The sequence below is a fragment of the Pseudoalteromonas distincta genome, from assembly GCF_000814675.1.
Taxonomy (GTDB): Bacteria; Pseudomonadota; Gammaproteobacteria; order Enterobacterales; family Alteromonadaceae; genus Pseudoalteromonas; species Pseudoalteromonas distincta.
In genome coordinates this window covers 115,344-230,686 of sequence record NZ_JWIG01000022.1, presented here as the reverse complement: position 1 = coordinate 230,686, position 115,343 = coordinate 115,344, and the positions used below count along the sequence as shown (strand labels likewise).

98 protein-coding genes (2 of these 98 cut by a window edge) are annotated in these 115,343 nt (G+C 39.2%); 48 read left to right on the top strand and 50 right to left on the bottom strand.

Annotation, left to right across the window (positions count from 1 at the left end):
• A protein-coding gene (locus QT16_RS14615) for a cation:proton antiporter (RefSeq protein WP_039488922.1) crosses the window boundary here: on the top strand, positions 1-633 show its 3' portion. It extends 561 nt beyond the left edge of the window; 633 of the gene's 1,194 nt are visible here — the last part of the coding sequence; its start codon lies beyond the left edge, outside the window; it ends in the stop codon at positions 631-633.
• Between the two features lie 101 nt (positions 634-734).
• Here QT16_RS14615 and ydiJ read toward each other — a convergent pair whose 3' ends face one another.
• Positions 735-3,782, bottom strand: a complete 3,048-nt coding sequence (ydiJ, locus tag QT16_RS14610; RefSeq protein ID WP_039488920.1) for a D-2-hydroxyglutarate dehydrogenase YdiJ — start codon at positions 3,780-3,782, stop codon at positions 735-737.
• A gap of 145 nt (positions 3,783-3,927) precedes the next feature.
• Between ydiJ and QT16_RS14605 the strand changes: the two genes are divergently transcribed.
• On the top strand, positions 3,928-4,137 hold the full coding sequence (locus QT16_RS14605; RefSeq protein ID WP_039488918.1) for a PGPGW domain-containing protein: 210 nt from the start codon (positions 3,928-3,930) through the stop codon (positions 4,135-4,137).
• A gap of 71 nt (positions 4,138-4,208) precedes the next feature.
• Here the strand turns inward: QT16_RS14605 and ppsA are convergent, their stop codons facing one another.
• Positions 4,209-6,584 (bottom strand): phosphoenolpyruvate synthase, encoded by a 2,376-nt coding sequence (gene ppsA / locus QT16_RS14600; protein ID WP_039488916.1) that lies wholly within the window; start codon positions 6,582-6,584, stop codon positions 4,209-4,211.
• Positions 6,585-6,741: 157 nt separating this feature from the next.
• Here ppsA and ppsR point away from each other — a divergent pair, with 157 nt between their 5' ends.
• Positions 6,742-7,551, top strand: a complete 810-nt coding sequence (ppsR, locus tag QT16_RS14595; protein WP_007583184.1) for a posphoenolpyruvate synthetase regulatory kinase/phosphorylase PpsR — start codon at positions 6,742-6,744, stop codon at positions 7,549-7,551.
• 62 nt (positions 7,552-7,613) lie between these two features.
• On the opposite strand, the gene QT16_RS14590 is transcribed toward ppsR, so the two are convergent.
• On the bottom strand, positions 7,614-8,963 hold the full coding sequence (locus QT16_RS14590; protein ID WP_024596521.1) for a class II 3-deoxy-7-phosphoheptulonate synthase: 1,350 nt from the start codon (positions 8,961-8,963) through the stop codon (positions 7,614-7,616).
• Between the two features lie 953 nt (positions 8,964-9,916).
• Here QT16_RS14590 and QT16_RS14585 point away from each other — a divergent pair.
• Positions 9,917-10,792: a DNA replication terminus site-binding protein gene (locus QT16_RS14585; protein WP_039488913.1), complete on the top strand. Its 876-nt coding sequence runs from the start codon at positions 9,917-9,919 to the stop codon at positions 10,790-10,792.
• Positions 10,793-10,861: 69 nt separating this feature from the next.
• Here the strand turns inward: QT16_RS14585 and QT16_RS14580 are convergent, their stop codons facing one another.
• Positions 10,862-12,076, bottom strand: coding sequence for a hypothetical protein (locus QT16_RS14580; protein ID WP_024596523.1), 1,215 nt, complete (start codon positions 12,074-12,076; stop codon positions 10,862-10,864).
• A gap of 773 nt (positions 12,077-12,849) precedes the next feature.
• Between QT16_RS14580 and QT16_RS14575 the strand changes: the two genes are divergently transcribed.
• The 6 genes from QT16_RS14575 to QT16_RS14550 all read left to right on the top strand — a co-directional run bounded on the left by QT16_RS14575 (position 12,850) and on the right by QT16_RS14550 (position 23,216).
• A complete protein-coding gene (locus tag QT16_RS14575; protein WP_039488911.1) occupies positions 12,850-14,088 on the top strand; it encodes an AAA family ATPase in 1,239 nt (412 codons plus the stop codon).
• Positions 14,089-14,103: 15 nt separating this feature from the next.
• Positions 14,104-15,066: a transcriptional regulator gene (locus QT16_RS14570; protein WP_039488909.1), complete on the top strand. Its 963-nt coding sequence runs from the start codon at positions 14,104-14,106 to the stop codon at positions 15,064-15,066.
• A 406-nt stretch (positions 15,067-15,472) separates the two neighbouring features.
• Entirely contained in the window at positions 15,473-18,619 is a 3,147-nt protein-coding gene (locus QT16_RS14565) for a DEAD/DEAH box helicase (protein WP_039488907.1), read from the top strand.
• Between the two features lie 876 nt (positions 18,620-19,495).
• Positions 19,496-20,962, top strand: coding sequence for a DNA recombination protein RmuC (locus QT16_RS14560; RefSeq protein WP_039488906.1), 1,467 nt, complete (start codon positions 19,496-19,498; stop codon positions 20,960-20,962).
• A gap of 279 nt (positions 20,963-21,241) precedes the next feature.
• A complete protein-coding gene (locus QT16_RS14555) occupies positions 21,242-21,433 on the top strand; it encodes a DUF3185 family protein (protein ID WP_024596528.1) in 192 nt (63 codons plus the stop codon).
• A 616-nt stretch (positions 21,434-22,049) separates the two neighbouring features.
• Positions 22,050-23,216, top strand: a complete 1,167-nt coding sequence (locus QT16_RS14550) for an aldo/keto reductase (protein ID WP_002959264.1) — start codon at positions 22,050-22,052, stop codon at positions 23,214-23,216.
• 742 nt (positions 23,217-23,958) lie between these two features.
• Here the strand turns inward: QT16_RS14550 and QT16_RS14545 are convergent.
• From QT16_RS14545 to QT16_RS14535, 3 genes are all read right to left on the bottom strand, one after another.
• Positions 23,959-24,831 (bottom strand): nuclear transport factor 2 family protein, encoded by an 873-nt coding sequence (locus QT16_RS14545; RefSeq protein WP_039488903.1) that lies wholly within the window; start codon positions 24,829-24,831, stop codon positions 23,959-23,961.
• Between the two features lie 118 nt (positions 24,832-24,949).
• Entirely contained in the window at positions 24,950-25,828 is an 879-nt protein-coding gene (locus tag QT16_RS14540; RefSeq protein ID WP_039488901.1) for an AraC family transcriptional regulator, read from the bottom strand.
• Between the two features lie 53 nt (positions 25,829-25,881).
• Complete coding sequence (locus tag QT16_RS14535) at positions 25,882-26,310, bottom strand: PACE efflux transporter (protein ID WP_033020790.1); 429 nt, start codon at positions 26,308-26,310, stop codon at positions 25,882-25,884.
• Positions 26,311-26,400: 90 nt separating this feature from the next.
• Here QT16_RS14535 and QT16_RS14530 point away from each other — a divergent pair, with 90 nt between their 5' ends.
• Both QT16_RS14530 and QT16_RS14525 read left to right on the top strand, forming a co-directional pair.
• Positions 26,401-27,276: a LysR family transcriptional regulator gene (locus tag QT16_RS14530; protein WP_002959257.1), complete on the top strand. Its 876-nt coding sequence runs from the start codon at positions 26,401-26,403 to the stop codon at positions 27,274-27,276.
• 121 nt (positions 27,277-27,397) lie between these two features.
• Entirely contained in the window at positions 27,398-28,405 is a 1,008-nt protein-coding gene (locus QT16_RS14525; protein WP_002959255.1) for a zinc-binding alcohol dehydrogenase family protein, read from the top strand.
• A 65-nt stretch (positions 28,406-28,470) separates the two neighbouring features.
• Here QT16_RS14525 and QT16_RS14520 read toward each other — a convergent pair whose 3' ends face one another.
• Positions 28,471-29,418 (bottom strand): LysR family transcriptional regulator, encoded by a 948-nt coding sequence (locus QT16_RS14520; RefSeq protein ID WP_002959254.1) that lies wholly within the window; start codon positions 29,416-29,418, stop codon positions 28,471-28,473.
• Position 29,419: 1 nt separating this feature from the next.
• The gene (locus QT16_RS14515) at positions 29,420-30,325 is read right to left on the bottom strand and encodes a LysR family transcriptional regulator (protein ID WP_039488898.1); all 906 of its coding nucleotides are present in this window, start codon (positions 30,323-30,325) and stop codon (positions 29,420-29,422) included.
• A gap of 106 nt (positions 30,326-30,431) precedes the next feature.
• Between QT16_RS14515 and QT16_RS14510 the strand changes: the two genes are divergently transcribed.
• The gene (locus QT16_RS14510; RefSeq protein WP_039488896.1) at positions 30,432-31,208 is read left to right on the top strand and encodes a DODA-type extradiol aromatic ring-opening family dioxygenase; all 777 of its coding nucleotides are present in this window, start codon (positions 30,432-30,434) and stop codon (positions 31,206-31,208) included.
• 80 nt (positions 31,209-31,288) lie between these two features.
• Positions 31,289-31,966 (top strand): haloacid dehalogenase type II, encoded by a 678-nt coding sequence (locus QT16_RS14505; protein WP_039488894.1) that lies wholly within the window; start codon positions 31,289-31,291, stop codon positions 31,964-31,966.
• A gap of 61 nt (positions 31,967-32,027) precedes the next feature.
• On the opposite strand, the gene QT16_RS14500 is transcribed toward QT16_RS14505, so the two are convergent.
• Positions 32,028-32,903: a LysR family transcriptional regulator gene (locus tag QT16_RS14500; RefSeq protein ID WP_039488892.1), complete on the bottom strand. Its 876-nt coding sequence runs from the start codon at positions 32,901-32,903 to the stop codon at positions 32,028-32,030.
• 114 nt (positions 32,904-33,017) lie between these two features.
• Between QT16_RS14500 and QT16_RS14495 the strand changes: the two genes are divergently transcribed.
• Positions 33,018-33,518, top strand: coding sequence for a lactoylglutathione lyase family protein (locus QT16_RS14495; RefSeq protein WP_039488890.1), 501 nt, complete (start codon positions 33,018-33,020; stop codon positions 33,516-33,518).
• Between the two features lie 240 nt (positions 33,519-33,758).
• Here QT16_RS14495 and QT16_RS14490 read toward each other — a convergent pair whose 3' ends face one another.
• On the bottom strand, positions 33,759-34,139 hold the full coding sequence (locus tag QT16_RS14490; protein WP_010552898.1) for a hypothetical protein: 381 nt from the start codon (positions 34,137-34,139) through the stop codon (positions 33,759-33,761).
• 726 nt (positions 34,140-34,865) lie between these two features.
• Here QT16_RS14490 and QT16_RS14480 point away from each other — a divergent pair.
• Entirely contained in the window at positions 34,866-35,807 is a 942-nt protein-coding gene (locus QT16_RS14480; protein ID WP_039488886.1) for a ChaN family lipoprotein, read from the top strand.
• A gap of 66 nt (positions 35,808-35,873) precedes the next feature.
• On the opposite strand, the gene QT16_RS14475 is transcribed toward QT16_RS14480, so the two are convergent.
• The 4 genes from QT16_RS14475 to QT16_RS14460 are packed head-to-tail and all read right to left on the bottom strand — an operon-like array spanning position 35,874 to position 39,233.
• Positions 35,874-36,593, bottom strand: a complete 720-nt coding sequence (locus tag QT16_RS14475) for a HugZ family pyridoxamine 5'-phosphate oxidase (protein WP_039488884.1) — start codon at positions 36,591-36,593, stop codon at positions 35,874-35,876.
• Positions 36,590-37,378 carry a heme ABC transporter ATP-binding protein gene (locus QT16_RS14470; protein WP_052201253.1) on the bottom strand — a complete coding sequence of 263 codons (789 nt, stop codon included), beginning with the start codon at positions 37,376-37,378 and terminating at the stop codon, positions 36,590-36,592. Before QT16_RS14470 ends, QT16_RS14475 begins: the two co-directional genes overlap by 4 nt.
• Entirely contained in the window at positions 37,375-38,427 is a 1,053-nt protein-coding gene (locus QT16_RS14465; RefSeq protein ID WP_039488879.1) for a FecCD family ABC transporter permease, read from the bottom strand. Before QT16_RS14465 ends, QT16_RS14470 begins: the two co-directional genes overlap by 4 nt.
• Positions 38,424-39,233, bottom strand: coding sequence for a heme/hemin ABC transporter substrate-binding protein (locus QT16_RS14460; protein ID WP_039488877.1), 810 nt, complete (start codon positions 39,231-39,233; stop codon positions 38,424-38,426). The genes QT16_RS14465 and QT16_RS14460 overlap by 4 nt, the downstream gene beginning before the upstream one ends.
• 139 nt (positions 39,234-39,372) lie before the next feature.
• Here QT16_RS14460 and QT16_RS14455 point away from each other — a divergent pair, with 139 nt between their 5' ends.
• A complete protein-coding gene (locus tag QT16_RS14455; RefSeq protein ID WP_039488875.1) occupies positions 39,373-41,454 on the top strand; it encodes a TonB-dependent hemoglobin/transferrin/lactoferrin family receptor in 2,082 nt (693 codons plus the stop codon).
• A gap of 249 nt (positions 41,455-41,703) precedes the next feature.
• Here QT16_RS14455 and QT16_RS14450 read toward each other — a convergent pair whose 3' ends face one another.
• Positions 41,704-42,375, bottom strand: a complete 672-nt coding sequence (locus tag QT16_RS14450; protein WP_039488873.1) for a hypothetical protein — start codon at positions 42,373-42,375, stop codon at positions 41,704-41,706.
• A gap of 108 nt (positions 42,376-42,483) precedes the next feature.
• Between QT16_RS14450 and QT16_RS14445 the strand changes: the two genes are divergently transcribed.
• Complete coding sequence (locus tag QT16_RS14445) at positions 42,484-43,359, top strand: LysR substrate-binding domain-containing protein (RefSeq protein ID WP_039488871.1); 876 nt, start codon at positions 42,484-42,486, stop codon at positions 43,357-43,359.
• Between the two features lie 51 nt (positions 43,360-43,410).
• On the opposite strand, the gene QT16_RS14440 is transcribed toward QT16_RS14445, so the two are convergent.
• Positions 43,411-43,728 (bottom strand): GGDEF domain-containing protein, encoded by a 318-nt coding sequence (locus tag QT16_RS14440; protein ID WP_441293227.1) that lies wholly within the window; start codon positions 43,726-43,728, stop codon positions 43,411-43,413.
• A gap of 476 nt (positions 43,729-44,204) precedes the next feature.
• Between QT16_RS14440 and QT16_RS14435 the strand changes: the two genes are divergently transcribed.
• From QT16_RS14435 to QT16_RS14425, 3 genes are all read left to right on the top strand, one after another.
• Positions 44,205-46,016, top strand: a complete 1,812-nt coding sequence (locus tag QT16_RS14435) for a glycoside hydrolase family 3 protein (RefSeq protein WP_039488867.1) — start codon at positions 44,205-44,207, stop codon at positions 46,014-46,016.
• A gap of 1 nt (position 46,017) precedes the next feature.
• The gene (locus tag QT16_RS14430; protein WP_039488865.1) at positions 46,018-46,752 is read left to right on the top strand and encodes a 5-oxoprolinase subunit PxpA; all 735 of its coding nucleotides are present in this window, start codon (positions 46,018-46,020) and stop codon (positions 46,750-46,752) included.
• Positions 46,753-46,907: 155 nt separating this feature from the next.
• The gene (locus QT16_RS14425) at positions 46,908-48,926 is read left to right on the top strand and encodes a S9 family peptidase (RefSeq protein WP_039488862.1); all 2,019 of its coding nucleotides are present in this window, start codon (positions 46,908-46,910) and stop codon (positions 48,924-48,926) included.
• An 862-nt stretch (positions 48,927-49,788) separates the two neighbouring features.
• On the opposite strand, the gene QT16_RS14420 is transcribed toward QT16_RS14425, so the two are convergent.
• Positions 49,789-51,390 carry an isocitrate lyase gene (locus QT16_RS14420; protein WP_002959200.1) on the bottom strand — a complete coding sequence of 534 codons (1,602 nt, stop codon included), beginning with the start codon at positions 51,388-51,390 and terminating at the stop codon, positions 49,789-49,791.
• Between the two features lie 403 nt (positions 51,391-51,793).
• On the opposite strand from QT16_RS14420, the gene QT16_RS14415 reads away from it, so the two are divergent.
• Positions 51,794-53,983 (top strand): malate synthase G, encoded by a 2,190-nt coding sequence (locus QT16_RS14415; RefSeq protein ID WP_039488860.1) that lies wholly within the window; start codon positions 51,794-51,796, stop codon positions 53,981-53,983.
• 210 nt (positions 53,984-54,193) lie between these two features.
• Here the strand turns inward: QT16_RS14415 and QT16_RS14410 are convergent, their stop codons facing one another.
• The 4 genes from QT16_RS14410 to QT16_RS14395 form a co-directional block, all read right to left on the bottom strand.
• Positions 54,194-54,919: a YebC/PmpR family DNA-binding transcriptional regulator gene (locus QT16_RS14410; RefSeq protein WP_002959197.1), complete on the bottom strand. Its 726-nt coding sequence runs from the start codon at positions 54,917-54,919 to the stop codon at positions 54,194-54,196.
• 145 nt (positions 54,920-55,064) lie between these two features.
• The gene (locus tag QT16_RS14405) at positions 55,065-55,682 is read right to left on the bottom strand and encodes an HAD family hydrolase (RefSeq protein WP_002959195.1); all 618 of its coding nucleotides are present in this window, start codon (positions 55,680-55,682) and stop codon (positions 55,065-55,067) included.
• 321 nt (positions 55,683-56,003) lie between these two features.
• Complete coding sequence (locus QT16_RS14400; RefSeq protein ID WP_039488858.1) at positions 56,004-56,498, bottom strand: DUF6702 family protein; 495 nt, start codon at positions 56,496-56,498, stop codon at positions 56,004-56,006.
• Positions 56,498-58,945, bottom strand: coding sequence for a M1 family metallopeptidase (locus QT16_RS14395; RefSeq protein WP_039488857.1), 2,448 nt, complete (start codon positions 58,943-58,945; stop codon positions 56,498-56,500). The genes QT16_RS14400 and QT16_RS14395 overlap by 1 nt, the downstream gene beginning before the upstream one ends.
• A gap of 579 nt (positions 58,946-59,524) precedes the next feature.
• On the opposite strand from QT16_RS14395, the gene QT16_RS14390 reads away from it, so the two are divergent.
• The 4 genes from QT16_RS14390 (at position 59,525) to QT16_RS14375 (ending at position 65,419) form a co-directional block, all read left to right on the top strand.
• Positions 59,525-59,761, top strand: a complete 237-nt coding sequence (locus QT16_RS14390; protein WP_039488855.1) for a hypothetical protein — start codon at positions 59,525-59,527, stop codon at positions 59,759-59,761.
• A 78-nt stretch (positions 59,762-59,839) separates the two neighbouring features.
• On the top strand, positions 59,840-61,087 hold the full coding sequence (locus tag QT16_RS14385) for an exonuclease SbcCD subunit D C-terminal domain-containing protein (protein WP_039488853.1): 1,248 nt from the start codon (positions 59,840-59,842) through the stop codon (positions 61,085-61,087).
• Complete coding sequence (locus tag QT16_RS14380; RefSeq protein WP_039488851.1) at positions 61,084-64,734, top strand: AAA family ATPase; 3,651 nt, start codon at positions 61,084-61,086, stop codon at positions 64,732-64,734. The genes QT16_RS14385 and QT16_RS14380 overlap by 4 nt, the downstream gene beginning before the upstream one ends.
• 28 nt (positions 64,735-64,762) lie before the next feature.
• A complete protein-coding gene (locus tag QT16_RS14375; RefSeq protein WP_039488848.1) occupies positions 64,763-65,419 on the top strand; it encodes a class I SAM-dependent methyltransferase in 657 nt (218 codons plus the stop codon).
• 198 nt (positions 65,420-65,617) lie between these two features.
• Here the strand turns inward: QT16_RS14375 and QT16_RS14370 are convergent, their stop codons facing one another.
• The 4 genes from QT16_RS14370 to QT16_RS14355 form a co-directional block, all read right to left on the bottom strand.
• Positions 65,618-66,430: a TIR domain-containing protein gene (locus QT16_RS14370; protein ID WP_039488845.1), complete on the bottom strand. Its 813-nt coding sequence runs from the start codon at positions 66,428-66,430 to the stop codon at positions 65,618-65,620.
• A 122-nt stretch (positions 66,431-66,552) separates the two neighbouring features.
• Positions 66,553-66,945 carry an ACT domain-containing protein gene (locus QT16_RS14365; protein WP_002959178.1) on the bottom strand — a complete coding sequence of 131 codons (393 nt, stop codon included), beginning with the start codon at positions 66,943-66,945 and terminating at the stop codon, positions 66,553-66,555.
• A gap of 19 nt (positions 66,946-66,964) precedes the next feature.
• A complete protein-coding gene (locus QT16_RS14360) occupies positions 66,965-67,522 on the bottom strand; it encodes a DUF6942 family protein (RefSeq protein WP_039488843.1) in 558 nt (185 codons plus the stop codon).
• A gap of 1 nt (position 67,523) precedes the next feature.
• Positions 67,524-67,979 carry a YaiI/YqxD family protein gene (locus QT16_RS14355; protein WP_002959175.1) on the bottom strand — a complete coding sequence of 152 codons (456 nt, stop codon included), beginning with the start codon at positions 67,977-67,979 and terminating at the stop codon, positions 67,524-67,526.
• A gap of 130 nt (positions 67,980-68,109) precedes the next feature.
• Between QT16_RS14355 and QT16_RS14350 the strand changes: the two genes are divergently transcribed.
• A complete protein-coding gene (locus QT16_RS14350) occupies positions 68,110-68,640 on the top strand; it encodes a lipocalin family protein (RefSeq protein ID WP_024605217.1) in 531 nt (176 codons plus the stop codon).
• A gap of 222 nt (positions 68,641-68,862) precedes the next feature.
• On the opposite strand, the gene QT16_RS14345 is transcribed toward QT16_RS14350, so the two are convergent.
• Genes QT16_RS14345 through QT16_RS14335 form a run of 3 tightly spaced genes read right to left on the bottom strand, consistent with a single transcriptional unit; the run spans position 68,863 to position 71,134 of the window.
• Positions 68,863-69,198 carry a DUF3325 domain-containing protein gene (locus QT16_RS14345; RefSeq protein WP_007583595.1) on the bottom strand — a complete coding sequence of 112 codons (336 nt, stop codon included), beginning with the start codon at positions 69,196-69,198 and terminating at the stop codon, positions 68,863-68,865.
• On the bottom strand, positions 69,195-70,796 hold the full coding sequence (locus QT16_RS14340) for a PepSY-associated TM helix domain-containing protein (RefSeq protein WP_039488839.1): 1,602 nt from the start codon (positions 70,794-70,796) through the stop codon (positions 69,195-69,197). The genes QT16_RS14345 and QT16_RS14340 overlap by 4 nt, the downstream gene beginning before the upstream one ends.
• A complete protein-coding gene (locus QT16_RS14335; protein ID WP_002959167.1) occupies positions 70,793-71,134 on the bottom strand; it encodes a hypothetical protein in 342 nt (113 codons plus the stop codon). The genes QT16_RS14340 and QT16_RS14335 overlap by 4 nt, the downstream gene beginning before the upstream one ends.
• Positions 71,135-71,361: 227 nt before the next feature.
• Here QT16_RS14335 and QT16_RS14330 point away from each other — a divergent pair, with 227 nt between their 5' ends.
• From QT16_RS14330 to QT16_RS14320, 3 genes are all read left to right on the top strand, one after another.
• Complete coding sequence (locus QT16_RS14330) at positions 71,362-71,718, top strand: VOC family protein (protein WP_039488837.1); 357 nt, start codon at positions 71,362-71,364, stop codon at positions 71,716-71,718.
• Positions 71,719-71,868: 150 nt separating this feature from the next.
• Positions 71,869-72,450 carry a uracil-DNA glycosylase family protein gene (locus QT16_RS14325; RefSeq protein WP_002959163.1) on the top strand — a complete coding sequence of 194 codons (582 nt, stop codon included), beginning with the start codon at positions 71,869-71,871 and terminating at the stop codon, positions 72,448-72,450.
• Positions 72,451-72,545: 95 nt separating this feature from the next.
• Positions 72,546-73,424 carry a bile acid:sodium symporter family protein gene (locus QT16_RS14320; RefSeq protein ID WP_039488835.1) on the top strand — a complete coding sequence of 293 codons (879 nt, stop codon included), beginning with the start codon at positions 72,546-72,548 and terminating at the stop codon, positions 73,422-73,424.
• 293 nt (positions 73,425-73,717) lie between these two features.
• Here the strand turns inward: QT16_RS14320 and QT16_RS14315 are convergent, their stop codons facing one another.
• Together QT16_RS14315 and dgt are read right to left on the bottom strand one after the other, a co-directional pair.
• Entirely contained in the window at positions 73,718-75,379 is a 1,662-nt protein-coding gene (locus tag QT16_RS14315) for a hypothetical protein (protein WP_039488833.1), read from the bottom strand.
• Positions 75,380-75,451: 72 nt separating this feature from the next.
• A complete protein-coding gene (gene dgt, locus QT16_RS14310; protein WP_039488830.1) occupies positions 75,452-76,918 on the bottom strand; it encodes a dGTPase in 1,467 nt (488 codons plus the stop codon).
• Positions 76,919-77,080: 162 nt separating this feature from the next.
• Here dgt and QT16_RS14305 point away from each other — a divergent pair, with 162 nt between their 5' ends.
• Positions 77,081-78,301 carry an alkaline phosphatase family protein gene (locus tag QT16_RS14305; protein ID WP_039488828.1) on the top strand — a complete coding sequence of 407 codons (1,221 nt, stop codon included), beginning with the start codon at positions 77,081-77,083 and terminating at the stop codon, positions 78,299-78,301.
• Between the two features lie 97 nt (positions 78,302-78,398).
• Here the strand turns inward: QT16_RS14305 and QT16_RS14300 are convergent, their stop codons facing one another.
• The 6 genes from QT16_RS14300 to QT16_RS14275 form a co-directional block, all read right to left on the bottom strand.
• The gene (locus QT16_RS14300) at positions 78,399-79,733 is read right to left on the bottom strand and encodes a sensor histidine kinase (RefSeq protein ID WP_052201252.1); all 1,335 of its coding nucleotides are present in this window, start codon (positions 79,731-79,733) and stop codon (positions 78,399-78,401) included.
• On the bottom strand, positions 79,723-80,415 hold the full coding sequence (locus QT16_RS14295) for a response regulator transcription factor (protein WP_039488827.1): 693 nt from the start codon (positions 80,413-80,415) through the stop codon (positions 79,723-79,725). The genes QT16_RS14300 and QT16_RS14295 overlap by 11 nt, the downstream gene beginning before the upstream one ends.
• The gene (locus QT16_RS14290; RefSeq protein WP_039488825.1) at positions 80,415-80,948 is read right to left on the bottom strand and encodes a hypothetical protein; all 534 of its coding nucleotides are present in this window, start codon (positions 80,946-80,948) and stop codon (positions 80,415-80,417) included. Before QT16_RS14290 ends, QT16_RS14295 begins: the two co-directional genes overlap by 1 nt.
• 105 nt (positions 80,949-81,053) lie before the next feature.
• On the bottom strand, positions 81,054-82,370 hold the full coding sequence (locus QT16_RS14285; protein ID WP_039488822.1) for a DUF5666 domain-containing protein: 1,317 nt from the start codon (positions 82,368-82,370) through the stop codon (positions 81,054-81,056).
• A gap of 181 nt (positions 82,371-82,551) precedes the next feature.
• On the bottom strand, positions 82,552-83,301 hold the full coding sequence (locus tag QT16_RS14280; RefSeq protein ID WP_039488820.1) for a zinc-dependent metalloprotease family protein: 750 nt from the start codon (positions 83,299-83,301) through the stop codon (positions 82,552-82,554).
• A gap of 126 nt (positions 83,302-83,427) precedes the next feature.
• A complete protein-coding gene (locus QT16_RS14275) occupies positions 83,428-84,132 on the bottom strand; it encodes a protease inhibitor BamI-like protein (protein ID WP_039488819.1) in 705 nt (234 codons plus the stop codon).
• 378 nt (positions 84,133-84,510) lie between these two features.
• On the opposite strand from QT16_RS14275, the gene QT16_RS14270 reads away from it, so the two are divergent.
• On the top strand, positions 84,511-85,668 hold the full coding sequence (locus tag QT16_RS14270; RefSeq protein WP_039488818.1) for a benzoate/H(+) symporter BenE family transporter: 1,158 nt from the start codon (positions 84,511-84,513) through the stop codon (positions 85,666-85,668).
• A gap of 113 nt (positions 85,669-85,781) precedes the next feature.
• Here QT16_RS14270 and QT16_RS14265 read toward each other — a convergent pair whose 3' ends face one another.
• The 5 genes from QT16_RS14265 to QT16_RS14245 all read right to left on the bottom strand — a co-directional run bounded on the left by QT16_RS14265 (position 85,782) and on the right by QT16_RS14245 (position 90,016).
• On the bottom strand, positions 85,782-86,831 hold the full coding sequence (locus QT16_RS14265; RefSeq protein WP_039488817.1) for a DUF2955 domain-containing protein: 1,050 nt from the start codon (positions 86,829-86,831) through the stop codon (positions 85,782-85,784).
• A gap of 10 nt (positions 86,832-86,841) precedes the next feature.
• Complete coding sequence (locus QT16_RS14260) at positions 86,842-87,906, bottom strand: HlyD family secretion protein (protein WP_039488816.1); 1,065 nt, start codon at positions 87,904-87,906, stop codon at positions 86,842-86,844.
• A gap of 8 nt (positions 87,907-87,914) precedes the next feature.
• Positions 87,915-88,382: a MarR family transcriptional regulator gene (locus tag QT16_RS14255; protein WP_002959150.1), complete on the bottom strand. Its 468-nt coding sequence runs from the start codon at positions 88,380-88,382 to the stop codon at positions 87,915-87,917.
• A gap of 133 nt (positions 88,383-88,515) precedes the next feature.
• Entirely contained in the window at positions 88,516-89,400 is an 885-nt protein-coding gene (locus QT16_RS14250; RefSeq protein WP_039488815.1) for a spermidine synthase, read from the bottom strand.
• On the bottom strand, positions 89,393-90,016 hold the full coding sequence (locus QT16_RS14245; RefSeq protein ID WP_039488814.1) for a fused MFS/spermidine synthase: 624 nt from the start codon (positions 90,014-90,016) through the stop codon (positions 89,393-89,395). The genes QT16_RS14250 and QT16_RS14245 overlap by 8 nt, the downstream gene beginning before the upstream one ends.
• Positions 90,017-90,184: 168 nt before the next feature.
• Between QT16_RS14245 and QT16_RS14240 the strand changes: the two genes are divergently transcribed.
• The 12 genes from QT16_RS14240 (at position 90,185) to QT16_RS14185 (ending at position 100,899) form a co-directional block, all read left to right on the top strand.
• Positions 90,185-92,266: a TonB-dependent siderophore receptor gene (locus tag QT16_RS14240; protein ID WP_039488813.1), complete on the top strand. Its 2,082-nt coding sequence runs from the start codon at positions 90,185-90,187 to the stop codon at positions 92,264-92,266.
• A 152-nt stretch (positions 92,267-92,418) separates the two neighbouring features.
• Positions 92,419-93,072, top strand: coding sequence for a thermostable hemolysin (locus tag QT16_RS14235; protein ID WP_002959142.1), 654 nt, complete (start codon positions 92,419-92,421; stop codon positions 93,070-93,072).
• Positions 93,069-94,538 carry an AMP-binding protein gene (locus QT16_RS14230; RefSeq protein WP_039488812.1) on the top strand — a complete coding sequence of 490 codons (1,470 nt, stop codon included), beginning with the start codon at positions 93,069-93,071 and terminating at the stop codon, positions 94,536-94,538. Before QT16_RS14235 ends, QT16_RS14230 begins: the two co-directional genes overlap by 4 nt.
• Positions 94,531-95,220, top strand: a complete 690-nt coding sequence (locus tag QT16_RS14225; RefSeq protein ID WP_039488811.1) for an iron-containing redox enzyme family protein — start codon at positions 94,531-94,533, stop codon at positions 95,218-95,220. The genes QT16_RS14230 and QT16_RS14225 overlap by 8 nt, the downstream gene beginning before the upstream one ends.
• Positions 95,217-95,987 carry an SDR family oxidoreductase gene (locus QT16_RS14220; protein WP_039488810.1) on the top strand — a complete coding sequence of 257 codons (771 nt, stop codon included), beginning with the start codon at positions 95,217-95,219 and terminating at the stop codon, positions 95,985-95,987. Before QT16_RS14225 ends, QT16_RS14220 begins: the two co-directional genes overlap by 4 nt.
• A gap of 21 nt (positions 95,988-96,008) precedes the next feature.
• Entirely contained in the window at positions 96,009-96,656 is a 648-nt protein-coding gene (locus QT16_RS14215) for a tetratricopeptide repeat protein (protein WP_039488809.1), read from the top strand.
• Positions 96,657-96,663: 7 nt separating this feature from the next.
• The gene (locus QT16_RS14210) at positions 96,664-97,323 is read left to right on the top strand and encodes a response regulator (RefSeq protein ID WP_024605199.1); all 660 of its coding nucleotides are present in this window, start codon (positions 96,664-96,666) and stop codon (positions 97,321-97,323) included.
• Between the two features lie 26 nt (positions 97,324-97,349).
• Positions 97,350-98,663 carry an ATP-binding protein gene (locus QT16_RS14205; RefSeq protein WP_039488808.1) on the top strand — a complete coding sequence of 438 codons (1,314 nt, stop codon included), beginning with the start codon at positions 97,350-97,352 and terminating at the stop codon, positions 98,661-98,663.
• The gene (locus QT16_RS14200; RefSeq protein ID WP_039488807.1) at positions 98,656-99,009 is read left to right on the top strand and encodes a cupredoxin domain-containing protein; all 354 of its coding nucleotides are present in this window, start codon (positions 98,656-98,658) and stop codon (positions 99,007-99,009) included. Before QT16_RS14205 ends, QT16_RS14200 begins: the two co-directional genes overlap by 8 nt.
• Complete coding sequence (locus QT16_RS14195; RefSeq protein ID WP_039488806.1) at positions 98,996-99,736, top strand: hypothetical protein; 741 nt, start codon at positions 98,996-98,998, stop codon at positions 99,734-99,736. The genes QT16_RS14200 and QT16_RS14195 overlap by 14 nt, the downstream gene beginning before the upstream one ends.
• On the top strand, positions 99,733-100,449 hold the full coding sequence (locus tag QT16_RS14190; protein ID WP_002959122.1) for a hypothetical protein: 717 nt from the start codon (positions 99,733-99,735) through the stop codon (positions 100,447-100,449). Before QT16_RS14195 ends, QT16_RS14190 begins: the two co-directional genes overlap by 4 nt.
• 240 nt (positions 100,450-100,689) lie before the next feature.
• Positions 100,690-100,899 carry a cold-shock protein gene (locus QT16_RS14185; protein WP_002959120.1) on the top strand — a complete coding sequence of 70 codons (210 nt, stop codon included), beginning with the start codon at positions 100,690-100,692 and terminating at the stop codon, positions 100,897-100,899.
• 446 nt (positions 100,900-101,345) lie between these two features.
• Here the strand turns inward: QT16_RS14185 and QT16_RS14180 are convergent, their stop codons facing one another.
• From QT16_RS14180 to udk, 3 genes are all read right to left on the bottom strand, one after another.
• On the bottom strand, positions 101,346-102,056 hold the full coding sequence (locus QT16_RS14180) for a substrate-binding periplasmic protein (protein WP_082007380.1): 711 nt from the start codon (positions 102,054-102,056) through the stop codon (positions 101,346-101,348).
• Positions 102,057-102,350: 294 nt separating this feature from the next.
• A complete protein-coding gene (locus QT16_RS14175) occupies positions 102,351-103,577 on the bottom strand; it encodes a NupC/NupG family nucleoside CNT transporter (protein WP_039488805.1) in 1,227 nt (408 codons plus the stop codon).
• A 17-nt stretch (positions 103,578-103,594) separates the two neighbouring features.
• Positions 103,595-104,227: a uridine kinase gene (gene udk, locus QT16_RS14170; protein WP_024596281.1), complete on the bottom strand. Its 633-nt coding sequence runs from the start codon at positions 104,225-104,227 to the stop codon at positions 103,595-103,597.
• A 192-nt stretch (positions 104,228-104,419) separates the two neighbouring features.
• Here udk and QT16_RS14165 point away from each other — a divergent pair, with 192 nt between their 5' ends.
• Positions 104,420-105,652, top strand: a complete 1,233-nt coding sequence (locus QT16_RS14165; RefSeq protein ID WP_024596282.1) for a phosphopentomutase — start codon at positions 104,420-104,422, stop codon at positions 105,650-105,652.
• Entirely contained in the window at positions 105,652-106,356 is a 705-nt protein-coding gene (gene deoD, locus QT16_RS14160; protein WP_024596283.1) for a purine-nucleoside phosphorylase, read from the top strand. The genes QT16_RS14165 and deoD overlap by 1 nt, the downstream gene beginning before the upstream one ends.
• Positions 106,357-107,290: 934 nt before the next feature.
• Here deoD and QT16_RS14155 read toward each other — a convergent pair.
• Entirely contained in the window at positions 107,291-108,181 is an 891-nt protein-coding gene (locus QT16_RS14155) for a tetratricopeptide repeat protein (protein ID WP_002959108.1), read from the bottom strand.
• 903 nt (positions 108,182-109,084) lie between these two features.
• On the opposite strand from QT16_RS14155, the gene katG reads away from it, so the two are divergent.
• A complete protein-coding gene (gene katG / locus QT16_RS14150) occupies positions 109,085-111,265 on the top strand; it encodes a catalase/peroxidase HPI (protein WP_039488804.1) in 2,181 nt (726 codons plus the stop codon).
• A 103-nt stretch (positions 111,266-111,368) separates the two neighbouring features.
• Here katG and QT16_RS14145 read toward each other — a convergent pair whose 3' ends face one another.
• Positions 111,369-111,941, bottom strand: a complete 573-nt coding sequence (locus QT16_RS14145) for a hypothetical protein (RefSeq protein ID WP_002959106.1) — start codon at positions 111,939-111,941, stop codon at positions 111,369-111,371.
• Between the two features lie 191 nt (positions 111,942-112,132).
• Here QT16_RS14145 and arfB point away from each other — a divergent pair, with 191 nt between their 5' ends.
• The gene (gene arfB, locus QT16_RS14140) at positions 112,133-112,546 is read left to right on the top strand and encodes an alternative ribosome rescue aminoacyl-tRNA hydrolase ArfB (RefSeq protein ID WP_002959105.1); all 414 of its coding nucleotides are present in this window, start codon (positions 112,133-112,135) and stop codon (positions 112,544-112,546) included.
• Positions 112,547-112,671: 125 nt separating this feature from the next.
• Here the strand turns inward: arfB and eat are convergent, their stop codons facing one another.
• The 3 genes in view from eat to QT16_RS14125 are tightly spaced (at most 59 nt apart) and all read right to left on the bottom strand, a layout consistent with a single transcriptional unit that may run on beyond the window.
• Complete coding sequence (gene eat / locus QT16_RS14135; RefSeq protein ID WP_039488803.1) at positions 112,672-114,075, bottom strand: ethanolamine permease; 1,404 nt, start codon at positions 114,073-114,075, stop codon at positions 112,672-112,674.
• A gap of 59 nt (positions 114,076-114,134) precedes the next feature.
• A complete protein-coding gene (gene eutC, locus QT16_RS14130) occupies positions 114,135-115,022 on the bottom strand; it encodes an ethanolamine ammonia-lyase subunit EutC (protein ID WP_039488802.1) in 888 nt (295 codons plus the stop codon).
• Positions 115,019-115,343, bottom strand: the final stretch of a protein-coding gene (locus QT16_RS14125; RefSeq protein ID WP_039488801.1) for an ethanolamine ammonia-lyase subunit EutB. The gene runs 1,082 nt beyond the window's last position; the window shows 325 of its 1,407 coding nt (coding positions 1,083-1,407); its start codon lies off the right edge, out of view — the gene reads right to left on this strand; it ends in the stop codon at positions 115,019-115,021. Before QT16_RS14125 ends, eutC begins: the two co-directional genes overlap by 4 nt.

The window sequence follows — 115,343 nt, the reverse complement described above, 5'->3', positions numbered from 1 at the left end:
TTAAGCGTGTTTGGACGAGAACTTGGCTTGGCTTTATTAATAGCTATTACAAGTATCGCTGTTTTTATACCGAGTTTAAACTTTGCAATGAAACGTCATTACTTTGCACAAAATACCAGTCCATTTTTATTACTTGGTTTTGCTATGGCTGTGTTTTCTGTCACTCAGTATTTTCATGGCAGTGGATTTATTGCGGTGTTTATTGCAGGTTTACTATTTGATAAATTTTCGACTGAAGAAGTTAGAACAGAATTAATTGAAGACTCAGAGCACATCGCAGATTTTACATCGCTAATGATTTGGTGCTTGTTTGGGTTTGTTTGTGCTTACTTAGTTATCCCGAAATTAAATACTGAAATTATAATTTACGCTTTATTAAGTACAACATTAATTAGAATAATTCCTGTTATGTTGTCTCTGCAGTTTACGGCATTGAATATTAAAGAGCGTTTTACATTTGCGTGGTTTGGACCAAGAGGATTAGCATCAATTGTTTTTACATTGATGGTGATTGATACGCAAATAGAAAACAAATATCAAATAGCGACAATAGCAATGACGACTATTTTGTTTAGTGTATTTATACACGGCATTAGCACTAAACCTATTGCCGATAGTTTTGTTAAAAAATAATTATTTAAACTAGGTAAATTAAGAATACGTATTAAAAAAGGCGTAACGGTTATTTCATTACTGATGAAGTTAATCGTTGCGCCTTTTTATATTTTATAAAGTTATCTAAGAACCTGTGCTAGTAATTCAATTGGGTGTTTTGGTTTAAATTTCTCAAAACGTTTAACTTGGCTACGACAAGAAAAGCCCGTAGATAAAAGTTGCTCTGGTTTATTTTTATCTACAATTGGTTTCCAACTCATTTCGTAAAGTGCACGTGAGTTATCCTGATTTTGTGCTTCGTGGCCATAAGTTCCCGCCATTCCACAGCAACCTGTATTTGTTGTTTTTAATGTTAAACCAATATCACTGAAAATTGTTTGCCAAACATTTGCTGCTTTTGGCAGTGCAGTTGTTTCAGTACAGTGACTCAGTAATGTAAATTCGGTATCTGTATTTTGCTTTGCGCTTAGTGATTTGAACGATTGTGTTTCGAGCCATTCATGGGCAAGTTGCACATTAAATTCACCACGGTTATTTTCTAAAATTGTATTATATTCATCGCGGTAGCACATAACGAGTGACGCATCTAAACCGACTAGCGGTGCATTAATATCATTTAATTTATTTAAAAACTCAGCTGCATTTTTAGCTGTAACTTTAAATTCATGCAAAAAACCTTTTACGTGTTGCGGTTTACCATTTGGTTTAAAAGGTAATAGCATTGGTTTTTTGCCAAGTTGGGTTATTAAAGTAATAAAACTTTCTACTAGTTCGGCTTCGTAAAAGCTCGTAAATGGGTCTTGTACTATTAATACATATTCACTTTGTTGCTCTGCATTTAATTTATTTAATAAATCAAAATCAAATTTTTGTGTTTTAGTAATACGCTTTGAAAGTGCAGGAATACTTAACTGTGGTGTATCAACATAGCCAACTGTTTTTTTAATAACATTACTTACTAATGATGTTTTAACAATTGGGTTTATAACTTTTGCAAACTTTGCCATTAATGGCGCGCTGTTTTCTATGTTACCAACAAGGTAATCTTTTAGCGGACGCGCATAATAACTATGATAATAATTTAAAAAGCGCGACCGAAAAGTAGGAACATCTACTTTAATTGGGCAAGCAGTTGTACATGCTTTACATGCTAAACATTCATCCATTGACGCTTTTACTTCGTGAGAAAAGTCGTAAATACCTTTTCGTTTTTCGCGGCTGTGAACGAAACGTTCCCACCAGGTGATTACTTCACCTTTGTTAAGCTGCTTTTCTACTTCGAGTAAATCTACATTTTTTGACTCTTGTAAACGAAGCCATTCGCGCATTAAACTTGCGCGACCTTTTGGTGAATTACGACGATCGCCGGTTACTTTATACGATGGACACATAGGTGAATTTTCATCGTAATTAAAGCATATGCCATTACCATTACAGGTCATTGCATTGTTAAAACTGGTTTTAACTTCTATTGATATTTGCTTATCGAAGTGCGATCTCTTTTGTCCATCAACACTAACTAGTGAGTCTTCACTATCGATAGGAGTACATATTTTACCGGGGTTTATGCGGTTGTTAGGATCGAAAGCTGTTTTTATTTTACGAAGCTGCGTATATAAATGCTCACCAAAAAATTCAGGACTATATTCACTTCGGTAACCTTTACCGTGTTCGCCCCACATTAAACCGCCGTACTTAGCGGTTAGTTTTACGACCTGATCTGAAATAGTTCTAAGTAGTTTTTCTTGTTCTGGGTCGCACATATCAAGTGCTGGGCGTACGTGTAAAACGCCTGCATCAACATGGCCAAACATACCATATTGTAAATTATGGCTGTCGAGTAATGCTCTAAATTCGACAATATAATCTGCTAAATTTTCAGGGGGTACTGCAGTGTCTTCTGCAAAGGCGAGTGGTTTTTGACTGCCTTTTACATTACCTAATAAACCCACTGATTTTTTACGCATTGCGTAAATTTTTAGTATATCGCTTTTATCACTGGTTAACTGATAACCAATAACGCCATTAGTTTGATTTGCTACGCATTCATCTAGAAGCTTACAAAGCGTGTCTACTTTGTCTTTTATATCATCGTTTGATACTGCATTAAACTCGACCATGTTAAGGCCTTGCATATCTTTATTTGGTACGTCGGTTATTAAGTCCGATACTAAATTCCAAATGATGTCTTCACGCGCTAAGTTTAAAACTTTGCTATCAACGGTTTCTACCGATGTTGCGCGTGCATCAACTAAAAACGGTGAATGACGAAGTGCTGAGTCAAAACTATCGTACTTGATATTTATAAGGGTTTTAAATTCGGCAATAGGCGTTAGGTTTAATTTAGCTTCAGTTACTATACCTAATGAGCCTTCTGAACCCGTTATTAAGCGGCTCATGTCAAAAGTAAGTAAGTCATCACTTAGCACATGCTCTAGGTCGTAGCCGGTTAAAAACCTATTTAACCGTGGAAACTTAGCTAAAATAGCTGCGCGTTCATTAACTGAAATATCTAAAACTGTTTTATATAAACTACCAATTAGAGAGTCTTGCTCGGCTATAATTTTTGCTTTGTCGATGTCTATTGGTGAGGTGCACATAGGTGTGCCATCGACTAAATAAGTTGTAAGCCCTAAAACATGATCGCTTGTTTTTCCGTAAACTAACGAACCTTGCCCCGATGCGTCAGTACTTATCATGCCACCAATAGTTGCCCTGTTACTGGTAGATAAATCGGGCGAGAAGAAAAAACCATAAGGTTTTAAAAAGTCATTAAGTTGATCTTTTATTACGCCAGTTTGAACGCGTACCCAGCCTTCTTCTACATTTATTTCGAGGATTTCGCGCATATAGCGAGACAAATCTACAACAATACCTGGTGTTAACGATTGACCGTTAGTACCTGTTCCGCCACCACGAGGCCCAAAAGTTAATGATAAAAATGGGTCGCGAGATGCAGTTTGCAGTGCGAGTTGAATATCTTTTTCATTTTTTGGAAAAATAACACCTTGGGGTATTTCCTGATACACACTGTTATCGGTTGAAGCAGTAATACGCGTTGCATAACTTGCATCGGTATCTCCACTAAAACCTTGGCTTGCAATGGTATTTAGGTAATTTGCGACAAGTTCTGTCGCGGCATCTTGCTGTGTAATTGTTGCTATCATGACGGCGATATTTTAGGGCATTTGACTAATTATATCATGGTGATGGCGAATAGAAATTGAAGATTTTACAGTTTGTAACACTCTTTTAGTCAATTTTAATGCAGCTTAAATTATACTCAAGTTAACGAGTAATGAGGCGTGTTATATGAAAAAATTACTATTACAGATCAGTGGCGTGTTATTTATTTTGCTAGGATTATTTTTTGCGATCGTCCCTGGCCCATCGCTTATATTTTTTATGGCGGGTTTATTGTGTTTTTCGTTTTACTATCCTAAAGCGCGACATTACTTATCACTTTGTCAAAAGGCGTTAACTAAATCATGTGCTTATTTAGATAAAAAATTAGCCCGTTAACTTACTTTTAATTAGGTATAAAAAAAATGCCAGCAATACATTGCTGGCATTTTTTATAGCTTACCTATTTATTACTTTGCTAATTTTTTAGCTAGGTATAACCATGTTTCTATTACTGTGTCTGGGTTTAGTGAAACAGAGTCAATGCCCTGCTCTACTAACCATGCTGCAAAGTCTTCGTGATCTGAAGGACCTTGACCACAAATACCTACGTACTTGCCTTTTTCTTTAGCTGTTTTAATTGCCATAGAAAGTAGTTTTTTAATTGCTGGGTTACGCTCATCAAATAAATGTGCGATTAAACCTGAATCACGATCAAGACCAAGCGTTAACTGTGTTAAATCGTTAGAGCCGATAGAAAAACCATCAAACATTTCTAAAAATTCATCAGCAAGTAATGCATTTGAAGGCAGCTCACACATCATGATTACTTTAAGACCATTTTCACCACGTTTAAGGCCATGCTCTTCTAGTAATTCAATTACGCGTTTACCTTCTTCAAGGGTACGTACGAATGGGATCATGATTTCAATGTTTGCCATATCCATGTCGTTTCTTACGCGTTTTATAGCTTCACATTCTAGTGCAAAACAATCGCGGAAGTCTTCAGAGATATAACGTGCGGCGCCACGAAAACCAATCATTGGGTTTTCTTCTTCTGGCTCGTATTGCTGGCCACCAACTAGGTTTGCGTATTCGTTTGATTTAAAATCAGACATACGCACAATTACACGCTCCGGTGCAAAAGCACAACCAAGCGTTGAAATACCTTCAACCAGTTTTGTTATGTAAAACTCTACTGGTGATTCGTAACCGGCAATCATGTCAGTAATTTCTGCTTTTAATGCATCTGTTTGCGCATCAAAATTTAATAACGCTTTAGGGTGAACGCCAATCATACGGTTGATAATAAATTCAACTCGCGCAAGGCCAACACCTGCATGCGGTAAGCGTGCAAAGTCAAAGGCGCGATCGGGGTTACCCACGTTCATCATGACTTTCATTGGTAGTTCTGGCATTTTATCAACGCGTGACGTTAGTATTTCAAAATCTAAAATACCTTCGTAAATAAAGCCAGTATCGCCTTCGGCGCACGATACTGTTACTTCTTGTCCCGCTTTAATTAAATCAGTTGCATTACCACAACCAACAACTGCAGGAATACCAAGTTCGCGTGCGATGATTGCCGCGTGACACGTACGGCCACCACGATTTGTAACAATCGCTGCTGCACGTTTCATGATTGGTTCCCAATCAGGGTCGGTCATATCGGTAACTAAAATATCGCCTACTTGTACCTGATCCATTTCTTTGATTGAATCAAGAACACGTACAACACCGCTACCAATTTTGTGACCAATTGCACGGCCTTCAACAAGTACATTACTTGTGCCATTTAATTGAAAACGTTCCATTACGTTTGAGTCTTCGTTTGAGCGGACAGTTTCTGGACGTGCTTGAACTATATATAGTTTGCCGTCGTTTCCGTCTTTTGCCCATTCGATGTCCATAGGACGACCGTAATGTTTTTCAATGATTACAGCTTGTTTGGCAAGATCTTGCACTTCTTTATCTGTAATCGAAAATTTATTAGAAAGCTCAGGGTCAACATCTACGATGTCTACTTGCTTACCGTGTGCTTTGTCTTCTGAGTAAATCATTTGAATGGCTTTAGAGCCAATATTACGACGTACTACTGAAGGTTTGTTTTTAAGGAGTGTTGGTTTATGAACATAAAATTCATCAGGGTTAACCGCGCCCTGTACAACCATTTCACCTAAGCCATAGCTTGATGTAATAAATACAACGTCTTCAAAACCAGACTCTGTATCAATACTAAACATTACGCCAGATGCTGACTTATCTGAACGTACCATGCGCTGTATACCTGCTGATAACGCTACACCACGGTGATCGTAACCTTGGTGAACACGATATGAGATTGCGCGGTCGTTAAATAATGAAGCAAATACGTGTTTAATAGCGACCATGACTGAATCGATACCGACAACGTTAAGGAAAGTTTCTTGTTGGCCTGCGAATGATGCATCTGGCATATCTTCAGCGGTAGCTGATGAACGTACTGCAAATGAAACATCTGCTGCAGTATCGCCATGGAGTTGGCTATATGCGTCGCGAATGGCTTGATCTAGGTTTGGTTGGAATGGTGTGTCGATTATCCATTGGCGGATATCGGCACCGACTTTAGCGAGTGTATTTACATCATCAACATCAAGTGTATCTAAGATGTCATGAATTTTGGCGGTGAGTCCTGATTGATCTAGAAACTCATTAAAAGCATCTGCGGTAGTTGCAAAACCACCCGGTACTTGTACACCTGCGTTTGCGAGGTTTGAAATCATTTCGCCAAGTGACGCGTTTTTACCGCCAACTCGAGGAACATCTTGCATACCAAGCTCTTGATACCAGAGAACGTATTCTTGCACGGATCTTTCTCCAAAAAAAACAAATTGTAGGTCTAACTGTGAGAGTTAAGAAAGAAAACCTTTTATAAAGGTCGTCATCATTCTACACTGGCAACAGTCCTCACGTAAACCGTGGGAAACCCATTTTAGGGATTTAAACGCAATAAAAAGGTTAATTATGAGAACTGCTTTTTATATATCAGATGGAACAGCAATTACTTCAGAGGTGTTTGGGCATGCGACTTTGTCGTTGTTTCCTATCGATTTTAATCATAAAACAATTCCATTTGTAGAAACTGAAGAAAAAGCGCACGAAATTAAAGCTTTAATTAATGCAACCGCTGCAAAAACAGGTGAAAAGCCTTTCGTGTTTTTTACTTTTGTGAATCACAATTTAAGTGAAATTATAAAATCGGCTGATGCAGTTACGTATGATTTTTTAACTACGTATAGCGAAAAAATAGAAAAAGAACTCAATGTAGCCCCTGTTCCAAAAATGCATCGTACGCATTCTATCCACGAAAAAAGTTATGATTTTAGAATTGATGCGGTTAACTATGCTCTTATGAATGATGATGGCGGAAATATTAAAAACTTTTCCGAAGCAGACATCATTTTAATTGGCGTTAGCAGAAGTGGTAAAACACCGACAAGCTTATACTTAGCACTGCAGTACGGCATTAAAGCAGCTAACTACCCTATTACTGAAGAAGATTTAGATAATGAAGGTTTGCCTAAATGTTTAGTCCCTTATAAACATAAGTTATTTGGACTAACGATTGACCCAGAGAGGCTTGCGGCTATAAGGCATCGACGTATGGCTAACTCTAAGTATGCTTCAATTAAACAGTGCCGTATTGAGGTGCGCGAAGTAGAAATGTTGTATAAGCGTCACAAAATAGCTTACTTTAATTCTACGCATCATTCTGTTGAAGAAATTTCTGCAAAAATACTGATAGAGACAGACTTGGAGCGACGTAAGTACTAACTTAGTCATCAAATTTGAAATAAAAAAACCGCAACTAAGCGGTTTTTTTGTATCAATAAATATTATTTACGTGCGTCCTTTAGTAAATCAGCGACTAAAAAGCCTAACTCTAATACTTGGTCGGCGTTAAGGCGTGGATCACACTGTGTTTTGTAACGCTGCGCTAGGTCATCGTCAGATAAACCGTAAGCACCGCCTGTACATTCTGTTACGTGCTGACCTGTCATTTCTAGGTGAACACCACCTGCGTATGAACCTTCAGCTTTGTGTACAGCGAAGAATTGACTGATCTCGCGCATGATATTATCGAAATTACGCGTTTTGTAACCCGATGTCGCTTTTTCAGTATTACCGTGCATTGGATCAGAACTCCAAATTACTTTTCGGCCTTCTTGTTGAACTCTTCTTACTAGTGCTGGGAGTTTTTCTGGCAGTACGTCTGCACCCATACGTGTAATTAGCGTTAAACGACCAGGAATGTTATCTGGGTTTAATGCGTCAATTAAACGAATTAGGTCGTCTGGGTCCATACCTGGGCCAACTTTAACACCAATTGGGTTTTTAATGCCTTTAAAGAACTCAATATGTGCATGGTCTAGTTGGCGTGTACGTTCACCAATCCAAACAAAGTGAGCAGAACAATCGTACCAATCACCTGATAAATGGTCGCGACGTGTTAGTGCCTCTTCGTAACCAAGTAGTAAAGCTTCGTGAGAAGTGTATAAATCGGTTTCTTTTAAGCTTGGCGCAATTGTAGAGTTAATTCCGCACACTTCCATAAACTCTAGTGCGTCTTGAATTTTATCTGCAAGTTGTTGGTATTTTTCTTTAAGTGGATTTGCAGCAACAAAGCCCATGTTCCAGCGGTTAACCTGATGAAGATCGGCTAGGCCACCTTGTGCAAATGCACGTAATAAGTTTAACGTAGCGGCACTATGATGGTATGCAGTCATTAAACGTTGTGGGTCTGGAATGCGCGCTTCTTCTGTAAACTCAATATTATTAATGATGTCGCCACGGTAAGATGGTAAAGACACGCCATTAATTGTTTCTAAGTCTGCTGAACGAGGTTTAGCGTATTGACCAGCCATACGCGCTATTTTAACTACAGGGCATTTACCGCCATAAGTTAATACAACAGCCATCTGTAAAATTGTTTTGAATGTATCGCGAATATTAGCGGCATTAAAATCGCTAAACGACTCGGCACAGTCACCACCTTGAAGTAAAAATGCACGGCCTTCGCACACATCTTCAAGTTGTTTGAATAGGCTTCTTGTTTCTTCTGCAAAAACTAGAGGCGGAGCCGTTTTTAATTGGCCTTCAACTGATTTAAGTATTTCTTGATCTGGGTACTGTGGCTGCTGCAGTATTGGCAGCTCTCTCCAGCTATTTGGGTTCCACGATGACATAATTTTTCCTCATTCCTACATTACCTGATAAGAAGAAATTAACGTATGCAGACCCCTATGTTCAAGGACTAAATTCACTATTTTCCAATTATTTAGTTATGAGTTAAGTATAAAAGTAATTTTACTTAACTCAGGTGGTTATATAACAATCACTTTAGTTTTATTTCAAATAAACTAAAGTGATTTAAAACAAACAATTAGAGTTAATTAGTTTCAATTTTAACACATTGAGAATAAATAAGGCACAAGGGTATATTATATGTATTTTACTTAAGAACACATCATACATAAATTGCATTAAATGTAATCTTAACTTTACACGATAAATTAATTATTAATTAACAGGGGCTATGTGCAGGTCTAAATATATGATAAGGGATTTTGTGTTGCTCATTTATATGCACTTTAAACCTAGTAGAATAACGCTGTTGATTATTCTCTTGCCAGAATATACTTACAACTGACACGAGGTTAATCTGCTGATCCCCCCTCATCTTCCCACCCTGCCGCCAGCGTTATTTAGCAAGTTGTGATAACTAAAAACTTAACTGCCAGTGATGCCTTAAATGGCTCTCATGTAAAAAGCATGTACGACAAGCTGAGCTTTTGGATGATAAACCCATAGTTAAAACACGTTATAATATTAATAACTAATTAGAGAAACAACCAAAACCAACACTATTATTTAGAGCTTAACCGCACCAAGTTCATTTTACATCCCTCATTTATTACACTACATGGGCAATTAAGCTCTAAGCGGACTAACCCTTTAATCAATAAAACACTACTAAATTACAGGAATAAGTAGAATCATTTACTCCAGTAAGAACACATCATACACAATTTGTTTTTAATGCTATCTGGACATCGAGTATTATTTTATTAAGTATTTACTCAATGCAAAGTGCATGCAATAATATAGCATTAGTAAGATGTGTTCTTTGAGGTGTGCCGTGGTTACTAAAGTGCAAATTAGGAGTCAGTTTGATTTAATGAACGAATTAACTTTAAGGTTAATTGAGGAATTAAATGAATGTGAGTTTTCCAGAGCAGAGTACTATCAGTTACCTGATGTAAGTAGTTTAGATGAAAATAAGGTTCCTGAGTCCATACTTGTCTCTAAAATAACTGGAGCGCCGGCTCAAAAGGCAATTTTAAACTCCTTTTCTGACATTTATAAAAAATCGGGCTTAAGCAGTCGCGTGTTAAAAAGGCACCCTGGTTTACTTGTTATTAAAAATGCAGATAAACAAGCTTTAAATAATCGTATAGCACAAGTTAACAAAGCTAAAGCTAGTTTCAAAGAGTGTATATTGGCAATTGATAATAACGATGCCCGATTTGAGGCTGTTCATAATGCAATACCAAATTTAATAACACTTGCTGCTTATCGTAAGATTCACAGTGAGAGCGAATCACCATTTTCCGTTAGGTTTACTTGGATGCACAAGCACGCAACTAAAACGTTGACTAAAAAAATGGCCCTCGAAATGCTCGACAAATCGGCCAGTTATCGAAATCCAAGAATGATAGATCAACAAAAATGGCAATCACTTGTAGCTCAAGAACAATTACGGGTTGCTAGTTTAGGTGAAAAGGAAAAATTAAGAATTCGTCGCCCTACTCGCGTAAGCCCTCAAGTTAATGTGAGATACACAGCACAAAACCGCTATCATGTGAGCGCCGCATTACCATTTATTCTGATTAATCCAGAACCAGACGTTAAACTAGGTATCTTACCTGATTATAAAAAACCCGAAGCTCATCCTCGAAAACGTGAGTATGATTTTCTAGTTGATAGGCTATATTTAGAACAAGTTGACCGATAGCTATTATGTTAAAAGGCCACAATATGTGGCCTTTTTAGTAAATATGTACAGTATTTAAAATAACGTTTATTATTTTTCTACTATCTCTTCTATTTTATCTTCATCAATTAACACTGCATTTTCAACAATACGTTTACCGCCTTGAATCTCAATGCGTTTGTTGTGTTTGTTCAATGTAAGTATTTCATCGCAAAACTGATCAGAGGGGTGCATTTCGTATGTGTAATCAATAATGTTACCAGTTTTGTCATCTTTGACGTTTGTAATGCTGTATTCTGATATAGCACCTTTTTCAATCAAATCTTTCATTGTGGTGGTCATATCACGACGAAGCGCTTTTAATTTATTTTCCGTAATATCATCAGTTGAATAAATAGATCCGTATTTTTCCATAATAGAAAGTAATCTAAAATGATACGTTTTACCTGGAGCTGCATAACGCCAAAGGTGATACAAACGAAGCATCATCCAACGCGACAATCCCCGTTTTAATTCTTGTGCACTATTAAAGTAATATCCTTTGTATTCAAGGTTATCAATCATGTTATGAACGAACGCATTTAAACAGGCCACACACTTTACATTACCACCTTGACCTTTTTTGCCACTAAAGTGAAGTGACGATAAAAAGTTCATATTTGACTCGTAAAACGAATCATCTATATCGGAGTTTTTAGTATCGGTTGCTGAATATTTAAATGAAAGTTTAGAACCTTGCAATGCTTCAAGTGACTCTTTAATTGCAGGATATGGCATTGACTGCCCTACCGCTTTGAGCTCTTGCGCTAATTCGTTCATAGAAAAAACAACTGCGTATTGAATACCGGACTTAAAATTAATTTTAACTATTTTGCCTTTAGAAGCTAAACGAATAAGTGCTCGTTCTACTTTTTCTTCTCTGTCCGATGGCCAAACAAGATACTCAATATCTTCGCCATCCTTACGAGTACTGACAACAGCAGGGGTAATTTTTATCTCACCATCGTATAAAATACCATCTACTTTCTCTGATATTTTACGCGTAATGATTGTTTTTTTAGGCGCTTCTTCAAGTGGCAATTTTTTATAGCCCGAGCGTACAAAGCGTCCCCACAAATCATAATGATTAAACGTGTTTGAATATGCACGTAAACCATGAGCTGCATTTTCAATAGAAATTCGCACGTCTTTGTTGTCTGTAAATAGTGCTAAACTTTCGTTATCAATTGCACTTTCCACCCCGTGGATTTGGCCCCTGAGTGTATCGGGCAAATTATCTACCGAGATGTTGACCTTTCGGCTCATTGTTCTTATTTCCATTTTTATTGCGACATCTAATAACAACACATTAAACAACAAAAGTTAAATGTTTAAGTTAGTATAAAAGTGATCTGACTTTAAATAAAACGTTTAGATCACTATTATACTAAGTAATGTATATAACTTGCGATTTCAGATCATATTTTTACTAACTGGGTCATCACAAATCTGTTTTTTACTAACTCAGCTGTTATTTTGTCCATCACAATGGCTTTATTTTAAAATTTAGCACGACAAATTCATAATAAAATTAATATCCCTGTGGATAAAGGCTTATCGAGTTAGCATAGATCTGATCTGTACCAAGTACAGATCAGATCTATACTAATTAAACGAACCTATTGACGCTAAGGTTAGTGCATAACTTTATAATTTACTTAGTAAAAAATTGATCTCAAGGGCTCTTTTTGTTCATAACCTTATGCGCAACCTGTGCATAACTTGATTTAAAAAAGAAGGCTTAGTAAAAAGGTGATCTGCAGGTAGATAAAGATCTGATCTTAACCAAGTATAACGCTGATCTGCTTTTTTTTATATTGTTTATATTAATCATAATGTTATGTGTTAATTTAAGGCCCTTAACCTTTACTACCTTATATATTTAACCACCTTTAAACTTCTTTATTTATACTAAGCAATATTAAAGGTGTAAAAGTATTTTTAAATGTCTTCTTTTTAAAATGCATGTCGTCTTAAATAGTTGTTTACAGCAATTTGAATGGACATTATACTAACTGCCTAACTTTGAGGAAGAAAGTATGTCTATCAATAATAACGCGTTAAGTACCTACCGGCTTTTAAAAGCAACTGCCGAAGTAGCTGAAAAATCATTAGAAGGTCGTATTCAGCACTATCGTGCTCATCTTAAATCAGAAGAAAAAGAATTAAGAACTTATACGCAAAAAGCAGCTGCCGATTTATTAGGTTGTAATAATCGTACTTTAAAAAGACGTCATGACAACGGTGACTTTGATGATTTAAACATAAAACGCGGCGCCAATGGTCATTATGCTTACACATTAGTAAACATTTTTGCTATGGCTGATATTATGGATATTAAACCAGATCATCGTACTGGTGATGACAAACTGCAAGTTATTGTCATTAATTCTCTCAAAGGTGGCTGTGGCAAAACAACTAGCATGGTTAATATTGCAGCAGCCCTGGCAACTACAAATATTAAGCGCTATCGCATTGGTATAATTGATTTAGATCCTCAAGGTTCTTCTTCAAGCTTTTTTCCTTCAAGCGAGCATGACCCAATTACTGTTGGTGATTTAATGCGTGATTGTATAGATTTAGATGAGGGCGAAACATGGCCTGAATTTGTTTCAAACTCATTTTTATCAACGCACATCCCAAATATTCGTGTACTACCATCAGGTATGGACGATTTTTATTTTGAGCACGAAACTGCAACATTACTCAAAGACACCTCAAATTATGAGCAAACTCGTCATTACCATAAGTTACTTGAAAAAGTAATTGAGCCTGTTAAAGACGAGTTTGATATTATATTAATAGATACAGCTCCAACTCTTAACTTTATGTTTTATAATGCATTAATGGCTTCTACTGCGATGCTTATCCCTGTTCATCCAGAAGCTGTAGACTTTGATGCTAATAATAAATATTTAAAACGACTAGGTGAGATTTACCATACCGTTGCGGCACTTGGCCATGAGGGATGGGACTTTATGCAGTTTTTAGTGACTAACTATGTAAAAGGTAATCACTCACAGCGCGATATTGTTAAAGATGTTCGTAGTGCATTTGGTCGCCAAGTTATGAGTTACCCAATCAACCACAGCTCGGCGATTACTGCTAGCTCTTCGTCTTTCAATACTATTTTTGATCAAAAAGCGTCAGACAGCTTAGCAAGCCGTGAATCACTAATGCGCGCTCAAGAAAATATTAAAGATGTGGTCGATGAGCTAGAAATGCTTATTCGTTCAAATTGGCAGTCAACTCAATCAACACTCAATACCCCTAAGTAAGGATGTTAAATAAAAATGGCTAAAAAACGTAAAAATGACACCCGCTTAGATCCATTTGCAACAGCTGTAGGAAGTAGTAGCCTTGACGCATTACTTGAACAAGCAAATGCTGGTGATGTAATTCGCATGCCAGCACCGAGCGATCCTGAGCGCCAAATTACACTTGTTTGCAAAGTGATCGCACACGCTGACATTGAATCTACAACAGGTGTGTACGGTAAAAATCGCCGTGTACAAGCACTTCTTAACGAAAAGTCAGTATCGGATATTCTACCTGCCATTGCAGAGGATGGCCGTAATCAGCACCCTGCGTTACTTTGGGATCAGGGTGATAAAAGCCTAGTTTTAGCAGGTTCTCGCCGTCGTATGGCCTGTATTTTAGGTAACGCCGATTATTTAGTACTTAGTTCAAGTGACTTTACTGAGCAAGACGCTAAAATTTTAGCTGTATCTTCAGATCAATATATCGCTCCAAGTTTATGGGAGCTAGGACAAGCTTACCAGCAAACTAAAAATGAGCTTATTGAACAAGGTAAAAAAGGATCTTACAGAGAGATTGCTGCAATTGAAGGTGTATCACACACCGCCATTGCTGATGCTGTTAAAGCGTATGAACAAATACCTGCTGAAGTTATTGCACTCTACCCTACTGCGAATCACGTGGGTCGCGAAGTGGCTAAAAAGCTCATGAGCGCAAAGGAGAGAGACCAAGAGACGTTTAATCAACTTGTTAGTGACCTAGCTAGTGATGAAGAGCTAAACGCCATTACAAGTGACGACAAGCGTGCAATGGCAATCACCAAATGCCTAACTGCTGAGCCTCAAGTTGCTGTTAAGCGTGAAGCTGTACTTGAAAATAAGTTTGTATCGGTACAACGCAATTTAAAAAGTGGTGATGTGTCTATCAAAATCGACAATAAAGTGATGACAGACAAACGCTTAGAACAATTAACTAAGCTATTAAGTGCCTTTAATTAGTTAGTTAAATAATGATCTGTCAGACATATATACTTAGTTAAATACTGATCTGACAGATTGTTTTGTTAGTAAAAATCTGATCTTTACTAGCCTAATCCTACCTTAAATAATCATATTTCCTCTTCAAGATCACTTTTTTACTAACTAATCGCCCCCTTTTAGCTATTTGCTCTTGGTTTATTATTATTGTTAGTAAAATTGTGATCTATAACGTGTCGTTTAATCTTTATATTTGTATGTAGTGCCTAATATTTTGCGAAATTTTATACTCATTTTTACCTATAAACCGATTTTTTACTAAGCTATCAGCTCCAACCAGTTTATATCTTGTTAATAGTGCTTTAGCTCAGAGCACATAAGGCATATACTGGCAGAATTATTTTTAAAATTTAATGCTTAGAGTGACATGTCTGCTAACTTATCAAAAAATGATTTAATGGCTATTTTTGAAGAAATTAAAAATGAGCAGGCTACCCAGTTTCCTCTTTCTGAACGCTTTATTAAAAAACTTTTCCGCGAAAATGTCTTAGATAAAGGCAAAGAGTACTACAAGAAAGGTCAAATCACCTGGCTAGAGCATACCCCTAATTTTTCTGTTGTAGACTCTACCGTGCAAGTGGATAACGGATCATCATTTAACCAACGTATTGAGATCAGTAAAGTACCAACTGGTTATTCTGTTGATACACACTGTACGTGTAATGCAAAAACCAAATGCCGACATTTAGCTGCTATTTTGTTTAAGCTTAAAATAGAGCACTCGGGTGAATACGGTGAAGATTACTTCATTAATGATTGGTTTAGTGAATTAAGCGCTCTTAAAAGTGGTGATCAACATACACCGTCGCAAGTATTATTATTTGTATTAGATATTGAAAATAACAAAGTATTTTTAACACCTAAAATAGCTAATTTTGAGACTAAAAAGAATTACACGTTAGGCCGAAACCTCACAGAGCAACAGTTAAATAGTTTCGTAACGCCAAATGATTTACTCGAAAGTGATTTTAGATTATTTAGCTGGATACGTTCACAAAATGCAGTAGGAAGTATTGAGCTAAAAGGCCAATGGGGCTTTAGTGCCCTACAACAATTGATAGCTACTGAACGCTTGTTTTTTCAGCGCTCTCGCGTGCCAATTAAAGCGCAATCTGGCCAAGCATTGAGTTTTAGTTGGGAGCAAGATAAAGATCTATCACAATTAGTTATTAAGCTCGAGCAAACCCAAAACTGGGCTTTATTAAAAACAACACCGCCTACTTACCTCGATTTAGATCATTTAAAAGCGGGTCGTCTTCGTACACCATTGAGTGCAGACGAAATAGCGCATTTACAAATTATGCCTGCTTTGCATGACGCTAATTTTGACAGAATATATAAACAACTTGCAGATAACTTTGGCGCTGGTGTTATACCGCACCCTACAAACTTGCAGCCAACGTTACCTAAGCTATCTAGTAATGCTGTTTTAAAAGTAACAATGGGCGAGCAAGGTTTATCACTTTCGCTGTTATTTAAGTATAAAAATAAAAACTATTTAGCTGGTTCTGCCCCAGCAAGTACTATAAATAGCGCATTTGAAAACACCGTAACTAACGAGCTAATCAATCTAGGGTTTGAATTTTGTAAAGGGGGTTTACAAAGTGAGCTTGTATTTACAAAGCAATCTCCTATCCATTTGCATTGGCTAATATACGAAGTATTCCCTGGCTTTAAGCAGCGTGGTTGGCAAGTCAGTGTAAGTAAAGTAACAAGCCCTAATCCACAGTGTGAAGTGAGTTTACATGTACACCGTGCTGCAGGGCATCAAATGCACTGCAAAGTATTGTTGTGTGACGCAAAAGCAGCGCTGTTGTTTACTAATGCTGATTCGCTTTATCAGTCATTGAATCGCCAAAGTGAACTGTTTTATTACTACCCGCTTGGTCGTCAGTTTGGGGTTATTAATAAGTCTGCTATTAACTTATTAAACGAATTTAAAGAACGTTTTGAATTTGTAAAAACACGTGACGAATTTAATATTCCGCTTTCGTATTTACCTGAACTAGTAAAGCACACAGCTATTAACGTAGAGCTTCACGACGATTCACTTGAGCTATATTTACAAGAGTTAAATAATACCGATAAGGCAATGCCTAAGGTTTCATTACATGGCTTAAATGACTCAGTAACACTTCGTGAGTACCAACAGCAAGGCGTTGATTGGCTTAGCTTTTTAAAACGTCATCAATTAGGTGGTATTTTAGCTGACGACATGGGGTTGGGTAAAACACTCCAAGTTATTGCATTTTTAGCGAGTACATTTAACCGCCCTCAAGCAGGCCCTACACTTATAGTGTGCCCAACTAGCTTGGTGAGTAATTGGAAAAACGAAATTACTAAGTTTGCTAAAAGTTTAAAAGTAACCACTATTTTTGGATCAAACCGTAACGATCCTTTACAACACTTAGCACAAGCACAATGCATTCTTACTACATACCCGCTTTTAAAGCGTGATATTGCATATTACTCGCCATTATATTTTGAAAATATAATCCTCGATGAAGCACAATACATTAAAAACGATACCGCACAGGTCTCACGATTAGTTAAACGCTTAAATGCCGACTTTAAACTTTGTTTAAGTGGTACTCCAATCGAGAATAATTTACTTGAGCTTAAATCGTTACTCGATTTTGCTATGCCATCGTTACTTGGGTCTCAAGCGCACTTTAAGCAGCACTTTCAAACGCCTATTGAGCGTGAAGCTGATATGCAGAGGGCTGAGCAGTTAAAAGCGTTAATTATGCCCTTTATAATGCGCCGCACTAAAGCACAAGTAGCGCAAGAGTTACCTGAAAAAACAGAGCTTACAAAAGAGTTTGAGTTTGAGCCTAAGCAAAAAGAAATGTACCAAGGCATTACACGTTCATTAGAAGAGAAGCTAATAGACTTATTTGCCGAACAAGGCGCACAAAAAAGTAAGCTTGCATTTTTAGAGGCGCTTTTAAAGTTAAGGCAAATTTGTTGCCACCCTAAATTAATAGAACCAGATACTCAAGCAGGCTCTGCTAAGCTTGAATGGTTAACAACACACTTACCGCTTATGCTAAGCCTGGGTCGTAAGATTATTATATTTAGTCAGTTTACATCGGCTCTCGATTTAATAGCCCAACGCCTTGAAGAAATAAACATTAACTTTAGTATGCTTACAGGGCAAACGCGTCAACGAGATAAAGTAATCGACGAGTTTACCAGTGGTAAAACATCCGTGTTTTTAATTAGCTTAAAAGCCGGTGGAACAGGCCTTAACTTAACACAAGCAGATACTGTTATTCATTTTGATCCATGGTGGAATCCCGCAGTAGAAAAGCAAGCGACTGATAGAGCCTACCGTATTGGTCAAACTAATCCTGTATTTGTTTATAAGCTCATAATGAGTAACTCAATAGAGCAAAAAGTATTTAAAATGCAGCAAGACAAGCAAGCCCTTGTTGATGCATTATTTACTGATAAATCAATGAGCTTTACAAAGTTTGATGAGCAGCAAATGTTGTCATTAATTAAAAACTAAAAAAGATCTAAAAAGTTTTGATCTTTTTATGAACTTAATTAAAAAGCGGACGTCTATCATTATGCTTGTTGATTAATTGCAGTTAACACAAGCATCATGTTGATTTCCCATTTAGTTACTAATTTTAGTAATGATTGAGCCAGCCCATTTTGAGTTGGCTTTTTTTATGTCTAAAATTTAGCGTGCAGCACTTATTTTAAAAGTTTTTATTTTTTTATGAACTTAATTCAAAAAGACGCGTCTACTATTATGCTTGTTGATTAATTGCAGTTAATACAAGTTTTCATGTTGATTCCCTATTTAGTTACTAATTTTAGTAATGATTGAGCCAGCCCATTTTGAGTTGGCTTTTTTTATGTCTAAAACTTAGCGTTCAGCACTTATTTTAAAAGTTTTTATTTTTTTTGAACTTAATTAAAAAAGACGCGTCTACTATTATGCTTGTTGATTAATTGCAGTTAATACAAGTTTTCATGTTGATTCCCCCTATTTAGTTACTAATTTTAGTAATGATTGAGCCAGTTCATTTTGAACTGGCTTTTTTTATGCCCATAATTTGATTTGTTTAAATCAACCCGAATAAAAATAAATGATCTTCCGTAAATTAATTTGAATTAATTATTTTGTTATCCGGTCTACTCTAATGCCTGTTGTTATATAGCCTCACCTAATAATATTAGTTATTTTGGTGATTATGTATTTAAGTTGCAGCTTGCTCGGGCAGATGTTGATTATCCCTTTGATTACTTAACTTAGTAATATTTGACCAGCTTATTTTAAGCTGGTTTTTTTATGGCTGTAATTTCTTAACTCCCCTACTTCTGTTGTTGGTTATTGGTTATGATGGCATGTCTCTAAATTTTATAAGTTTATTTTATGCTCACTCAAGTACTCACTAATATTGATTGGCTAAGCGCTGGTGCTGGTGTTGCTTTAGGCGCCCTATTTTACGGCGCTGTATCAACACGGCTTCGCAAAAAACTACATCTACAAATAAGCGAACAGCAGCAACAGCTTTCCCTGTTACAAAACCAATTTGATAATAAAGAGCTGCAATACAGCGCCTTGCTAGAAGATCATGAACTGCTAGAACATACCCACCAAGAGCAGCGCGATGAAGCGCAGCATTTTAAAACGCGTTTTAGCGAACAAGAAAAACAAAGCATTCAATACAATCATTTTTGGCGTAAAGCCGAAGGCGAGCTGACAGCGCTTCGTGAACAATATAATCAGCGCGATGTTGAATATAATAATATGCGCACTACCCTTGAGCAAAAACAGCAAAACTTTAGCGAGCAACTCGCGCAAATTGAGCAAAGTAAAAATACGCTCAAAAAAGAGTTTGAAAACCTAGCCAATAAAATTCTAGAAGAAAAATCACAAAGCTTTAAAACCTTAAATCAAGAAAGCATTGAGCAATTATTAAAACCAGTTCAAGGCGAGCTAAAAGGCTTTAGAGAAAAAATGGAATCAATGCACGTTGAAGACATAAAACAACGGACTGCGCTTAAAACCGAGCTACTGCATTTGCAAGCTAAAAGCCAAGCTATAACAGATCAAGCCGACAAGCTCAGTAACGCCCTACAAGGGCAAAAGAAAACCCAAGGTAATTGGGGCGAGCTTATGCTCGAAAACGTATTAGATAGTGCTGGCTTACGTGCAGGCGTTGATTATAAGCGCGAAGTGTCGTTTAACACTGAAGATGGCCGCTTGCGCCCTGATGTAGTTGTGTACTTACCACAAGGTCGCCACTTAGTTATTGATGCTAAAACTTCATTAAATGCCTATACACGCTATGTGAACGCTGAAAATGAGCTAGATGCTAATCAAGCAATTAAAGAGCATGTAAACGCCGTTACAGCGCGTATTAATGAGCTTGCGAGTAAATCGTACGACCGTTTGCCAGGTATAAACTCGCCAGAAGTAGTGGTTATGTTTGTACCAATAGAATCAGCTTTTGTAGAAGCACTCAAATATCAAAGCGATATTTACCAACAAGCAATCGAAAAAAATATACTGGTAGCTACACCCACCACCCTGCTTACTAGTTTAAATATTGTTAAACAGCTTTGGCGTTTTGAAGAGCAAACCAAATATTCAAAAGAGCTGGCAAGTCGAGCGGAACGTTTTTATAACAAGCTCAATGGTTTTTTATTAAGTATGGAAGGCGTAGGTAAGCAGCTTGATAAAGCGAAAGAAAGTTATGATAAAGCATTTTCGCAGCTATACCGTGGTAAAGGTAATTTAATTAAACAAGCATCAGAGTTTAAAGAGCTAGGTGTGTCGGTACAAAAAGAGCTACCTAGTGAGAGCGTAGAACGTGCTCAATTAGAATTAGATTAGGGTCTGTTGATCTTTCAAGGTTAAATTTGCAGCAGTCTGTTTGGTATTTAGGCAAGGCAGAGCCTATGTAGTGTGGTTATTCCCCATAAATGGGCGATAACGTAGCATTAATGCCAAACAGGCGCTGCCCAAAGGGTTCTTTCTAGGGGCTATTTACTCTTTGTTGCTCGGTTTTTACTTAGCCCCTAGTTTGAACAAATTTTAATCCGCAAAGATCAACAGACCCTAACCCTGATTTATTTTTATTTAGTTTATGTAAGTTAAACCTTAAGGATATTTATGAATAACAAGATTGTAGGAATTGTTTTAATCGTTATAGGTATCGCTTTAATTATGTGGGGATACGACGTGTATGATGCGGCGGCTTCGCAGCTTAGCCGTGCATTTAGTGGCGACACACCAATAGAAGCATGGGCGGGTATTATTGGCGGTGCTATCTGTGTGTTAATTGGTATTAAAAAGCTCAAGTAACCTGAACTTGAATAATAGATCTATTTAAGCAGCTATTTTCAGCGCTAACTACGTTGAATTTAGTTGTAATAGGCTGCACTGCACAGTGTTACTTGGCAAGATAAAACTCTTACAGGGCTTGCCAGTAATTGCATTGTGAAAGAGACAAATAGGCCGTGTATTGCAAGGCAAACCTTCAATAATAAACGCTTCAGTAATATTTACCCCAATTATTTCAACTACGCTCGGTTAAATTAGCTAAGTGTTGCCGCAATCGCTTTGCTAGTGAGATTATTTGTGCATCTTTAATTTATTACGATTTTGTCTACTTATTTGTACACATCTAATAAATGTAACCATTTTGTGTTGTATAAATGAGTATTAAAGCGCGCACCAATTTGGAAGTATGCTTTTTTATCAAGCTATTAAAATGCACTGTTTTGTACATTTAAAAGGACTATACGAGTAAAGAAAATAATCAGTTTTAAATGTTAATTTAAACGTCTGTTCAGCGTTTGTTAATTTAACTATCTTATTGATAGTATTGATATTTATTGTCTTCTTGTTGCTTGAATTTGGTTGTTATTTATACTAGCTTATAACGTAGATATTTAACCTACTCAAGGAGAATAGTCACATGGTATCTCGCAGAAATTTTATTAAAGCAGGGGCTGCTTTAAGTTTAGGCTCTATTTTTAGTGCTTCAGCTTTGGCTGAGCAATTAAAGGTAAAAATGTCTAACGGCAGTGTTATGCAAACTAAAGGATCAATAGATAAAAGCGCTGCTCTACCCACAAACGATGTTACTAACGCTAAGCATTACCGGCCGGAATCAAGAATGGGCTTGGGTGGCCTTGCCGCCGGGAATGGCTTTAATACTATATCAAGCGATACAGAAATTTTAACAATGCTAAATGCAGCATGGGATTCTGGTATTCGTCATTTTGATACGTCACCTTTTTACGGTTTGAGTTTAAGCGAAAGGCGCTTCGGTGATTTACTTCGAAATAAAAAGCGTGAAGATTATGTTTTATCCTCAAAAGTAGGCCGCCTTCTTACCCCTTCAGCAGAGCCTTTAGAAAATAGTTGGCATTGGGCTGATCACTCACCGTTTCATTATAAGTATGATTATTCAGCATCAGGCACGCGCCGTTCAATAGAAGATACTTTGCATCGTATTGGAGTAGCTTCACTCGATATTGTCTATATTCACGACTTATCACCACAAAACAGCGATATGGGAGATGACTGGCTTAAGTATTTTGATCAAGCGGCTAAAGGTGCTATTCCTGAGCTGACTAAAATGCGTGATGAAGGAATAATTAAAGGCTGGGGTTTTGGAGTAAATACACCTCATGCTGTTTATAAAGCGCTTGATATGTCAGACCCAGATATTTGCTTACTAGCGCTGCAGTATTCAATTTTAGATCACAAGCAGGCACTTGATAAAACCTTTCCTATGCTTGATAAACGAGGTATTTCAGCAGTCATTGGTGCGCCGCTCAATGGTGGTTTTTTAGCCGGTCGTAATCGCTTTAATTACTCGCCTAAAATTCCAGGGCCTATGCAGCAAAAGTTTAATGCAATAAGCGACATTGCATCTAAACATGGGATTGATATTAAAACAGCTGCACTGCAATTCGCAGAGGCGCCTTCAACGGTATCCTCAATTATTCCTGGCGCACGCACGGAGGAGCAAATTAAAGCTAATGTAGCTTCAATGAAAGTTACCATACCAAGCGAATTTTGGAGTGAGTTGAAATCTAAACAGCTTATTGCCCAAAACGCCCCCATACCTGCATAACAAAATAGGTGTGCCATTTGCTTGGCACACTTATTTATAGCTAATATATGGTTTATTTTTAAGCAACGCTTCTCGCGTGAGCAAGCTATACATCTTGTGTCTCGATAAATTATAGACACAAGGCGCAGAGCTAATAGGTAGGAAAAATCTACCGATTACACTACCTCAAGCAGTAAAATATTTTATATAACAGCTCGTAACCTTATAAACCAAATGAACATCTCAGTGAGTATGTTAAAAGAGGATTGTTTAGTTGTGGTTGGCCAAAAGCATTATTACGTGCCTATTACATATTACGCATATCGGTATCATGCTGCGTTTCACCCTGGCGGCCAGAGCGTCTGGAATAAATTAAAAGAGCTAAATGTATAACGCAAAAAGTTACTGTAAACCCCCATTACAGTTAGCCGGTAAACTGTAAAAGAGTAAATTAGCCCTACTTAATAAATTAAGTAGGGCTAAATAGGGCGTGTTGATCTTTGTGGATTGAAATTTGTTCAATCCAAGGAAGATTAAATCGCGGCGCGAGGTTTGTAACCTAGTGGGCTAAGTAAAAACCGAGCAACAAAGAGTTAATCGTCCCTAGAAAGAACCCTTTGGGCAGCGCATGTTTGGTATTTATGCTGCGTTATCGCCTATTCATGGGGAATAACCACACTACATAGGCTCCGCCTTGCCTAAAAAACAAACATACTGCTGTAAATTCACCCACCAAAGATCAACACGCCCTAGTCTGGTTTAATTAAAAACCAAATTTACCGTTGCTGTTCTGCCATTGTGCTTTTGCAGGAATAGTTTCAATAGTGTCCCAGTGTTCTACAATTTTGCCATTTTCTACACGGAATAAATCATAAAACGATACATGCTTATTCATAAATGTACCTTCGTTTACTGCTAAAACAAAGTTACCTTGACCTAAAATAATATGGTTTTTGCTTACTATCATTGGCATGTTTAACTTAGCGAGTTCACCAAGCGCTTTACCTAAGCCGCTTAAATCGTCTGCAATTGCAGAGTTGTGCTGAATATACGCGCCTTTTTCACTGCTAATAAAGTCATTGATTTTAGCCATGTTGCCGTTAATTAAAATGGTATTTACAAAGCCTTTAACTAGCGCTTTATTCGCTTTTGTTTTACTCAAATCGGTAATCGCTGTTGCGCCATCTAACTGCGTACGGCCACTTGGATTTACAGGTGTAATGGCTTGTAAGTTATCCCAGTGTTCTATAATTTTACCGTTTTCAAACTTAAAAATATCAAAGCCAACTTTCGGACCAAAAAAGTTATATTCAGTATGTGTAACTGTGTAGTTACCATCAGAAAAAGCGCGTTTCACTTGCGCTTTTGCGCTGCCTTTAGGTAATTGCTGGAGTACTTCACCAAAACCTGCAAGGCCATCTTTAACGGCTAAATTATGCTGTGTGTATTGAGTTGGGTTTATATGGCTAATGGCTTTGGCATCGCCTGTTTCTATGCTTGAAATAACTGCAACCGCTTTATCGGTATTACTAAGTGTAGTTTGTTCAGATGTGGTTTTTTGTACACTTGCACATGCAGTTAAGCTAATAACTGCAGTCGCTAACACACTGCGAGTAAGTAGTGATAATGGTTTCATTGTAATGCCCTTAATTATTGGTATGCAGGCATTTTATGTAATATTTATAATGTGCAGTAGAGTGTAAGTTGGCGCTAAAATGGTAAAAATCGAACCCCGCCAATCTAAGCTAAGTCGGCTATAAAATAGTGGCACTATGGCGTACTTGAAACTGACTCGGTGTAGCTCCTGTTTGTTTTTTAAAATATTTTACAAAGTTGCTAGCATCTTCAAAACCAAAATCGTAAGCGAGTTTTTGTGTTGTTACATTGCTTATTATTAAGCGGCGTTTTATTTCTATTAAGGTAAACGCGTCAATCATTTGCTTTGCTGTAAGGCCGGTACTTAATTTACAAATACTATTAAGGGTTTTGTAGGTTGTATGCAGCTTGTTTGCATACCAGTTAGCATCGCGAATAGTTAGAAAATGGCTCTGTAGCAACTTATAAAAAGTACCCAGTTTAATGCTTTGCTCTGGGTTGATATTATCATGACGCAGTTCTGGGCGTAGCCTATGCAATCCTAAAGCCAGCGCGCTAAATAAATACATAACAATGAGTGGGTCTGATTGCGGGTGTGCAATTTCTATTTCCATTTCGTTTATGGCATTTATTACCCGCGCTTGGCTATGTTTATTTAGCTTAAGTAATGGCGTATGTTGTTGGTTTAAATGGGTTGGTGTGTAATTTGGTAAGCGCATATTGGTATGCACGCGGTCTAAAAATGTTTGCGTAAACAATACAACATACCCTGTTGGTTGCTTACTAAAGTCGAATGCGTGCACTTGGTCGGGTTGCAAAAAAATAAGTGTGTTTGGCTCAAATGAATATTGTGTAAAATCAACCATGTGCTTTCCATTGCCCTGTTCTATATAAATAATCATATAAAACGAGACTCGATGCGGCATTTGCGGGTCGTGAGAAATTATATCTCGCTCGTACAAATTACTAAGAGGCAATATTTCAAGCTCAGCTTGCGCTGACTTATCATGGTTAAAACCAATGTTAGGAATATCCATTCGGGCTTATTTTTATGTGTTTTATAAAGTGTATGTGAGTTAGCTTTAGCTTATCAAGCACATTGCGATTTATTAACCCACTTTTTGTATGGCTGATGCTTATCGTACAGTACATTAAAGATATACGTGTAAATGAGTATAAATACTAAAAAGCCTGCTTCTAATGCAGCAGCAGCCAGCCATGTAATATTTAAATACCAAGCGAGCACTGGCAGCGTTATTACCACCATACCCAGCTCAAAGCCACATGCATGAGTAACACGAGTTAGTAAGCTGCGATCTTTTCGGTTATGTCCTGCTATTTTATCAAACACTATGTTGTAAATGTAGTTCCACAACATGGCAAAAATTGATAAACCAATGCCTACTATTGCCATTTTTCCTGTTGCAAACCCACCAAAATAAACTGATGCAGGTACAACAAAAAATAATGCAATCATCTCAAATATTAGGGCCTGAAAAATACGTTCTGCTGTGTTCATATACAAATAACTTCTTAAGTTGATGACGATGGCTGTATTTTCATTCATTATAAAGATATGTGTTAGTTACTTAGTATCGGGAAAAGCGATATGTTTAGTATTGAACAACTTCAGGCATTTGTGGCTACCGTTGAAGCTGGATCGTTTTCAGCTGCTGCGCGCGGTTTAAGTAAAGCGCAGTCGGTAATAAGCCAGCATATTATTAATTTAGAAATAGACTGTAATGCGACATTATTTGAGCGCACAGGGCGCTATCCACAATTAACCGAAGCCGGTAAACAGTTACTACCCCAGGCTAAGGCCGTGCTTAATCAACACCAGCGATTAACAAACTCTGCATTAGCACTAAACGAAAAAACACCAACCGAAATCACTATCGCACTTGACGAAGGGATCCCGTTTAAAACTATCGCGAGTATTATTAGCAAGCTGCAAAGTAAGTATCCTTACGTATCGCTTGAGTTTTTAAGTGCATCCAGCCATGACATAATTGACATGCTAAACAGCGAAAAGCTTATAACGGGTATTATTTTTAGTGAATTAAATATACCGAGTTACTTAGACTATGAATGTATTGGAACGGTAAAATTTGATTTATATGTTGCTAAGTCGCACCCTTTAGCGGGGATCAGATGTGAGAATATGGATGGTCTTCGGCTACATAGACAACTTCTTCTTCGTTCGCGCAATACACAAACAAGCAGCTTTCAGCTAAAAATTAGCCCAGAGATTTGGTATGCCGATAATTACTTTGTATTACTCGAGCTAGCAATACAAGGTAACGGGTGGTGCTTATTACCAAACCATGTAGCTCTAGATGCAGTACAAAGTGGTGAGCTGGTTAAACTTCCTCTTGAGTTTGAAGAAATGGGTTGGTTGGCTAATGTTGATGTATTACAGCATCAGCGGCATAGTAATCAAAAAGTGTTTAAAGCGCTTCGAAGTGTATTACGAGGGCTGTTATAAAATTTCTATTGTGGAATATTATTTCCATAATGATTGGGTTTTTTACCTCTTTTTTAACTGTGTCAATAAAGCCAAAATAGCGTCATTAACACAGCGTATTAAACGACGAGAGGCAAAACACATGAAAGCAATTGGATATCAACAAAACTTACCTGTTTCAAACGAGCTATCACTTCAAGACATTGAACTTGAAATGCCAACAGCACACGGCCACGATATTTTAGTGGAAGTAAAAGCAGTATCTGTTAATCCGGCTGATTTTAAAATTCGTGAATCAATGCCAGCGCCAGAAGGCGAATACAAAGTACTTGGCTTTGATGCTACAGGCGTTGTTAAATCTGTTGGCGAAAATGTGTCTTTATTTAAACCTGGCGACAAAGTTTGGTATGCCGGCGATGTAACGCGTTCAGGTAGTAATACACAGTTTCAATTAGTTGATGAGCGTATTGTAGGTAAAATGCCAACGACGTTATCTAACTTTGAAGCCGCAGCGCTTCCTCTTACTAGCCTTACCGCATGGGAGTTGTTGTTTGATAGATTAAACGTAGCTGAAAATGATGATTCTAAAAGTATTTTAGTGATTGGTGCTGCCGGCGGTGTAGGCTCAATTATGGTGCAATTGTTAAAGCAGCGCACTAAGCTTAAAATTATTGCTACAGCGTCTCGCGCCGAAACCACGTCGTGGTTAGAGGATTTAGGTGCCGATACTATTATTAATCACCGTAATTTATTAAGTGAAGAGTTTGCAGCTAAAAATTTAGGTGAAGTAGATTATGTCGTTAGTTTAAATAACACTGCTCAACACTTGCCTGAAATAGTTAAAGTGATTAAGCCACAAGGTAAGTTTGCACTGATTGACGACCCTGAAACACTTGATATTGTGCCATTCAAAACCAAATGTGTGTCGGTACATTGGGAGCTTATGTTTACTCGTTCATTATTTAAAACAGACGATATGCAAGAGCAACACGTTATTTTAAATAACGTAGCGACGATGATTGACGAAGGCCTGATTAAAACAACATTTGGTGAGCATTTAGGCACTATTAACGCCGTTAATTTACGTAAAGCGCATCAGCATCTTGAAACGCAAACGGCTAAAGGTAAAGTTGTTTTAGAGGGCTTTTAAATAACCACTTTATAAGTATATTTTGAGTACACAAAAAAGCCCCTAACGAGGCTTTTTTATATCTGCTATTTGTATAACTGTTTGTAATTAGGCATATGTTCAACCCAAAATGGCGGTGTACCAATATACTCTTGCACGGTTTTAATAAACTCACTTACCAATGGGGTTTGTTTACGATGAGGGTAAAGCGCGTAAATACCTGTGCCCATAGTTGATAGTTTATAATTAGTTAAAAGCGGCACAAGGCCCATTTTATCAATAGGTTCTTCTAGATTAAATAAATCGAGCATTACATACCCAAGCCCTGCTTTTACTGCATCGACCATAGCGCGTACATCACTCACTTTGTAATTGCCTTTCATTTTATGTATTTTTTGCTCATCACCATGAGGCTCAGTGCTTAACTTAATTTGGTCGAGACTTACATCGCCATTGCCATAAATAATAGCGGGTAAAGCTAATAAATCTTCTGGCGTGCTTGGCATTCCGTGCTTTTTTATAAAATCATGTGATGCAACAAGCGCAAAGTGCATATTAGCAATTTTTCTAGCCATTAAATTAGAGTCGTTTAGTTTGCCTATTCTAAAGGCTAAATCGTAATGATCGGCAATAATATCGTTACGCTTATCGTCAAGCATCAAGGTTATTTTTACCTCAGGATACTTTTGCATAAATATATTAATAGCGGGCTGAATATACTGCTGACCAAAAAACATACCGGAGGTAATGCGCAAAATACCTTTTGGCTTTGCCTGATACGAGTCGGCTATGCTATGGATATCAGAAAGTGTATCGATAAGAATATGCGCTTGCGTTAAAATTTCCTCTCCTGCTGAGGTGAGCGAAAACGAGCGCGTAGAACGATTTAACAATTGCACACCTAAACTGGTTTCGAGTTTTTTAATTTGTTTAGACAGCGACGAATTATCCATATCATGCAGTGCTGCGGCTTTGGCAAATGAGCCTTTTTGCACTACATCTACAAATAACGTTAATTGATTAGTTATCGACATATCACTCTCCTAAATCCCAGTAAGGTGTATCGCCATAATAGCCACTTGCAAAATCAACAAACGCACGTACTTTACTGGGTAAAAACTGTCTGTTTGCATACACCATGTAAAGCCCCATTGGCTCGGGTTCGTAGTCATTTAAAATGCGCACTACTTTACCTTGAGCCAGCGCTTCCCCTGCTATAAATGTTGGCTGCATAGCAATACCACCACCCGCAATGGCTGTATTTAGTAGTAAATCACCATTGTTAGCCACAAAGTTACTTTCAAGCTTTAGTTCGCTTTTTAACTCATTAACTCCAAATAATCGTTTTGTGGGCTCACTGTGGGAATAGCGTAAATAATTATGTGACTGTAAATCTAAAAGCGTTTGTGGCGTGCCATGGCGTTTTAAATAGTCGGGTGACGCAAACACAGCTAAACGTATAGGGGCAATTTTTTTAGCTATGAGCGTTGAGTTTTTTAATACGCCAATGCGCAGAGCAATATCAATACCCTGCTCTACTATATCTACATATTGGTCGGTGAGTCGTAAGTCTAACTTTAAATTTGGATACTGCTTTTGAAAATCAACCAACAAACCTGCTAAATGCTTAGTACCAAACGACATAGGCGCACTAATACTAAGCACACCCGAGACATTTTCGCTTAAGTTATTGAGTGAGTTTTCCATGTCTTCAATATCAATAATCACCTGCTGACAACGCTGATAATATTGATTTCCAGCCTCTGTTACACTTACTTTTCGCGTTGTACGGTGTAATAAACGCGTGCGTAGGTTATCTTCCAGCGCAGAAATATATTTGCTGACTAACTGCGGCGAAATATCGAGTTTATCGGCCGCTTTTGAAAACGATCCTTCTTGCACAACGGCTAAAAAGGTCTTCATGGTGGTGAGTTTATCCATGTTTAACAATACTTTGTTGATAATGTATAAATAAATACCATATTTATCGTCAAAATAAAAACTAATATAGTGCTTAATAACACATCTATTTGTTTAAGGTTTTAGCATGACTCAGCCCGCTTTATTTATATCTCACGGTTCGCCAATGATGGCTGTTCAGCAATCGGCTACGTCAGATTTTCTTGCATCATTAGCTCAAACGCTTAGTAAACCACGTGCTATTGTGGTTTTTTCTGCCCACTTTGATGAAGCGCACGATATAGTTATTACATCAGGAGATGCGCCGCATACTATTCACGACTTTTATAACTTCCCCAAGCCCCTGTATGAAATTCAATACCCAGCACCAGGAGACCCTAAGCTCGCTAATACTATTTGTGAGTACTTTTACAAAGCGGGTATTAAAACGGTGCAAAATGCAGATCAAGGTTGGGATCATGGTGTGTGGATCCCGCTGCGCTTAATGTACCCAAGAGCTAATATTCCCATTGTTCAGGTGTCTATTAACACGCGTTTGGGCGCTCAGGCGATGTATAAATACGGGCAGTTACTTGCACCACTGCGCAGCGATAATGTATTAATTATTGGCTCCGGCGGGATTAGTCATAATCTACGTGAAATATTTAAAAACCCTGCTACACCTAATCGTGTTCAAATGATTAATGAGTTTACCCAATGGGTTGAGCAAAAATTAATAGCGCAAAACACCCAAGCGTTACTTAACTATTTAGATGAAGCACCCAATGCTTTATTTAATCACCCTACCCAGGAGCACTTTTTACCTCTTTTTGCAGCGCTTGGAAGTAGTGATGGTAAAGCCAAAAAAATACATGAAGACATCGAAATGGATATTTTAGCACTCGATGCTTATAAGTTTTATTAATTTGAGCGTTTGTTCAAATTAAGTTAAGCTGTAAGTAAGTACTCTAAAACCAACTTAATTTATTTTATTGCGGAGCAAACATGGCAACTACACTTGCATTTGACGTATACGGTACGCTAATAAACACTCACGGCGTACTGTCCTTACTCGACGACATGATTGGCGATAACGCCCAAGCATTTTCAAATACATGGCGTGAAAAGCAATTAGAGTATTCATTTAGACGTGGATTAATGCAAAATTATATTCCTTTCTCGCTATGTACAAAACACGCACTCGATTACGCCTGCTTAGCGCACAAAACCGAGCTAAGTCAAGATCAAAAGGGGCAACTGCTAGAGCTTTATAAAACGCTTCCTGCGTTCGATGATGTAAAAGCAGGCCTTGAGCAATTAAAAGCGAAGGATTACCGTTTGTTTGCATTTTCAAACGGCGCCGCCGACGCAGTTCATACCTTATTAGAAACTGCTGGCATTAGTGAGCTTTTTGAAGGGGTAGTAAGTGCCGACGACATTAAAACCTTTAAACCAAATCCAGGGGTTTATAGTCACTTTTTACGCGAAACCAATTCAACAGGCGCAAACACGTGGCTTGTATCAAGTAACCCGTTTGATGTAACCGGTGCCATATCGCACGGTATGCGAGCGGCGTGGATTCAACGATCTAAAGAATCTATTTTCGATCCGTGGGAAATACAGCCAAATACTATCGCAACCGACTTACTCGATTTAAAAGCAAAATTAGAAAGCGTTAACTAATTTTCTATTCCCCCTTTTGCTTATGGTATTAAGTGCCGTGGGTGTAAAGGGGGTTTACGTTTTAACTATTTACTCCCGCCTTTATTAACTCAATCACTGTATTCATACGTTTTGCCAACGGCCTATTTCGGTGATGGCACACATAAATAGATTCACTAACCGGACATTCTAAATGATGTGTTTTTATAAGTTGTGGTTTATTGAATGCGCCAACAGCATGAGCAGGTAATACCGTAAAGCCCAACTCTAAACTTACTGGTTCTAGTATTAAACTAATTTGGTTAGAAAATCCCGTACGTCTTATTTGGTCAATATGCTCAAACTCACTGTAGTTTTCGCTTAGTAGTAGCTGCGCATGATGGCTTGCATCGGGATGAGCAATAAACCCTAGCTCACACAGGGTTTGCCAATTAGGCATGTTTATACCTGCAGGCGTTATAAGTAGTAGTGGCTCTTGGCTTATTTTATGGCTGGTTAGTTCGCTAAATGTTGGAGCTTGAGTTAAAAACCCGATGTCGGCACTATGGTTTGCTACTGCTTGTTCAACACTTACATTGGGCGCAAAGCGGTAATCAATAATTAGTTCTTTATGCTCAGATTGCAGTGCTAATAATTGATTATAAAACTTTAAACCACAACTGCCCGGAGATTGAATCTTTACCGCTCCGCTGTACGGCGAATCATCTTTTAATTGTTGTTCTAAAAACTGCCAATCTTTAAGAAGTAGGCTGCCCTGCTGATATAAGTTTTGGCCCTGAGGAGTAAGAGAAAACTGCTTACCATGGCGCTCAAGCAAAGCGCAGTTAACTTGTTGCTCTAGCTTTTTAATGTGCTGACTTACACCAGATTGGGTCATATAAAGGCGCTCAGCTGTTTTGGTAAAATGATTTACCTCAACCAAAGTACAAAACGTATTTAACCATGTTGGATTTATCATTACAAAACGCACTCAAAATGATGATTAATGATAATTTTACTTAATGTTGGTCGGTTCGTAAACTAACTCCATCGACTAGTCACAAGATAAGTCACAAGTTAAAGAGGAAGCATTATGAGTCATACATATCCACGTAGTTTTTCGCACATTGGTATTTCGGTTCCCGACGTTGAAAAAGCAGTCGAGTTTTACACTAAGGTGATGGGCTGGTACACCATAATGGAACCCACTTTAATTACCGAAGATAAAAGCCCAATTGGCGAAATGTGCACAGAAGTATTTGGCGAAAAGTGGGAAAAATTCAAAATAGCGCACCTATCTACAGGGGATCGTATTGGTGTCGAAATTTTCGAATTTAAAAATCAAGAAAACCCAAGAGACAATTTTGAATACTGGAAAACAGGCATCTTTCATTTTTGTGTTCAAGACCCTGATGTAGAAGGTTTAGCCGAGCGTATTGTAGAAGCTGGCGGTAAAAAACGTATGGAAGCCCCTCGTTATTACTACCCGGGTGAAAAGCCGTACCGCATGATCTACATGGAAGACCCGTTTGGTAACATCCTTGAGATTTACAGCCACAGCTACGAGCTTATTTACAGCGCAGGGGCTTATTAAATAGCACTTAGCTTAAAGCATTTAGCTAAAAACAAAGGCCGCAGTATTTATTACTGCGGCCTTTTTGTTTCAGTTATAGAGTTTTTAAATACACTTCACCGTCTTCTTATTCTCTATAACTTGTTTTTGCTTAGCTTGTGCAGCATGTTTTTCCCTGAGTTGAAAATATTATCAACCTCCAGAAAAGCACTACCAATCGAACTGTGTCCTAGTGAATTTATGAACGACATAATGTATTTGTCAGGAACTTTTGCTCTTATCCACAAACAGGCTACATGTCAGTACCGCTGAGATTAAAAAACAAAACATTACGCTTAATGTAAATAATATAAAGTTTTCATTTTTTGATATAGCTGCTCCTTTAAGGAGTATTTCACCGCTATTAAGTGCATCTACTCCTACATAGATCATCAACGGAATTACAAAAAATGCATTGCTGAGCTTAATAAGTAAGTCCTTTGATGAAAGACTTACTAATTGAGAAGCATTATGCTCTTCCTCGTCTCTATTTAATAGTTCGGCTTTTAATAGCTCAAAGCGTTCAGGGTACAAAGCCCTATCAATAGACGTGATAGCTTCTTGCAATTCAGTAATAGAATATTCTGAATAATTTGGTTCCATCTATTAAACCTTCTCCAGTGCCTAGCGCTTACATAAGCGGAAAAATATAGTTGACCAAAATGGTTTTAGGAACAAAAAACAGCCAGCTATAATTTTTTCATTTGATATTTACGTTAGGTTTTTTAGTTAACTGTATATAAAACAAGTATATATAGCTAATGGGCCAAAGTAAGAATATGGAAGCTACTAGTTTAAAGTGTCCATTTTTATATGAATGTGCTTGTGCTGAAAACCAACTTAATAAAGCTCCAATTACCCACAAAATCTTAAGAATGTTACCAAACCAGTGTTCATTAAGGAAACTCATAAAACTGGTGTTTTGACTTGCAAATATAAATAACAAAAGAGCTGAGGTACCAAATAAGAGACAGCTTCTTGATTCTGAACATTTTAGTAAGAATAGGCTAAAACCATCTTCCATGTTTTCACTAAAAAGTGGATGCTTCATAGAACTCCATTTAACATCGAACGATTTTATAGGCCGCGAATCGAGCATACTTCTGCCGATGTCACGCTCATGTTTCTACTTTATACAGTTTTAACAAATTACCTAAGGCATTGCTATCAAAAGCTATTTAATATTTACAAGCAAAGTTAAGGCATATAAATGCGCATTTCGCTCATTTCCTTGATTATGTAAGTAAGCAGCAGTTTGGCTGGCTTAATAGGTATTATAAGTATATGATATTGATAATTATTTGCATTAATAAGGTTTTGAAGGTGTGTATGAAAAAGTCTATGTTAACTCTGGCGTTAGTTATGGGGTTGGGTGGTTGTAGTACAACCACTGTGCTGCCTGATAAAAGCTCATCGCTTTATTACACTGCACTTTATAATGCACAAGCAAAGCCTGTTAGCTCTGTATTATTAGAGCCCACGCTATTAAATGCCGATGTGGTTTTAGTGGGAGAATGGCATACGCACCCGGGTGTGCATTTATTTCAGGCTGAGTTATTTGAGCAATTAAGTAGAGTCAATAAACGCACTGCCCTGTCGCTTGAACAATTTAGCCGCGCCGATCAGCTTACTTTAAACCAGTATGTTAAAGGTGAAATTGGTGAGCAATACTTAATTGACAACACCCAAGCGTGGCCTAACTACAAAAGTGATTACCGTGCGCTGGTAGAGCTGGCAAAAACGAACAATAGCGATGTAATCGCTGCAAATGCCCCTAAAAATATAGTCACCTGTATTGGCAGGCAAGGCATAAGTTACCTAAATACACTTGATGAAACACAGCAGAGCTATATTGCCAGCACTATTGATACCTCCCCCAGTGATTACAAGCAACGTTTTATGACCTCAATGCATCACGGCTCGCCAAGTCAAAATGAAAACTATTATGCTGCGCAAGTTACCTGGGATGAAACCATGGCAGAATCTATTGTTAACTATTTAAATAATCATAAAGATGCGCAGGTAATGCATATAGCGGGCAATTTTCATGTGAAAAATGGCGAAGGTATAGCGCGCGTTATTAAGCGTTTAGCGCCAGAGCTAAATGTTGTGTGGATATCGCCGGTAACAAGTGTGCAAGCTAATCAAAATGGATATCAGTTGCTGGTTAACCCTTTGCCTCCTCGTTATGTGCAAAAACAGCATCAACAAGCGGGTTTTAAAGCGTTAGGCAAGCGAAGTGAGCGAGGCGAGCAAACAGCTTGCTTATAAAATAACGACATAGTTAGTGAATCTCTTAACCAGGGCTCAGGTTAACTATGTCGTCATGTATTTAGTTTAGTTATTTCGGGCTTGATTGGTTAGCTCAACCAGCGCTTTACGTACCTCTAACGGGCTGTGGCACTGGGTTTTAAAGTTAATAAAGTAGTTACGCTTTTGGCTTTGTATATAAAAGCCTGTGGGTAATAGGCCGCTCATTATTGGGGTGTTATCAGCAACGCTGTGGTGCTGCATTAATATGAGCGACATAGCATCTTGATGATCGTCATTCATATGGTTAATCATACTTTGCTGCTGGCTTTCGTCCCAGTTTTTTGCCTCGCATTGCCATTCGTTTTGTTCAAGCCAAAATATTTTGCCAAAGCCGCCAATGTAGCGCACGCGTACTACGTCTAATTGCCATAATTGAAAGTCGTGCGCATTACGATAGCTTGCGGCTTCGGGGTATAGGGCAATATAGTTATCAAGCAAAGTGTGTGCTTGCTCACTTGGCACAACAGAGCCATCGCCTACAAGCGTTACTCGCCCGTGCTCGTTTTGATCGCCGTAGTCGGCGGCATCAAACACAGTGAGGCTCATACGAGAGTCGTGCTTTAGATTTTTAGTGTGCTGGGCTATATCGCTAATAAAAAAGTAAACACGGCCTTGTTCGTCGCACATATAGGGGGTTACTGAGCCAAACGGGTAGCCGCGTAAATTGTTAGAAATGGTCGACATGACACCGGCATTGGTTTTGTAAACCAAGGTGCGTGCATCGTTTAATGCTTGCTCTCTCATAAAAACTCCTGACGTTGAGAAAAAACCATGGGTGCATCGTTATAAGGATGAGGATTTACGTGCAGTTTCATGGCGTACATTTGTTGTAAGTTTTGTTCAGTTAAAACGGTGTTTATAGGCCCACTTTGCAACACTTTTTTGTTGTGCAGTAAAATAGCGTCGGTTGCATAAAGGCTGGCTAAATTTAGGTCGTGTATTGCAATAATAGCGCTGTTGCCTTGCTCTACAAAGGCTTTAACGCAGCTGAGCAAAGCATGTTGGTGGCGCATATCAAGTGCTGATGTAGGCTCGTCAAGCAGCATGAGTTTTGGCTCGCACGATTGTGTAAAAGCATTTAGCTGCGCTAAAGTTCGCGCCATATGCACACGTTGTTGCTCTCCGCCCGAAAGCGCACTTACGCGGCGAGTTAAATAATCACTTAAATCCATAATTGCGGCGTATTTATGTACTTTTTCGCTTTGCATTTTTAATGACTCTACATATGGGTAGCGGCCCATTGCAATAAGCTCAAATACAGTAAAATCAAACCCTACGTGGTTTGCTTGCATCATCACTGCGCGCTGTGTCGCTAGGCGTTTTTTAGCATGAGCGGCCAGCGGCTTGTTATTAAAAAGTACACTGCCTGTAAAGGAATGCATACCTGCTAAGGTATGCAGCAAGGTAGATTTACCTGCGCCATTTTCACCAAGTAGTGCTACAAGTTGCCCTTGTTTAGCGCTGCCATTAATAGCGTTTAAAACGCTGTGATTATCAAAGCCAACGCTTAGATTGTTAAACGTGATCATGACCAACCTCGCTTATTTTTAACAATTAAATAAATAAACAATGGCGCACCTAAAAGCGCGGTAATAATGCCAATAGGTAGCTCGGCTGGCATTATTACAATGCGTGCTAACCAATCAGAAAGTAGCAATACCACCACGCCAATTAACATACAAAGCGGCAGCATATTACGTAAATGCGGCCCCACCATTAAGCGGGCAATATGCGGGACGACTAAACCAACAAACCCTATTAAGCCGGTAAGCGCTACAACTGCACCTACTCCTAATGCAACGAGTATAATTACATATAATTTAAGTTTATTAGTGTCTACTCCTAGGTACTGAGCTTGTGACTCGCCAATCAGGAGTAAGTTCATAGGATTTTTTAATCGCCAAAGGCCAATAAGGCTAATAAGCAGTAATGGCGCAGCTTGAATAATTGTACTCCAGCTTGCTCCGCCTAATGAGCCCATGGTCCAGTAATTTATTAATCGTAATGCACTGTCATCGGCAAAAAAGCTCAGTAGCCCAATAACCGCAAATGCTAATGCGTTAATAGCAACCCCGACTAATATAAGTGTGGTGATATTAATTTGCCCTTGCTGCTTAGCAATAAAATATACCAGCGAGGTAACACCAAGCGCCCCTAAAAACGACGCATAAGGTAAATACAACTGCGCGTTAAAATTAAACTGCGCGCTAAGTGCTATAAACGCCACAGCAACCATAGCCGCACCCGCACTAATGCCAATAATAGATGGGTCGGCCAATGGGTTGCGGCACAGTGCTTGCGTTGAAGCGCCTGTTTGAGCAAGCACCAACCCTACAAGCACTGCAAGGACAAAGCGTGGCAAACGTATTTGCATTACGACATTTATTTGCAGCGCATCAAACTGATTAAAGCGCTCGGGCGCAAGCCAAGCAATGGCTAAACGCCAATCCCACCCTGCTGGCCCATACCCTATGCTAAGTAGCGCCAAAGCAAAAATACACACAGAGGCTAATAGCATCCATTTATGGGTTTGGCTAAGTGTTACAGGCTTAAAACGGCTCAATGTTAGGGTGTTCATAAGTGGGCTTTGTACTCGTTAAGCTCATTAATTGCTGTGGCAATACGTGGCGACATGCCAAGCGAAAGTAGGCTATCCATTACAAGTAAGTTACAGCTTTGCGCCGCTTTTAATAAGCGTAATGTAGGTTGTTCACAAAAAGCCTGCTTACCGCCAAGGCTGTGTACAACATGGGCTGGGGCGACTAAAAAGTCGGGCTGATTTACAGCCAGCACCTCAGTGTTAATTGCTTTAAAGCCTGAATGCGTAGCGCCTATATTAGTAATACCTGCATAGCTAAATAATAAATTAGGCACGGTTTCTTGCCCTGCGGCAACAAGCCCGCGCTCATTAGCTGAGAGTAAAAATAGCGCACTGTGCGTTTGCTGTTTTGCCTTTTTGGGCAGCGATTTTTTAATTTGAGTAATAAGTGACTGTGCTTTTTGCTGGGCGTTTAAATCGTCACCCAAGCGTTTAATTAGCGCAAGTAGCTCGTTAACAGAAGTAGGCTTTTTATAATGAATGAGCTTAACCCCTGTTGCCTCAATTTGCTTAAGTGCTTGGCTTCGCCCTGCCCCTTCAAGCGCTAATAAGGTGGTTGGGCGCATAGAAAGTACGCCTTCTGCTGCTAAATCGCGATAATAACCCACCTGCGGTAACTGCGTGGCTTGGTGCGGGTACATGCTAGATTGATCAACCGCTACAAGGGCATTTTGTTTGCCTAGCGCATAAATTATTTCAGTTAGGGTGCCACCCGCGCTAATAACGCGCTCTTGTGCAAGTGCAGGTTGGGCCATTAAAGCAAATACTATTAATAGGTATTTCATTACATACTCCGGTTTTTATTTTTGGATATTATAATCAATTAAATCTAAATGAAAATGATTATCATAATTAATTGATCTTATTTTGACTTAGTTGTAACATCTTCGCTATAAATAATAACTATTATCATTTGGAGTTAAAATGAACCCCTCTGCATTTAAATTTACTGCTATAGCAACCTTATTACTTGGCTCGGGCACGGCCATTGCCGAAAACATAATTGACGATCATATTGTTGTGAGTGGCTCGCGCTTTGAGCAAAAGCTTAAAGATGTAACTGGCTCAGTCACTGTTATTACCGAGCAAGACATAGAGCGCCAGCTAGCAGTAGATTTACAAACCATGTTTAAATACGATTCAAGCATTGCAACCCCTGGCAGTGGCGCAGGTGCGCAAACACTTACTGTACGTGGTGTTGGCGGTAACCGGGTTGTATTTATAAAAGATGGCCGACGCACCAACGATGGTTATGCAGGTGGAGGGGGCTATTTAGTTGGCCGTAATTATTTTGACGTAGCAGGTGTAAAACAAGTAGAAGTAGCCAAAGGTGCTGCATCGTCATTATATGGCTCTGATGCACTTGGTGGCATTGTGGTTATAACCACTAAAGATCCTAGTGATTATTTAAAAAATAACAGCAGCTTTGTAAAAATGGCGCTTGGGTATCAAGGTCAAAGTAATCAAGTTGCCGCCGATATTACTGCGGCAAAAGACTTAGGCGACTTTGCAGTAAGTGCCGTGTATAGCCACCGCGATAGCGAAGAAGTACAAAACTATGACGAAAACTTACCCGGTTATGATGCTAAGTCGGATGCTTTATTAGTTAAATTTGAGCAACAGCTTGATGAAAAACGCACACTTAAATACACCCTTGATTACTTTAACCAAACAACTGAGCAAGTAATAACCCCCGCGGTTCAAGAAACCGAAGAAGATGACACGAGTTGGTCACTGGCGCTCGATTACCATTCAGAAGTAGCTACAGCTGCGTTTGATAAATGGTACGGGCAAGTGTCTTATAGTAGTTACGAGCAACAAAGCGATCAAATTAGTGGCGCAAGCACCTACACCGATTATAACGACTATCGTTTTGAGCAAAATATTTTAGGTTTAAAAGCGGTATTCAATAAAGGGTTTAACGCAGAGAGTGCCGATCATGAAGTGGTGTACGGGATTGATATAGACTTATACGACACCACCCGGCCACGCTTTAAAACCCGTATTTTAGCCGATGGCACTGTTGATTTTACAGACCAAAAACAAAAAGCATTCCCGGGGGCTGATACCTCTTTAATTGGCGCTTATGTACAAGACAGTATTTCGTTTAATAATAGCGCGTGGTCGGTTATTGCGGGTGTGCGATATGATTACTACACCCTAGAGGCTAAAAATGATGAGCTATACGCCGATGCGCAGCTTGGTGATATTACCGAATCTGCTTTTTCGCCTAAGCTAGGTGCTATATACCAATTGGATGATAACTTGTCGTTGTACGGGCAATACGTACGAGGCTTTAAAATACCACCACACGACCAAGCCTATCAAAGCCACGGCGTTGAACCGTTTTATCAAATATTACCAAACGCCGATTTAGACCCTGAAAGCAGTGATTCGTTTGAGCTTGGGCTAAGATACGCCAGCAGCGATATTAGCGTAAATTTAAGTGCTTTTTATGCAGCATACGATGACTTTATAGAAACCGCCGTAGTGGGTGTTGAGCCAACGTACATTCCTGGCGTAAACAAAACGCTGTATCAGTACCAAAATATTAGCGAAACACAAATAAGCGGTGTGGAAGCCGGAATTGCCATGTATGTAGCTGAAAATATACTACTAGAGGCAAACGTGGCTTACGTTGATGGTGAAAATAAAGAAACCGATCAGCCACTTACCAGCATTAGCCCGTTAAATGGCTCAGTATTGTTAAGTACAGAACAGGGTAATATTAACTGGACCGCCGCGTTGCGTTTGGCTAAATCGCAATCGGATGTAGTACTTGATACAAACGGTAATAAAACTACGCAAGGGCATGGCTACGGCGTTGTTGATTTATACGCAAACTACGAATGGCAAGCGTGGCAGCTAAATGTAGGTGTACTTAACTTGCTCGATAAAGAATATGTGCCTTTTGAGCTAATTGCAGGGCAATCGCAAAGTGCTGACTTTAGCCAATACACCCAACCTGGGCGTAACTTTTCAGCCAAAATAAGCTATGAGTTTTAATTAGCTCCTAGAAAATTAAATAGCAACAAACGGTGCATGAAGCTGCAGCGTTTGTTGAGTTTATTTTTAAGATGACACCCAACCTAATTTTTTATTTATTGATTCCTAGATTCTAATTGGAAGTGCACCACCTAATTCATTATGGCTAAAGTACAAAATTAACGGTGGGTGTCATCTCAAAATTTACTAAAAACAAAGTAACACTTTATAAAACCAGCGATTTAAAGCCAAAATCACTGGTTTTATAAATTAATTAACTGCAAAGTCTTTTGTTTCTAAATAGCTTGGTACGGTTTTAAAACATGCCTCTAGTTTGCTTTTAAGCGCAGTGCTTATCGAAGCATCACACTTCAATTCCCCGTTATATTTACTCATAGTAAGCGGTACTAAGCTTAACGAGTCATAGCTTGGCTTGCTTTGTATTTTATGAATTACTAAACCTTGCTGCTCTGTTAGCTTTATTAATGCAAACACATTTTTTTGTGCTTGATTAGTCGTTATTTTTTCAACATATAGCGGATTTTTAAAGATTAGCTTTGTAGTAAAAAGTGCGTTGCCACCGCGTTCAAAATGGCCGTTAAATAAAGTTACATTTAAGGTGGGTGTCTTTTTATTTATTAATAAATTTAGGTCAAATTTGGTTGGTAAAATAGTGATCTGTTCTTGCTCGTCTGCTGCTTTATTTAAAATATTTTTGATTGTTTTTAAGTGGGTGTCATCCGTAGTTACTTCATACACTATTTGGTAGTTGTGTGGAGGGGCGTATAAAGGCATGTGGCTGGCAAGTACTTTATCGCCGGCTAAAATAAGCGCCATACCATGGAAGCCATTATAGCTGTGGGTTTTGTGTGAATTGTGTTGAGGTGTATTTGCGTGCGCTGCACTCGATAATAAAATAAAAAATAGCAGTATGTGTTTCATGTTAGTGCTCAAAAAATATATATAGCGCCACTATAAGCTGATTTTTATATACAAATAATCGATAATAAGTGATTAGTTGTTTCCTTTTAGTTAATACGGTTTGGCGCTATGTATTTAGATGACATTGAAAAAGTAATTCATATGGCGGGTTCGCAAAATCTGCATACAACCGCTAAGCACTTTAATATTACCCCAGGTGCGCTGTCTAAAACGCTAAAAAAGGTTGAGGCAAACTTAGCCACGGAGCTGTTTAACCGTGTAGGTAAAACCTTAGTACTCAATGATAAAGGCAAAGAGTTTGTTAAGCACAGTAGCGATTTAGTTCATAATTACCAGCAGCTTACTAGCCGTTTTAAAAGCGATAATCATAAATTTAATGCGGTTATTGCAGGCCCTGCCATTTTACTCAAAAGTGGCGTTAAAAAGCTGCTTACACCCCTTAGTAACCTGCCTTGCTCGGTGCGTATTAATAATGTATTTGAAGGTGAAGCCATAAGCCAAGTTGCATCAGGTTCGGCGCATATTGCGCTAGTTACTCGCGAGGCATTAAACAACAGCTCACATACTAATTTAGTGGCGGTTGACGTATTTAATACTGAGTTTAGTGTAGCTGCGTCTCCTTCACATCAGCTAGTACAAAAAGGCTTTTTAACACTCAATAAAAACCAATTACTACAGTTGTCTTTTGCATGCCCGTTGTTTTCACCACTGTGCGGCCTTGAACAAGGTATTGGCTCCGACGGCTGGCAAGATGAAATAGCCCCGCGCAATATTGTATTTAGATGTAGCGATTACAGTGCATTAATAGAGGTGATACAAAGTGGCTTGGCGTTGGCATATTTACCAAATTTCGTGATTGATGATTTAGGGCTTAAAAAATTAACTGTAAAGGGGGTTAACAGTCGCTACAGCGAGGACGTAGTAATGATTTACAAACCATCAAAAGCTGATGGCTGGCTTAATAAACTCATGCACTCTTTGTAGAGAATTTATCAATTTAAGTTCAATGCAAAGTATTACTTAGCTAAGCAGTGGTTAGCTAATATCAGCAACAATGCACTGATTACGGCCATGTTCTTTTGCATGGTAAAGTGCTTTGTCAGCACATTTGTAAACTTGGTCTATGTCGTTACTGTGCTCAGGCCAAGTTGAAATCCCAATAGAAATTGTTATAAAGCCGATAGTGTCCATCTCTGTTGATTCTACTGTTTTACGTAAACGCTCAGCAATTTTAAAAGCGCTTTGGCTATCTTCATTAGGTAACACTAGGACAAACTCTTCACCGCCGATTCTTGATATTATTTCGTCTTTGTCCTGTCCAACAAAGTCGTTAACACGTTTTAAAAAGTCTATATCAGTTTCTAATATAGTGAATGGGGTTTAGCATAAGCTGCTTAGGTAGGCCTTTTAAGCTTTTTTATTGTGCGTATCTGTTAAGTAAAATATTTGTTAACTACTCTTTTTGAACCTGATAGGTAGAATAAAAACTCCCTACCAATGTACTCAGTGCTGCAGAGAATGCGAGTAGCAATATAAGAAATCTTAAGTTTAAAGCAGGTAATAATTTATATAGCAAAGCTTGCATCCTAAAGCACAATATTCAGCGCGTATTATACGAAGTTAAGTATTATACCCATTTAAGTGTTCATTAGTTAGGCTAGCTGACTTAATTAAATGCTTTTATAACAATCGCTTTTGCGGTTGTTTACAAAAGTAGTTAAGCTAAACAAATATTTGCATAACATAAATACGACTAAACCTTTGCTTTGGAGAGCGTTTTGCTAAATAAGTATGTTGTATCGTCTATCGTTTTTTTATCTGGGTGCTTAATGCCATTACAATCCTCGCTTGCTAAACCCGTGCTTTCTCTTGAACAAAAACTTGGGCAAAAGCTAATACTCGACTTTCGTTACTTCTGCCAGCAAGGAGTAAGTAATAAATGCCGAACTCCAATGACCGAGTTACCTAATGAGCTCGCTACCGCTATTGCAAAATACGATATTGGTGGGGTAATTTTATTTTCTGAAAACACTCAATCGATAGAGCAAACAATTGCGCTTAATAGCCAATTGCAAACAGCTGCAAGTAAATCCAGTAGTAAGCTGCCGCTATTTATATCAATAGATCAAGAAGGCGGACGTGTAGCGCGTTTACCACGCGATGTTGCCACCTCATTTACCGGTAATATGTCGATTGGCGCAACCTACAAAAAACACGGTACAAGCTTTGCGACAAAAACAGCAACAGTAATAGGTAAAGAGCTAAATTCGCTGGGTATAAATGTAAACTACGCGCCCACGGTTGATGTAAACATGAACCCCGATAACCCTGTTATTAACGTTCGTTCGTTTGGTGAAAACCCAGCATTAGTGAGTAAATTGGGCGCCGCACAGGTTGCAGGATTTGAAAGCAATGGCGTGATTACCTCGTTAAAGCACTTTCCGGGTCACGGCGATACAAACGTAGATAGCCATACGGGTTTGCCTAAAGTAAACCACGCAAAAGAAGTTATTTACGAGCAAGACCTAGCACCGTTTAAACACATTATCGCCAAGCAAAACCCAGGAATGATAATGACGGCGCATATTCAATATCCCGCGCTCGATAGCACAACGTTTATAAGTGTTAATGGCAAAACTATGATAAAACCGGCAACAATGTCGCGCGCAATCATTACTGATATTTTACGTGGCGAGCTTAATTACCAAGGAGTTGTAGTAACTGATGCGCTTGATATGGCTGGTATTAGTAACTTCTTCACACCAACTCAAGCGGTAATAAATACATTTGCCGCTGGAGCTGACATTGCCCTAATGCCTATTGAAATTAGAACACCAGATGATTTAAATAAACTCGATGATCTTATTAAAGATCTTGTTGCAGCGGTTAAATCAAACCAACTTGATGAGCAAGAAATAGCACAATCGGCACAGCGTATAATTGCACTTAAAAATAAATTTAGATTAAGCACTAATTTTGACCCTATTACCGCGCTCATAAATGCAAAGCAAACAATTGGCAGTGCAGCACATCGCGAAATAGAAGCGCAGCTTGCTGTAGAGGCAATAACGCAGGTTAAAAATAATAACAGTACTTTGCCACTTAATTTAAAAGCAGGAAGTAATGTTCATATTATTATGCCCGACACGCGTAAATGTATGGCAATGCAGCAAGCGATTGAAGCTATCAGCCAGCAAAAACTTAACTATAGTTGTAGTAGTTTACAAGGGTTCGACCCAGCACTCGCAAAAGCACAAATACACGCTGCTGATGTAGTTATAGCCGGTAATGCAACACCTAATCAAAGTGCGGTCGAAATTGGCGGTATGGATGATTTAAAAGATGATTCAAATTTTGCACTTAATAATGCGGAGCAGCCAAAAGCACTTGAGTCATTATTAAAAGTGGCAAAAGAAGAAAACAAAAGCACTGTATTTATAAGCCTAAGAGCACCTTACGACATTGCTAAATTTGGCGATTATGCAAATGCTGTACTTGCATCGTATGCATATAATATTGATGTAGATAAAAACGATATTGTATCTGGCCCTGCTTTTACCGCACTTGCAAAAGTGTTACTAGGAGAAGCACCGGCTAACGGCGTATTACCTGTCACAATAAAACCGCAAAAGGCGCACTAATATGAAACTCAATTGTGATTTAGGCGAAAGCTTTGGCGCGTGGAAAATGGGGCTAGACGATGACGTTATGCCACATATTGATATGGCTAACATTGCGTGTGGGTTTCATGCAGGTGACGCCGATGTAATGGCAAGCACGCTCACTCTTGCCAAGCAACATAACGTACAAATTGGTGCTCACCCAAGCTACCCAGATAAGCAGGGCTTTGGTAGGCGCTCAATGGTTCTTAGCGAAAAAGAGCTTACAAATTGCCTGCATTATCAAATAGCCACTATCGAGGGTATGGCAAAAGTACAAGGTTTAACACTTAGCTATGTAAAACCCCATGGCGCACTGTATAACGACATGATGGCAAATGATAAAATATTACAAACCGTTATAAATGCAATTGCCAGCTACCCAATAGATTTAAAGCTAATGATTTTAGCGACTAAAAATGCCAATAAGCACATTCAAATAGCTAAAAGCTCAGGAGTTGATCTAATACTCGAGGCATTCGCCGATAGGCAGTACACCGACGACGGGCATTTAGTGTCACGAACACTTGAGGGTAGCGTTCACAACAAAGCTGCATTACTAAAACAAGTAACTCAGCTTTTATCCGATGGCAGCGTGACAACACGAACTGGAAAAAAACTAACGCTCAACGCCGATAGCTTATGCGTACATGGCGACAACGCTGATGGCATAGCGCTTATAAAAGACATAAAAGCCCTGTGTAACTCAGCTAACTAAATACTTTTACACAACCACAAATAGAAGCTGTAAACCCCCTTTACAGCTTTAACTCATAGATTTAAATAAGAGCTTCATCGCATCCCACTGTTAATTTAATAATCCCTAACATATAACTACTTAGCAAATTAAAAAAAGTAACAACAGGGATAAAAATGAAAAAGCTTATAACACTTAGCCTCATTTTAGGCTGTAGCAATTTAGCCTACGCTGAAACAAATACACTACAACTGCAAGACGTGTTTAATTTAGAATATGCTAATCAAATAGATATAACCGAAGACGGTAAAACTGTTTATTTTGTGCGTAACCGCATGGATATAAAAACAGATCGCAAAGTGGGTAATATTTGGTCTGTTGATTACAAAACCAAACAAATGCAGCCGCTAACCTCTGGCGTACATATGGATTATTCGCCAGTACTCTCTCCTGATGGTGAACGCCTTGCGTTTATATCAACCCGCGATGGCAGCAGCCAAATATATATTAAATGGCTTAAAACAGGTGCTATGGCAAAAATTAGTAACTTAACGAGTAGTCCACGTTCGATTACATGGAGCCCTGATTCTAACCAATTAATATTTAGCATGTTTGTTCCAAGCGCTAATTCAGCGCCAGTGAGCTTACCAGGTAAACCAAAAGGCGCAACCTGGGCAGAGCCCGCCAAATTTATTGATGATGTGTATTACCGTTCAGATGGTGGCGGGTACACACAAAAAGGTTTTAGTCAGCTATTTACCATAGATGCTAACGGTGGTAATGCTAAACAACTCACTGATGATGAATTTGATAACGCGGGCGATGTAAGTTTTAGTAAAGACGGTAAATCACTTTATTTTTCTGCGAACAGGCACACAAACAACCAGCTAAAACCCACAAATAGTGAAATTTATAAACTCGAGTTAGCCACACAAAATATAACTGAAATTACTGATCGAAATGGTCCTGATGAGCAGCCTAAAGTATCGCCCGATGGTCGTTACTTAGTGTACACAGGTTACGATGATAAACGCACTAACTACGAAAACGCTCAGCTTTATATTCGTGATTTAAAAACAGGTAACACAACTAGCTTAACGCCAAACTTTGATCGTAGCGTAGGTCAAATAAAATGGAGTGCCAATTCAAAAGGTGTGTACTTTAGTTACGCTGATAAAGGCCAAACCGCCCTCGCCTATCAACCACGCAGTGGCAAGCGTAAAATAATAACAACCCAAATTGGCAGCGTTGCCTTTGGTCGCCCTTATTCCGGTGGCGACTTTGATGTAAGCGAAGATGGTGAGGTAGCCTTTACCCTTGCCGATACTCAGCGCCCTGCTGATATAGCAACAATTAAACGCGGTAAAGCGCAGCGTTTAACTACCCTTAATGCAGATGCACTGGGCGACAAAACTTTGGCTAAAGTGGAAGAAATTTGGGTTAAATCAAGCCACGATGAGCTTCCTATTCAGGGGTGGATTGTCTACCCGCCAGAATTTGATAGCAGCAAAAAATACCCGCTAATACTAGAAATTCACGGCGGCCCTGTCGCTAATTATGGCCCGCACTTTAGCGCTGAAATTCAGCTGTTTGCAGCCAAAGGTAATGTCGTTTTATACATGAACCCACGTGGTAGTGATTCATACGGTAAAGAGTTTGCACAAACTATTCATCACAATTACCCAAGTAACGATTTTGACGACTTAATGACGGGCGTTGATGCGCTAATAGCGAAAGGCTTTATCGACGAGTCTAAATTGTTTGTAACCGGTGGTTCTGGCGGCGGCGTGCTAACAGCTTGGATTGTGGGTCATACAGATCGCTTTGCTGCGGCTGTAGTTGCCAAACCGGTTATTAATTGGATCAGTTTTGTACTAACTGCCGATTTTTACCCGTTTTTTGCTGATTACTGGTTTCCAGGAAAACCATGGGATCACATTGAGCATTACATGAAACGCTCGCCTATTAGTTATGTTGGAAACGTTAAAACTCCTACTATGTTGCTCACTGGGGAATCTGACTACCGTACACCAATTTCAGAAACTGAACAGTTTTATCAGGCATTAAAACTACAAGGCGTTGATACTGCAATGGTGCGCATTCCTAATGCATCGCATGGTATTACAGCTCGCCCATCAAACTTAATGACTAAAGTAGCTTATATTCAATGGTGGTTTGATAAATACACTAAATAAACGTTGAATAAAAATTTATAGCTCAAATAAAAGCCACTTCAAATAAGTGGCTTTTATGTTTACCGACTTAGTATTCAAACTGTAAACCCCCTTTACACTTCTGTGACAGTTAAATATCGGACTTAGCTAAAACTTCAGTTAGTAAAATTTCGGTTTATAGCATTTTTTGTAACTTGAGTTGGTAAAAAATCGGTTTGAGTCACTGTTTATAGCCTCTCAGTTAGTAAAATTTTGTTTTATCGCACGGAGAAGTTAGTAAAAAATCGGTTTATAAATTCGCTAAGTTTGTCTATTAAAGCAAAAATCAGTCACTTACCTGCCTTTTAAAGTTGTTGTAAACGCTTTTTACAGCAAAATCACCCCAAATATGCCGTTTTATGAAAGGTTAGTTAAACTCTGATCTGTAAATTCACTCAGGTAGTTAAATAGTGATCCAACATGATTTGGCAAGGGCGTGTTGAACTTTGGTGGGTTAATTTGCTGCAGTATGTTTGGTTTTTAGGCAAGGCGGAGCTTATGTAGTGTGGTTATTCCCCATGAATAGGCGATAACGTAGCATAAATACCAAACATGCGCTGCCCTTTGGGTTCTTTCTAGGGACGATAAACTCTTTGTTGCCTACATGGATGTAGGTAAGGGGCGTGAGCAGGACGCGGAAGCTTTGCTCGGTTTTTACTTAGCCCACTAGGTTACAAACCTCGCGCCGCGATTTAATCGCCCCTAGTTTGAACAAATTTCAATCCACAAAGATCAACACGCCCTAGTTAAAGTCTGATCTGTAACTATGCTTCAATGTTCTAACTTTGTTTAAAACAATAAAAAAGGGCCTATTGGCCCTTGAGTAACACTATCTAGTTAGGAATTAAAACTGGTTCATGGTGTTGTCTTCACCACCGGCTTTTAGCGCGTTATCACCAGAGAAGTATTCTTTGTGTGTATCGCCCATGTTAGACCCTGCTAGGTCTTGGTGTTTAACTGAAGCTTGCTCACGGCGAATTTCTTGGCGTTGTACATCACGTACATAAGCCAGCATACCCATATCGCCAAAGTAACCTTCTGATAAAATATCAGTGCTTAGCGCAGCTGTATGGTACGTAGGCAGAGTAATTAAGTGATGGAAAATACCTGCTTCACGTGCGCCATCGCGCTGGAAGTTTTGCACTAGTAAATCGGCTGCTTGTGCAAGCTCTGTTGCATCCATTTCTGGTGCCATAAGGCCTTTATTATCGCCAAGGCTTGGGTAAGCACTAAGGTCACGGCCTGCTTCTTCCCACTCTTGATACACTTGCTCACGAAACTTAAGCGTCCAGTTAAACGAAGGCGAGTTGTTGTATACCAGTTTTGCATTTGGCACGTGTTCTTTTACACGATTCACCAGTTCTGCAATTTGTTTAACATGTGGTTTTTCTGTTTCAATCCACAGTAAATCAGCGCCCGACTGCAAGCTAGTAATACAATCTAATACAACGCGGTCTTTTTCAGTGCCTTCGCGGAACTGGTATAAACCGTTATCTAGGCGAGTTGGTTTACATAACTGGCCATTAATTTTCATTGCCGTATCACCTTCATTTAAATCATCAACACCGTTAATTGGCGTAGTTTCTAAAAATGCATTGTATTGGCTTGCTAAGTCACCAGGTGTTTGCGACACAGGTACTTTTTGAGTAAGGCTGGCGCCTAATGAATCTGTACGTGCCACAATAATGCCGTTATCAATACCTAGCTCTAAAAAGGCGTAACGTACTGCGTTAATTTTTGCTAAAAAGTCTTCGTGTGGAACGGTCACTTTACCCGCTTGGTGACCACATTGTTTGGCGTCAGATACTTGGTTTTCTATTTGAATGGCACATGCACCGGCTTCAATCATTTTTTTAGCCAGTAAGTAAGTTGCTTCTTCGTTACCAAAACCGGCATCAATATCAGCAATAATTGGCACAACATGGGTTTCAAAGTTGTCTATTTTATCAATAACAGCTTGAACATCGCCGCCGTTCGCTTTTGCTTCATCTAGGTCGTTAAACAAGTGGTCTAGTTCTCGTGCATCTGCTTGCTTTAAAAACGTGTAAATTTCTTCAATTAGTGCAGGTACCGATGTTTTTTCATGCATGCTCTGATCTGGCAGCGGACCAAATGCAGAGCGAAGCGCTGCAACCATCCAGCCACTTAAGTATACATAGCTGCGTTTAGTTGTTTTTTGATGGCGCTTAATAGCCATCATCATTTGTTGGGCAGTAAAGCCATGCCAACACCCTAAAGATTGCGTGTATTGGCTTGTGTCGGCGTCATATGCAGCCATATCTTCACGCATTACGTCTGCTGTGTATTGCGCAATTTCAATTCCTGTACGAAAACGGTTTTGTAAACGCATGCGGCTTGCGTATTCAGGGTTAATAGCTTTCCATGCGCTGCCTTGTGTTTGGCAAAGAGTAGAGAGTGTGTCGGTTTCGCGTTGATATGTTGTCATAATAAAATCCTTCGAACGAGTGTGTAATACCAACCTGCATAAATCTTTGATCAATTTAACGAATTAAATTGCACTATAACGTCGTTAAAAATTTTTTATTTAGAATAACTAGATACAAAAATTTTTGCCTAGCTCTAGCGTAATTTTCTTAACGTTAAATAGACCCCATATATAAGCAGATTGGTATAAATTATTTTAATGTTGTGAGAGTGGCTAGGAGTGTGTGCTCCGTTTCGCTTAATTCAACATTAGGCTCCTTTTCTAGATTTAGTAAATTTATAGTTGTTATTGTGGCTATACATTTTGTGAATGGCTAAAAAGCACTCAACATTGCCTTTTTGAGTTATTGTTGCCTTACGCATAAGCACACAACAACATCGCGACCGTTTAAAGGAAGGCAACTATGTCCCACACTCTCACACATTCAGGACTCAGCGTAGACACACAACTCGCTGATTTTGTTAAAAATCAATTGCTACCAGGCACTCACCTAAGTGAGTCACAATTTTGGCAAAGTTTTGCACATATCGTTCAAACACTTACCCCTATTAATAAGGCACTGCTTGAAAAGCGAGAGCTGCTTCAACAGCAAATAGACGACTACCATCTTGCTAATAAAACCTGGGATAGCGCTAAATACCAAGCCTTTTTGCAAGATATTGGTTACTTAGTAAAAGAGCCTGCCAACTTTGAAATTGAAACCCAAAATGTAGAGCCCGAAGTGGCCCTTACAGCAGGGCCTCAGTTGGTTGTGCCTGTAAGTAATGCACGCTTTGCACTTAATGCCGCTAACGCTCGCTGGGGCTCGTTATACGACGCTTTATACGGTACTGATGTGTTAAGCGAAGATGACGGGGCTGAAAAAGGTAATACCTACAACCCTGTTCGTGGTTTTAAGGTAATGGCCTACGCTCGCCAGTTTTTAGATAAAGCATTGCCGCTGACCAATGGCTCCCATATAGAAAGCACGAATTACTCAGTAGTAGATGGCGCACTTTTAATAACCTTGCGTGACAGCTCTCAAACCACATTAGCTAACCCATCTCAGCTTATTGGCTATCAAGGAGAAGCACAAAACCCAACTGTAGTGTTATTAAAAAACAATGATTTACACATAGAGCTACATATCGATCACCACCACATTATTGGCCAAGCTGATAAGGCTGGTTTAAAAGATGTAGTGCTAGAGGCCGCTCTTACCACCATTATGGATTGTGAAGATTCAGTAGCTGCGGTAGATGCAGAAGATAAAGTACAAGTTTATAAAAATTGGCTTGGGTTGATGCAAGGTAACTTAGTTGAATCGTTTAAAAAAGGCGATAAAACTGTTGAGCGTACTCTGCAAAGTGATAAAACATACACCGCACTTGATGGCGGCACCGTTACTTTAAAAGGCCGTAGCATGATGTTTGTAAGAAACGTTGGCCATTTAATGACGAACCCTGCTATTACCGATGTGTTTAATCAACCGGTGTTTGAAGGCATTATGGATGCGATGTTTACAGCCACTGCTGCCCTGCACGACCTAAATAAAAAAACAGGTATAAAAAATTCAAGCGCGCAAAGTATTAATATAGTAAAACCCAAAATGCATGGCCCTGAAGAGGTAGCATTTACTAACACTTTATTTAGCTTAGTAGAGGAAGCGCTAAGCTTACCTAAAAACACGCTTAAAATGGGGATTATGGATGAAGAACGCCGTACTTCTGTAAATCTTAAAGCGTGTATTTATGCAGCTAAAGGGCGTGTTGTATTTATTAATACCGGGTTTTTAGATAGAACAGGCGATGAAATTCATACCTCTATGCAAGCGGGCGTTGTGCTTCCAAAAGCACAGATTAAGCAGCAACCATGGATACAAGCTTATGAGGATCGCAACGTCGATATTGGCCTTGCTTGTGGCTTAAGTCATAAAGCACAAATAGGTAAAGGCATGTGGCCAATGCCAGATAAAATGGCATTAATGATGGAGCAAAAACAAGCTCATCCTAAATCAGGCGCTAATACAGCATGGGTGCCCTCCCCTACAGCCGCTACCCTGCATGCAATGCATTATCACGATATAAACGTATTTACTGAGCAGCAAAGTATAGCTAAACGTACTATTGCGAGCCTTAATGACCTGCTTACACCGCCGCTAATGGCAGACCCTAAAACGCTTTCAAAAGAAGATATTCAAAGTGAGCTAGAAAATAACGCACAAGGTATTTTAGGTTACGTTGTACGCTGGATTGATCAAGGCGTAGGTTGCTCAAAAGTACCTGACATTAACCATATCGGTTTAATGGAAGACAGAGCCACACTGCGTATTTCAAGCCAGCATATGGCTAATTGGTTGCTAAATGGCGTGTGCTCACAAGCGCAAATAAAATCAACAATGGCTAAAATGGCAAAAGTGGTTGATGGCCAAAACGAGCATGACACTGCGTATACACCCATGGCAACAAGCGAAGAAACCCTTAATAACAGCATTGCGTTTCAAGCCGCTACTGCGCTGGTTTTAGAGGGTGTAACGCAACCTAGTGGTTACACTGAACCACTACTACATAGCTACCGTATAAAATATAAAGCACAAAAGTCGAATACGCTTTAACTGCTTAATCAAAGTTAAAATTAAGTACTAAACCAGCTTTTAAGCTGGTTTTTTATCGCCTAAAATTAGAATAACAGCACTTTTAAGGCATTTTAAAAATATATATTCAAATAAGCATAATACACATGAATATCTAACATTTATTCAAACGTAAAAAAGCGTGTTTTGCATACACAAAACACGCTTTTTAAAGCTTTTAAACTTTTACGTTTAATTTTTTACAATGGCATTGTGATAAATATTTTGTACATCGTCACAATCTTCAAGCATATTTATAAACTTATCAAAGTTAGCAATAACTTCTTCGTCTTCAATTTCAATATTAACTTGAGGGATAAACGTAATTTCATCTACTTCAAAGTTAATGCCTTCAAATGCGTCTTCAAGGGCAGTTTTAGCTTTAAAGTATTCTGTTGGCGGTGCAAATACCGATATTTTACCGTCCTCGGCTTCAACATCGCTTACATCAACATCAGCCATCATTAATGCTTCTAATACGACTTCATCGTCATCGCCTGCAAAGCCAAGTACCGCATAATGATCAAACATATGCGCTACACAGCCAGGAGTACCAATTTTTGAGTCTGTTTTAGTAAATGGTAAACGTACATCTTTGATAGTACGGTTTGGATTATCAGTTAAACAGTCAACAATAACCATGCAGTTACCAGGGCCATAGCCTTCATAACGGGCAACAGAGTAATCTTCTCCTGCGCCACCGGCTGCTTTTTCAATTGCTTTTTCGATAACGTGTGCGGGTACTTGGTCTTTTTTAGCTTTTTCGATTAGACGGCGAAGTGTTTGGTTTACTTCGGGATCGGGATCACCACTTTTTGCTGCAACGTAAATCTCTTTGCCGTACTTTGAGTTTACTTTTGTTTTTGCATTGGCTGTTTTGATCATAGAACTTTGACGAACTACAAATGCTCTGCCCATTTTGTGCCCCTAATGAATACGTTACGTTTTGCGGTATTTTACCAATTCAAAACGTATTGGGCTAGCTCCGCAATGGGCAAAACTTGATTAATAAAAACTTTTATAACTACATACTCATTTCAGAATAAATTAAATGACATGCTATTTAACATAACTCTATTTTTTCAGAATAACTCTCAACTAATGTCACTAAGTCAGCAAAGTCATGTAAAACGTAATCGGCCTGATCGGCGTAAGCTGGCGTTAACTCTGGAGCGTATAAACATGCACGCATATTTGCATTATGCGCAGCTTGAATATCATAAAGGTAATCGCCTACATAAAGTAAGTTTCTAGCATTAATGTTCCAAAGTGTAGCAATAGCATTTAAAGCGCTGGGATCTGGTTTTGCAGGTGCATCGCTTCTTGTTAAAACAGTACTAATAGGAAGTGGGTTATTTTGTAATTTAATTGCAGCCGCTTTATCAAAATTGCGAGTAACAATTGCCATCGGTATATTTTTAGACTTTAAAGCATTAATAGCTTCACTCACGCCGGGTAAAATACTGGCATGTTGTGCGTCTATTAATTCGTGTTGGTGAACTATATTCATTGCCTCTTCACGCATATACGGTGAGGGCAACTGAGCAATGTAATCAAGCAAGTCTTGCTCGCAAGGGCAACCTATTTGGGCTTTAATTAATGTAAAATCTAGTTCGGATGAAACTAATGTTCCATCTAAATCAAAAATTACTCCAAAAATAGCCTCAACCTGAGTAGTCATATCATTCCCTGAATTTAGTTATTACTAAATAAAATTTAAACATAAAATTCTCTACTGCTTATGCCCAAGCCAGTTATAGCTAAAAGGATAAATGAAACTAACTATATTTAAATTATTTATTTGCACTGCTATCAATCTATTGATAATACAGTAAATATAATTGGTAGTTGTAGCATGCGCAAAAAATGGTAAATATACAAATTGAACTACCAGTTTTTACGTAAATTTACATATACCAGATCAAAAATGAACGCAGTTTAAACGTATAAAGAAAACGCGCACATTAACTGCAGTGCGCGTTGGTTGGGGAAGTTTTAACTGTTAATTTTGCTCAAAGCGGGCTTCGAGCCAAGTATCATCTTGTGCAAAGTTTAAAGTTTTAATCTTACCTTTGCCCTCAACGTTTACCATATTTACCTGAGATGGCCATAAATCACGAAGCGCGCCATTGCTCATTTTAATTCCTTCAATGTTTTCAGGAATTGGTGCTTCTTGGTAAACCCAAAAAAACTTACCATCAACTTGTGCTCCCACAAAGTTAAGTGGTAAAGGTTCACCACTTAACGTTTGTAGAGCAACATGCGATTCAACATACTTAGCAAAACGTTGCTGATCGGCTTTATTACTAATAATATCGATTTTGCCTTCAAACAATGTTCCTACGGCGTGTTCGGTATCATGTAAATAAAAGCGATGCATTAACTCAATATTATGCGTTCGTTTATTAAAAAGCACGGTTGTAACTGACGATTTTAGTTGATGCGCCATACTCGGCGCAGCAACTAAAAGGCAAACAATAATAAGCAAAAAGCGCATTATTGCGGCTCCTCACCGTTATCTTTTTCGTCTTTCTTCTCATCAGTTTTAAGCTCTGTTTTAATATCTTGCATGATATCGCGACTTACTTTAGCTTTACTCTTTTCCTTTTTAAACACTTCAATACGTGAAGGAATAATACGACGAGGGTAGTTATTGTTTTCAACATCTACGTCAGCTGTTTCCCAGCCTGGGTCAACAGTAACTGATACAAGCGGTTTGTTTTTATCGGTAACAATCAGCTTTTGAACGTTTTTATAATTACGACGCCAAATTTCAGCAGGAATATAACGCTCTTCAGTCGTGCCATCTTCATATGTTAGCTCTAATAAAATAGGCATTACCAAACCACCAAGGTTTGAAAATTCCATAACGTAATAGTTTTTATCTTCTTCTAAAGCACGCTCAAGCGTTTTACGCTCCCACGGCTCTAAGCCTTTCAAAAACTTATTGTACGAGTTACGTTCTTTATTGGTTACAGTAAAACGGTCGTTTTCGTCATAAAAATCGGTAACATCAGGGTTTTGCTCAACCCATGTTTTTTTACCTTCGGCGCGGTTACGCTCAACAAATAATGACGTAGGCTTATCTGCTTCAATATCACGTAAACGGCTATAATCAATATCAGGGTTTTTAGTGTCTAAACGTAGTTGATATACTTTATCTAAAGAGATATCAACATGGTCTGTGGTGTAAAACCAGCCACGCCAAAACCAATCTAAATCAACACCAGAAGCTTCTTCCATTGTGCGGAAAAAATCAGCTGGGGTAGGGCGCTTGTATTTCCAGCGCTGAGCATACTCTTTAAATGCAAAGTCGAATAAGTCACGGCCTAAAATTACTTCACGTAAAATATTAAGGGCTGCGGCAGGTTTAGTATAAGCATTAGGGCCTAAACGTAATACGCTGTCTGACTGAGTCATAATTGGTACTTGGACTTCTGACTTCATGTAGCTCACTATATCGCGAGGCTCAACACCCCAAGGAATAGTAGGATCCCATTCACGACCAGCAACACCATCTAAAAAGCTGTTTAAGCCTTCATCCATCCACGTCCATTGGCGCTCATCTGAGTTCACAATCATCGGAAAGTAAATATGACCAACTTCATGAATAACTACGCCAAGTAAAAAGCGCTTTTCAGCCTGAGAATAAGTACGAGTACCGTCATCTTGTAACTTAGTACGCGGACCGTTAAAGGTGATCATTGGGTATTCCATACCACCAACGGGGCCATTAACCGACTGTGCAGTTGGGTACGGGTAATCAAAAGAATACTTAGAGTACACTTCCATTGTGTGTACTACCGCTTCAGTTGAGTACTTTTTCCATAAGTCACCACCTTCTTTAGGGAAGAACGACATTGCCATAACTAAAGGCTGAACGTCACCACCTTGCTGATAACCCTTTGCATCCCACATAAACTTACGAGACGACGCCCAGGCAAAGTCACGTACGTTTTGCGCTTTAAAGTGCCACGTTTTAGTTTTGTCGGTGCCTTCTTTTTCGTTTTCTAGCGCTTCTTCTGCGTTAACAATAAACACAGGACGCTTAGATGTTTCAGCTTGCTTTAAACGTTTGCGCTGAGTACTTGTAAGTACTTTACTCGCGTTATCAAGCTTACCTGTTGCCGATACAATGTGATCCGCAGGAACGGTAATCTCAACATCGTAATCACCAAACTCAAGCGTAAACTCACCAGAGCCTAAAAATGGCTTGTTTGTCCATGCTTCGTAATCGGTATAAGCCGCTAAGCGAGGGAACCACTGAGCAATTAAGAATATGTCGTTGCCATCTTCTTCAAAGTGCTCGTAACCAGAACGTGCACCTAAAGCATCTTCTTCAACAATGTTGAAGGCAAAGTTCATGCTAAATTCTACTTCTTTACCTGGTTTTAATGGCTCGTTTAAATCAATGCGCATTAAAGTATCAACTACAGTTACGCGTAGCTCTTTACCATCGTCATCCTTTACGCCACTGATTGTATAACCCAGTTCGTTGTCGCTCATAAATTGCTGACGGCGTAAGTCACCTAAACTTAATTTAGCAGGCTTTTGAGCTGGTAGACTTTCTAAAGTGCTTTTAAACGTTTTAGTTGTTTCGGCAATAGAATCACTTTTAAAAATATTTTGATCTAACTGTAACCATAAATATTTAAGTGTATGCGGAGAGTTATTTTTATATTCAATGCTTTGGCTACCGGTAATACGGTGCTTTTTTTCATCTAGCTTTACATCAATATCGTAGTTTACACGTTGCTGCCAGTATTTTTCACCTGGTTCGCCAGCGGCACTACGATAAACGTTGGGTGTAGGAAGCGCTTCGTCTAATTGACGAAATTTATCAACAAAAGAACCTTTTGTTTGCTCAACCGAAGACGCCATAACCGCACTAGATATTGCCAAAGGCAATACAAAAGCACTTAGCGTAAGACCTATTTTTTTCATTGTTAGTCCTAATATAATTTTGTGAGCATACTTTGACAAATATACCAGTTAGCTTCAATAAATTAGCGACCAAGTACCGTATTTTTAGGGTGATGTTCACTTAGTTTATTAGATTGAAAAGTACAATTATTTTGTAACAAAATACGAATAAATAATAACTGTAAAGGGGGTTTACAAAAGTGGGATTTAATAATGGTTTTGAGCTATTAAATACAAGTTTTAGAGCTTGGAAAAAGCACATTAACTTTACCTACTTTGCTAAATAAGTATTGCTTTAGCATTATCAGGTAAACCAATAATCCTATGTATAAATGCCTCAAATTTGCAATAAGTAAAATGAGCTAAAAGCCCACTCTACTGAACAAAAATACAGTGAAAACAGCTGAATTATTGGCTCAAATATTGCCGAACTTCCTTAATATTCGCTATTTTTACGATAAATGATAAATAGTTCAATTTTAGGTTGATCTTTAGTGCAGTTTATATTTAAAATCGCCAACCTTTTTATTTGAGGAAAATAAATTCGTCACATTTATCCTCAAATTAATATCGATTACTAGCAAGAAATGCGGTGGGCTTATGGATTTTTACATCCTAAAAAAACAACAAGAACTAATTGCGATTCCAGCAAGTGAGAATAACTGTAAGCAGTATCTCGATTCGGGTTATTTTTATATCGATAAAGTAGCAGCGTGCAACGAAACTAATGCATTAAAGGCGCTACACGCAAAACAAACTAAAACGTTAAAAATTCCATTATTAATGGCACTTTTAGCATTACCGGTTGTTTTTTCAGCTTGGTCCAGTTTAACCTAAGGTAATGCACGGCTTAGGCTTGCATCTTTAACAGCCTTGGGTATATTGGCGCTCTTACGGTTTTATTAAGAGCGCGACATGAAAGTCCTCCACACCTCAGATTGGCACCTTGGCCAACAATTTTACGAACACGATCGCCGTGTTGAACATCAAGCCTTTTTTACATGGTTATTAGCCACTCTTGTTGAACAACAAATAGACTTACTTCTAGTTGCTGGCGACATTTATCATACAGCGACTCCAAGTGCTAGCGCCGAAAATCAGCTTTATCAATTTATTAAAGACGCCAAAAAAGCATGCCCATTATTACATGTAGTGATTATTGCGGGTAACCACGACTCTGCAAATCGTATTTTGGCAGCTCAGCCATTACTTGCACAGTTTGATACTCACGTAGTAGGGCGCTTTGATGTCGCAACACCCGATGAAACTGTTATTACCATAAATACCAATGGTAAACGCGCTGTAATCGTCGCTATGCCATTTTTACGTGCAAGCGATGTAAGTTTACTTAGCCAAACCGAAAGCGGCCCTAGTTATGCTCAAGGCGTTGCAAAAGCTTACGAGCTTGCACTAGAACAAGCTACTAATATAAACGAGCAAAACTCACCATTAATAGTTATGGGACATTTACACGCAAAAGGCGGGGATATCTCAAGTGATTCTGAGCGTAACTTAGTGATAGGTGGTGAGGAGTCTATTTCAGCCAATGTATTTGGTAAACAAGCCAACTATGTTGCCCTTGGGCATTTACACAAAGCGCAACAAGTCGCTAAAAGCGATATTATTCGCTACAGCGGCACACCTATCCCTATGTCGTTTTCAGAGCGTAACTACACGCACCAAGTAAATGTTGTTGAGTTTATTATTGATGAAAAACAACATATTAGTACAACTGTAAACCCCCTTTACATTCCACGCTCTGCCGATGTGATTATTTTACCAAAAGGGGAGTGTGTACCATTAAGCGAACTATGCGAGCAAATTAAAGCGCTCGACACCGCACAAAATATAATAGCGCCTTATTTACGTGTAAAGCTTAAATCAAGCGATACCGACACCACCTTCAGAGAACAAATAGAACAAGCACTTGAAGGCAAGCATATTAAATTTTGTGGTATTGAACGTGTACGTGAGCAATCAGCGCAAAATGACGACAACACCGTATTTGAAGATTTAAGCGAAGTTGAAATGCTCAACCCACTAAACCTATTAGAACAAGCATTCGCAAACGATAAAGACATGGCAGGGCAAAGCGTACCCGATGAGCTAAAAGCACTTTTAAGTGATGTGATAAACGAGCTTACGGAGCAAGAACAACTATGAAAATAACCGCAGTTCGTATTCATAATTTAGCCTCAATAGTTGACGCTGAAATAGATTTTACTAAAGCCCCATTAAAAGATGCAGGCTTATTTGCGATAACAGGCGATACCGGTGCTGGTAAAAGTACCTTCTTAGATGCTATTTGTTTAGCCCTTTATACAAAAACAGCGAGGCTGCGCGGCGATAAAGGTAACTTAATTGAGTTTAACGGCGACAGCATTAAGCTTAATGATGCGCGAAACTTGCTACGCAGAGGCACATGGGAAGGCTACGCCGAGGTCGACTTTTTAGGACAAGATAAACAGCTTTATCGTGCGCGCTATACAATTTCACGCACCCATAAAAAAGTAACAGGCAAACTTAAAGTAGCAGAGCACACATTAATTACCCTGCCAGACGAAACTTTAATAGCTGACAAAAGCCACACAATAAAAGAAGTTGAGAGCAAAATAGGGCTTAACTTTGAGCAGTTCTCCCGTGCCGTACTTTTAGCGCAACATGAGTTTGCTGCATTTTTAAAAGCCACTGGCGATGAGCGAGCACAACTTTTAGAGTGTTTAACAGGCACCGATAAATTTAGCCGTATTGGCGTGCGTATTTTTGAGCGCTATAAAGAGCAAGTAGCAAAGCTTGAAGCGCTTAAAGCAGGCCTTGAAAGCTATACCTTATTAACACCAGAAGAACTTGAGCTACAACAAACCAAGTTAACCGATTTAAAAGCGCAAACCGAACACACTAAAAAAGAGCTGACCAAAACCGAAAAAGCACTTAACTGGTATCAGCAAGCTACAGTGCTTGAGCAAAGCTTACTGCAGGCACAGCAAACCCAGCAACAAGCAAGCTCAGCGCTTGAAAGTATTACCTCACAAAGCGAGCAGGCAAAACAAGCCAAGCAGGCGCTTGAAATAAAAGATAACCGCAGCCGTTTTACTCAATTAACCGATCAAAATACGGCGTTAGAGCAGCAAATAACATCACTTAAAAGTGTTGATCATTTAGCGGTAATTAACGAGCGTAATACCGCGCTTGCTAAGCATACTGAGCTACTTAATAACGCCAATGAGCAAAAACAAAATGCAGCGCCCGTTATAGCAAAAGCGAGAGAGCTCGACAGCAGCATTGCCTTGCAAACTCAAGCTGTAAAAGGCACAGAGTCGCAAATAACCAAAGAGCAAACTCAACTTGATGAACTCACACAGCAGCTTAAACAAAGCAATAACGAGCTAGAACTCGCTAATACCGACTCAACTAAAAGCCAGCAATGGCTTAATGAGCATGCACAGCTGCACGTTTTAGCAAAAGACTGGAGCTACTATCAGCAAAGCTTTAATACCTACTTAAATGCACAACAGCAATTAACTGCAAACCTTGCACAAAGCCAAACTCTTAATACCGAGCTTGCAGGTCAGAGCGATCTTTTAAATACACAAAATAATAAAGTGCAGCAGTGCGAGGCGTTACTTACGAGCGAGCAGTCAGCTTTGCAGGTTTTAAATACTCAGCTTAATGAATTTAATGCAGAGCACTGCGACGCGCAGTTAAAAAGTATTGATTACTTAAAAGAGCAGCGAGAGCGCTATAAGCAATTTAACGCAGAACTAAAACAAAGCACTCAACGCCAGCAAGTGCTCAATCAGCAGCTAAATGAAAGCCAGCAAGCCCATGCTTTACTTAATCAGCATTTAATAACTAGCGAGCAAGCACTTAAAGGCAGCGAGTACGCACTTAACCAAGCGCGTTTAAGAGCCAGCGAAAACGTAGAGCATTTACGCACTGAGCTTCGCCCTAATGAGCCTTGTTTAGTGTGCGGCGCAACGGATCACCCGTATGCGGTAAATCAAAATCAGCAATTAAATAACTTAATTATTGATTTTGAAAATGCTTTTAATATAGCTAAAAAGCAATTTGACCATGCACAAAGCGAGCTGCATAAGCACCAAACTCAACATGCTGTGTTAACTGCTGAACACGGACAACTTGAGCAAATAATACAAACAGCAAAAGCCAAACAGCTCGACATTAAAAATACCATGCAAGGCGCACGTAATGAGCTTAACGACTTAACGCCTGATCAGCTTGAAGTAACTTATAAGCAATTAACGCAGCAAAAAGCGCAATACTTTGAGCAACAAAAACGCCAACGTACACTGCAAACCAAAGTAAATGAGCTACAAGCAGCACTTAAAGCAGAGCAGCAAGTACAGCAGCAGTTGAGTAATAAACACCTTGAGCTTACACACCAGCAAAACCAGTTAACGAGTAAGCATAGCGAGCTAAGTGCGCAAATTAACGAGCTGGGTACAACGCTCAATAATCAATTTGAAAACAGTGATTTTTGGCAGCAATTACAAGCCAATACGCTTGAACTTACCGAGCTGAACAAGCAGGTTACGCAGTATCAGCAAACTCAAACGCAACTTGAGCAAAGCCAAAAGCGCCAAGACACAGCTAATGAGCAAATAAAGCAGCTTAGCCCGCTTGTTAGTAAAAACGAGCAATCGTTAAAAGCACTTAATGAAGAGTTTGTAAAAGCTAAAGCGCTATTAGACGCGGTACAAAGTGAGCGCTTAGCTTTATTTAATAACGAGCAAATAAGCGCAGACGACTATCAAGCAAAACTCACAAGTGAGCAAGAGCAAAAGCAATCGCAGGTTCAAGCGAGTCAAAAAGCCTATGACGACGCTATAAAACAACGAGATGAACACGCTATAACGCTTAAAAATGTGGAGCAACGCTTACTTGAAAACAGCCAAGAACTAGCAACACTTGAGGCACGTTATAACCAGTGGTTTGCTGACTTTAAAGCGCAATACAGCGATGTTACGCACGAACAGGTCAAAATTTTACTAACGCTAAGTAGCGAGACTATTAAAGCGCATTTAACTCAGCACGAGCAGTTAACTCAAGCGTTAACAGATGCAAATGCCGCATTAAAACAGCAGCAACTTACGCTTGAAAAACACAACAGTAGCGATAAGCCAACACAAAGTGCAGAGGCTTTAAGTACGCAATTAAGCAGCTTAAATGAGCAACAAACGCAGCTGCAAAATTCATTACTAGCAACTAATACCGCTATTGAGCAACACAACCAAAACGCAAAGGCGCTTGAAGGCAAACAAGCTGAGTTAACTACGCTTAAAACACAGGTAGAGCAGTGGCATTTGCTTAATAAAGTATTGGGCGATGCAACGGGTAAAACTATGCGTAACTTAGCACAAACACAAACGTTAAAAATATTACTGCACTATGCCAACAGCCATTTAAAAACACTCAACAAACGCTACGAATTAACCGCCATAGCGCAAACGCTCGACATTGCAATTATCGACCGCGACATGGCCGACGAGCAACGCTCTGTTAATACGCTCTCGGGCGGTGAGTCATTTTTAGTATCGCTAGCGCTTGCACTTGGTTTAGCATCGCTTTCGTCTAACAAAGTACAAATCAATTCTTTGTTTATTGACGAAGGGTTTGGTACGTTAGATAGCGAAACCCTAAGCATTGCAATGGACGCTTTGGATTCTTTGCAAGCACAAGGCAGAAAAGTAGGCGTTATATCGCACGTAACACAAATGAGCGAGCGTGTAGCCACTCAAGTGCATGTAGCCAAAAAGCCAGGTGGATATTCCACAGTTGAAGTTTTATAAGCAACATTACTGAAAACAAGGAGATACAATGCCAACGTTTACAGGCGAGCAAGCAACACAATACGATAGCCGCATAACCCGTTTAGTTCCTGGTTATGAATTATTACATCAGCTTACTAATGCGCAACTACAAGCAACGCTAAGCGACAATGCGCATATTTTGGTAGTAGGGGCAGGCACAGGCAAAGAAGTACTTGCACTGGCTGCACTAAACCCTACATGGCAATTTACTGCGCAAGATACATCAGCCGATATGCTCGCTATCGCACAGCAGCAATTTAATGAACAAGGCATAACAAGCCGCGTAGATGTACATAATGGCCCCGTTGATAAATTATCGGTTAAAGCCGATGCCGTTTTATGTTTATTAGTAATGCATTTTTTAGAAGATAACGGCGATAAAAAAGAGTTATTAAAAGCAATGAAGGGCAATCTTAAAAAAGATGCACTCCTTTATATTGCTGATTTAATGCGTCCCGAAACGACGTTTGAGCGCGAAGCTCAACTTACCACATGCGCGCAATTGGGTTTAACCGAAACCGGTAAAACACAAATGGGACACGACCTAGAAAATGAGTTTTACCCGCTCGATAGAATGCGCTTTAGCGAACTGCTAAATGAGTGCAAATTTGGCATTCCAAAGCTGTATTTTAAAGCGCTAGGTTTTAGTGGGTATGTAGTTTAACGTTGTATTAAATTTGTACAATACCAAACAAGCTAAATAAGCACTCGCTCTTTAGCTTCAATTAAAACACCGAACTAACAAGTTCGGTGTTTTAATATAACCTCTCTAAACTCCGAAGTTTCTCTAAGCGTAGGTCGGTTAAGCGAAGCGCCACCCGACGGGGAAGTTAAATGGTAGCTCACATAGTGTAATGTAAACTTAAAATTGTATATCAGGTTTATAGCCTTGAGGTTGAAGTAAGTCTTCATTCTGCAGCAATATATCAATCCCCATCTCGGTTATTGAATAAGTATAAAAATCGCATTCACTATGTTGATCTGTCTCAATAGCTTTACTTAAATATCCCATTCTTTCTAACTTGATCAACGATATTTGCAAAATAGAGTCATCTGTAGAACTAAAGTTATTAGAAATTCTATAAAATGGGAGACCATCAGGGTCAGACGTATAACTTTGTAGACAAGCTGCTAAAAATTTATAATCTTGTGCCTTAAGGTTATAAACTGATGGATTCGCAATATTTCTTTTTATCCCAGAGCTATTTTGATTATTGATCACTCCTAGCCTTTCTGCTTCAGCTTTAATTAATGTACAAGCACGGTTAGTCGCTGAAACCAAATCATAATCAGAACGTCCAGAATCATAATCAGCAGGAGTTACTCCTAATAAATCGGTTGGTAGATGCATTTCAATATCGCGAGGCTTCAGGATAAATGATCTAGATTTACCTATAGCTCCAACGAATAATCCCATTTCAAAAATTACATTATCTCTTACGACATGTTCTTGTCTATTTCGGATCGTAGCGATATCTTCTGGAGCAAATATAAATAGTGCAAAATCTACAAATGACGACTTTTCAACAAGATCATCGATCACTGTTGATGAGAGTTTAAAAGTACCATTTTTCCATAGCGTTACTTCAAATTCATGGTCTAAATTAACATTTACAGCTTCAGCTACGGGTAAGCTTTCAACTGAAGAAGCTATAAATAGTCTTGGTTTTCTCAACTTATTGTCTCCTTACTTAATTGAGTTTTCTTTTAGCAATAAGAATAAAGTTATATGTTTTTAGTATCTGCTTATTACATTAATACTAAAATGTTTAGCTTGCTACCATACTAGCAAAAATCCTAACCAATCTCTCCAAGCGCTTTCATTGCAGCTTGTGCTTTGTCTGTTTGTACAAAAATATGGTCGTGATAAAACGCAGCTACCACATTAGCGCTAATGCCATGCTCAGTTAGCTTTGCAGATACCGCAGCTGTTAGCCCAACGGCCTCTAAGCTTGAATGTACGTTAAGGGTAATTAAATTATATTTACCCTCGTAAGTAATACCTGCTTTATCGGCGGTTTCAGCTTTTAAAATAAGGGTTAGCCCTTCTTCTTCAACATAAGTGGCAAGTGGCTCTAAGTGAACATAATCAGCCAATTTCCCTGCTAAGCAACAAAAAATATACTCGCCTTGCTTAAGCGCTGGCTGCATTGATTTTAATAATTCGTTTAACTCTAAAATTCCGGCCATGGTCGTTCCTTACAATGTGTTATTTTTTTAGCTGCGCGACTAGCTCGCTTAATCTCGCAATTTTTATATTACTTAACTGTCTATAATCAAAATATGGGCACACAATAATGTTGTTAGTTGTGTCTATTGCAAACTCGTCGTCAAGCCAATCAAATTGTGCATGCAACTTACCTTGTTGTAATAAGTTTTTAGCGTGCGTACGCCCAGCAATTATATGTAGCTGGTTTTTATTGCTAGTAGCTTTATTTGCACACGTAATAGTAATGTTGGGCGCGCTAAATAGCAGGGCGGTTTTACTGTTTTTTTGCAGTAAAAATTCATCGCGATATTGTTGCCAAGTAGGGGCTTGTTTGGCAAATGAATAATGCTCACTTGGCAGGGCAAATAGCACTTTTGCATACACGTTAAACACTTTGCGCCAACCATTACCACAGTGCTGGTTTATGGTATTTATTTGCTCATTTATAACCGGTTCTAGGCATTCAAGTGTTTCAAAAAACGGCATTGGCGGCGCTTTTGCTAAGTATACCGCCACGCTAAATTGCGTATCACCTAAGCCAACTAATTGGGTATTCAAGTTAGTTAGCCTTGTTTTGCGCTAAAATACGGTCGAGGTTATTTGCAAAATTTTGGCGATCGGTTTGGCTAAGTGGCGGCGGCCCACCACTCATTTCTACGCCACTTGAGCGCATGGTATCCATAAAGTCGCGCACGTTAAGTATTGAGCGGATATTCTCGGTGGTATAAAGCTCACCACGTGGGTTTAGCGCTTGCCCGCCGTTATCAATTACTTCACTTGCTAGCGGAATATCGCCTGTAATAACTAAATCGCCTTTTTCAACACGTTTTACTATTTCGTCGTCGGCTACATCAAATCCCGACGATACTTGAACGCGGCTTATGTATTTTGACGGCGGAATACGCATTGCGTGATTAGCCACTAAAATAGTCTCGATTTTCATACGCTCTGCAGCTCTAAAAAGTATTTCTTTTATAACAACAGGACACGCGTCTGCATCTACCCAAATTTTCATGCTATGGTCATTTTTATTGCTTTAGAATTAATATGATCCTATAGCAAATTTTTTTAATCGGCTAGCAAACTTTATATCCATCTATATTTAGATAATACGTACTATTTATGTAATTAAAAAAGGAGCTTACATGAAGGCTATAAAATACGGTTTACTTATTACAGGGTTGTTTTTTCTTAGTGCCTGCACCAGCCCTCCGGAGGGAATAACACCCGTTAAAAACTTTGATATACAAAAATATAAAGGCAAGTGGTTTGAAATAGCGCGTCTTAATCACTCATTCGAAGAAGGTATGGAGCAAGTTACCGCGACTTATTCAATTAACGACGACGGCACAGTAAAGGTCCTTAACAAAGGGTATTTAACGGATGATAAAAAATGGGATGACGCCGAAGGCTTAGCCAAGTTTGTTGAGGGCACTGACACCGGGCATTTTAAAGTCTCGTTTTTTGGTCCATTTTATGGCGCTTACGTGATTTTTGAACTTGACCAACCTGATTATCAATATGCATTTATAACCAGTTACAACAAAGATTACTTGTGGTTTCTGTCGCGTACACCAACGGTTAGCAAAGAGCTTAAAGAACACTTTTTAACTAAAGCTAAAGAGCTGGGCTTTGCTACCGATGAAATAATTTGGGTAAACCAAGAGACTATGTAAAGGGGGTTTACAGTTAGTTATATACGTTTTTAAAGTAGTAATAAAAGAGTCACCGAACTGTAAAGTAACTTAAATATATTATGGTTATATTGTGTGTACTTGCCGTGAGACAGCAAGTATTGGAAACACTGAATATCCCCTATTGTTGGCAAGCTATATAGCTTGCCATTTTTTTTGCCTAATCTATGGGAAAGTAGCGGATCACGTTTTTACTAACTAAGGCTAGTTTAATGCTAAAAACAACCCACTTAGTACAACTAACACGCTATTTAAAACACTAAACCACTTTACGTAGCCTACTAAAAAATTATAAAAAACCATTATAATTAAGACACTTAGGCTCATAAACCCGCAAAATAGTAATGTTCCATAACCACCTTGAGTAACTATACAAAGCACCAAGCTTAGTAAAATACTGATCCAAGCAGCTAATAGCAGCTTTTTACGTTGGGATTCTGTAGGGCGTTTTTTAAATACATCTTTAAAATGATTATACTTAGCCAGCGCAAAACAGTTAAAACTGAGCAGGCATAGGCTAAACCCAAGTAAATCAATCATGGTTTTTGCCTTTTAAGGTTATTAGATTGACTAGGGCTGATTATTTTTGAGTTGTTTTTAGCAGTACGTAATTTTTCGGTTTGTATAAAAAACAATATACTAAATAACAAAAACAGTGCATCAAAAGTAAATAAAGCCCACTGTTTGTGCATCAAATAGCTAACTATATTACCGTTAGTTGTAAGTGCATTAATAACCGGTACGCTTAAACATGCAACAGCATTTATAGCTGCCATAACTCGCCATTGCAGTGTGTCGCGCTTTATAAGTGCTAAAAGAGCAACCGCTAGCCATGTTAAAAAGAACGCGAGTATTTCTTTATCGGCGCGCTCTGCGGTAGTTGGGCTAAGTAGTCTGTTAGCAATAAAAAATGCACACGTTGCCAGTGGTAGTCCCATAATAGTGGCTAGGTTTAACCCTTCAACTAGTTTTAAACCAAACGAAGGTTTAACGTTATTTTTAGTTCGCTCGCGAATTCGTTTAGCCCACATAATACAGCCAGAGCCAATCATTACACAGCCTGCAATACCGCCTAATACGTATAACCAGCGCAACAACCACGTAGCTAAACGTCCTGTATGCATTGAATTAAGTGATTCGTAAAGCGCTTTGCTGCTAGTTAGCTCGTCATCAGTTTTAGCGACCATTTGCCCTGTAGCACCACTAAATATTAAGCGTGGTGCTTGGTCACGTAGTGTTTTACCTGCGCTTACCAATACGGTAATTGTTGAAGCTGCCATATTTGGTTGATTAACTTGTACGCGAGTAATATCTGCATGAGGCCACTTAGTATAAACCTGATCCAAAATACGTTGTATTGGCACCATTGGCAATTCGCCTTGGGCTTTATCGGTCATGGTATTGCGAGGTGTTACATCGTTAAAAAAGCCACGCATGCCGTCATCATAAGACGTTTGCGCAGGGTAGGGAAACAACATAAATATGAGCGTAATCATGCCCGTGTAAGTAATCATTAAATGAAAAGGCAGGGCAAGCACAGAGCTTAAATTGTGGGCATCTAACCACGTACGGCTACCTTTATTACGTCTAAAACTAAACATATCTTTAAAAATACGCTTATGAATAACTACACCCGATATAATGGCAATTAGCATAAAAAAGCTAGCAAAGCACACAATCCAGCGTGCGGTTATTGCATCCATGTAATGTAAATCATAGTGCAGCCGATAAAAAAAGTTACCGCCTTTAGTATCTACAAAGGGCTCAAGCTCTTGCATGGTATTAGGGTTTAGCTGTGTGTTTTCAAACTTACTGCGGCGCTGACCTGGCTCTTTTGGTTTTGCATAACCATAAATTAAATAAGGAATGCGTGGCTCAGGTAATGTAATACGCCAGCTTGATGAGTTAGCTCCATGGCTAGCTAGGTAATCGAACCCTGTAATTATTTGTTGTTTTTGCGCTTCTATACGCTGTGTTTGGGCTTGCACATTATGTATGGCTGGTTGATTCCATAAGGTTATTTCGTCTCTAAAAAAGCTAAGAGTCCCTGCAAAAAATATTAAATATAATAACCAACAAACGATTAACCCTACCCAAGTGTGCAACCAAGTCATCGATCTGAAAAAGCTGTCTTTCATACCCAACCCTTCAGTAATGCAAGCAATCCAATGAACGCTCCCGTACTTAGTAAAATACTGATCCACACTGTTTTTAATGATTTAACGCTAAAGGCATAAATAAATACAACGGCATAAATTAAAATGCTGATTGAAACACTAAACAGCACAGCGTCTTGTTTAGCTATTGGCAACACAAAGCTTAATAACGCAGTGCTTGCAGAGGTAAAAGCATAGCCACCAATTATGGCAATAAAAAAACGTAAAAATACCAAAACTCGATAACTGCTTACGCTTTTTACTATAAGCGCAATCACGTTAACCTTATCGAATGGCGCACTGTGCAAAGGTGCCTGCATAGTTAATTAATCCCTTTATTTAAAGCTGAGGATAAAACAAAGGCGCTATTATATATGTTACAAATACAAAAGATAGTTATTCTCATTTGTGATGTTTAACTTTTGAGTAAGTTATGCTTACTTAGTTACTTAGTAAAATACTGATCTGATATTATTTAATGATATTGCACAGGCTCTATGTAAAGCTTAAGGTTAATAAACTGAGTAAAAATAAAGAGTGAATAACGATGAGCGATCACGAAAAACTAAATTACGTTGAGTTCCCTGCATGCGACTTACCCGCAACTAAGGCCTTTTTTAGTCGTGTATTTAATTGGCAGTTTACTGACTACGGCCCAGAATACACGGCGTTTAGTGGCCAAGGGCTTGATGGTGGCTTTTTTAATGCGCCGCTTAAATCGCTAACTCAAAACGGTGCTGCGCTATTGGTTTTTTATAGTAACGACATTCACGCCACGTATAAAAAAGTACAACTGCATGGTGGCACAATATTAAAACCTATTTTTGAATTTCCGGGTGGTTGCCGGTTTCATTTTGCAGAGCCGAGCGGCAATGAATTTGCTGTATGGGCCGAGCAACACTAGGTTTTACAAGGCTTGTAGCGCGAATGAGCTTAAAGATCACGATTTTACTAACTAACGCTCGTTTTAATTAAAATAAACCGATTTTTTACCAACTCATTTATCCTAAATGGCCATTTAGGATAAATATTAAGCATTTAAGGCCAAATAAATATGAATAGTCACCAATTAATAGAGCAAGTTAGTAAATGCGTGATCTGTGAACCTCATTTACCTTTAGGGGCTCGCCCTGTTATACAATTTAACCCAAACGCACGCATTTTAATTGCAGGGCAAGCACCTGGAATTAAAGTTCACGAAACAGGTGTGCCGTTTAATGATGCAAGCGGAAACCGCCTGCGAGAATGGCTTGGGCTAACAAGGGATGAATTTTACGATGCTAATAATATAGCCATTTTACCTATGGGCTTTTGCTACCCGGGTAGGGGTAAGTCGGGTGATTTACCACCGAGAAAAGAATGTGCCCCTGCATGGCGCGAGCAGTTATTGGCTGCACTACCAAATATTGAGCTGACAATAGTGCTTGGTAAATACGCGCAGGCGTATCATTTACCAGAGACTAAAAAAATGCCACTTACGGAGTTAGTAAAATCGTGGCGTGAGTATTGGCCAAATTATTTAGTGCTTCCACATCCGAGTCCGCGTAATAATATATGGCTTAAAAAGAACCCATGGTTTGAACAAGATGTACTTCCAGAACTAGATAAGCAAGTTGCTGCTATTTTAAATAAGTAATACTTCTAGCATTAGGATTTATTGTAAAGGGACGTTACAGTTAACTTAAAAATTAACACTCTAATTAAATACAATAACAAACGAGGCTGTCTAATTTGAATGCATCTATATTAACCGAAGTAATACTTCCGCTCGCTCTTGCACTTATTATGTTTGGTATGGGTCTTGGGCTCACAACAACCGATTTTACTCGTCTATTTAAAAACCCGCTTGGCATTGTCATGGGTTTAATAGGCCAACTTGTAGCAATGCCTTTATTAGCATTAGGGCTGTGTTATTTATTTAACCTACCAACGCCTATCGCTATTGGATTAATGATATTAGCTGCTTGCCCCGGCGGTACTATGTCAAATGTAGTAAGTCAGCTTGCTAAAGCTAATTTAGCGCTTTCGGTAAGTTTAACCGCTGCCTCTACCGCAATTAGTATAATAACCACACCGTTTATTATTGGCTTTGCTATGAGCCAGTTTGCCCCAGCGGACGATGCTAGCTTTTCTATTTTAACAACATCGCTTGGATTATTTTTTATTACCTTAGTGCCAGTTGCTATAGGAATTTGGTTACGTCACTTTAAAAGTGATTTTGCCATTAAAGCAGAGCCGTTTTTTAGACGCTTCTCGTTGTTTTTTATGCTTATGATGATTGCCGCACTAGTAATAAAAGAGCGCGATTTATTAGTTAACTCATTTAACGACGTATTTTGGGCGTGCATAGCACTTAATATTGGTTCAATGGTTGTTGGCTGGCTAATTGCTAAATGTTCAAAATTAAATTTAACTGATTCGCTGACGCTTTCAATTGAGGTTGGAATTCAAAATGCATCGTTAGCTATTTTAATCGCTATTAGCTTTTTAAATAAACCAGAATACGCAGTTACCGGTGGCGTGTATGGCCTTGCCATGTTTATAGGGCCACTGTTATTAATTGGCGGGTTAAAGCTTAAAAATAAACGTACCGCTAGGGCTGTTAACTAGGACTTTTAATTAGGGCATGTTGACCACGTTACTTTAATTTATGGCTGCGGATAACGTAGCCTTAAACTCCAGTCTAAAAATACCACCAGTTAAATGTATGCTCTGCACTCATCGCGCCAATAAGTTGTAAGCTTATAAAGCACTCTTAAGCTTGAATATTGCGCCAGGCGCTGAGCTTGCTCGCGCAAGGAGCGAAGCTTCTAATTACTAAGGCGCATTTTAGGATGGGATAAGAGTGTAAGTAATACGGTGAAAAACAGCGCCTCAAATATGAGGCGCTACTTTAAAACTTACTATTTGGTTTGCATGTTTTTAGCGCGTTCTTCTGCATCTATTAATGCTTGCGATTTAGGCGCGCGTTTTTTCTCTTCTATTTTGGGCTTTTCAGTCGAGTCAGGATCCCAGCTTGAGTCTAACGACAAGTTAGCAAATGGATTGTTACTGTCTGCTTTTTTAGGCTCACTTTGTGGATCATCAACAGGCGGTGTTGTTTGTGCTTGATCAGGTGCTGCGCTTTGTTTTTTAGGCATCGGCTTTTCACCAGGTAATGGTGCATCTGGGTTAAATGTACGTACCTCTGGTTCTTTAAAGTCTTGCTCTGTTGTATATGTAGTCGATTGAGCGTCAGCTATTTGCTCTGGTGCGTGTAAATCTACAACCGGCTCACTCGCTGTTACTGGCTCAGGAGTACTAATAACCGGCTCTACAGTGTTGTGTTCGGCTTCTATTGGCGCAGGCTCCGTTACTTGCGCTGTATGGTGCTTACGTTGTTTTTTTACAGGCTTTGCATCTGGATCAAAGTCGCGTACTTCTGGCTCATTAAAGCTGCTGGCATTTTTAATACGCTCTAAGGTTGTTTTTGCTGCTGCTTCAAACTCGGCTGTATTAGGCTCAGGTTTTTGCTTTACTTCGTTAAACGTAGCGGTACTTGTTTGCTCTAAAGTATCTGCTGGCTCTATTTGTGCAGGCTCAATTTCTCTTGTTTGCGATGATGTAACTACGTTGTTTTGCTCATCTGAAATTTGCGGTGGTGTATGTTCAATATCAGCATTTTGTGCAGTGTTCGTAGGCTCTAAAGGCTCTTCATTAGCCTCTACGCTGCTCTCAACTGGTTTATTATTTTGAGTTACTTCGTTGATGACAACAGGCTCAATCTCTGGCTCTTTTGTAGTTTCAGGTTTAGCTGGCGTAGCAATTTTTTCTGATTTAACTTCAGGTGGAGCCGCTATAGTCGGTTCTGCCATCGTTTTGCTTTGTTTTGCACGGCGCAAGCGCACGACGACCATAGCGCCAATAAGTACCACTATAACAAGTATTAAAGTGGGTAAAAGTAACGAGCTTGGGCTTTGTGCTACAGGTTGCGGCGCAATTACAGGCGCTGGTTTAATTAACACCGGTGCTGGTTTTACAAGTACAGGATTTTCAGGCGTAGGTTGAACGTTTTGCTCTGGCGTTGCCGGTTTTACTTGCTCTATCACAGCTTCGTTTTTTTGCTCTGTAACTACTTGCTCAGGTACTGCTGTTGTTGGCTGTGCACCAATTACTATTTCGTTACTATTGCTATTGCTATTGCTATTGATATTTAGCTGATCGTTTATTTGTTGTTTTTGATCATTAGTTAAATTAAGGGTTTGCTCGTTGATGCTATCTTTAACAGCTTCTTCAGTGGGTTGTATTACAGGGGCAGGTTCAACAATTTTAGGTTGCGGCTGAGTAATAATGGCTGGCTCTGGCTCTATTATTTGTGGCTTTGGTTGTGCTTGAATTTCTTTTGGCTTATTACAGTTGTTTTTGTAATCACGCGCTGCCTTACGATATTTTTGACTCGCTTTATTATTACTGTTTTGCTGCATTTCTTGTTTAATTAAAATACACATAGCTTCGTTGTATGCAGCACTTTGCGCACTATAAAGTAGGGCAAAGCAAAGGGTAAATCTAATTAGTTTTGATATCATAAAGTTATGCGCGCTTAAATATTAATAGTTTGATTTTAAGCGCAAAATTGAAAATTATCCAGAGTAATACGACTAATCAATAACCATAAGGCTGCGATATTCATCGTAAGCAAATTGGTCTGTCATACCGCTTATATAATCTTGAATTAATCTACAGCGATAATAAAATTCATACGCTGCAAAGTGATCGGGCTCTTCTTGCATCGCATCTATTGCGTGTTGGTAACTGTTTAAGTGCTTTTTAGAGAGCTTTTTTACAAGTCGCGACTCTATTAATAAACGTGAATCGCCATTTAGTGCACGCTTAAAGTCATCCTTGTTTAGTAGCAGTAATGGTTTATAGCAATCGAGCAAACCATTAATTATTCTATAACCTTGCAGCTCTAATTTTTCGACTTCTTTATTTGAAAAAACATGCTCAAGTGCCACTTGCTTTAGCATTTTGGTTACAGCGTGTAGATGGCTCCTATCTTCTAAAAGTGCTTGGTTAAAGTCGCCATGGTAAATAGGTTCTATGTTTTCAATAAAGCGTTTTGCAGCATGTCCAACTAGCGGATGTAAAAGTGCTACGCGCAGGTATATAAAAAATTCGCTGTTAAAGTTATACGGTTGTGCTTTGGCGCGCTCATGTGCGTAGTCAACTGCTTTATCTACAAAAGTTTGGTGCTCTGTATCGTCTATTGTTAGGTTTATGAGTGCTTTTTTATAATGACTTTTAAGCTGTTTACATAAGAATTCGGTGCTTATGATCCCTTTTTCAACAGCATCCTCTATATCGGCTAGGCAATACGAAATGTCGTCGGCGGCTTCCATTATATAACTTGCTGGATGGCGGCAATATTGCTCAATAGTGAGCTCTTTTTGTAGCGCTTCAACAAAGTTTTTTTCGCTGTAGTAGTAACCCACTTTCTTCATTAAGTAGTTTTTATTTTGGGGTATGTCTTTTACATCAAGCCCAGCAGGGCGAGTGTATTTTAAAATACCAGCACTTTGGCTGTAAGTTAAATTAAGCGTTTGCAACGAATGAATTATACGTATGCCTTGAGCGTTGCCTTCAAAGTTACAAATATCAAGCGCAAGGTGTTTAAAAACAACACCTATACCGGTATTGGGCTCTTTGCAGCGCTCGGGTGTTACGCTTGCTAGGTTGTTATTAAACCAGTGGTTTATTGCCGCTTCGCCAAAATGTCCAAACGGTGGGTTGCCTATATCGTGCATTAGGCAGGCCATTTCTACTAAGCTTTCTAGGGGGCGTTCTAGATCGGTTAAGCCGTAATCTTTTTGTTGTTGGTAGCTTAAATTTGCAAAAATACGTTGCACTATAAAACGACCAACCTGTTGTACCTCAAGCGAGTGAGTTAAGCGCGAACGAACAGCTGCGTTGCGTTCAAGCGGAAACACTTGGGTTTTTTGCTGAAGCCTGCGAATAGCGGCACTGTTAATAATACGGCCACGGTCGCTTTCTAGCGCCATTTGTAAGTTAGAGGTTGTGCGATACATTCGTGCTGGCGTTATTTTTTTACTAAAATCTATGGTCATCTTTATACTTATCCTTTTTACAATTGATGACTGGCATAGTTTTTAGCACATAGTCATTTGTCTTTAATATACAGGGTTTAATCTATCAGTTTGTATCATAAAGTAACAACTTGCTTTAAAATAATTTTTTGAGTAATTGTTGTGCATTTATAGGTGTTTATAATGAAACAGTGGATTTTAAAGGCAGTATCAATTTGCCTAATGTTAGGAATGAACAGCGCGTTTGCTGCAAAAGAGCAAACTGTGGTGCTTGTATCAATTGATGGCCTGCGTTGGGATTATATTGAAAAACACGGTGCGCCAAATTTAAAAGCAATGGCCGAGCGCGGTGTTCGCGCACAAAAACTAATACCTGTTTATCCGACAAAAACGTTTCCTAACCATATTTCTATTATTACGGGCTTACTGCCGGTAAACCATGGCATTGTTGATAATAGCTTTTGTGATAAAGCGCGTAAAAACGACTGTTACAGCATGGGCAAAGCATTGGGCGATAGCACTTGGGTGAAGGGGATTCCGCTTTGGAATTTAGCAAAAATGCAGGGACTTAAATCGGCTACTTATTTTTGGCCTGAGTCAGATGCGTTATTTAACGGCATGACACCAGATTACTTTTATCACTATTCTAAATACAGCGATTACCAAAGCCGTGTTGATCAAATTATTCAGTGGTTAAGTTTACCAAAAGCACAGCGCCCACGTTTTATTGCGAGTTACTTTTCGCTAGTTGATAGCATGGGCCATGAATTTGGGCCAGACGCACCACAAACGCGAGATGCAGTTAAACAGCTTGATGAATTAATGGGGCAATTACAAACTCGCTTAAGTAAATTAGAGCAAGAGGTAAACTTAGTTATTGTCTCGGATCATGGTATGGCGAGTATAGATCCAGATAAAAGCATTGATGTAACCACACTGCCTCAAGATGAAAACTTTTTAGTTAAAAACACCGGTCCACGTTTACTCATATACACTCAACCCGATGCAATAAATGCAGATATAGCCGGCTATAAAGCTCGTTTACAAAAAGCAGCAAACGGTCGTTATACAGTATTAACTGACGAGCAGTTAGCAGCGTACCATTACAATAAAGGCACTCGTGTAGGCGATATTGTGGTGCAAACTACAGCGCCAGCGGTATTTACCAATGGTAAAAAACCAACCTATTTAGGGACTCACGGTTATGCATATACCGAGGATATGGCAGCATCATTTATTGCTGTAGGCCCTGCATTTAAACAAGGTATAAGCCTTAAAGAAGTGAGTAACCTTGATATTTACCCAGTACTTGCAAAAGTGATGGGGCTTAAATTGTTAAACAAAGTAGATGGCAATGGTAAAACATTAATGCCAGCAATTAAGCAAAAAGTGGTTGTGCATTAAGCCGACCGGTTTTGTGATATTTAAAGCGGCTAATAGCCGCTTTTTTATGTTTAACTGCAGAGATATTTATACTCATTACCTGTACTAGTTCTCCTTACTAGTTACATACACTTATAGTGCTGGTAAAGCCGCGTTCGTCGCTTGTTAAAGTAAGCACAAGTTGGTGGCGTTCACATATTGCTTTTACGGTGGCTAAACCTAATCCAAACCCTTCTTTTTGCCTTGCGGGGTCGCCCCTATAAAAACGCTTAGTGAGTTGCGATAATTGTGTGGGTTCTACTCCTTTGCCATTATCGCTAATATTTATATGATTGCTGGTAAGCGTAATGTGTATAGTTGCTTCATTACCTGCGTATTTAATAGCATTCTCGACTAGGTTAAATAAAGCCTGAAAAAGTAAGTTTTTATCGCCTTGAAGTACTAACTCCCCCTGATTAATTACATTTATATGCTGCTGATTTTGCTGTGCACTGGGCTCTAATATGTCTATTAAGTCATTAATAAGTGTTTGGCAGTTTATAGGTTCTAACTTTAACGGAAATTGCCCATGCTCAAGGCGAGTCAATTTAAGCATGGCATCAAAGGTATGTAATACAGTATCAAGCTGTTCTATTTCAAGCCCAAGCTCTGGCTGTTTTACTGCTTGGCGCTCTAGTTGTAAGCGCAATCGAGTAAGTGGGGTTTTTAAATCGTGTGCTATGTTATCGGTAATGCCTTGCACTAAGGCAAAGTTTTCTTCGATGGTGTCGAGCATGGTATTAATATGTTTGGCTAGTTTTACAAACTCATCACCGTGTTGTTTATGCACTACACGCGCCGATAAATCACCTTTTTGAACTTGTTCTACTACGTTATTAAAATAATTTACACGCCTTAAATGCCTGCGCGCAAAAATATAGCCAAACACACAGGTAAGTAACAAGCTGACCAAACAAGCCCAGGTTGCAATGGTTTTAAATTCAGTAATTAAGCGGCTTAAATGTTCGGTGGCTGTGGCAATAACAATATTGCCATGTTTGGTGTTTACAATACCGGTGGTAAGTAGCCTAATTTGCCCACGTTGGGTGTCGAGCACAGGAAACTCAAGGGTGTTTGGCAACTTTGGAATATCGTTAGGTAAAAAGCTTAATTGCTGAAATTGCTCGTCATCGCTTTGCCAAAATATTAAAATTTCGCCCTCGTTACGAAATACCGCTAGTTGCTGAAAAAAAGAGGCTTTATCAAATTCATTAGCAAGCCCTTCAATACGAACTTGCTCGGCGTTTAAGCGCCTTTCTACTTGGCGTGTTTGCTCGCCCAATAATAGCTGATATATAAGCACAACGCATAGCACTAAAACAACCGATGTAATGGTGGCAAACGCGAGTGTAAGTCGCCATACAGAACTAAAACGCGGGTTAAATTGTTGCCAAAGGTTGGAGTTAACAATCATTATTTTGCTCTACTTGTAATCGGTAGCCAACGCCTCGTATTGTTTCTATTTGTACTTTAGCACCAAGCAATGTTAGCTTTTTACGTAACCTTGCTATGTGTACATCTATTACATTTGTGCCAGGGTCAAAATTATATTCCCATACCGACTCAAACAACAAAGTTCGCGTAACGAGTTTATTTTTATGATCGAGTAAAAAATGTAAAAGTTTAAATTCTTTAGGTTGTAAGTTAAGTGTTTGCCCAGCTACATCTGCTTTGTGATGACGAAAATCGAGGTTTACGTTTGCTAAACTTAACGCGGTTTGTGGTGGTTGGTTATGAAAAGGGCGCTTAATTATGTTCTCTACACGAATGGCCAATTCCGAAAACGCAAAGGGCTTTATAAGGTAGTCATCGCCACCTGCTTTTAAGCCTGCAACTCGGTCGTCTACTTTATCTAACGCCGAGAGTATTAGTACAGGCGTTGTTTTTCCTGTTGCTCTAAGCGCAGCAAGTACTTGCAAACCATCTAGCTTTGGTAGCATTCGGTCTAGCACGATCGCGTCGTGTTCTTCGCATGTGGCAATTAATAATGCTTGTTGACCGTCTTGTGCGGTATCTACGGTGTAGCCTAGCTCGCTAAAGGCTTTGTATAAAAACTCGCGGTTTTGTTTGTCGTCTTCAACCAAAAGTAATTTCATTAATTGCCCCAACGCAGTAGTGGTAGGTTTTTACCTGTTGCGAGATCAATGGCTTTTTTATGGCGCCCTTTTAACGATACAAATGTGGCAACCATATAAGTTACGCCCATATCTTGCTCAAGTTGAGCTTCTATTAAGTATTGTGTTTGTGTTGAATCTAACGACTGGACAAGTTGATACATGCGGTAATTTTTTTTACGCATTAATTTAGCGGCTGCAACTTCGTCGTCTTCATCAAGCTCTGGCGGGGCGTATTCAAGCTCAATTAGTTTACCTTTTACATCAACTAGCAATTCAATAAAACGATTATGTTTTTGTTCAAAAAGTGTTACCTCGTAGGTGGTTTGTCCTTTTTCGAACTCTAGCTCAAACTCTACAATAACGGCTGTATTTAGGTATTCGGTTTCTATATTTTTTAAAATACTTTGTGGTGATGGCTCGTCTGCATTATTAAGTTTGTCAAAAATTGCAGAGCTGCTTGCATAGCACAACCCGCTGCAAAAAAATAAGGCGCTCAAAAAAATATGTTTCATGTAAGTATGCTCTTGTTTTAATGTGTTTAGCCTACCAAATAAGAGGGCTAAACACATTTATTTAGTCGTATGATTTATTCTTTATATCAGCGCTTTATATTGCTACTAGTCATCTAAAACGCATGCTCTTACTTGGTTGCTTGCAACCCATTGGCATTCTAATTCTACGGTTTGATTTAAATATTGCGTTAATGAGTTATCTTCACTTATGTAACCCCAAAGCGTTGCTTGCTGATTTTGATTTGCCGACACTAAACCGGTTAAGTTAATCTCACTTGTATCGTCCTCTAGTTCAACTTCGCTTACGCTGTTTTTCTCATTGTTATAAGTGCCTTCAAGCTCAACCCACTGCCCATCTAGGGTATTAACCGATAATCCATCCTCAAATACAGTTTGGCTATTAAATGTAAATTCAATGCCATTTATTGTCGCTATATCTTGCTCGTAACTAACAACACCGGCTACCGAAAACTGCTGATTAGTTGTATTTGAGTTGATGTTTGTTGATTCAAATTCTATTTCTTGAGCAAGTAATTTATTATCGGCTTGCTGCCATACACCATCTACCTCAATAACTTGACCAACAACAAGATTAGCGGTGGTGCCATCTTCAAATTGAGTTTGATCATTAATGCTAACTTGCCACTGCGAGTTTAATGTTATTAAGCTCATATTGTTATTTACAAAGGTGATTACGCCTTCAAGCTCGGTGTCTATATTATCGGTAAAACTAAGTCTTTGCTCTGCATCAACCTCGGTTGCACTAAATATTTCATTATTATAAAAACCTTCAACCTCAACAATTTGACCATTACTTAGTGTGCCGTCTATATCAGCTTGTTGGTAGTTAATAACTAAATCACCTAAAGTAAATGTACGCAACTGCTGGTTTAAATTGGTAATACTGCCTTGCACTTCAAGCTCTGATTGGCTGTTAGTAATAGGGGCTTGGTAGGTAACCGTTAATGAGTTTAATGAATGACTGTAGCCACTTATTTCAAATAATTGCCCTTGACTAAAGTCGCTGCTGTTTAAGTTACTGAGTGTTATTCCTGCAATATTTACTTGATCATTTATTATATTAATAGGACCTTTAAATACGGGGTCGTAATCTATTTCTGTTGCGCGGGCACCATTTGTTTCTACTTCTACCATCATCCCTTGTTTTATATTATCAAGAGTTGCGTTATTGCCCTCTATTTCTACTTCTGCTGAGCCTGCTGCAATAATATGATTGTTTACAGTAATTGAATCCGACGTTACACCTGTTACTTGCCCAATGATCACACTCGGTAAATTAGCTGAAGCAGTTAGCTCGTTGTTGTCGTTATTTGACGAACTACTGCCGCATGCAGTTAACGCAAGTGTAATAGCACTTAATGAGATTAGTTTTGCTGTATTTTTAATTGATTGGTTGGTCATGGGAAACTCCAAGTTAATAACTATTGCTGATGGAGTAAGTGTACTTAACCATGTATATCAAGAAGGTGGACAGAACATTAATTTTTGTTAATGTTATAAAAAAGAGCGCGTAAGCGCTCTGCAGGGAAGAACATGTTAAAACTTTTAAGTGGGCTATTTAGCCCACTTTTTAATGCGCTACTTATTTAAAGTTAGCAATACTTGTTTTTGTAGCAGTAACCGTGCGAATTGCATACGCTTGGTTTGTAATACCAAATGCAATACCGTTTACGCTCCAGTTAGGGTTAGAGAAGTAATCGTACTGAGTTGCGCTACCGTAAACGTGCGGGTAAGCCATAATACTTGCAAACTCATTTTGTACGCCATGACCCATGCCATCTACATATACACCGCCAGATGTGTCACCTTGTTTGCGTGAATGCGCTAAACCTTGGTTATGACCAAGTTCGTGTACAAATGTAGTTGCACCACAATCAATTGCAGTGATTGAGTACATACGGCTGCTCATTGAGCTATATAGATTGCCATTAGTGCCTTGGCCAACCCACGCTAAACCACATGAAATAAGCCCATTGCCAGCACTTTGGCCAGTACCTAATACGGCAATCATGTCGGCTTTCCAATCGCTGCGTAAACCATCTACGTAGCTGCTATTTGTAACCGAATCTAACCAATCCTCAGACGGCGTTACTGCGTAGTCACCTAAGTTTTGTTTGCCAGCTAAGCGTAGTGTTATATCAACGCCATTTTGGCTATATACCTGATTACTAAAAGCAATTAGTTGATTTATTTTAGTGTCAATATTGCTAGTTGCAGCAGCTGATTGGTCGGTATATAAAATACCGATACCGATATCGATTGTTTCTGCTTGTGCAACACTTGCTGCACATAATGCCGCAGCCAGTGCGGTTGTTGTGATTACTTTTTTCATTATTGTATTTCCTTACTCTTGTTGTGGTTGGAACTTGTTTTTAACTTGGTTGAGCTCATAAAAAGCAGACACACTAAAGCTGCTTTATAGTGCGGCTTTAGTTGTTTTTTATATTTTGATTATTGGTTAGCCATCAATTTTTGGTGCAAATATATCGATGCTTTTATCTGATTTGGGCTTTGGTGCGGTTACTTCATGCTCTATGTGGCTTTTATATAAATCGCGTTTTGCTGCAATCCATCCGTACTTACCTTTACTTTCGAATACATAGTTGCCAGAAGGTGCAGTAAATTGGCCATATACGGCATCTTTACCTACCGTTAAAACGGTATTATGCATGCGACCGTCAACACCCACTATTTTACCAAATATGCTCTTATCGCCATTTTCAGACTCAACCACACTAGTCACTTCTGCGGTGAATGTTTCGGCTGTTTGCGGAATAGCTAAATCAAAATTTTCGCCAGTCTCTAACGCCTGTAAAGAATTTAAATCAAACTCAATATAGGCCTCGTTATGTAAGTCGGTAGGTAAAACTTTTGTGTTTATAAGCACTTGCTTTGCTTTGTCTGATAAGCGATTTACGGCATCAAATTCTTCAAACGGTAAGCTGTTGTCAGGGGCAACAATGGGTTTTACGGTAATTGGATCTTTACTCATATCAATAGGTGCAGGGGGATGTGTATTGCGCGTTTTTTGTAAATCAATAGGAACAAAATCAATAGCAACAGGCGCGATAGGTTCGCCCGTTTCATCTGCATTAAAAAATAGCCCATAAACTGCAAATGCCGATAATGGTATAGCAATTAGTAAGACGACAGATCTCTTCATTTGTTTCTCTTTTAGTGTTTTTGGTTAACTATTTGTTACGTTTTATATTATTGAATGGATTAGATCAAGATAATAAATGTAACCGAAAAGAATTATTTCTTAATTTTATAATTCCTTATAAAATATAAGGATATTTATTTTTGGTGTGTTTTTTGCTCTTTTTAGTATTGGTTTTTAGTAGTGTTTACGCGGGCTTTGGCGCAGTTACAGGTACTTGTTTGTTTAGTTAAATACAATGGTTAAAAGTGACTTTTTGACGTTAATTACAATGAAAAATAAAAAGTGAATTTATTTCACCTTTTGTAAACCAATCGCTAATTGCAATGTAATTATTGGGCACGTATGTTGTGTGCTGCATAAATGCATTACGAGGAATTTATGAAGGTGTCTGATCAGTTGCTTAACCGAATTACAGCAGGACTTGTGGCTGTAATTATTGGTTTTTCGAGTTCTATTGCATTAATTTATCAGGTAGTGATAACCCTTGGTGGTACGCCCGATTTAGTAGCTAGTTGGATTTTAATGCTCGGTTTAGTGATGGGCACAACGTCAATTGGTTTATCGTACTATTACAAAGTACCTGTTTTAATTGCGTGGTCTACCACGGGAGCTGCATTACTTATTTCAAGTGCCCAAGGGTATAACTTAAATGAGGCTATTGGCGCGTTTATGCTCAGTGCATTGCTCGTGTTTTTGTCGGGGGTTACGCGCTGGTTTGAAAAAATAATGAACCGTATTCCAAGTGAGCTTGCATGCGCCATGTTGGCCGGCGTGCTTGTTACCTTTGGTATCGATGTGTTTAATTTTATGAACGACATGCCTTTAGTAATTGGCTTAATGGTCGTTATGTACTTTATTGGTAAACGCTTTTTTGCCCGCTTTGCTATGTTAAGCGTGCTTATTATAGGTGTATTACTCGCTTGGCAAATGGGCCATATTGATACCAGCGCGCTGCACTGGAAAATGAGCGAATTTGCTTATATTGAACCCGCTTTCCACTTGCAAGCATGTATTAGTATAGGCTTACCACTTTATATAGTTACCATGACTTCGCAAAATTTACCGGGTATTGCGGTTTTAAAAGCACATAAATATAAAGCGCCTATATCTGCATCTCTTAATGTTACTGGCTTTGTAAATATGCTTAGTGCTCCTTTTGGAGCCTACTCTATTAATTTAGCCGCGATTACCGCAGCTATATGTATGAGTGATGAGGCGGATAAAAATCATGATAAACGTTATTGGGCGAGTATAGCGGCTGGCGTATTTTATATTTTAATGGCGTTGTGCGCAGCTACATTAGTTGGCTTGGTAGCAAGTTTACCGCAGGCACTTATTTTAGCTTTGGCGGGCATTGCGCTATTTGGCACCATTGCTAATAGTTTGCAGCAAGCCCTTAGTAGTACTGAATATACTGAGGCCGCAATAGTCACTTTTTTAGTAACTGCATCTAACTTAACATTGCTCTCAGTAGGGTCTGCTTTTTGGGGGATTATAGCGGGTGTGCTAACGCTTATTATCACCAGGAAAGACTAAAAACTGTGAATATGTAAAGCGAAATTATTGCTCATATAGATGATTAAAATAGTTTAACCAAGCTTATTAAAAAGGCTGCAATTGCAGCCTTTAGTATTACAAACAGAGTTTACCTAATCATAAGTATGATGGCGAGTTACGCTAAACCGATTAAGTATATGGTGCATAACATACACAACACATAAGCTTAAGATTATAGCCACAGATACCGAACTAAACCGGTACATTGCACTATAAACAAGATCTTGGCCTGGCCCGAGTGAATTTCCAAACAAAATACCAAATGTAGTCAATACACCAAAACCAATGCCAGGTATGCCTCCGCCTAAAATATGAAAGCGCGCAAAAACAAACGAAAGTATCCATAAAATAGCCATCGGAAAAAGTAAAAAATCAGAGTGACTATACAAAAATAGTTGCGATAGTAACGCTGCATTACAGCCTATAAGCGTTCCAATTGCTCGCTGCCAACCGGCCATACCTGCGGCTTTCCAGCACAACGAAAATAAAATAAGCACAGAAGCTGCCTGCGCAGATATTGAGTCTTGTAAATCAAGAACCTGAAAAACAACAAAAGAGAGCGTAGCCACGGTTGAGCATAACAATACCTCATGGCGAATACTTTCTTTCGCTTTAGCTGGCATTACTCGCCCAGGCCTTGCGGTTACATCAGGAAATAGGCCATGCATTAATCCTCCAATAATAACGGTTAAGAATATAGCCAAACCATTAGTTAAGATTAACGGATAAATACTGCTTCCTTGATCAACATAGCTGGAAAAATGTAGCTGAATAGAAAGACTGATTACGCCTAAAGCGCCAAATAAAAAGGCACTACCGCTACTCATTTTATGAAATAAAAAGCAGAAAACACCAAACACTAACAATGTCATAACGACTGGCAAGTGAGAAAACAATCCCTGCATTATCAGCACTATAAGTGCGCTAAATGCAGCAGATGCTATAAATTGATTTATAAGCCCACGACTTAACGTAGGTACCATGCCCAATATCAACATAGGATAAACGGTAAAAAATATACCATTGGGCCAGTTCATTAATTTACTAATAGTAAAGCCAAGGGTACAGCCACCTGCAATGCGCAGTGCTTGGCGAAGGCCATTGGAGTCTAATTGTGGGCCTTGGCTAACAATTTGAGTCATAAAGCCTCCATTAATAAATGTAGTGTAACCAGCTAATAAACCTGATTTGTGCAGAGCCAAACCATTGCCCAATTGTTGATTCTGGTAATAATTGTACTGTTGCACGTGAGCCACTAGGCATGTTTGCTATTAAGTCTTGATGATTTACGAGCTTTAAGTGAATGCGTTGACGCTGTGCATCACGCACCCAACGATTACTGGTTTCTGTTGTACTTAGTAAACCATTAGCACTAAGTTGACCACTGCTAACGCCTGCTTCAAATGTTTCAAGTATTGCGTCGTAAACTTCACCTGGACGGCTATCAAATACTACACGCGCTTGGGTGCCTTGCTTCATATTTGAGAGTGACTTTTCTCTAAAGTCGGCAACTAAGTCGGCTTTTTTAGCAACAATAGCTAATAATGGGCTGCCTGCAACTGCGTATGCGCCGTTTAATAATTGTAAGTTAGCAACTACACCGTCACTTAATGCGCGCACTTTTGTGTAGGATAAATTTAACTCAGCCTGTGCTAACTGGTTAGCAGCGTGGCGCATGGCTAAGTTTTTGTTACCTGAGTCACCTCTAGCTAAAACCGCTTCAGCTAACTGGGCTTCTAGGGCTGCAACATTTGCTTTACTCGCTTCAAAATTAGCACGAATGCTTTCAAGTTCTTGCTCCGATATAGACTTTTGCTTATAGAGCTTTTCGCCTCTGCTTTTTAATAGTTTTTGCTCATGCTGTTTAGCGTTTGCAGCACTTATTTGTGCCTCAAGCGCTTTAACATTGGTATCAAGGCGTTTATTTTGTAATTTGGCATCATCAAGGGCGAGTTGAGCTTGTTCTTTAGCTAAATTATATGGGCCTTCATCGATACTAAATAATATATCGCCTGCTTTAACTGATTGGTTATTACTAACTTGCACACTAGTGACTCGGCCACTAATTTGCGGTGATATTTGCACAACAGGGTGATAAACACGTGCTTGTGGTGTCACAGGCAAAACCATATCGGCCACTAAATAGTAAATAAATACTAAGATAAACCCTATGAGAGAAAACCTTACATAGCGTGCAAACTTTTGATCCGGTGTCATTTTTAGCCTTACTTATTAACTTGAATACATTTAAGGGCGTTTTGCTCCATTTTGATCAAACCAAATGCAATCGCATCTAGTTGCTCAACAGATAAACCGCTGTATAACTGATTTTTTATATCGGAAATAGTCTCTTGCAATGAATGTAAAATGGCATCACTTTGCTCAGTAAAATAGAGTCTTTTACTGCGCTTATCATGTTTGTCTACACGGCGAACGATTAACGATTGTTCCTCTAATTGCTTAAGCGTACGAGTCAATGAAGGCATTTCTATCCCTAAGCTATTAGCAAGTTCAAGTTGTGTTAGTCCCTCACCACGCATACTAATATGCATTAGTGCAGTCCAGCGCGATTGAGTAAGCCCTAAAGGCTCAACCGCAATGGTTACCGCTTCGCGGCATAAACGATGAACTCGGCCCATATTACCGATAACTGTTAAATCGAGTGTTTCGTGAAAAGGTTTGTGTGTAGGCATAGCCACCCCAACATAGTTAGCAAGCTAACTATTTTATCATTACTTAGCTTGCTAAGTAAATATGTGTAAGTGCGGGAAGTAGCAAAATATTTGCTAAACCTCACTTGTAAAAATGGTGAGGTTTAGCAGGAGTTTAAAAGTTAAGTAAATTAGCTGGGGAGTATTGATCGGTAAGTACTTTTGTATCTGCGGGCCAATCTTGATCGTTTTTAGTAAATTGCATAAATTGGCTAATCGCTTTTATGTCTATACCGTATTTTACTAATTTAGGGGCGAGAGCATTTACACGCGTGTTAATTTGCGCTTCGCTCGGCATTGATTTAAGTCCCGCTAAAATAATACGATTACTACGATTTTCGCGACTTACGTTTATAAAGTCGCCAAATACAGCGTGGTAAGTTGCCGACTCATGTTCATAAAGTTTACTACTTGAAAACGTATTTGCAGCTATAACACCGCCTTCGGCTAATACGCTTTGTACTTCTTCAAAAAACTCTTTAGTAAGCAAATGCTCCGGAATATAGTCGCCGTTAAATGCATCCAAAATAATCCAATCATACTTTTGCTTTTTAATAGCGGCACGTTTTATAAAAATACGGCCATCTTGCACGCTTGATGTCACTAAATCGTTTTCTATAAAGTTAAAGTAATCGCGTGCAACTTTAGTTACTGCGGGATCTATTTCAACATTATGAATTTTTGCAGTGGGGTATAGCTCATGAATAACGTTAGAAAGCGTACCGCCACCTAGCCCTATAATAAGTACATTTTTAGGGTTATCGGCTACTAAAAGGCTCGCAAAAGTCAATTTTGTGTAATTAAAAACAAGTTTGTCGGGATTGTTCTTATACATACAGCTTTGGCTTGTTTGGCTACTTTTAGTATTAAATTTAAGGCAACGTAAGTCGCTCGTTTCTTCAACAATAATATTGCGATAAAGCGAGCGCTCTTCGTGGATAACTTTACTGCACGCAAAACCCGAAAATGCAATTAACGACAGTAGTAAATATTTAAGCATGAGCAAGCTCCTTATTATTAGCCAAGGTATTAATTACAATCGCGACTAAACCCAGTGACCCAAGCGTTAGAGCAAAGGCGCTAATAATTGTATTTACGTCAAACGCGAGTACAAAGTAAAACGAGGTAATTATAGTACCCAGTGCACTGCCAAGCGTACTTACAAAGTATAAACGCCCAGCCACTTGGCCGCTTTTATCGCTATCTGTTACCAGTAAGCGCACAGAGTAGGGCGAGATCATGCCTAAAATAACGGTAGGTATAAAAAATAAAGCAGTTGACGCTAAGAGTGAGCCGTAGCGACTATCTTCAATATGGGTAAATATAAATTCCATTATTGGCTGCGAAAATAATGTAATAGGCACCACCATAATGCTGGCTATTAAAAATATTAAACCATATTTGGTAAGTGATGCATTTTTAGTGCTGAGTTTGCCGCCAAGTAAATACCCAAAAGATAAACTAAGCATAAATACTGTAATTATACTGCCCCAAATATGTACGCTACTACCAAAAAAAGGGGCGAGAATTCTCCCTCCTAAAAGTTCAATCCCCATAATGCAAAAACCGCTGCAAAAAGCTAAAAAGTAAATTAACGCGTTTGTTTTTATGCTCATGTAATTATCGTTATGTAACTTAAGTAGAACACTATACTAACGTGATGACACGGCAGTCGCTAGTGCATTAATTAATCGCTCAGTGATTTTTTAAAAAGAAGTTTTGTTATAAAGTAACACATGCTACAATTTTGTTATACTATAACACTTTATTAGTTAATCAATCACATGAAGTACTCTTTAATTTATTTAGCCTGCCTAGGAATTAGTGCGCCCAGTATTGCGCAAGATCCAAAAGAAGAAATCGAAAAAATATCTGTCACTTATAAACAAGCTTATCGCGGTGATATTCCTCAAAAGCAAATGCCACAATCTATAGTTAGTATTAATAGTGCTGAGCTTAATAAAAAAGGAATTACTCAACTACAAGATGCGCTTGATTTTTCAGCTAGTATTTCACGTAAAAACAATAGCGGTGCATTGTGGGATAGCTTTTCTATTCGTGGCCTTTCGGGTAACGAAAACATGCCATCGGGCTATTTAGTTAATGGCTTTAGCGGTGGGCGTGGTTTTAGCGGCCCGCGTGATGTATCTAACATTGATTACATTGAAGTACTAAAGGGCCCAGGTTCAGCACTTTATGGGCGATCAGAGCCAGGCGGGACTGTAAATATTGTAACTAAAAAGCCACAGTTTGATTCACAGGGTGAGATAAAGCTAAGCTTAGGCAGCGACAGTTTTAATCGCGTTGAAGGCGATTACACCAGCGGCATTAACGATACCACCGCGTTTAGAATAAATGGCGCATGGCAAGATAGTGACAGCTACCGCGATGAGGTATACACCAATAAAAAGGTGATTACGCCGTCTATATATCATCAAATAAACGCATCGACCAGTGTAACTTATGAGTTTGGATACGTAGATTTAGCTCAGCTATTCGACCGTGGTGTTGTCGTACTCGATAACGATTTTGACACCCTACCAAGCTCGCGCTATTTAGGTAACCCAAACGATGGAGACACGCAGGTTTACTCTCGAGGCCACCAAATTACGCTTAACCACGATATTAACGAGGAATGGTCACTTGTTGTAGGTGCAAATTATCGAGACTCTAGCTTAACGGGTTTTTCGTCAGATGCAGAACTTGCACCGTCACGCCAATCGTTATTTGAAGATGGCCGCACACTTACCCGCCAGCAGCGCTATCGCGACTACGAAGTAGAAGATTTAAGTGTAAAGTTTGAAGTTAGTGGAAGTTTAGATACAGCCGGCATTTCGCATCATTTATTAATAGGTATTGATGCATATAAATACGATTTGCGCACGGCGCTTTCTCGTTATCGTGGCGGTAATGGCACTTATACTATTGATATTTTTGAGCCTGATTATTCTGGTGAACGTCCTGCTGTTTCGCTACTTTATGAAAATGATGAAGAGCAAAACGCTTACGGTATTTACATTCAAGATCAAATGGATATCACTGATAAGTTTAAACTTTTACTTGGTCTTAGATTTGATAGCGTAGACCAAGATATTTTAGAAACCAACAGCGGTGTGTTTTCAACCAGTTCTGAGAGCCAAATAAGCCCACGCGTTGGCGTAGTGTACAAACTAAATAATACAATAACCTTTTACAGCAGTTACTCTGAAGGCTTTTTACCACTGAGCGGTACTGATGCAAACGGCGACCCGTTTGGCTTTGAGTACAGCGACTCGTTTGAAGTTGGTGCTAAGTTTGAATACTTAGGTGTAAACGGTACTGTGGCACTTTTTGATGCTTCTAAAAGTAATATGTTAGTGGCAGATCCTGTAAACGTTGGTTTTTCGGCTCCCATTGGTAAAGCTGATAGCAAAGGGTTTGAGCTTGATTTAAATACCTATATTACCGATGCAACAGCATTTAACTTATCGTACGCCTATATAGATGCCACCACAGCAAACGACATTATTAATGCCGATTGGGGCGTGCCAATAGAAAAAGGCAGCCCACTGGTCAATGTACCAAAAAACAATCTAAACCTTACACTTAGCCATCAAACAGCATTAATGGGTAAAGAGCTTGAATTTGGTGCAAGTTACCAATATACCAGCAGCCGCCTAGGTGATGCCGCAGATTTGAGCTTTAGACTACCAAGTTACCAATTGGTCGGCGTGTTTGGTCAATTAAATTTAACAGATAAAACAGAGCTAAATGTGAGTATTCATAACATTTTTAATGAAGCCTACGCTCAAAGTAGTTATAACGCTTTGTGGGTTTATCCGGGGGCGCCTACGCAATTTAAAATGTCGATAGCTTATAATTTTTAATAGCTTAGCTTATTAAGCTTTTAAACAGTTTTCATCCTGAAGCGTCTTAATTTAATAATTAAGGCGCTTTTTTATTTAAATTAAGGTTTCTTAAGTTTTCTTTAAGTTTCGCTTGCTAAGTTACAAACATACACTTTATATGAGCGATGTTTATGCAATTAGCACACCTACCTTCATCACCCGTTTATATTCAAAATAACTCACGCTTTGTGAGTGCTCGCGTTAATGATGAGCATAGAAGTGCGTTAGAAAACACAGTTAAAGAAGGTTTTTTAGTCGCTTATAACGCCACGCTTACCTCTTTTATGCCATTACTTTGCCAATACACGACAAACGAAGGGCAATGCACTTTGGGTTTAAGGCAAGCAACAGCTCCTCTATTTATAGAGCAATACTTAGCACAGCCCATTGAGCATTTTTTACCTGAGAACACACAGCGTAATAAAGTATTTGAGCTTGGCAACCTATGCTCTACACATCGCAAAGCAACGCTTGGGCATTTTATTGTTGTTAATGAAGCCCTGCAAAGTGTAGGAGCAAAACATTTAGTATTTTGCGCCACTAAAAAAGTACGTGCACTGCTGCGCTTATTAGGCGTTAACTGCACTGAAATTGCTGTGGCAAACAGTTTTGTTGTGGAGCATCCGCTAAGTTGGGGAAGTTACTACGCTAATCAGCCTACCGTATGCGTTGTGAGTTTAGAGCAAGCTCACCAACAGGTATTAAATACCCCAATGCTTTATAGTTTGATGCAGCAAAATCACTCAAATATCAATTCTTTGGTAAATGCGTTGGTGAATGTATGAATTACTATAATACCCATGCAATATCGCCATTAATTATTGCCCACAATAAAGAGCAAACACTTGAAATTAACGTGGATGAGTTTAACCAGCAAATACAAAAAATAGTAAAAATACTACATAGCTTTAACGGCAAATGTATCGCTTATAAGCTCGATAATACGCCAGCTTGGCTTGTTATTGATGCCGCTACTGCGGTTTCGAATAAAGTGGCTGTGCCAATTGCTCACTTTTTTAGTGAACAACAAACTCAATATGTACTAGCGCAATGCGGCGCTAATATATTTATGAGCGACATACCAAACCCTTTATTTGGGGAGCCGACCGCATCAATTACTTTATTTGAGTGTTACACATTATATATTTACGAAATTGTTGTAGCTAAACCCGTCAGTTATTTTCCAGATACTCAAAAAGTAACATTTACGTCAGGATCGACTGGGCAACCAAAGGGCGTGTGTTTATCTGCAAATAGCCAAATGCAGGTAGCTCAATCTCTGTGCGATAAAATTAATATTAAAAAGCCTGTGCATTTATGTTTATTGCCGCTTGCTGTATTGCTTGAAAATATAGCCGGTGTGTATGCCCCTTTAAAAAGTGGCGGTACAGTGCATTTAATGCCGTTAAATGAATTAGGCTTTGTTGGTACTGCATTAAAACAGCCCGCACAGCTTATTGCTGCGATTGATAAAGTTAAGCCAAATACGCTTATTTTAGTGCCTGAACTATTAGCATGCTTAGTTACTTTTGCAGAAGATGGATGGCAACCGCCTAGTTCGTTACAGTTTATTGCCGTAGGTGGTGCGCTTGTCAGCGAAATGCTAATAGTAAAAGCACGTAGCTTAAACTTACCGGTGTACCAAGGTTATGGACTTTCTGAGGCGGCATCTGTCGTTAGTTTAAATACACCCACAAACGATAACATCCATAGTGCCGGCTCTGTGTTACCTCATATTCAAACCAAAATTGAAAATGGCCAGCTTTTTATAAAAGGCGATTTGTTTTTAGGTTACTTAAACCGTCAACCTCACAACAAAGACCAGTGGTATGCAACCGGTGATCTAGTAGAGCAGCGTCAAAATACTTTATTTATTAAAGGCCGATTAAAAAACCTAATTATTACCAGCATGGGTCGTAACATCAGTGCCGAGTGGCCTGAATCACTATTACTCAGTCAAAGCGGTATTTTACAAGCCGTTGTGTTTGGTGAGGGGCGACCTTTTCTCAGTGCCATTATTTACGCCGATACAAAGCTAAGTAACCCAGTGTTAGCGCAGTACATTAACGAAATTAATAAACAACTACCCGACTATGCTCGAATTCAAAAGTGGCATCGTTTAGCTGCCCCATTAAGTGTGCAACAAGGATTATTAACAACAAATAATCGCCCAAAACGAGATGCCATAAGTAAGCAATACCATGCTGTGTTTGATCAATTTTACCGACTTGGAGAAGTAATTAATGAGTGATTTTTTTAACACCCTTAAAGAGCAAACTAAACAAGAGCAAAACTACCTGCTTGCAGCGCCGATTATTCAGCGTGTTTTTAAAGGCGAAGCATCACTTGAAGAATACGCCTCGTTTTTAGCGCAAGCGTATCATCATGTTAAGCATACTGTGCCATTAATGATGTCGGTTGGTGCACGATTAACCGACGATCAAGAATGGCTGCGCGAAGCCGTCGCAGAATACATTGAAGAAGAGATTGGTCATCAAGAGTGGGTACTTAATGACATTGCAGCCTGTGGTTTTGACAAAGAAACAGTACGGTGTAGTCAGCCGCAATTTGCTACCGAAATGATGGTGTCGTATGCGTACGACTCCATTGCACGTAAAAATCCGTTGAGCTTTTTTGGCATGGTGCATGTGCTTGAAGGCACTTCTATAGCGCTTGCGGATGGCGCCGCTTCAAACATTGCAAATGTTGTGGGCTTACCTAAAAAAGCATTTAGTTATTTAACCTCTCACGGCGCGCTTGATATAGAGCATGTAAAGTTTTTTGAAAACCTAATGAACCAAATAACGGATGAGGCGGATCAGCAAGCCATACTTCATGGTGCAAAGCGCTTTTATCGTTTATACGGCGATATATTTCGTGGACTCGATGACGAACCATTTTTTAAAGCACGTGCACAAGGCAAATTGGCATGAGTAGTTCTTTGTGTGTGCTCACTGGTGCAACAGGCGGAATAGGGCAAGCGATTGCTAAAGCCCTATATGCAAAAGGGTGGAAGTTACTACTTGTAGGGCGAAATACCCAAGCCCTTGAGGAGTTGAGCCGTGCATGCCCAGACAGTGAAATATTTACGGGCGATTTAACCGACGATACAGCACGTATTAACCTAGCAATAAAAGCCAAGCAACTCGGCGGCGTTAAATTACTTATTAATAACGCCGGTATAAATACAATGCAAAGCCTTGAGCACACAAGTAATGAGCAAATAGATAATATGCTCATTACTAATCTGTCGGTGCCTATTAAATTATGCCAGCTATTTTTAGGGCAGTTAGCGTATACCAAAGGCACCATTGTTAACGTGGGATCATCGTTTGGCAGTATTGGCTACCCGTTTCAAACGCTTTATTGCGCCAGTAAATTTGGTTTACGTGGCTTTACAGAAGCGTTATCACGTGAGTTGAATGGTTCAGGCGTTAAAGTGACCTATTTAGCACCAAGAGCAACAGATACATCCATTAATAGCAGTAAAGCGCGGGCAATGAATAAAGAGCTCGGCAATAAAATGGACTCGCCAGAATTAGTTGCTCAAGAGTTATTAGCTCTTATAAGTTCAAACCAAACAAGGCGCTTTATTGGTTTTCCTGAAAAATTATTTGCACGCATAAATGGCGTATTCCCCAGCGTTGTTGATAACGCTATTGCAAAGCAACTTCCTAAAATTAAACGTTTTTTAAGTTAACAAACACACAAAGGCAAAATTATGTATAAATTTACACTCGCATTTTATTTAATACTAACCTCTGTATTTGCAACTGCAGTACACGCAGATGAAGCGCAAGACTTAACCGATATTCAACAAAAGTGGGCAATTGCTAATTACGAACTTGAAGACGATGCGCAAATAGACGCGTTTACGCAACTAAGTGAGCAAAGCGCATTATTTGTTAAAAACTATCCAAGCTCGGCGCAAACACATATTTGGAATGGCATTGTGTTAGCCAGCTTTGCTGGCGCAAAAGGAGGCTTGGGCGCACTTGGTTTAGCAAAAGAAGCAAAAGCGTCACTCGAAAATGCACTCTCGATTGATGGCACTGCATTAAATGGCTCAGCTTACGCAAGCCTTGCAACGCTTTATAGCAAAGTACCTGGCTGGCCAATTGGTTTTGGTGATGACGACAAAGCTGAAAAATTATTTAAACAAGCGCTCGCTTTTAATCTCGAAGGCATTGATACTAATTACTTATACGGTGAATACTTGTATGACGAAGGCGATTATAAACAAGCTAAAGCACGACTACTTGTAGCACAAGCTGCTGGGATTCGTGATACTCGGGCAAAAGCAGATAAATATCGTCAACAAGCAATAAGTCAGCTATTGGCAAAAGTAGATAAAAAATTAAAAAGATAAACAGATAATGCATTTATTACTCGTTGAGGACGATCATTTAGTGGCGCAAGGGCTTATTCGCTCTTTGCGCCAAGAGGGCTACAGCGTAGAGCACAGTGGCACAGTAAAGCACGCCCTAGAGTGCCTTTCTAGTGGTGAGATTGAGCTTGTTATTCTCGATTTAGGATTACCTGATGGCGACGGCTCGCAAGTTTTAAAGCATATTAAAGCTCAAAAAAAAGTAATACCAGTGGTTATTTTAACTGCACGCGGCAGTATTGACGACAAAGTCCAAGGGCTCGATATGGGGGCAGATGATTACCTTGCAAAGCCGTTTGACCCCGCTGAGCTATTTGCCCGTTTACGTGTAGCAAGCCGGCGCATTAATCAAACACAATCAAGCTTATTACGCTGTGGTGATGTAGTAATGGATACTTCTGCTCATACAGTTAAACTAAGTGGGCAGTCACTTACACTACCTCGAAAAGAATACATGCTTTTAAAAGCGCTGATGGAAAATCAGGGAAGGGTACAGTCAAAACAACAACTCGAAAACAAACTTTACCAATGGGGTGAAGAAGTCGGCTCTAATGCCATAGAGGTGCATATTCATCATCTTCGTAAAAAATTCCCTAGTGATTTTATTAAAACCTTACGTGGCATTGGCTACGTGGTTGGTAAGCGTTAGAGTGTATTTGTTTTTCGAGGTTGAAAATGTCAATTCGTAAACGTCTGACCTTAATTTTACTTTCAATGATGGTGCTAACTTGCTTTTTAGCATTAGTAAAAGGCTATCAAAAAAGTATGCACCACGGTGAAAGTTTGCTTGATGATGAACTTAAAATAGTGGCTGGCGTTTTAATTGAGCAACCATTGGCACTAAGCACAGATGCAGTACAAGTCAGTAATAATAGCGCTCAGTTGTTGTATCAAATTTGGCAAAATAATAGTTTACTTAGTGGCTCATCGAGTTTAACGAATAACCATGTTAGTTTTAGCGAGGGCTTTCAAACGGCCAATGTAGCAGGGCAGCGTATGCGGGTATTTGTGATGAGTAAAAACACCCGTAAAGTCATTGTTGCTGAACCTATGGCAAAGCGGTTTGAATTAGCTGAAGCCGTTATTTTATCTGCAATGTTACCAATGCTATGGGCAGTCCCTCTGCTTGCTATTTTTATTAGCTTTTTTGTTAAATACGCATTAGCCCCTCTTACTCGATTATCTAAGCAGTTGGCGTCTCGCCAAGCGAACGACTTTACGCCAATTAACTGGCAAGTAACCGACGAGGAAATTAAACCGGTTATTAATCGTTTAAACGACTTATTTAAACGCGTAGAAACGGCCTACTTACGGGAGCGTTTTTTTGCCTCAGATGCAGCTCACGAATTACGTACCCCGCTTAGTAGTTTAAAAATTAATGTACATAATTTGGCTAATAAACAAAGTAATCTGCAAGACCATCAAGAATTACAAGCTATGTCGCAGGGCATTAATCGCTTAAGTAATATTGTTGAGCAAATGCTAATCTTAGGACGCACTCAGCCTGAACAATGGCAGAGGCAATTTAGCGAACAATCATTGCTAACGATTACTCAGCAAGTCGTATCGGAGCAATACGACAAAATAGATGAAAAAAACCAAACCATTAGTCTTGAAGGCGATGATTTTGTAATTAATGGTGATGAGTTTACATTAACCACGCTTATCGCTAATTTACTTAGCAATGCCATAAAATACACACCCAATAATGGTCAAATTATAATTAAATTAGTATCAAGTAATAACGGCTTTAGTTGGCAAATTGATGATTCTGGTGCGGGTATGACTGAAGAGCAAAAAGAGCGAATATTCAATCGCTTTTATCGAGTAGGTGGTGATCAGCATCCATCAGGCGAGCAAGGTGCTGGTTTAGGTATGGCGATTGTTCAACATATAATTGCTATTTATGGCGCAAGTATTCATTTAGCGAATAGCCCTTTAGGTGGGCTAACCGTTAAGGTTACTTTTACAGGAGTAAAAAGTGACTAAACGTTTATTTAATCAGTGCCTTTGTTGTTTGCTATTTTTGTCGTTTAACGCGGCGAGTAAAGAGTACCTTATTATTTTAAAAGATCACTTGTTTTACCCCTCACAAATTACCATTCCCGCGAATAAAAAAGTAAAACTATTGATAGAAAACCAAGATAGCACACCAGAAGAGTTTGATAGCTTTGATCTAAACAGAGAAAAAGTACTCTACCCAAACCGTAAAAGCATTATTTATATAGGGCCGCTTAGTAAAGGGTATTACGAATTTTTTGGTGAGTTTTCGCCCAATACAGCAAGGGGCGTTGTAATAGTTGGTGATGAGGAGGCGCAGCATGCTAATAACTAGTTTAGTCATGAGCCTTAATCAATTACTACCTGTGGCTATTTTATTAGTGCTACTACAAGTAGTTAAAAAACAAAGCGCTTTAAAAATAGGATCTGCTTTACTAATTGGCGCGCTCATGTCGTTTATGTACATGCAAAGTGCATCATGGGTGAGCCAGTGGTTTGAACACCAAGGGCTAGAGTACTCACAAATAGGGCTCTGTATTACTATATTTATAGCCGTATTAGTATTTGCAATAAAGCAAAAATCAGCGGCTTTTTATATTGCTGTTATAAGCACAATAACATTGTATTTAAGCCACTATATTATTTACCTCACCAGCTTTTGGCAAAGTAATGATGCAGGGCAAAGCTTATTTATTGGCACTTTATTAGGTGTTGGAATTTGTTTAAGTTTTAGCGTATTGCTGTACTTTTTAATGAATGCAATTAAGCACCGCTTTGGTATGTATCCGCTTTTTACTTTGCTTGCTTTTAACAGCGCGGCTAAGTTATTAGTTGCACTGGATTTGGCAAGCCAAATAGACTTAATTACCAACACCGCAACCGTGTGGGATTTACGCGATGTATTAAGCGAAAACTCTGAGCTCGGGCGCGTACTGCGTGCCCTTGTTGGTTACGAGGCCACTCCTGATCTAATGAGTGTACTTATATATAGTACTAGTAGCGTGATATTTTTATCACTTTGTTATGTTATTTCGGCTTCAATGTCTAAGGAACGTGTATGAAAGCACTCAACCTATATTTAGCGCTTAGCTTTACCGTTTTTTGTTTGTTGGTACTTTCAACCCCAGCAAAGGCCGATGGAATTGTTGTTGATAAGGTATATCACCCCTATGTTTTACCTTTTGAGCGAGAGTTTGAATGGCGGTTAGTGTCGCACCAAACAGATAGTGGCAACATACTAGCGCAGCGTTTGGGTGGTGGCGGTGCTATTAACGATACAATGGCACTAGAAGGCTATTTAGTTGGTGAGCGAGATGACAACGGCGACTTTGGTTTAGAAGCTTATGAGCTTGAACTACGCTGGCAATTGATTGAACAAGGTAAATTATGGGCCGATTGGGGGGCATTATTTGAGCTTGAAAAAAAACATAATGAAGATGTGTATGAAGCAACTTCGGGTTTTGTGATAGAAAAAGAGTTTGGTAAAACAAGCTTAACTATGAATGCCTTTTTAGTGTACGAGTGGGGGCAGGATATTCAAAATGAATGGGAAAGTGAGTTTAGAGCGCAATATCGCTATCGATATCGTTCTGCTTTTCAGCCATCTATTGAGGTGTACGTAGGAGAAGACTTTGTTGGCATAGGGCCTGGGTTTATAGGTTTGCAGCGTTTTGATGGACAAAAGCAGTTAAAATGGGAAGCGGGTTTTATCACTGAGATAAGCCAATCAGAAAAAAATCATAGTTTTAGGCTCGCATTAGAATTTGAATTTTAATAACCAAGGAAAGCGGTTTTGGTTGTTTATCACTCTGATTATAGATAGGTACTTGACATATTTTAAAAAATCTATATAGTGGGCTGCAGCTAGAAAGAAAGCATGTAAGCTATAAATCTCCATTTCGATGTTGTATAAGTAATACTTGTAGTACCGTCCTGAAGTTTTTAAAGTACCATCTCATTTTTTGCTACACCCGCTCTTATGAGCATATTTTTTATTTTATATCAGGATATTACAATGTCTAACATCGTATCAGGTACAGTTAAGTGGTTCAACGAGTCTAAAGGTTTTGGTTTCATCGAGCAAGAAAATGGCCCAGACGTTTTCGCACATTTCTCAGCAATCAAAAGCGAAGGTTTCAAAACTTTAGCTGAAGGCCAACGTGTAGAGTTCACTCTTTCACAAGGTCAAAAAGGTCCACAAGCTGATAACATCACAGCTGTATAATTTTACTTTTTAAGTAAAATGAAAAAAAGCGCTTAAGGCGCTTTTTTTGTGTCTGAAATTTGACATAAACCAAGCAACGCCTGTTATTAGCCCCTCCTAGTATTTGTTTTTCTATTCTTCTAAGCCATTCTTTTAAGCAATTGTGTTAATGCAAGTGAGTTTAAGCTTGTGATTAATACCGCCCATTTCTCTTCTTATAATTTTTTAAAAAGAAAATAGATCTAATTTTTGGCTCATATTTACAGTAATGCATCAGCTGGAACCTTTGACTATAAAGTGGGAAAGGTGCTGTAAGGCTGCAAAAATTACCTATTTGTGCGCATGCTAAATTGCATCGAATTTAATAAGTAAGTAGTTGTGTGTCATAAAGCGATTTAACAAAGAATATAAAAAGTTAAAAATGAAAGATGATTTTGTCGCCCATAAGCATACTTACCTTCAATGATTTATCTTTCATAAGGGAGCCCTTTTTTTTGCTTTATTTTTAAAAAAGCAGCTTGCAGTGCTTCTATTAAATGCATATCTGTTTTTTTATTCGCAGCTAAATAAGCATCAATTGTTAGCTCATCTATTTTATAAATAAACTTTAAGTGTGCCGGTTTGAGCTTTAGGTAGTCGCTCATCTGCTTCATATATAAAGGATCATCTACAATTAAATCTACTTTTTTAGCGAGTAGTAAAGAGTATGACTTTTGAATATCAGAGGTTAAAACAACTTCAAACCCCAGTTTTGCGAGGGTTTGTGTTGAAAAGTCATTGCGCTGCATAGCAATTTTGTACACTTTGGCTTGCTCAGTAGTGTTTATAATAAGATCATCTCGCTCTGATAGGCCAATAAAGCCTAGTTCAAAACGTCCGACAGGTCCTATCCAATAAAATTTTTCTTCTCGCTCTACAGTGCGTGCAAGGCTGTATATAAAGGTATTTTTAAGCTCATCTGCAATTTTATAAGCACGTGCCCAAGGGTACATTTGAATGTTAGGTGTTAGATCAGCCTCAGCAAATATATCTCTAATAAATTGAGTACCTTCACCTGCTACCTCACCATCAATCAACACCTGGTTTGGCGGTGCTAACTCTGTAACAACAAGGATGGGTTCCTTTGCTTGAACATACACAGAACAAATTAAAAAAAGAGAATAAAGAATATATTTCACAATAGCGGATCGTTAGTCGGTTAGCTTAAGTAATATAAGTGTGGCTGAAAATACGAAAAACACAAAAAATATTTATGTGACTTTGTTACTAAGATATTGGTTTATTTGAGTTATGTATAACCATAAATAAGGTTAAATAGCTTGAAGGTTGGGGAGTGTATAAATGTGGAAGGCCTAAAACGATAAAAGGGCCTTGCGGCCCTTGGTGAAGTATCGTTCAAGTCAGATAGAGCTTTAACCCCTTAAAGTGCTATCCTCTTGTTTTGCAACACCGGTGTTCATCTCAATAAGTTTCTAAGCTAGCGAGAGGAAAAACCCAGCAATTGCTGCGCTCATAAGGTTAGCCATAGATCCTGCTAACACTGCTCTGAGCCCTAAGCGTGCGATATCCTTCCGCCGACTAGGCGCCATACCGCCTAACCCACCTAGTAAAATGGCTATCGATGATAGGTTAGCAAAGCCACATAGAGCAAAAGTAACAATTGCTTGTGTGTGTGCGCTTAACGTATCGCGATAATTTATAAAGTCTAAGTAAGCAACAAACTCGTTCACTACTATCTTTTGACCAATAAAGCTGCCGGCTATAATTGCTTCATCCCATGGCACACCTAGTAACCATGCAACAGGAGCAAATACATAACCTAATATTTCTTGAAGCGTTAATGTTGGGTAATCAAACCACCCACCAATACCGCCTAATAAACCGTTTAGTAGTGCAATTAGCGCTACAAAAGCAAGTAACATTGCACCAACATTAAGTGCTAAATGCATACCGTTTGCTGCACCTGATGCAGCTGCATCAATTACATTTACAGGCTTATCTTCGTCATCTAAATCTAAATCAGCTAAGTTATCTTTAGGCGTTTCAGTTTCTGGCACAATCATCTTGGCCATTAAAAAACCACCTGGAGCAGCCATAAAGCTCGCTGCTATTAAATACTTAAGATCTACGCCGATAATAACGTAACCAGCCATTACAGAGCCTGCCACAGTGGCTAAGCCACCTACCATCACTGCAAACAATTCCGATTTAGTCATTGTTGCTATAAATGGCTTAACTATTAGCGGTGCTTCAGTTTGGCCAACAAAAATATTTGCCGTTGCTGAAAGCGATTCTGTGCGAGAGGTTTTCAATAATTTTTGTAAACCGCCGCCTAAAATCCTAATTATCCAATCCATAATGCCAAGGTGATACAACACAGCAACAAGTGCTGAGAAAAACACGATAACGGGCAAAACTTGAATCGCAAAAATAAAACCTAATGTGTCTTGTGAGGCAAGTGGGCCAAACAAAAACCCAATACCGTCGTTTGCATAACCAATAACCGACGATACGGCTGCTGACATGCTCGTTAACACATTTTTTCCTGCTTCAAAAAACAGGACAAAACCGCCAATAACTACTTGCATCGCAAATGCTATACCAACGGTTCTTAAATTAATTGCCTTGCGATTAGTTGATGCCGCAAAGGCAATGCTTAGTAGCACACACATGCCCACTAAGCTCATAAATGTTGTCATACAAATGTTTCCCGTTGTTATTCTTGTAGTAAATATTTTATCTTACTTTTTATTATATCAATCGCAACGCGGTTCATACCGCCTCGAGTCACAACTAAATCTGCGTTATGCTTAGAAGGCTCAATAAATTGATAAAACATCGGTCTAACAGTTGCTTGATACTGCTCAACAACAGATTGTAATGTTCTGCCTCGTTGCTCCATATCACGTTGCATACGACGCATTAAGCAAATATCTAAAGGCGTATCTATAAACACCTTAATATCAAATTCTTTATTAAGCGCTTTGTCACTCAATAATAAAATACCTTCAACAATGAGTATTTTAGCAGCAGGCACTCGGCGAGTTTTCTCGCTACGTGTATGCTGTGCATAATCATACGTTGGTACTTCAACTGAATTTCCACTACGAAGCTGTGTTAAATGCTCAAGCATTAACGCATGTTCAAATGCATCAGGATGGTCGTAATTCGTTTGCGTACGATGCGCCATCGGTAAATGCGACTGATCCTTGTAGTAAGCATCTTCTTCAATAATGGCGATAGCGCCTGGTTCAAGCTCATTAACCAATTCATTGTATATAGTTTGGCTAAAAAGAGATTTGCCCGACGCAGACGCGCCTGCAATAGCTATAATAGTAGTTCGTGTCACTAAAGTTCTCACCCACACAGAAGGATATATTGTTGGTAGATCACAATAGCAAAAAAGACACGATTAATCTCTTTTGCTTCGCTTAAGAATGCAAATTTATAATGTTTAGGTTTTATGAAACAGGACTTTTGTCCTGTACGGAAAAATCGATCAGCGGATAAAGTAACCACCTAGAATCAAAGTGAGGTCAAAATGGCAAGAGCAATTATCTTAATGGCAGATAGCCTAGGAATCGGTGCAGCACCAGATGCAGATAAATTCGGCGATCTTGGGGCTAATACATTCGCTCACTTACTAAAAGCATATTACGACGAAACAGGCGCTGCATTATCGCTTCCTAATCTATCAAAACTTGGGTTAGTGGATGCATGTGAAGCTGCCGGTGGAGAACCGTGTTTAATTTCAGACCGCCAAGCTTCTCAAGGAGCATGGGGTTACGCTAAAGAATTATCTAGCGGAAAAGACACGCCATCAGGTCATTGGGAAATGGCAGGAGTACCTGTGTTATTTGATTGGGGATATTTCCCAAAAACACAGCCAAGTTTCCCACAAGAATTTATAGACGAGTTTATAGCTCGTACTGGTATTCCTGGCATTTTAGGCAACTGCCATGCATCGGGAACAACCATTTTAGAACAGCTAGGTGAAGAGCACGTAAAAACAGGTAAACCAATCTGTTACACCTCAGCTGATAGCGTGTTTCAAATAGCCGCGCATGAAGAGTCATTCGGCCTAGAGAAGCTTTATCAAGTTTGCGAAATCGCACGGGCGCTACTTGATGAAATGAATATAGGACGAGTGATTGCGCGGCCATTTTTGGGTTCAAATAGCCAAGACTTTGCTCGAACGGGTAATCGTCGCGACTATTCAGTGCTTCCGCCAGCACCAACATTGCTAGATGTGTTAGCAAAAGACGGCGGCGAAGTAATTAGTATTGGTAAAATTTCAGATATTTACGCGCATCAGGGCATAACCCAAAAGCATAAAGCACCTGGGCTTATGAACTTGCTAGAAAAAACCAGCGAAGTAATGAAAAGCGCACCAGATCATAGCTTAATCTTTACTAACCTAGTTGATTTTGATGAAAAATTTGGTCATCGCCGTAACCCAGTAGGTTATGCAAAAGCATTAAAAGAATTTGATGACTATTTACCAACTATACTAAAGCAGTTAAACGCAGATGACATATTAATGATCACTGCAGATCACGGTTGTGACCCAACCTTTCCAGGTTCTGAGCACACTCGCGAATACGTACCGGTTATTGCATATAAACCAGGTATGAGTAACACACCTCTAGGTGAACGCAACAGCTTTGCAGATATCGGTCAAACACTGGCACAGTGGTTTAACTTATCTGCGCTTGATTACGGCGACAGCTTTTTAAATGAGCTAACAACGCCAAATAAAAAGGAAAACAATTAATGAGTACTCCGCATATCAGTGCAAACGTTGGTGATTTCGCCGAAACAGTATTAATGCCAGGCGATCCGCTACGTGCGCAATATATTGCTGAAAACTTTTTAGATGATGCAGTACAAGTTACAGGTGTTCGTAACATGTACGGTTTCACTGGTACTTACAAAGGCAAGCCAGTAAGCATCATGGGTTCAGGCATGGGCATTCCATCAATGTCTATTTATGCACGTGAGCTAATTGTAAGCTTTGGCGTTAAAAATATTATACGTATTGGTACGTGTGGCGGTATTGGCACAGATATCAAAATCCGTGACGTAATTTTTGCACAAGGTGCAAGCACAGATTCAAACGTAAACCGTGCACGTGTTCGTGGCTACGATTTTGCTGCTATTGCTAACTTTGACTTACTTTTAAACGGTGTAAACGCCGCTAAAGAGCTAGGAATAGAAGCAAAAGTAGGTAACGTATTTACAACCGACACTTTCTACCAAGCAGACGACTCGTTCTATAAAGACTTAGACAAGTTAGGCATGCTAGCAGTAGATATGGAAACAGCCGGTTTATATGGCGTTGCAGCTGAATACGGCGCAAACGCAATGGCATTATTTACAGTAAGTGACCACGTAATCACCGGTGAAGCAACACCTGCTGATGAGCGTCAAAGCACGTTTAACGAAATGGTTAAAATTGCATTAGAGTCAATAGCTTAAATAATACATAACAGTTCCTTGGTAACGTATTCACTAAGTTTTGGAGACACGCCCAAAGTGAAGTGAGACTAACCTCCAAAGCCGCATTTTATGCGGCTTTTTTTATGCCTGAAAAAATGGGTAGCAGCTTCTAATTACTTATACCAATTCGCTTAATTAAGTGATCTATTTTGAGGATGGAAAAACGTGTTGATAGCTAGGCAAAAAATTCGCTATTTAGTTGTTCTAAATGAGAATTTTTTAACGCAGGTAGCGACACGTTTAGCCCCTAAAAATGATTAAGTATTATTGCGGGTTGGTATTAATTCAACCATCTAAAAACTTCGTTTTTAAACGCCTGTAAGCAGCGCGTCTACAGGTAAATTAAACTGCTGAGTGTAAGTTTCTCAGGTAGGCGCTAAGCTTGCTCGCGCGAGAAGCGCAGCTTCTAATTACTTAATCACCCATCCTAAAAACTACGTTTTTAAACGCCTGCAAGCAGCGCGTCTACAGGTAAATTAAACTGCTGAGTGTAAGTTTCTCAGGTAGGCGCTAAGCTTGCTCGCGCGAGAAGCGCAGCTTCTAATTACTTAATCACCCATCCTAAAAACTACGTTTTTAAACGCCTGCAAGCAGCGCGTCTACAAGTGAATTTTAACCACCGCGTTAAGTTTTCCACGTAGGCGCAGAGCTTGCTCGCGCGAGAAGCGCAGCTTCTAATTACTTAATCACCCATCCTAAAAACTACGTTTTTAACCGCCTGCAAGCAGCGCGTCTACAGGTAAATTAAACTGCTGAGTGTAAGTTTTCCACGTAGGCGCTAAGCTTGCTCGCGCGAGAAGCGTAGCTTCTAATTACTTAATTACACAACAAAATTTACCTTTAAAAACAAAAAAAGGGCCAAAGCCCTTTTTTATGGTGTTGCGCCTAATCATACAGGCCAAATTCTTAGTGCTTAAACAACTTCACCAGCCACTATTGTATTAAAGCTGTCGTTGTCATGCAGGCTTGCAAATGCGCTCTCGTGTAATAATTCATTACGTAAGTTTGGAGAGTATTCAAGTGCCATTTTAATATCGGCTAAGGCATCAGCATGTTTGTGCGTAAGTGCATAAGCACAGGCTCGTTGCCAATAGGCATAACCATAGTCACTATCTATATCAATTGCTTGGTTACACAGCTCAATGGCTTGTGCTGTTTCATTAATTTCTAGTAGTGCATCGGCTTTATAAGCAATGGCTTCAACATCTTCAGGTTTGCGATTGAGTATTTCGTCAAAAATTTCAATTTTATTCGCAAAATCACTTTCTAGGTTTGCGCGCATCCACAACGAATGAACTTCGTTAGTCACCGATATGCGTTCTTGGTTGCTGAGTATTTCTTCTGAGCGAACGCGTAGTTTTTCTTCAAGAATTTTTAATCGGTCTTCATACTCGTCTGTAATAACACTTACACGCGTATTTACTATATCTTCTACTTTATTTTTAACATCGCGCAACGAGTTCCAACCCACTAAAACTAAAATCGACGCCGTAGCGGTAATTATAAAAAACACATTATTAATGGTATCTGTAGTGTACGTTAATGCGCGATCGGCAGTATCAAGCTGCGCATGAGTAACCTGCTTAGTTACATCTTCACGAAGCTTTTGCTGATCTTGCCTAACTGCTTTTAGCTCATCTAATATGTAACGCTCCATTAGCGGCTTATACATAGGCTCTTTGAGTTGTTGAAGAGCTTGTTGCTCTTGTTGTGCTGTAGGTGAAGCTGGTTGCTTTTCAGCAGAGTTCACTATGCCTGAAAACAAAGTTAAACAAACAAAAAGTACAGATAGGTAATAACGCATTGGTACGCCTAATTAAATTAATTACTGTAATAACTTTAACATGCAGGGCTTAATGGCACTAGGGCGTGTTGTTCTTTGTGGATTAAAATTGACCTAATTTAGATAGGAGCAATAGTTGTAAAATTTATTTAGCCTAGTGAGCTTAGCAATAATAGGGTAAAGCGTGAGCATATTACCCATGCTCAGGTAATTTGAGTAAAAATAGGCAAAAAAAAACCAGCTCAAGGTGAGCTGGCAAAAACTGCTTAAAACAACAATATGTCGTAGGGATTCACAGGAGAACAACTTCATACTAACTGAATCTTTATGAACAAATACTTAATTCAATTCAACTAGTTAAAAATATAAGAATACTCAAAGTATTCGGTTTATAAAGTAAAGGTGCATTGGGCTTAAGTAATGCACCTTTATCATTATAACTATCTAACTACAATTTCATGGTGAAGGGGGGTATTCCAATGTGCGCTTTAGTAAACTAAAGCCACTTTCAAACCCTTCACATACCATTACGCCGAAATTTTTCAATTCGATCACAGGTCTAGTAAAAAGATTAAGGTTAATTCACCGATTTTGTATTTTATTTTGCGTAATACTTTATATGAGCGCCATCTGACTTTTTTACTATTATTTTAAACGCGACTTTAAGCCTATTGTTAAGTACATCATTAACGTAAGGGCAATCAAAAATATAAATTGGAGCAATCGTTTTAAATAGTATGTTGAGGCTGGCGTAGCATAATTTATACGCCTATATTAAGGATACGTAAGCACTTAGGTAGGCACGCTGAGTAAAAAGTAAGCCTATTAAATAAAAATAACCGTTACTTTTTAAAAAGTTATAAACACATAAGCAATAATACTGATTGATTAAGTATTTTACTTTTCTATTTTAAGGATTTCACAATGAGCAAGCCAACAGCGGGTAAATGCCCTGTTATGCACGGTAGTAATTCAGTTGTTTCTAAAGTAAACACCGATTGGTGGCCAAACACACTCAACTTAGACATTCTTCATCAACACGATACTAAATCAAATCCATACGGTACTAATTTTAACTACGCAGAAGAATTTAAATCTCTAGATTTAGACGAAGTAAAAGCCGACTTAAAAACCTTTATGACCGACAGCCAAGATTGGTGGCCTGCCGATTGGGGCCATTACGGTGGTTTAATGATTCGTATGGCATGGCACTCAGCGGGTACGTACCGTTTATCTGATGGTCGTGGTGGCGCAAGTACTGGTAACCAACGTTTCTCGCCTTTAAATTCATGGCCAGATAACGCAAGCTTAGATAAAGCACGCAGACTTTTATGGCCACTTAAGAAAAAATACGGTAACAAACTTTCATGGGCCGATTTATTTATTCTTGCAGGTAACATGGCATACGAATCAATGGGTCTAAAAATTTATGGCTTTGCGGGCGGCCGTGAAGACATTTGGCATCCAGAAAAAGATATTTACTGGGGAGCTGAAAAAGAATGGTTAGCACCAAGTGATGAGCGCTACGACAATGTAGAAAAACCAGACACAATGGAAAATCCATTAGCCGCAGTACAAATGGGCCTAATTTACGTTAATCCTGAAGGTGTTAATGGTATACCAGATCCTCTTAAAACAGCGGCTCATGTACGTGAAACATTTGCTCGCATGGCGATGGATGACGAAGAAACAGCAGCATTAACAGTGGGTGGCCATACAGTGGGTAAAACTCACGGTAATGGTAAAGCAGAGCATTTAGGCCCAGAGCCAGAAGCAGCAGACGTACACGAGCAAGGTTTAGGTTGGAACAGTACCAAAGAAGGCGGCTTTGGTCGTCATACTGTAACTTCAGGCCTTGAAGGCGCATGGACCACACACCCAACAACATGGGATAACGGATACTGCCACTTACTCTTAAATTACGAATGGGAACTTACTAAAAGCCCAGCTGGCGCTCATCAGTGGGAGCCTGTAAATATTAAAGAAGAAGACAAACCAGTAGACGTAGAAGATCCATCAATTCGTTTAAACCCAATGATGACCGATGCCGATATGGCCATGAAAGTGGACCCTGCGTACCGTAAAATTATTGAGCGTTTTTATAACGACTTTGAATACTTCTCTGATGTATTTGCACGCGCATGGTTTAAGCTAACTCACCGCGATTTAGGTCCTAAAGCATGTTACTTAGGTAAAGATGTACCAAGCGAAGACCTAATTTGGCAAGATCCTATTCCAGCAGTTGATTACACATTATCAGACGATGAAATCATAAGCTTAAAAGCACAGCTACTTGATTGCGGTGTAAGCGCGAGTGATTTAATAAATACAGCGTGGGATAGTGCGCGTACGTATCGTGGTTCTGATAAACGCGGTGGCGCAAATGGCGCACGTATTCGTCTAGCACCACAAAAAGATTGGCAAGGTAATGAGCCAGAGCGCTTAGCAAGTGTGCTTAGTGCCCTTGAAAAAGTACAAGCGGGTTTATCTAAGCCTGTAAGCATGGCCGATTTAATCGTTTTAGGTGGTACAGCGGCTGTTGAACAAGCGGCAAAACAAGCCGGTGTTGATGTAACAGTACCATTTGCACCAGGACGAGGAGACGCAACAGACGAAATGACTGATGCAGAATCGTTTGATGTACTAGAACCAATTCACGATGGCTTTAGAAACTGGCTGAAAAAAGATTACGCAGTATCAGCCGAAGAGTTATTACTAGAGCGCAGCCAATTAATGGGCTTAACAGCACCAGAAATGACTGCACTTATGGGCGGCATGCGTGTACTAGGCACAAACTACGCAGGCACTAAACATGGTGTATTTACCGATAATGTAGGCACGCTATCTACCGACTTTTTTGTAAACCTAACCGACATGGCCAATAACTGGAAGCCACTAGAGCCAGGTCTTTACAATATTGTTGAACGCAAAACAGGCACCATTAAATGGACTGCCACACGCGTAGATTTAGTGTTTGGTTCAAACTCTATTTTGCGTGCCCTAAGTGAGTTTTATGCACAAGACGATAATAAAGAACGTTTTGTACATGACTTTGTAAATGCATGGGTAAAAGTAATGAACGCAGACAGGTTCGATCTTAAATAATCTGTACGCTAAATAAAAACGGGGGAGTATTGAATACTCCCCCGTTTTTTATGCGTTTTAATTTCACGGCTAGATAAGCCCGCTTTTTTTAAAGCAATAAAACTTATAAAAGTGCAAAAAGCTTTTGTAGTTGTGGCATATATTCGCTCACAAGTTCAAGGTTGTTTTCGCTTACTAAAGATTCTGTAGACTCCTCAGCTGCGCTTGATGATTTACCAAACGAACCCATTAATGAGCTAGCGCCTTTATCTTTAGCACTTTTCATACTTTGAAAACCGCCCATCACTTTATTAGCCGTTTCTTGATTATCAGCAGAAAGGCCCGACTTAAGATTTTCGATATAAGCCATTGATACTTCAGAACCTACAGTTACTAGCTGCTCTGGCGTAAAACCGTAACGGTTTGTAACACTCGCAAAGCTTTTGTATAGGTCTTGTTCTTTAATCATGCTTAATGCACTGTTAGCTAAAGAGCTTTGTTCGCCAACACTTTGATCTGCAGAACCACCTAGCATACTTGCTAAATCTAAGTCTTTTAACGACTCTTGGCTGCTTGCCCAGCTAGTCACAGCTGGCAGTGCTTTCATATAGCTTTGAAGTTGACCTTCGTTAATATCCTCTGCAAGGCTTGAGAAACTCATCGCTAATAAGCTAAGTGATACAAGTATTTTTTTCATTGAGCATTTCCTAGTATTAAAGTAGTGCCAATTAGAAACTAATAAGCAACACTTGCCAACACAAAATAAAATATTGGCTGATTTATAGTACAATTTATGAGAATTTATTTAAGTTCTAAGAATTTAGTTGATTCACCACAAGCTAATGTACTGATGATATAATGTATTTTTGACAAATAGAGCTGAACACAATGTTAACAATTTCAAATACTGTCACTATCGATGAATGGGAACTAGAGCTCACAGCTATTCGTTCGCAAGGTGCCGGTGGTCAAAATGTTAATAAAGTAGCAAGTGCAATTCATTTACGTTTTGACATTAACCGCTCTAAATTACCTGACTTCTACAAAGAACGCTTACTTGCCTTAAATGATACAAGAATTACTAAAGACGGCGTCTTAATCATTAAAGCGCAAAGCCACCGTACCCAGGAGCTAAATCGAGAAGATGCCCTTAAGCGTTTAAAGGATTTAATTCTTAGTGCTACGGTAGTTAATAAGGCGCGTCGAGCCACCAAGCCCAGCCGTAATTCACAGCGAAAGCGCATGGACAAAAAAACCAAACATGGGCAAAACAAAGCGCTACGCGGCAGCATAAAGTTTTAGCTTTAAATGGTATTAATAAAGTAGAGAAGGGGCTGGATGTTTACATGCAGGCACTATTTTTACACCGTGTTGCTTGTATAAAAATATAAGTGAGGGCTAGCCTCACTTATAATAACTATTAATATTTACTTAGCCATTTCTAAATCAGATTCTGCATCTGCCAACATTGCAAACTCTTCATCAGCGCTTTTAGCAACTAAGTGTTTTGAGCTGTAGCCAAAGTAATATACGCCGCCCACAATAAACAGCATCATAGTGTATAAAAATGCACGAGGGTCGAACGCATACACACCGGTTAATGCTATAAGCGAAAGCACTAAAGCAATACTTGAAGTTACTACACCACCAGGGGTTTTATACGGGCGAGGTAAATCAGGTTGTTTAACGCGTAGTAAAATATGGCTCAGCGCCATTAATGCATACGATACCGTTGCACCTACTACAGCCATTGCAAGTATTAAATCACCCTCGCCACTAAGTGATACTAAAAAACCAAATACGGCAGGTACAATCAACGCACGTGCTGGCACTTTGCGATTAGTTGTAATCGACAACGAACGCGATAAATATCCGGCTCTAGATAAAGCAAACACTAAGCGACTATAACCATAAATAATAGAGAAAAACGAAGCAACTAAACCCGCAAGCCCTAATATATTTACTACAGTTGCTAAGCCCTCACTACCCGATGCATTTAATGCATCAACCAAAGGTACAGCACTTGCGCCCATTGCAGCTGCGCCTCCTGCGCCAGGCACTAAAACAACAACTAAAAAAGCAGTAAATAACAAAAAGATCATTGCACCAATAATGCCTTTTGGCACATCTTTAGCGGGATCTTTTGCCTCTTCTGCAGCAAGCGGTACACCTTCCACCGCTAAAAATAACCACATGGCAAACGGTAATGCAGCCCAAACCCCGTACCAACCTAAAGGTAAAAACTCACTGGCTCCCACTGCATCAGTTACGGGGACGTCAAATAAGCGTGATGCATCAAAATTTGTAATTAAAACAAAAGCCGTTGCAATAATAGCTAATACTGCTAAACCACTTATTACCATCATTACTTTAAGTGCTTCTCCTACGCCTGCTAAATGAATTCCCACAAATAGTAAGTAAAATAATGCATATACCCATGGTCCATTAAACCCAGTGAGGGCTTCAACTGCAGAGCCTATAAAAATAACAATAGCACCGGGTGCTAAGGCGTATTCAATTAATACCGCAAGGCCAGTTAAATAGCCTCCCGCAGGCCCCATAGCTTGGCGCGCAAAACTATAACCACCGCCTGCTGCAGGTATTGCAGCTGACATTTCAGCAAGCGACAATACCAGCGCTAAATACATAACTGCCATTAACACTGCAGCAATGGCAAAGCCACCCCAACCTGCTTCAGCAATACCAAAGTTCCAACCTGCAAAGTCACCCGATATTACATACGACACACCCAAACCTGCGAGTAATAACCACCCCGCAGTACCTCGTTTTAACTGCCTTTTAGCAAGGTACTCTGTATTATTAGTAGACATAACCCTTCTCCGTTGATGTTTAGTTTTTATTGTTTTATTTCACGTGTTTTTAATTAAAATTACTCAGCAATTAAAAAGTTAGTGGTTGAAACCTGATGCTCAATTACATCGTCTTGTGTACGGTCTTTTAAATTAACCCCAGTTAGTTTTAGTTTTTTAGCTTCACGTAATAAGTACAGCGCACGCCTAGCCGCTTCTGTATAAGGTAGGCCTGCTGGGCGAATATTCGATATGCAATTACGACATGCATCGTTAAGTCCTGTTTTAGGCTCCCATGTTAAATACAGGCCAAGGCTATCTGGCGAACTAAGTCCTGGGCGCTCTCCTATTAACACCATAACCACCTGCGCATTTAGCAACTCACCTATATCGTCGCCAATTGCTACTCGACCTTGTTCAACCAAAGTAATAGGGGCAATTTTAAATTGCTTATCTGTTGTAAGGTGCGCTAATAGCTCTGTTATAAATGGACATGCATTTTTTTGTACCGCCAACGAGGAGAGTCCATCAACCACTACAATCGCTAAATCGTGTTTAGCCTGCGTAGTGTGCTTTTGTTTATTCATATAGCTGAGAAGTATTTGCCTACCATTTTCATCAAGCTTGCGGCCTAAATCGGGTCGCTGAAGATAAGTAACCCTGTCAACGGCTTGGCTGTGTAAATGCAGGGGAGGGGCAACCTCTTTTAATACACTAATACTGCTTAGTTGCTCAGTCATTTCGTTAATATCAAGCGGAAAACTCACCGCATCGCGTGCTTGTGCATGAGATAGCTGAAAAGCCAGCATTTCTGAGGTTGGCAAACTTATACCCGCACGCCCAAGCCCAATACGGGCGTCGGTAAAACGGCGTAAATCACTCCAAGGATTGTGCACTACATTACCGTTATTTTTATGCTCGTTTACTGATTCATCTAAAGGAGTGCTCTGTTTTAAACGTGATTTCATGAGCCACCTCCAGTAATTGCACCCAGAGGTTTCGCAAAAGCGGGAGGCAAGGTATCTGAAAGTGTAATATCGGAAGTGCTTTGCATTATTTTCATATTGCTTAGCCATGCTTCAAACTCGGGGGCAGGTCTAGAGCCAAGTACACGGCGAACATATAATGCATCATGAAACGACGTAGTTTGGTAATTAAGCATAATATCGTCAGAGCCAGGTATTCCCATTACAAACGAGCAACCAGCAACACCTAATAGCGTAAGCAAGTTATCCATATCGTTTTGATCAGCCTCTGCATGATTGGTGTAACACACATCACATCCCATC

What these genes read in the sequence shown, in the direction of transcription:
- eutC (WP_039488802.1), bottom strand. Translation starts at nt 115,022, where the DNA reads ATGAAATCACGTTTAAAACAGAGCACTCCTTTAGATGAATCAGTAAAC.
- QT16_RS14385 (WP_039488853.1), top strand. Translation starts at nt 59,840, where the DNA reads ATGAAAGTCCTCCACACCTCAGATTGGCACCTTGGCCAACAATTTTAC.
- QT16_RS14295 (WP_039488827.1), bottom strand. Translation starts at nt 80,415, where the DNA reads ATGAAATTACTTTTGGTTGAAGACGACAAACAAAACCGCGAGTTTTTA.
- QT16_RS14450 (WP_039488873.1), bottom strand. Translation starts at nt 42,375, where the DNA reads ATGAAACACATACTGCTATTTTTTATTTTATTATCGAGTGCAGCGCAC.
- QT16_RS14570 (WP_039488909.1), top strand. Translation starts at nt 14,104, where the DNA reads ATGGCTAAAAAACGTAAAAATGACACCCGCTTAGATCCATTTGCAACA.
- QT16_RS14275 (WP_039488819.1), bottom strand. Translation starts at nt 84,132, where the DNA reads ATGAAGAGATCTGTCGTCTTACTAATTGCTATACCATTATCGGCATTT.
- QT16_RS14205 (WP_039488808.1), top strand. Translation starts at nt 97,350, where the DNA reads ATGTCAATTCGTAAACGTCTGACCTTAATTTTACTTTCAATGATGGTG.
- QT16_RS14555 (WP_024596528.1), top strand. Translation starts at nt 21,242, where the DNA reads ATGAATAACAAGATTGTAGGAATTGTTTTAATCGTTATAGGTATCGCT.
- QT16_RS14415 (WP_039488860.1), top strand. Translation starts at nt 51,794, where the DNA reads ATGTCCCACACTCTCACACATTCAGGACTCAGCGTAGACACACAACTC.
- QT16_RS14280 (WP_039488820.1), bottom strand. Translation starts at nt 83,301, where the DNA reads ATGAAAAAAGTAATCACAACAACCGCACTGGCTGCGGCATTATGTGCA.
- QT16_RS14490 (WP_010552898.1), bottom strand. Translation starts at nt 34,139, where the DNA reads ATGGAACCAAATTATTCAGAATATTCTATTACTGAATTGCAAGAAGCT.
- QT16_RS14325 (WP_002959163.1), top strand. Translation starts at nt 71,869, where the DNA reads ATGAATAGTCACCAATTAATAGAGCAAGTTAGTAAATGCGTGATCTGT.
- QT16_RS14255 (WP_002959150.1), bottom strand. Translation starts at nt 88,382, where the DNA reads ATGCCTACACACAAACCTTTTCACGAAACACTCGATTTAACAGTTATC.
- QT16_RS14495 (WP_039488890.1), top strand. Translation starts at nt 33,018, where the DNA reads ATGAGTCATACATATCCACGTAGTTTTTCGCACATTGGTATTTCGGTT.
- QT16_RS14235 (WP_002959142.1), top strand. Translation starts at nt 92,419, where the DNA reads ATGCAATTAGCACACCTACCTTCATCACCCGTTTATATTCAAAATAAC.
- deoD (WP_024596283.1), top strand. Translation starts at nt 105,652, where the DNA reads ATGAGTACTCCGCATATCAGTGCAAACGTTGGTGATTTCGCCGAAACA.
- QT16_RS14460 (WP_039488877.1), bottom strand. Translation starts at nt 39,233, where the DNA reads ATGAAATACCTATTAATAGTATTTGCTTTAATGGCCCAACCTGCACTT.
- QT16_RS14430 (WP_039488865.1), top strand. Translation starts at nt 46,018, where the DNA reads ATGAAACTCAATTGTGATTTAGGCGAAAGCTTTGGCGCGTGGAAAATG.
- QT16_RS14250 (WP_039488815.1), bottom strand. Translation starts at nt 89,400, where the DNA reads ATGCTTAAATATTTACTACTGTCGTTAATTGCATTTTCGGGTTTTGCG.
- QT16_RS14210 (WP_024605199.1), top strand. Translation starts at nt 96,664, where the DNA reads ATGCATTTATTACTCGTTGAGGACGATCATTTAGTGGCGCAAGGGCTT.
- QT16_RS14285 (WP_039488822.1), bottom strand. Translation starts at nt 82,370, where the DNA reads ATGACCAACCAATCAATTAAAAATACAGCAAAACTAATCTCATTAAGT.
- QT16_RS14230 (WP_039488812.1), top strand. Translation starts at nt 93,069, where the DNA reads ATGAATTACTATAATACCCATGCAATATCGCCATTAATTATTGCCCAC.
- QT16_RS14565 (WP_039488907.1), top strand. Translation starts at nt 15,473, where the DNA reads ATGTCTGCTAACTTATCAAAAAATGATTTAATGGCTATTTTTGAAGAA.
- QT16_RS14390 (WP_039488855.1), top strand. Translation starts at nt 59,525, where the DNA reads ATGGATTTTTACATCCTAAAAAAACAACAAGAACTAATTGCGATTCCA.
- QT16_RS14515 (WP_039488898.1), bottom strand. Translation starts at nt 30,325, where the DNA reads ATGGATAAACTCACCACCATGAAGACCTTTTTAGCCGTTGTGCAAGAA.
- QT16_RS14510 (WP_039488896.1), top strand. Translation starts at nt 30,432, where the DNA reads ATGACTCAGCCCGCTTTATTTATATCTCACGGTTCGCCAATGATGGCT.
- QT16_RS14530 (WP_002959257.1), top strand. Translation starts at nt 26,401, where the DNA reads ATGTTTAGTATTGAACAACTTCAGGCATTTGTGGCTACCGTTGAAGCT.
- QT16_RS14290 (WP_039488825.1), bottom strand. Translation starts at nt 80,948, where the DNA reads ATGAAACATATTTTTTTGAGCGCCTTATTTTTTTGCAGCGGGTTGTGC.
- QT16_RS14380 (WP_039488851.1), top strand. Translation starts at nt 61,084, where the DNA reads ATGAAAATAACCGCAGTTCGTATTCATAATTTAGCCTCAATAGTTGAC.
- QT16_RS14435 (WP_039488867.1), top strand. Translation starts at nt 44,205, where the DNA reads ATGCCATTACAATCCTCGCTTGCTAAACCCGTGCTTTCTCTTGAACAA.
- QT16_RS14575 (WP_039488911.1), top strand. Translation starts at nt 12,850, where the DNA reads ATGTCTATCAATAATAACGCGTTAAGTACCTACCGGCTTTTAAAAGCA.
- QT16_RS14605 (WP_039488918.1), top strand. Translation starts at nt 3,928, where the DNA reads ATGAAAAAATTACTATTACAGATCAGTGGCGTGTTATTTATTTTGCTA.
- QT16_RS14270 (WP_039488818.1), top strand. Translation starts at nt 84,511, where the DNA reads ATGAAGGTGTCTGATCAGTTGCTTAACCGAATTACAGCAGGACTTGTG.
- QT16_RS14175 (WP_039488805.1), bottom strand. Translation starts at nt 103,577, where the DNA reads ATGACAACATTTATGAGCTTAGTGGGCATGTGTGTGCTACTAAGCATT.
- QT16_RS14580 (WP_024596523.1), bottom strand. Translation starts at nt 12,076, where the DNA reads ATGAGCCGAAAGGTCAACATCTCGGTAGATAATTTGCCCGATACACTC.
- QT16_RS14145 (WP_002959106.1), bottom strand. Translation starts at nt 111,941, where the DNA reads ATGAAAAAAATACTTGTATCACTTAGCTTATTAGCGATGAGTTTCTCA.
- ydiJ (WP_039488920.1), bottom strand. Translation starts at nt 3,782, where the DNA reads ATGATAGCAACAATTACACAGCAAGATGCCGCGACAGAACTTGTCGCA.
- QT16_RS14260 (WP_039488816.1), bottom strand. Translation starts at nt 87,906, where the DNA reads ATGACACCGGATCAAAAGTTTGCACGCTATGTAAGGTTTTCTCTCATA.
- QT16_RS14525 (WP_002959255.1), top strand. Translation starts at nt 27,398, where the DNA reads ATGAAAGCAATTGGATATCAACAAAACTTACCTGTTTCAAACGAGCTA.
- QT16_RS14305 (WP_039488828.1), top strand. Translation starts at nt 77,081, where the DNA reads ATGAAACAGTGGATTTTAAAGGCAGTATCAATTTGCCTAATGTTAGGA.
- QT16_RS14190 (WP_002959122.1), top strand. Translation starts at nt 99,733, where the DNA reads ATGAAAGCACTCAACCTATATTTAGCGCTTAGCTTTACCGTTTTTTGT.
- katG (WP_039488804.1), top strand. Translation starts at nt 109,085, where the DNA reads ATGAGCAAGCCAACAGCGGGTAAATGCCCTGTTATGCACGGTAGTAAT.
- QT16_RS14550 (WP_002959264.1), top strand. Translation starts at nt 22,050, where the DNA reads ATGGTATCTCGCAGAAATTTTATTAAAGCAGGGGCTGCTTTAAGTTTA.
- arfB (WP_002959105.1), top strand. Translation starts at nt 112,133, where the DNA reads ATGTTAACAATTTCAAATACTGTCACTATCGATGAATGGGAACTAGAG.
- QT16_RS14445 (WP_039488871.1), top strand. Translation starts at nt 42,484, where the DNA reads ATGTATTTAGATGACATTGAAAAAGTAATTCATATGGCGGGTTCGCAA.
- QT16_RS14425 (WP_039488862.1), top strand. Translation starts at nt 46,908, where the DNA reads ATGAAAAAGCTTATAACACTTAGCCTCATTTTAGGCTGTAGCAATTTA.
- QT16_RS14505 (WP_039488894.1), top strand. Translation starts at nt 31,289, where the DNA reads ATGGCAACTACACTTGCATTTGACGTATACGGTACGCTAATAAACACT.
- QT16_RS14185 (WP_002959120.1), top strand. Translation starts at nt 100,690, where the DNA reads ATGTCTAACATCGTATCAGGTACAGTTAAGTGGTTCAACGAGTCTAAA.
- QT16_RS14340 (WP_039488839.1), bottom strand. Translation starts at nt 70,796, where the DNA reads ATGAAAGACAGCTTTTTCAGATCGATGACTTGGTTGCACACTTGGGTA.
- QT16_RS14220 (WP_039488810.1), top strand. Translation starts at nt 95,217, where the DNA reads ATGAGTAGTTCTTTGTGTGTGCTCACTGGTGCAACAGGCGGAATAGGG.
- QT16_RS14240 (WP_039488813.1), top strand. Translation starts at nt 90,185, where the DNA reads ATGAAGTACTCTTTAATTTATTTAGCCTGCCTAGGAATTAGTGCGCCC.
- QT16_RS14365 (WP_002959178.1), bottom strand. Translation starts at nt 66,945, where the DNA reads ATGGCCGGAATTTTAGAGTTAAACGAATTATTAAAATCAATGCAGCCA.
- QT16_RS14535 (WP_033020790.1), bottom strand. Translation starts at nt 26,310, where the DNA reads ATGAACACAGCAGAACGTATTTTTCAGGCCCTAATATTTGAGATGATT.
- QT16_RS14215 (WP_039488809.1), top strand. Translation starts at nt 96,009, where the DNA reads ATGTATAAATTTACACTCGCATTTTATTTAATACTAACCTCTGTATTT.
- QT16_RS14455 (WP_039488875.1), top strand. Translation starts at nt 39,373, where the DNA reads ATGAACCCCTCTGCATTTAAATTTACTGCTATAGCAACCTTATTACTT.
- QT16_RS14335 (WP_002959167.1), bottom strand. Translation starts at nt 71,134, where the DNA reads ATGCAGGCACCTTTGCACAGTGCGCCATTCGATAAGGTTAACGTGATT.
- ppsR (WP_007583184.1), top strand. Translation starts at nt 6,742, where the DNA reads ATGAGAACTGCTTTTTATATATCAGATGGAACAGCAATTACTTCAGAG.
- QT16_RS14355 (WP_002959175.1), bottom strand. Translation starts at nt 67,979, where the DNA reads ATGAAAATTTGGGTAGATGCAGACGCGTGTCCTGTTGTTATAAAAGAA.
- QT16_RS14465 (WP_039488879.1), bottom strand. Translation starts at nt 38,427, where the DNA reads ATGAACACCCTAACATTGAGCCGTTTTAAGCCTGTAACACTTAGCCAA.
- QT16_RS14345 (WP_007583595.1), bottom strand. Translation starts at nt 69,198, where the DNA reads ATGATTGATTTACTTGGGTTTAGCCTATGCCTGCTCAGTTTTAACTGT.
- eat (WP_039488803.1), bottom strand. Translation starts at nt 114,075, where the DNA reads ATGTCTACTAATAATACAGAGTACCTTGCTAAAAGGCAGTTAAAACGA.
- QT16_RS14410 (WP_002959197.1), bottom strand. Translation starts at nt 54,919, where the DNA reads ATGGGCAGAGCATTTGTAGTTCGTCAAAGTTCTATGATCAAAACAGCC.
- QT16_RS14245 (WP_039488814.1), bottom strand. Translation starts at nt 90,016, where the DNA reads ATGAGCATAAAAACAAACGCGTTAATTTACTTTTTAGCTTTTTGCAGC.
- QT16_RS14545 (WP_039488903.1), bottom strand. Translation starts at nt 24,831, where the DNA reads ATGAAACCATTATCACTACTTACTCGCAGTGTGTTAGCGACTGCAGTT.
- QT16_RS14300 (WP_052201252.1), bottom strand. Translation starts at nt 79,733, where the DNA reads ATGATTGTTAACTCCAACCTTTGGCAACAATTTAACCCGCGTTTTAGT.
- QT16_RS14400 (WP_039488858.1), bottom strand. Translation starts at nt 56,498, where the DNA reads ATGCGCTTTTTGCTTATTATTGTTTGCCTTTTAGTTGCTGCGCCGAGT.
- QT16_RS14315 (WP_039488833.1), bottom strand. Translation starts at nt 75,379, where the DNA reads ATGATATCAAAACTAATTAGATTTACCCTTTGCTTTGCCCTACTTTAT.
- QT16_RS14350 (WP_024605217.1), top strand. Translation starts at nt 68,110, where the DNA reads ATGAAGGCTATAAAATACGGTTTACTTATTACAGGGTTGTTTTTTCTT.
- QT16_RS14225 (WP_039488811.1), top strand. Translation starts at nt 94,531, where the DNA reads ATGAGTGATTTTTTTAACACCCTTAAAGAGCAAACTAAACAAGAGCAA.
- QT16_RS14330 (WP_039488837.1), top strand. Translation starts at nt 71,362, where the DNA reads ATGAGCGATCACGAAAAACTAAATTACGTTGAGTTCCCTGCATGCGAC.
- QT16_RS14560 (WP_039488906.1), top strand. Translation starts at nt 19,496, where the DNA reads ATGCTCACTCAAGTACTCACTAATATTGATTGGCTAAGCGCTGGTGCT.
- QT16_RS14375 (WP_039488848.1), top strand. Translation starts at nt 64,763, where the DNA reads ATGCCAACGTTTACAGGCGAGCAAGCAACACAATACGATAGCCGCATA.
- QT16_RS14590 (WP_024596521.1), bottom strand. Translation starts at nt 8,963, where the DNA reads ATGTCATCGTGGAACCCAAATAGCTGGAGAGAGCTGCCAATACTGCAG.
- QT16_RS14395 (WP_039488857.1), bottom strand. Translation starts at nt 58,945, where the DNA reads ATGAAAAAAATAGGTCTTACGCTAAGTGCTTTTGTATTGCCTTTGGCA.
- QT16_RS14520 (WP_002959254.1), bottom strand. Translation starts at nt 29,418, where the DNA reads ATGTCGATAACTAATCAATTAACGTTATTTGTAGATGTAGTGCAAAAA.
- QT16_RS14155 (WP_002959108.1), bottom strand. Translation starts at nt 108,181, where the DNA reads ATGCGTTATTACCTATCTGTACTTTTTGTTTGTTTAACTTTGTTTTCA.
- QT16_RS14165 (WP_024596282.1), top strand. Translation starts at nt 104,420, where the DNA reads ATGGCAAGAGCAATTATCTTAATGGCAGATAGCCTAGGAATCGGTGCA.
- QT16_RS14265 (WP_039488817.1), bottom strand. Translation starts at nt 86,831, where the DNA reads ATGACTCAAATTGTTAGCCAAGGCCCACAATTAGACTCCAATGGCCTT.
- dgt (WP_039488830.1), bottom strand. Translation starts at nt 76,918, where the DNA reads ATGACCATAGATTTTAGTAAAAAAATAACGCCAGCACGAATGTATCGC.
- QT16_RS14405 (WP_002959195.1), bottom strand. Translation starts at nt 55,682, where the DNA reads ATGACTACTCAGGTTGAGGCTATTTTTGGAGTAATTTTTGATTTAGAT.
- QT16_RS14420 (WP_002959200.1), bottom strand. Translation starts at nt 51,390, where the DNA reads ATGACAACATATCAACGCGAAACCGACACACTCTCTACTCTTTGCCAA.
- QT16_RS14480 (WP_039488886.1), top strand. Translation starts at nt 34,866, where the DNA reads ATGAAAAAGTCTATGTTAACTCTGGCGTTAGTTATGGGGTTGGGTGGT.
- QT16_RS14470 (WP_052201253.1), bottom strand. Translation starts at nt 37,378, where the DNA reads ATGATCACGTTTAACAATCTAAGCGTTGGCTTTGATAATCACAGCGTT.
- QT16_RS14540 (WP_039488901.1), bottom strand. Translation starts at nt 25,828, where the DNA reads ATGGATATTCCTAACATTGGTTTTAACCATGATAAGTCAGCGCAAGCT.
- QT16_RS14475 (WP_039488884.1), bottom strand. Translation starts at nt 36,593, where the DNA reads ATGAGAGAGCAAGCATTAAACGATGCACGCACCTTGGTTTACAAAACC.
- QT16_RS14195 (WP_039488806.1), top strand. Translation starts at nt 98,996, where the DNA reads ATGCTAATAACTAGTTTAGTCATGAGCCTTAATCAATTACTACCTGTG.
- QT16_RS14500 (WP_039488892.1), bottom strand. Translation starts at nt 32,903, where the DNA reads ATGATAAATCCAACATGGTTAAATACGTTTTGTACTTTGGTTGAGGTA.